We start from the raw sequence: 112,665 nt of genomic DNA, 5'->3' as shown, positions 1-112,665 counted from the left end.
CCTGCAGGTCGAGCGGGGCGAGGCCGTTGTTCGCCATGATCTCTTTCCACTCGTCGCTGGCATAGAGTGTCGCGATCTTTTCGACCCAGCCGTTATAGGCCTCGTCCGACATGCCAGCGGGGCCATAGAAGCCGCGCCAGTTCGCGCCGACCGCGTCGACACCCTGTTCGCGGGCGGTCGGAAGATCCGCGAAGTCGCCCGGCAGACGTTCGGGCGCCAGCACTGCGATCACCCGGATATCGCCCGAATCGACAAAGCCCTTGGCTTCGGAAATGTCGCCGGTGAAGGCCTGCACGGACCCGGCCAGAAGCTGCGTCACCGCCTCGCCGCCGCCGTCGAAGGCGATATATTTGACCGACCGCACATCGTCGATGCCATAGGCGTCGGCCGCGATCAGCACCTTGAGATGGTCCCAGCCGCCCACGGCCGAACCGCCGGCTACCGACACGCTGGTCGGGTCGGCCTTGATCTGGTCGAGCAGTTCCGGCAGCGTCTGGACCTCGCTGTCAGCGGCCACCGCGATCACGCCGTAGTCGGCCCCGATCGAGGCCAGCCAGCGCACCTGGTCCATGCTGTTGCCCGGAAACGCGCCCTGCGCCAGCCGGGTTGCCGTCGCCGACGAGGCCGCGACGATCAGATCGTTCTCGTCGCCGCGCTTGTTGACCACCTCGGCAAAGGCCACACCGCCGCCGCCGCCGGCGAGGTTCACCACCTGCATGGTGCTGTCGATCAGGCCCTGGTCCTGCAATGACTTGCCGACCTGGCGGCAGGTGAAGTCCCAGCCGCCGCCCGGGTTGGCCGGTGCGATGCACTCGGGGTTTTGCGGCATGAAGCCGCCGTGGCTCTCGGCCAGCGCCGGGGTCGCGGCCAGGCCAAGGCCCGCCAGCGCCACCGCCGTGCGGATGAAGTTGAATGCCATGTCGTATCCTCCTCTTGGTTTCCGGCCGCAATGGCCCGGCCGGTGTGCGCGGGGTTATACGGCTTGAACCTGTCACCAACCTGTCACAGACTGCCCCGCGCCGCATTGCAGGGGAGAAGGATGCGGGTTCTCTTGGTCGAAGACGCTCTGGATCTGGCCGATGCAACGCGGTCGCGGCTGCGCAAATCGGGTGTGGCCTGCGATCATGCGATGACCCTGGCCGAGGCGCGCGACTTTCTGGCGGTGCAGGGCTATGACGTGGTGATCCTCGATATCAGCCTGCCCGACGGCTCCGGCACCGACCTTCTGCGCGAGATGCGTCAGGCCGGGCACACCATGCCGGTCCTGATGCTGACGGCGCAGTTTTCCGTCGAGAACAAGCTCTCGGCCTTCAGCTTCGGCGCTGACGACTATTTGGTAAAACCTTTTGACCAACGCGAGTTGGAGGCGCGTCTTCATGTGCTGCACCGGCGCAAGGACAGTGACCGCGCGGGCGAGATTCGCATCGGCGCGCTGAGCTTCGACCCCTTGGCCGGGGTGGCCAGCGTGGACGGCGCGCGGCTTGACCTGACCCGGCGCGAGTTCGCGCTTCTGGGCATCCTGATGCGCCACAAGGGGCAGGTTCACAGCAAGGATCACCTGCTCGAGGGGCTTTATTCCTTCGACGACGCGGTGGTCGGGGCCAATGCGATCGAGCTTTACGTCGCCCGCCTTCGCAAGAAGATCGCAGGCTCCGGCGTGTCGATCCGCACCCTGCGCGGTCGCGGCTATGTGCTGGACGCCGATGGCTGACGCCGCCGCGCCCCGCCCCACGATGTCGCTGTCGGCCCGGATGCTGGTCGGGCTGGGCGGGCTGTTGGCCATCGGCGGCGTGCTCCTGGCGCTGGCGGCCTATGGCTACGGCCGGGCGGCGGCGCGCGACGCTTTCGACCGGCTGCTGGTCGGTGCGGCGTCCAGCATCGCCACTTCGGTGTCGGTGGTCGACGGCGCGCCGGTGGTCGACATTCCGGTGTCGGCCTTCGACCTTCTGGCGCTCGCCCCCGAGGATCGTGTTGGCTACCTCGTCACCGGGCCGGGAGGCATGGTGCTGACCGGATACCCGGAACTGGCCGAGGCCATAACGCGGCCTGGACCCGAGCCTGCCCTGTTCGATGGCCGCTTCACCGGCGAGCCTGCGCGCATCATCCGCTATACCCGCCGCTTTGCCGAGCGCAGCTTTTCCGGCCAGGTCGATGTCGTCATCGCCCAGACCATGCGCGCGCGCGATCAGCTGGCGTGGAACATCACCCGTAACGCGCTGATGGTGCTGGCGATTGCGGGCGTGGCGGTGCTGGTGCTGTCGGTCCTGGTGATCCGCTCGGCGCTGGGGCCGCTGGACCGGATTGCCGCCCGGCTCGAGGCGCGCGACCCGCAGGATCTGACCCCCATCGACATGGCGTTGCCGCGTGAAATCGGCGTGATGGTCGGCGCGCTCAATGGCTTCATGGGGCGGCTCGACCGGCAGTTGGGCACGATGCAGCGGCTGATCTCCGACACCGCGCACCAGTTGCGCACCCCGGTCGCGGCGCTGCGCGCGCAGGCCGATCTGGCGGGCGGCGAGGACGACCCGGACCGCCTGCGCCAGATCGTCGGGCGCATCCACCGGCGCAGCGTCAGCCTCGGCCGGCTGCTCGACCAGATGCTGTCGCGCGCCATGGTGATTCACCGCATCGACGCGGCCCGGCGCGAGGTGGTGGACCTGCGCGACATCGCGCTGGAGCTGGTCGAGAGCGCCGACCACAAGCTTGTGGCGCCCGACGCGGTGGTCCGCCTCGAGATCGGCGACGCGCCAGTCCTGGCGCGTGCCGACGCGCTGTCCTTGGGCGAAGCCGCCAAGAACCTCATGTTCAACGCGCTGACCCACGGCGAGGCGCCGATCACGGTTGGGGCATCGGCGCGCGACGATGCGGTGACGCTCTGGGTCGAGGATGCCGGGGCAGGGCCGTCCGAGGCGGTCCGCGACCAGCTTGGCGACCGGTTCCTGCGCAATGCCGTCTCGCGCGGGACCAGTGCGGGGTTGGGGCTGTCGATCGCCAAATCCGTGGCCGAAGCCTTCGGTGGCAGCCTTGAGATGACGCCGCGCCCCGACGGCTTTCGCATCGCCATGGTGTTCCCCGCGGAGCCGCCGCAATGATCCGCCCGCTGATCCTCGCCGCACTTTGCCTGGCGCAACCTGCAATGGCCCAGGAGGCCACCCGCAGTTTCGGGCCAGAGGCCGCCACCGCCCGGCTCGTGCTGCGCACCACCACCGACATCGCGATCCTCGCCCCCACGGTCGAGGCCTTCGTCGCCGCGCATCCCGGGCAGGCGGTCGATTTCGAGCAATGGGGGTCCAACGACCTGTATGACCTGACCCGGCGCGATTGCCTGGCCGGGCGCAGGGGGGCGGATATCGTGATCAGTTCCGGCGTGCACCAGATGGTCAAGCTGGTGAACGACGGCTGCGCCACCGCATGGCGCTCTGCCGCGACCCTGGCGCTGCCGCCGGAATTGCGATGGCGCGACGAGATCTGGGGGGTCACGCGCGAACCGGCGGTGATGGTCTACAACCGCGACCTGGTGCCGCCCGGCGAGGTGCCGCTGTCGCGATTCGACCTGCTCGACCTCTTGCGCCCCGCCGACACGCCCTATGCCGGCAAGGTCGCCACCTATGACATCGAGGCTTCGGGGCTGGGCTATCTCTTTGCCTTCATGGACAGCCAGGAGGCGACCACATTCGGCGCGCTGATGGAGGCTTTCGCGCGCACCGGCGCGGTGGCGACCTGCTGTTCGGCCGAGATCATCGCGGGCGTGGCCTCGGGCGACTACCTGATCGCCTACAACGTGCTCGGCTCCTACGCCGCGACCGCTGCCGCCGCCAACCCGGCGCTTGGGGTGGTGATCGCCAACGACTATGCGCTGATCCTGTCACGCGCCGCGATCCTGCCGCCGGGGGCCGCGGTCGATTCGGCCGGGGCATTCCTCGAATTCCTTCTGTCGGACCCGGGGCGGCGGACGCTGGAGCGCACCAACCTGATTTCGACCGCCGCGAGCCCGGATGCGGAGGATGACGTCGCGTCCGGCGGTCGCCGCGTTCTGATCGGGCTGGGGCTGCCGCTGCTGATTGCGCTGGATCAGGCGAAAACCCGCCAGTTTATCGCGCGCTGGCGAGAAGCATTTGAAAACTAATATAAAAACGCGAAATTGCGAAGGTGCCGTGACGGGCTGTCGCGGGTCGGGTGCGACAAATGCTGCCGGTGCGAACAATCCTCGGTGAACCTTGACCTAGATCAAGATGGCGCCTGCCCGAGTTTGCCATACCGCCGGGCATGAGACGCGCAATCCTACCTGTCCTGACCTGCATCATGGTCCTCAGCCTGGCGACAAGTGCCTGGGCGGGCTCTGTATTGCGCATGAGTCATGCCCTCGCGTCCATCGGCATGATCGAACTGGTGATCTGCGGCACCGATGGCGCCGAGACCATCGCGCTCGATCGCGACGGCAACCGGATCGACCCGTCCGACGCCGAGGATTGTGGTCATTGTTCCGATTGCCTGTTAACCCCGATGGACAGCCTGCCCGAAATGGCCGGCCATGACATCCCCAGCAACCTGTTGCCGGTCAGAAACAGCGTGAGCGTGGCGCAAGGTGCCGCGCAGACCGTGGCGCGCGCCCGTGCGCGCGGCCCCCCGGCAGAAACCGAGAGTTGATATGCGTTCCCCGAATCTCCTCCATTCGTCGCGCAGCCCGGTCCTGACCTTCCTGGTCGCCGCATTCGCCCTGATCCTCGGGCTATGCGCTCCGGCAAGCGCCCAGACCAGCACATCGGTGCTGGCCGGCTTCCTGCCTCAGATCTCGCCGGACACCATCGCCGAAGGCGCAGATGGCTTCGGTCCGGTCCGCACCGATGTGCCGGTGGCGCCGCTTCTGAAGGATGGCGAGGAGATCGGCTATGTCTTCATCACCTCGGACTTCGTTGGCACGACCGGCTATTCCGGCAAGCCGATTCACACCATGGTGGCGGTCGACCACGAGGCCCGCATCCTTGGCGTCGAACTGGTCAAGCATTCCGAACCGATCGTCCTGATCGGCATTCCCGATTCGAAGATCCAGGCGATGGCCAACGACTATGTCGGGCTGGATCTGGTCGCCGAGGCCGCCGCCGGCGGCTCGGGCCATGACCTCAACATCATCGCGGGCGCCACCGTCACGGTGATGGTGATCGACGACAGCATCGTGCGCTCGGGCCTCAAGGTGGCGCGGGCGCTCGGTCTCGGCGGGCTGGTCGCCCAGGCCGCGCCGACCGGCCCGGTGCGCGAGGTCAACCCGGAGGCCGAGGCGCCCGGCGACTGGATGACGATGGAGGGCGACGGCACCCTGCGGCGCCTGTCGCTGGATGTCGGCCAGATCAACGCGGCCTTCGAGGCGCTGGGCGATCCGCGCGCCACCGCGCGGGCCCTGACCGAACCGCCCGAGACCGTGTTCATCGACATGCAGACCGCGCTGGTCAGCGTGCCGGGCATCGGACGCAACCTGCTGGGCGAGGCGGAATACGCCAACCTCGAAAGCTGGCTGGAGCCGGGCGAACACGCGATCATGGTGGTCGGGCGCGGGCTCTATTCCTTCAAGGGTTCGGGCTATGTGCGCGGCGGTATCTTCGACCGGATCGTGCTGATCCAGGACGACCTGTCGGTGCGCTTCCGCGACCGGGGCCACCGCCGCATGGGGCCGATCGCCGCCGAGGGTGCGCCTGACTACGTCGAGCGTGACCTGTTCAAGATCCCGGCCGATGTCGGCTTCGACCCGACCAAACCGTTCCGCATCCAGCTTCTGGTGCACCGTGATGTGGCGGCGATCGAAAAGGTCTTCACCACCTTCGATCTCGGCTACCAGCTGCCGCAGAAATACACCCGCACCGTGACGCCCGCGCCGGCCGACCCGGCGGCGGTGGCTGCTGCGGCAGGGTCAGAGGCCGAAATCGAGCAGGCCGCGCAGAGCGCGTTGTGGAAGCGGATCTGGGAGGACAAGACGCCCGAGATCATCGGCCTGGCGCTGATGCTGCTGGTCCTGACGGCGGCGTTCTTCTTCCAGATGTTCCTGACCAAATCGGAGCGCGTCACCTACTGGTTCCGCATGTCGTTCCTGACCGTGACGCTGGTGTTCCTTGGCTGGTATGCCAACGCCCAGCTTTCGGTCGTGAACCTGATGGCGCTGTTCGGCTCGCTGACCTCGGGCTTTTCCTGGCAGGCCTTCCTGCTCGACCCCTTGACCTTCATCTTGTGGTTCTCGGTGGCGGCGGCGTTGATCTTCTGGGGGCGGGGAGCCTATTGCGGCTGGCTGTGTCCGTTCGGTGCCCTTCAGGAACTGACCAACCAGATCGGGCGCAAGCTGCGCATCCCGCAATGGACCCTTCCCTGGGGCCTGCATGAGCGCCTGTGGCCGATCAAATACATGATCTTCCTGGGGCTGTTCGGCGTCTCGCTCTACTCGATCGAACAAGCCGAGCACCTGGCCGAGGTCGAGCCGTTCAAGACCGCGATCGTTCTGAAGTTCATGCGCGCCTGGCCGTTCGTGGCCTATGCCGTGGCGCTGCTGGTCGCGGGGCTCTTCGTCGAGCGGTTCTACTGCCGCTACCTCTGCCCGCTGGGCGCCGCGCTGGCGATCCCGGCCCGGCTGAGGATGTTCAACTGGCTCAAGCGTTACAAGGAATGCGGCAACCCGTGCCACCGCTGCGCCAACGAATGCTTCGTGCAGGCCATTCACCCGACCGGTGAGATCAACCCCAATGAATGCCTCAACTGCATGCATTGCCAGGTGCTCTACCAGTCGGAAACCAAATGCCCCGTCGTGATCCGCCAGGTCAAGCGGCGCGCGTCCGTGGGTTCCCCCGATCTGCCCCCCCGTCTCAAGGGGCAGCTCGAAAACCATCCCAACAAGTCAGACCACACGAAAGGAAAGTGACATGACTGATGTTTCGAAAACCGGCCTGAGCCGTCGCGGCTTCATGGGCGCGACAGCGACAGGTGCGGCCGTTCTGGGCGGTGCCAGCGGGCGCCTTGGCCTGATGGGCGGCGCGGCTGCGATCACCGCGGCCAGCACCACCGCCGCACGCGCGCAGGATACCCACGCGGCGCTGCCCGGGCCCGGCGAGCTCGATGAGTATTACGGCTTCTGGTCCTCGGGCCAGACCGGCGAGATGCGCATTCTCGGCATCCCGTCGATGCGCGAATTCATGCGCGTGCCGGTGTTCAACCGCTGCTCGGCGACCGGCTGGGGCCAGACCAACGAAAGCCTCAAGGTTCTGACCGAGAACATGCTGCCCGCGACCAAGGCCTATCTCGAGGCCAACGGCAAGAAGGTCCACGACAACGGCGACCTGCACCACGTCCACATGTCCTTCACCGAAGGGCGTTATGACGGCCGGTTCCTGTTCATGAACGACAAGGCCAACACGCGCGTCGCGCGGGTGCGCTGCGACGTGATGAAGTGCGACAAGATCCTCGAGATCCCGAACGCCAAGGCGATCCACGGTCTGCGCCCGCAAAAATGGCCGCGCACCAACTACGTCTTTGCCAACGGCGAAGACGAGACGCCGATGGTCAACGATGGCTCGGTGCTGGATGAGCCGGAGAAGTACGTCAACTTCTACTCGGCCATCAACGCCGACGACATGACGATGGCCTGGCAGGTGATGGTCTCGGGTAACCTCGACAACACCGACTGCGACTATGACGGCAAATACGCCTTCTCGACCTCCTACAACTCGGAAATGGGCATGAACCTGGCCGAGATGATGGAAGCCGAGATGGACCACGTCGTCGTGTTCAACATCGCGGAAATCGAGAAAGGCATCGAAGCCGGCGACTACATCGAGCTGAACGGTGTCAAGGTGATCGACGGGCGCAAGGGTCAGAACAAGAACTACACCCGCTACATCCCGATCCCCAACAGCCCGCACGGCTGCAACATGGCGCCGGACCGCAAGCACCTGTGCATCAACGGCAAGCTGTCGCCGACGGTGTCGGTGATCGACGTCACCAAGCTCGACGCCCTGTTCTACGAAGACGCCGAGCCGCGGTCCGCGGTCGTCGCCGAGCCGGAACTGGGCCTTGGCCCGCTTCACACCTGCTTTGACGGCAAGGGCAACGCGTTCACGACCCTGTTCCTGGACAGCCAGGTCGTGCTGTGGAACATCGAGGACGCGATCCGCGCCCAGAACGGCGAGGATGTCGACCCGATCAAGGCCAAGCATGACGTGCACTACCAGCCCGGCCACAACTCGACCCCGATGGGCGAGACGCTGGACGCGAATGGTGACTGGTATCTGTCGATGAACAAGTTCTCGAAAGACCGCTTCCTGAACGTCGGGCCGCTCAAGCCCGAGAACGAGCAGTTGTTCAAGGTCAACGGCACCGAGATGGAGCTTGTGCACGACGGCCCGACCTTTGCCGAACCGCACGATTCGATCATCGTGCACCGTTCGCTGGTCAACCCCAAGTCGGTCTGGGACCGCAACGACCCCAGCTGGGCCGATACCCGTGCGCAGGCCGAAGCCGATGGCGTCGACCTTGACGACTGGCAGGACACGGTGATCCGCGACGGCAACAAGGTCCGGGTCTACATGACCAGCCAGGCGCCGCAGTTCTCGCTCGAGAGCTTCACCGTCAAGCAGGGCGATGAGGTCACGGTGATCGTCACCAACCTCGACGACATCGACGACCTGAGCCACGGTTTCACCATGGGCGACCATGGCGTCGCGATGGAGATCTCGCCGCAACAGACCGCGTCGGTGACCTTCGTGGCCGCCAAGGCCGGCGTCTACTGGTACTACTGCCAGTGGTTCTGCCACGCGCTGCACATGGAAATGCGCGGCCGTATGCTGGTGGAGCCGGCGTAATGACCTTGCCGCGCCCCCTTCTGGTTCTCGTCCTTATGCTCGCCGCGCTGCCTTTGCGCGCCGAACGGATCGACGTGGCCGCGGGGGGCGCGGCGCTTGTCCAGGCCATCGCCTCGGCGGTGGACGGGGATGAGCTGATCCTTGCACCGGGCCTGCATCAGGGCCCGGTGACCCTCGACAAGGCGCTGTCGCTGATCGGGGCCGAAGGCGCCCGGATCGACGGCGGTGGCGTGGGCAGCGTGATCACCGTCGATGTTCCCGACGTGGTGGTGCGCGGGCTGATCGTGACCGGCTCGGGCCGCTCGCACGAAACCATCGATTCCGGCATCAAGCTGACCAAGCGCGCCACTGGCGCACGGGTCGAAGACAACGACCTCTCGGACAACCTTTACGGCATCGACATCCACGGCGCGCGCGATGCGCTGGTGTCGGGCAACCGCATCGAAGGGCTTCGCCTTCGGCACATGAATTCACGCGGCAACGGCATCTATGTCTGGAACTCGCCCGGCGCGGTGGTCGAGAACAACGAGATCCGTTTTGGCCGCGACGGCATCTTCTCGAACACCTCCAAGCGCAACACCTATCGTGGCAACGTGATGCGCGACCTGCGGTTCGCGATTCACTACATGTATACCCACGACAGCGAGATCACCGACAACATCTCGATCGGCAATCACCTCGGGTTCGCCCTGATGTATTCCGACCGGATCGTCGCGCGCGACAACATCTCGATCAACGATCGCGATTACGGCGTGATGCTGAACTATACCAACCAGTCGGACATTTTCGGCAACCTCGTCACCGGCGACGCCGAAAAATGCACCTTCATCTACAACTCCCACCGCAACCTGCTGGCACAGAACCGGTTCGAGAACTGCGGCATCGGCATCCATTTCACCGCCGGGTCCGAGCGCAACACCATCACCGGCAACGCCTTCATCGGCAACCGCACCCAGGTGAAATACGTCGGCACCACCGATGTCGAGTGGAGCTATGAGGGTGCCGGCAACTTCTGGTCCGACCACCCCGCCTTCGACCTCGACGGCGACCAGCGCGCCGACAGCGCCTATCGCCCCAACGACCTGATGGACCACATCTTGTGGTCGCAACCCGCCGCCAAGCTGCTTCTGGGCGCGCCCGCCGTGCAGCTTGTGCGCTGGAGCCAGGCCAATTTCCCGGCCACCCTGCCGGGCGGCGTGGTCGACAGCCATCCGCTGATGGCCCCGGTCGCAATCGAGGTGCCGCAGTCCTACATGTCCCTCGCCAAGGTCACCCCGATCTGGCGGAACGAGCGAACAGATGACGATACTGACCCTCTCAAATCTCACTAAGCGATACGGTGCGCAGACGGCGCTGGATGCCGTCAGCCTGTCGATCGAACCTGGTGAGCGCATCGCCCTTCTGGGCCACAACGGCGCCGGCAAGTCGACGCTGATGAAGCTGGTGCTTGGCCTGATCGCCGCAGACGGCGGCCGGATCAAGGTCGGCGGCCATGCGCCCGGCAGCACCGGTGCGCGCGGGCTGACCGCCTACCTGCCGGAAAACGTGGCCTTTCACCCGGCCCTGACCGGGCGCGAGCAGATCCGCCACTACCTTCGCCTGCGCGGCGAGGATGCGGGGCGTGCCGACGAATTGCTGGCGCGGGTCGGGCTGGCGGATGCCGCCCGGCGCCGGATCGGCACCTATTCCAAGGGCATGCGCCAGCGCGTCGGGCTGGCCCAGGCGATCATCGGCGCGCCGCGCCTGATGGTGCTGGATGAGCCGACCAGCGGGCTGGACCCGATATCGCGGCGCGACTTCTACACCCTGCTCGACGAACTGGCAGCGGGCGGCACCGCGGTCTTGCTGTCGTCGCACGCCCTGACCGAGGTCGAGGCGCGCACCGACCGCATCGTGATCCTGTCGCAGGGCAAGATGGTCGCGACCGGCACGCTGCCCGATCTGCGCGCCAAGGCGGCGCTGCCGCTGGTGGTGCACCTGATGCCCGAGGCGGGGCAGGGCGAGGCGGTTAGTGCGGCCTTCCCCGAGGCCGAGATGAACGGCGTGGGCCTCAGCCTGACCACCCCGCAAGCCGAAAAGCTGGCGCTGGTCGCGCGCATCGCGGCGCTGGGGGGGAAAGTGTCGGATTTCGAGATCCTGCCGCCCAGCCTCGACGACATCTACACTCATTTCAGCCGGGAGGGCGCGCGATGATCCGCCGGATCCTGTCCACCGCGGGCATCGAGTTCCGCATCGCCCTGCGCAACCGCTGGGTCACCATCGCGGTGGTGATGATGGCGCTGTTCGCGCTGGTCCTGTCGGCTGCAGGCTCGGCCCCGACCGGGGCGCTGGGCGCCGACCGGCTGTCGGTCACGGTGGCCTCGCTGACCAGCCTGTCGGTCTATCTGGTGCCGCTGATCGCGCTGCTTATCAGCTTTGACGCCATCGCGGGCGAGGTCGAGCGCGGCACGCTGCCGTTGCTCATGACCTATCCGGTGACGCGCGGCGAGGTGCTCTTGGGCAAGCTCGCCGCGCAATTGGGCGTCGTCGCGCTGGCGGTGGTGCTGGGCTATGCGGTGGCCGCGGTCGCCGCCCTTGTCACCGACCCCGCGGCGGCCGAGGGGCTGCCCGCGCTGTGGCGGCTGATCTGGACCTCGACGTTGCTCGGCGCGTCCTTCCTGGCGCTGGGCCACGCCGCCTCCTGCCTTGCGCGCCGTCCGTCGGGTGCTGCGGGCATGGCGATCGGGCTGTGGCTGATCTTTGTCGTGCTTTATGACCTTGGCCTTCTGGTCGCGGTGGTCGGCGACGATGGTGGCGTCTTTACCAAGCAGGTCTTTCCCTGGCTCCTGGTCCTCAATCCGGCGGATGCGTTCCGCATCTACAATCTCGCCTCCTCCGACGCGGTCGGTGCGGCCACCGGGCTTGGCGGTGCGGCGGGCAGTATCGCGGCGTGGAAGCCCCTGTTGTCCTTGATCCTTTGGCCCGTCGGCGCGGCGCTTCTCGCCCGAGCCGCTTTCGGGAGGGTGCAGCCATGATGCGAAGAACGACACTCGCCATGGCGCTGGCCCTGATGGCGCTCGCCGCCTGCAAGGAAGAGGTCGCGGTTCTGCCCGACCCGGTGGAACTGACCCCCGAAGCAGCCGGGTATTACTGCCAGATGACGCTGTTGGAACATGAAGGGCCGAAAGGGCAGATCCACCTCGACGGGCTGCCCGCACCCTTGTTCTTCAGCCAGGTGCGTGACGCTGTGGCCTACCTGATGATGCCCGAACAAAGCCACGATGTCGTGGCCGTCTACGTGCAGGACATGGCGCGCGCCAAAAGCTGGGCCGCGCCCGGGCTCGACACCTGGGTGCCGGCGGCCGACGCGGTTTATGTCGTCGACAGCCGCAAACTGGGCGGCATGGGCGCGCCCGAGTTCGTGCCCTTTTCCGATGAGGGCGCCGCCCGCGCCTTCATCGCCGAACATGGCGGCGAGTTGCGCCAGTTCGCCGATTTCACCGCGGCCGACGTGCTTGCGCCGACCGGCCCCGCAGATGCCGAAGACGGCGCCGACGACGATGTCGCGGACCGCCTGAACGCCCTGACAGACCCCAAGGGAGACTGACATGCAAACCTTGACCCGCCGCCGTTTTCTGGCCGTGACCTCCGCCGCCTGCCTGATGAGCCAGGTCAGTGCGGCCCAAGCCTATCGCTGGCGCGGTGTCGCGCTGGGGGCGCAGGCCACGATCCTGCTCGACCACCCCGATGCCGAGGCCCTGACCGCCCGCGCGGTGGCCGAGATCGACCGGCTGGAAAACGTCTTCAGCCTCTACCGGACCCAGTCCGCGCTGATGCGTCTCAATGCGGAAGGCCGGCTGGATGCGCCCGATTTCGAACTGCTGGAATGCCTCAGCCTTGCCGGGCGGGTGCATGCCGCCACCGGCGGCGCGTTCGATCCGACGGTGCAACCGCTCTGGGCCGCGCATGCCGAGGCGCGTGCCGAGGGCCGCGCGCCCGATCCGGCGGCGCTGGCGCTGGCGGCGGCCAAGGTCGGATGGGACAAGCTCAGCTTTGATACCGACCAGATTCGGCTGGCCCCGGGGCAGGCGCTGACCCTGAACGGCATCGCCCAGGGCTACATCGCCGACAAGGTCGCCGACCTGTTCCGCGCCGAGGGTGTCAAGGACGTGCTGGTCGATACCGGAGAGATCGTGGCGATGGGGGATGCCAATGGCCAGACCGGCTGGCCGGTGTCGATCCGGGGCACCGATACCGCCCTGGCGCTGTCGGGCCGGGCGCTGGCGACTTCGGCGGTGATGGGCACGGTACTGGATGCCGAGGGCACGGTCGGCCACATCCTCGACCCGCGCAGCGGCGAGACCGCGCAAGGCGTCTGGGCGCAGGTCAGCGTCTCGGCGGATCGCGCGGCGGTGGCCGATGCGCTGTCGACCGGGCTGGTGGTGATGTCCAGTGCCGAGGCCGCCCGCGCCGCTGCCGCAGCCCTGCCCGGCGCGCGGATCGAAAGCCTGCTGACACGGGCGTAACCGGCGCTCTCCCAAGCCGTCGGGGCGGAAAATCGGGTTGCGCTGACAGGCGCAAAACCCGAACATGCGCCGACCCCGCCGATCCGGGCGGACAGGTATTGAGGAAGGACAGATCGCCATGAAACTCGCCCGCTACGGAGACCGCGCCGGTCCCAAGACGCCCTGCATCATCGACGCCGAGGGCATCGCCCGCGATGCCTCGTCCGTGGTGGCCGATTTCGGACCGGCGACGCTGTCGCCCGCGATGCTGGACAAGCTGCGCGCCACTGACCCCGCCAGCCTGCCCAAGGCCGATATCGAGGGCAAGCGCCGGGCCGCGCCGGTGGCGCAGCCGCGCAACATCTGGTGTATCGGGCTGAACTACTCGGACCATGCCGCCGAGACCGGGATGCCGATCCCCGAAGAGCCGATCCTGTTCACCAAGGCCTCGGGCACCTACTGCGGCCCGGATGACGACCTTCTCTATTCGCCCAGGATGACCAAGCTCGACTGGGAGGTCGAACTGGGCATCGTGATCGGCAAGCCCGCGCTCAACATCGGCAAGGACGAGGCGATGGACCACATCGCGGGCTTCGTGCTGGTCAACGATGTCTCCGAACGCGCCTGGCAGCAGGAACGCTCGGGCCAGTGGGTCAAGGGCAAGAGCTTTCCTAACTTCTGCCCGACCGGCCCGGTGCTGGTGACGCCGGACGAGATCGACGATGTCCAGGCGCTCGACATGTGGCTCGACGTGAACGGCGAGCGGATGCAGACCGGCTCGACCGCAACCATGGTCTTCGATGTGGTGACGCTGGTCAGCTACATGTCGGAATTCACCCGGCTGGAGCCGGGCGACCTGATCTGCACCGGCACGCCGCCGGGCGTGGGGCTGGGCATGAACCCGCAGAAATGGCTCGGCATCGGCGATACTGTGACGCTGGGCATCGACGGGCTGGGCGAACAGCGCCAGAAGGTTGTGGCGCTGTAGCACGGCGACGGGCGGTCTCAGGTGTCGCCGGCGCATGTGAGCCGCGATATCAGGCCGCTCGGTCGATGTGCCCGCCCCGCGGTCACGCGCTGAATCGCGAGGCGACGATCTGGTGGGGACGCATGCGTCAGCGCCTGTGATGGGAGAAGCCGGGTAGGGCCGGTTTCGCGTGCATCGGTTCTGCCTGGCGGGTGGCTCGGTCGCATCCCACGTCAGGTTCACCTGGTCCTTCGATCCGTTTGGTGATTTCGGAGAAAGACAGCGTCAACGAACGGGTTCCACGCGGCACGAGAAAGGAAAGCCACGCGATGCTGACTGCAGCCTACATCTACTGCGGCCTCATCTTCGGCGTCATCGGCTTTCAATTTGCCCTGATTTTCGGTGCGCCGTGGGGGCGCTTCACGCAAGGCGGGACGCACAATGGTGCCTTGCCGCGCCGGGGCCGTGTGATGGCAGCCGTTTCCGTGATCATCCTGGCCGCGATGGCGTTGGCAATCCTGTCGGCCGCCGGTCTTTGGCCCGAGTGGCCACGCTGGACCGGTTGGGTGGCGGTTGCCTTGAACGGTGTCGTCATGGGCCTCAACTGGGCGACGCCGTCGGCGGTGGAACGAAACCTCTGGGGTCCGATCACCAGCTTGATGTTTTTGCTGGCGCTCACGGTGATGCTCTACCGCTGATGGATGCGCCGGATTTGCGGGCGCATGTGACATTGCGGGACATTCACCCCCGGAGCGTGTTGGTTGCAACGCATCGCCGCATTACTCGACGAGATGTCGGGAAAACCGCGGCGACCTCATTTCGACAGATAGGCGCGCAGGGCCGCCTCTGCGCCGTCTCGCCAGATCATCGCGAGCCAGTCGTCGAACGCATCGGCAAAGCGCGCCGCCTGGCCAAGGTCGCCGTAGAAGCGCCGCTGCTCGAGCCAGGCGCGCGGGCGTTCGCGGGCGGTCCGTGCCGCCGCCTGCAGATCGCCCCAGGCCGGATCGTTGGGCGCGATGGCGGTGCCGTCCTCGCGCGTGCCCTCGCACATGCGCGCCCAGAACGCCTCGACCAGCGCGAGGCCCGCGACCGGTGTATCGGATTTCAGAGCGTCCCTGACGGTCGGCAGCACAAAGCCGGGGTGACGCGACGACCCGTCGAAGGCGACGCGGCGGGTCGTGTCGCGGATCTGCGGGTTGGCAAAGCGGCGGTCGATCAGGTCGACGTAATCCTGCGGCGTCATGTCGGGAACGGCGGTGACGTGGGGGGCGATTTCCTCCAGCTCCACCTTGCGGAAGTAGCCATGAATCAGCGGATGCGCCATGCAGTCGGCAATGGTCTCGACCGACAGGATCTCGCCCACGTTGGCTATGACCTGATGGCCGCCGTTGAGAAGGCGGATCTTCATGGTCTCGAAGCCGTGCACGTTGTCGGTGAAGGTGGCGCCTGCCTTGTCCCAATCCGGGCGACCGGCACAGAAGCGGTCCTCGATCACCCATTGCCGAAAGGGCTCATGCGTCACGGGCGCCGCGTCGGCCACGCCGAAATCGCGCGCCAGCGCCAGTTCCGAGGGGCCAGTGGCGGGCACGATGCAGTCGACCATCGAATTGGGAAAGGTGCAGTGCGTGTCGATCCAGTCGGCAAGCGCCGGGTCCGTGAGGCGCGCGAGGCCGACGACGGTCTGACGCAGGATATCGCCGTTGTTCTGAAGGTTGTCGCAGCTTTGGCAGGTGAACGGCCCATGCCCCTCGTCACGCCTGCGCCGCAGTGCCGCGACCATCGCCCCGAAGGCGCTCTGCGGTGTGTCGGGGTGGGCGGCGTCATGCACCATGTCGGCGTGTCCGGCATCGAAGCCACCGTCGCCGGTCTGGTAATAGCCGCCCTCGGTCACCGTCAGGGCGACGATGCGGATCGCGGGCATTGCCAGATGGGCGATCAGGGGGGCGTTGCCCTTCTCGACCGGCACGAAGCCGATCATCGAGCCGGTGACCTCGGCCGACCTGCCGCCGGACGGGTCGAGCGCGATGAGCGTGGTCAGGCAGTCCTGCGCCAGCAGCCTGTCGCGCTGGGCGGCGTCGGCGGGCCGCACGCCCGCGCCGAGGATCGCCCAGTCATGGGCCAGACCCGCATCCATCAGCCGGTGAAGATACCACGCCTGATGCGCGCGGTGAAAGTTGCCAAGGCCGATATGGACGATCCCGGGCGACAGCGCGCCCCGGTCATAGGACGGGACGCGCACATCGGCGGGAAGGTCTGACAGCGTGGCAAGCGAGAGGGGGGTGGCCATTGGGCCTCCTTCCGGGCAGGCGGAGCGACGCGGCAGCGGTCAGCTCATCCACTGGCCGCCGTCGACGTTGTAGGTTTGCGACAGGATGTAATCGGCCTCGGAGGAGGCCAGAAACACCGCCATGCCGGTCAGGTCGGCGGGAACGGCAAAGCGGCCCGCGGGCACGCCCGCCGCGACCTCGGCCTTCTTCTGGCCGGGCTTCTTGCCCTCGAGCCTGGCGAACATCGAGTCCACATGTTCCCAGTGCTCGCCGTCCACCACTCCGGGGGCGATGGCGTTGACGTTGATGCCGTGCTTGATCAGGTTCAGCCCGGCCGATTGCGTCATCGAGATGACCGCGGCCTTGGTCGAGCAATAGACCAGCACCAGCGGTTCGCCGCGCCGCCCGGCCTGCGAGGCCATGTTGATGATCTTGCCGCCGTGGCCCTGCGCGATCATCTGCTTCGCCGCCGCCTGCATGGTGAACAGCGTGCCCGCGACGTTGACGGCATAGAGCTTGTCATAGCTGGTGCGGGTGATGTCGACGGTCTCGGCGGCGTCAAAGAGGGCCGCGTTGTTGATCAGGATGTCGAGCTTGCCGGCACGATCCACGACGGATACGATCGCGGCGTCGATGCTGGTCTGGTCGGTGACGTCCAGATGCACGGCATAGGCATGCGGGCCCAATTCCTTCGCGGTGGCCTCTGCCGCCTCGAGGTTGATATCGGCGATGGCAACGCTCGCCCCTTCGGCGATGAAGCGTTCGGCAAAGCCCCGGCCGATGCCGCGGGCCGACCCGGTGATGAGGGCGGATTTGTCCTTGAGCCGTGTCATTCGATGCGCAACCCCTTTTCGTCAAAGCGATGTATCTTGTCAGCCTGCGGCGTCAGGTGGATCGTGTCGCCATGTCTGAGGCCGACCTCGCCACCGGCGCGCACGGTCATCGGTTCGCCCATCTCGGGGATGTGGACGTGAAAGAAGGTGTCGGAGCCAAGGTGCTCGGACACACCGACCTTGCCGATGAAGGTGCCACCCCCATCCACCACGTCGAGATGTTCGGGCCGGATGCCGATGGTCGCGGCGTCGTGCCGTTTTGCCGCTTCCCCACCCATCAGGTTCATCTTCGGGCTGCCGATGAACCCCGCGACGAAGGTGTTGCGCGGCGCGTGATAGAGCTCGAGCGGCGATCCGACCTGCTCGATATGACCCGCGCGCAGCACCACGATCTTGTCGGCCATGGTCATCGCCTCGACCTGATCATGGGTGACATAGATCATCGTCGTGTCCAGACGCTTGTGCAGTTCGCTGATCTCGAGCCGCATGCCGACACGCAGGGCGGCGTCGAGGTTCGAGAGCGGTTCGTCGAACAGGAACGCTGCCGGCTCGCGCACGATGGCGCGGCCGATGGCGACGCGCTGGCGCTGGCCGCCGGACAACTGGCCCGGGCGGCGGTCGAGATAGTCGGTGAGGTTCAGGGCCTCGGCGGCCTTTGCGATGCGGCGGTCCTGCTCGGCCTTGTCCATGCCTGCCATCTTCATCGGAAAGGCAATGTTCTTGCGCACCGACATGTGCGGATAAAGCGCGTAGCTTTGAAACACCATCGCCAGACCGCGCTTGGCCGGGGGCAGGTCGGTGGCGGGCTTGCCGTCAATGCGGATTTCCCCGCCCGTCACATCCTCGAGCCCCGCGATCAGGCGCAGCAGCGTGGACTTGCCGCAACCCGAGGGGCCGACGAAGACCACGAATTCGCCATCCTCAACGGTCAGGTCCAAGGGCGGGATGACTTCGACGTCACCGAACTTCTTTTGTACTTTGTCGAGTGTGATACGTCCCATGGTGGTCTCCTTTTGCTGCCCTACCGCTTGCGCCGCTTGAGGTCGTTATTTGACCGCGCCGAAGGTCAGGCCCCGGACGAGTTGTTTCTGGCTGAACCAGCCCATGATCAGGATCGGCGCGATCGCCATGATCGAGGCGGCGCTGAGTTTCGCGTAGAACAGGCCCTCGGGCGCCGAGAAGCTGGCGATGAACTTGGTCAGCGGGGCGGCGTTCACGGTGGTCAGAAGGATGGTCCAGAACGCCTCGTTCCAGGCCAGGATGATGTTGAGCAGGATGGTCGAGGCGATGCCCGGCACCGCCATCGGGGTCAGCACATAGATGATCTCGTTCTTCAGGCTGGCCCCGTCCATCCGCGCGGCCTCGAGGATCTCGCCGGGGATCTCGCGAAAGTAGGTGTAGAGCATCCAGACGATGATCGGCAGGTTGATCAGCATCAGGATCACCACCAGCAGGATGCGGCTGTCCATGACGCCGAAGTATTTGGCGATCAGCACCAGCGGATAGAGCACGCCGACCGCAGGCAGCATCTTGGTCGACAGCATCCACAAGAGCACGTCTTTGGTCCGCTTGCCGGGCACAAAGGCCATCGCCCAGGCCGCGGGCACCGCGATCAGGATGCCGAGCAGGGTCGACCCCACGGCGATGACGATCGAGTTGGTCAGCGCCAGCGGGTAGTTCGAGCGCGCCAGGACGGCGGAATAGTTCTCGGTCGTCCAGTCGAAGATGAACCAGACGGGCGGGTCCGAGATCGCCGTGGCCTCGGACTTGAAGCTGGTCAGGAAGGTCCACATGATCGGAAAAAAGATCAGAAGCCCGATACCCCAGGCCAGGGCGGTCCACATGATCTTCTTGCGGGGAGTGATTGCGCGTGCCATGTCCGGGCCCCTTCAGTTGTCGAGGTTCTTGCCGACGATGCGCATCAGGAAGATGGCAACGATATTGGCAAGGATGACGGCGATGATCCCCCCGGCAGAGCCGAGGCCGATGTTCTGGCTTTCCAGCACGCGCTGGTAGACGAGGTAGGTCAGCGTGCGGGTGCCGAAGGCGCCGTTGGTGGTGACGAAGATCTCGGCGAAGATCGACAGCAGGAAGATCGTCTGGATCAGGATCACCACGGTGATCGCGCGGCTCAGATGCGGCAGGATGATGTGCCAGAAGCGCGACAGCGGCGATGCGCCGTCCATTTCCGCGGCCTCGATCTGTTCGCTCGACAGCGACTGCACCGCGGTCAGCAGGATCAGCGTCGCGAAGGGCAGCCATTGCCAGGCGACGATGACGATGATCGACAAAAGCGGCGCTTGCGACAGGAAATCATAGGGCTGCGCGCCAAAGAACTTGAACAGGTAGGAAAACAGCCCGTTATCGACGTTGAAGAACATGTTCTTCCACACCAGCGCCGACACGGTCGGCATGACGAAGAACGGCCCGATCACCAGGATGCGCACGATCCCCTGTCCGAACATCGGCTGGTCCAGCAGCAGCGCCAGCATCACGCCGCCGCCAATGGTGATGACGAGGATGCCCGCCACCATCTGCAAGGTGGTGACGACCGAACTCAGGAACGACGAGGATGTCAGGAAAGACACGTAATTGTCGAACCCGATCCAGGCGTCGAAGGTCGCGCGCAACGGCCGGTAGTCTGCGAACGAAAAGTAGAGCGTCATGCACAGCGGCACCAGCATCCAGACCAGCAGCACGAAGACGGCTGGGGCGATCATGATGCGTGCCGATGACTTGGAATGTTCTGTCGCCATGACTGGCTCCTTCCGACAGAATGGTCAGGGTCTTGCGAAGACCGCGCGCGGCCTGCGGAAAGCCCCGAGGGGAGTGCCGGGGGCAGGCGGACCCGCCCCCGGCGCAAGACGCGCGGCTCAGTAGCCCGCGGCTTCCATTTCTTCGGTGGTCAACTCCTGTGCCGCGTTCAGGGCCTCGTCGGCGCTGCGGTTTCCGGCGAGCGCGTCGGAAAACAGTTGACCGACCTGGGTGGCGATGCCGGCGAACTCGGGGATCGCGACGAACTGGATGCCGGTATAGGGAACCTCCTGCACCGACGGGTTCTGCGGATCGGCCGAATTGATCGACTTCAGCGTCATCTCGGCAAAGGGCGCCGCATCCAGATAGGCCTGGTTCTCATAGAGCGAGGTGCGGGTGCCCGGCGGCACGTTGGCCCAGCCTTCGTTTTCGGCGACCAGCTCGGTATAGCCTTTGCCAGTGGCCCAGCTGATGAAGTCCTTCGCCACGTCGACCTTTTCGGAAGACGCCGGAATGGCCAGCGACCAGGCCCAGAGCCAGTTGCCGCGCTTGCCCAGACCGGTGTCGGGGGCCAGCGCAAAGCCGACCTTGTCGGCGACGGTGGAATCGGCGGGGTTGGTCACGAAGGAGGCCGCAACCGTGGCGTCGATCCACATGCCGCACTTGCCCTGCTGGAACAGCGTCAGGTTTTCGTTGAAGCCGTTGTTCGCGGCACCGGCGGGGCCGGATTCGTTCATCATGTCGAGATAGAAGGTCAGCGTTTCTTTCCACTCGGGGCTGTCGAACTGGGCGTTCCAGTCCATGTCGAACCAGCGCGCGCCGAACGAGTTGGCCATGGCGCTGAGGAAGGCCATGTTCTCGCCCCAACCGGCCTTGCCGCGGGCGCAAATCCCGTTGATGTCGTTATCGCGGTCGGTCATCGCGGCGGCGGCTTCGCGGATGAACTGCCAGGTCGGGGCCTCGGGCATCTCCAGTCCGGCCTTTTCCATCAGGTCGGTGCGATACATCACCATCGAGCTTTCGCCATAGAACGGCGCCGCATAGAGCGTGCCGTCGACCGTCAGGCCACCCCGGATCGCCGGCAGCAGGTCGTCGGCGTCCCAGTCCTCGGCCATGCCGTCGTTCAGCGACACCAGCCAGTCGTTGGCACCCCAGATCGGGGCTTCGTAGGTGCCGATCGTCATCACGTCGTATTGCCCGCCGCCGGTCGAGATGTCGGTGGTGACGTTCTGCCGCAGGACATTCTCTTCCAGAACGACCCAGTTGATCTTGTTGCCGGTTGCCTGTTCCCACTGCGGCGCGAGGCTCTGCATCCGCACCATGTCGCCGTTGTTGACCGTCGCAATGGTGATTTCCTCGGCCATCGCCGCCGATGCAAGGCCGACCATCAGGCCAAGCCCGACCGTCGTGCCGCGCAATATCTGCTTCGTGTTCATGATCGTCCTCCCGGAATTTTTTACACGTGTCAATTGTAGGGTCGGATTTTTGCGTGCGTCAACTTTTTATTTCAAAACGCGGCGCCGCTGCGCAGCAATCCGACGACTCTCAGGCGGATTCTCGAACTTTCAGCTCGCCGTCGATTAGCTTAATGAACTGATCTTCGGCATTATTTTCCGCGCGCAACTTTTCCAGAAGGCGGTCGACGGCAACCTGGCCGATCATCGCCACGTTCTGACCGACGGTCGTCAGGGGCGGCGTCGTGTAGGGGCAGAGCGGGTAGTCGTCATGCCCGGCGATTCGCAGTCCGCCCTTGCGCCGTGCCCCCGGTTCGAGCCCGTGCTTGGCCGCGGCCCGTAGCGCCCCGATGGCGACACGGTCGTTGGCGCACAGGATCGAGGATTCAAGCAATCGGCCCCTCGAGAACTGATCGTCCAGAACGGCCAGCCCATGCGCTTCGAAATGCCAGTCCGGGTGGATGGCCTCGGTCCCGATCACGACCGGCTCGAAGCCGAATTCCTCCATCCTGGCAATATAGGCGTTTTCGCGTTCCAACGCGTTGAAGTTGACGCGCGGCATGGCGAGAAACACCGGTGGGCTGCCTACACGGCACAGGTATTCTGTAATAATGCCAGTGCTTTGCACGTGATCCGTGCCAACGAAGTCGACATCGTTCAGGGGTTCCGGGCGCGAATCCAGCAGCACGAACGGCAACCTTGCGTTCAATCGCTCATAGATGTGCAGGTCGCTGTGATTGCCCAGCGGCGCAACGATCGCGCCGTCGACATTCATCGACAGGAAGGTCTCGGCGGCGCGTGACTCGATTTCCGGGTCGGAATGCGAGCATTGGGTGATGACGGTATAGCCCGCCTCCATTGCCGCCAGTTCGATCGCTTCCAGAAGGCGGGTGAAGAACAGGTCGTTGAGGTAGGGAATGATCACCCCGATCATGCCTGTCGACTTGCGGTTCATCCGCGTCGCAAAGAAATTCGGGGTATAGTCGACCTTCTCCAGCCCCCTCCTGATCCGCTCGATCGAGGATCGACTGACCTTGGCCGGGTCCTGAAAGTAACGCGACAGGGTAGGGCGGGACACGCCGATGGCGGCGGAAAGCTCTTCCATCGTGTGAATTTTCGGTTTCGTCATATCCTCCGGGCCCCAGATCTTTCACCAATCCGGAGGACGATATGGCAATTTCCCGGAAAAGTCTGCATCGAAAAATTTACGGGCGGAAAAAACGCTCCGAAACCTGACAAAAGAAACGGAAAAACCGCCGCTTGCGGCACGGTGCGCGGGGACGGCGCGCGCGTTTCCGGGCGGTCTGGCGAGCCTGGATCAGGAGACCACCCTGTAGCCCTGCGCCTGCCATGCGGCGAAGCTGCCGGGCACGTTGAACACGTTTTCGAACCCGGCGCGGTGCAGCAGGCTTGCGGCTATGCTGGCCCGAAAGCCGGTGTGACAGTAGGTGGCATAGGTCGCATCGCGCGCCAGACCGTCGATCTCGTCCTCGAACTGGCCGAGGAAGGCGTGACGCGCGTTCGGAATGTGGCCATCGTTCCATTCCTCGTCCTTGCGCACATCGAGCGGGCAGACCGCAGCCTTTTCCAGTTCCTGCACGGTCATCTGGCGGATATGGGCCATCGGGCGGCCGCTTTCCCGCCATGCCCCGATCCCGCCGGCAAGATAGCCCGCGAACCGCGTGAACCCGACGCGCCACAACAACTGCACCGCTTCGGCGACCTGGCCGTCATTCTCGGTCACAAGCGCGATGGGCTTTTCGGGGTCGAGCAGCCAGCCCGCCCAGACCGACAGTTCCGGCTGGAGGCCGATATTGATCGCACCGTCGATGAAACCGCCACCGAAGGCGAGCATGTCCCGCACATCCAGCACTTGTATCGCGCGATCCTGAACCAGGGCCTCGAACCTGCCCGGGGTCATGCCAGCGCACGCGGGCAGGCGCCGCAGGATGTCGGGGCCGGCCGCGTTGACCTTCTTGAGACGCGGGTAGTGCGTGGGCACCGGCGGCGCATCCCCGGTCATTTCCGCCTTGAAGGCGTCGGGCTCGGTGATCTGCACGTATTTGTTGTGCCGTCGTTCATAGCCGATGGTTGTGGACATGCGATCGCCGATATCCGGCCCGCAATCCGACCCGGCGCCGTGGCAGGGGTAGACGATGACCCCGTCAGGCATCTGCATGAAGGTGTCCTGCGTGGTGCGAAAGAGCGCCTCGGTCAGCTCGTCGGTCTTCTCGTCCCCGAGCAAGTCGGGTCGTCCGACCGAGTCGACGAAGAACGCGTCGCCACTCAGCACGCCCCACGGCGCATCGTTGCCCTTTTCATGGAGCAGGAAGGAAACGTGTTCGGGGGTGTGTCCAGGTGTGTGCCGCACGGTGAGGGTGAGGTCGCCGAAGCGGAAGGTGTCTCCGTCGCGAATGCTGCGGTGCTCGAAGCCGTATTCGGCTCCGCCCTCTGCGCTGACGCAAAGTTCCGCCGCCCCGTCGAGGCGGTCGACCAGTTCTCGCGCGCCGGACAGGAAATCTGCATGAATGTGCGTTTCGAACACATGCGTGATCACAAGGCCGAGCGCTCTGGCCCGCGCGATATAGACATCGCAGTCGGGCCGTGGGTCGACGACGGCAGCCGTGCCGCTGCCGGTGTCGCCCAGAAGATAGGAGCACTGGGCGACCCCTTCGGCAAGGATCTGTTCGAACCGCATGGTCATGGCGTCTTCCTCCGGTTTGATGTCGCACCGGTGCGGCGCGTCGCACCCGGTTTCAGGAGAAATGCGCAAGGGCCGTTTCGTGTTCCGAATTCGCAGTCGTGTCGAAGCCGTGGCAGCACGATGCGCCGCTGCATCGGAAACCGCTGACCAGGATAAAACCAGCAGGCGCTGTCGTTCGGAGTCTGTCCGGCGGGTCCGGTGATGGTCCAAACCCGTCCCGGGAAATACCCGGCCTCGAAACGGGCGGCAGAATGACTAGATGTAGCAATGCAATTGGCCCGTTTTCGCGTATTGATGCGGCAACAAGAATTCTGGAGCGTGACCATGGCCGACAAACGACGCGAAATCGAAGCCACGCTCGGCCTGAGTGCGTCCCGCTACAAGGTTTCGAAATGGATCTACCTGCTGGTGGCACTCGTCGTGGCGGGCGGTGGCCTTTACTGGTGGACGTCCGAGGCCGAAACGCGCCGGGCCGTGACCTTCGAGACCGAGAGCGTCAGCCGGGCCGACCTGGCGGTCACCGTTACCGCGACCGGCACGATCGAGCCGACCAACCTGGTCGAGATATCCTCGGAACTGTCGGGCACGATGAAGGACGTTCTGGTCGATTTCAACGACACCGTGACCGCGGGGCAGGTGCTGGCGCAACTCGACATGACCCAGCTCGAGGCGCAACTGGCGGTGCAGACCGCCTCGCATGCGATGGCGCAGGCCCAGGTCGCCAGCGCCGAGGCGAGCCTTCTTGAGGCCACGCTGAACTACGACACCGTCAAGCAACTGGGCGACCGCGGCATCACCACGCTGGCCAACCAGACCGCCGCTGAGGCCGGGTTGGCGCGTGCCAGGGCCGCGCTGGCCAGCGCCAACGCCAATCTGGATCTGGCGCAGGCGCAACTGGAGGCACAGCAGGCCGAACTGGCGAAAGCCTGCATCTGTTCGCCGATCAACGGCATGGTCCTGCGCCGCAATGTCGACGAAGGGCAGATCGTGGCGGCGGCGCTGTCCGCGCCGGTGCTGTTCACCATCGCCGAGGATCTGACGAAAATGGAACTTCACGTCGACGTGTCCGAGGCGGATATCGGCCGCATCGAGCCCGGCGATGACGCGACCTTTCGCGTCGATGCCTACGACGAACAGAGCTTTCCGGCGGTAATCTCGATGGTCCGCTTTGCCGCCGAAACGATAGACGGTCTGGTCACCTACAAGGCGATCCTGTCGATCGAAAACGAGGACTTGTTGTTGCGCCCCGGCATGACCGCGACGGCCGATATCATCGTGGCGAAATATTCGGATGTGCTTGTCGTTCCCAATGCGGCGCTGCGCTTTGCCCCGCCGCAGGTGGTCGAGGCGGCAGAGGAGGACGAGGCCGGCGGGGGTGGGCTTTTCGGCCTGCTCATGCCCTCCAGATCGGACGGGGACGACCGGGTGCGCTCGGAGCGGACGGTCTGGGTGCTGCGCGACGGCGAAGCCGTGGAGGTGCCCGTCGAGCGGGGCGACACCGATGGCCGGATGACGCATATCCTGTCGGGCGATATCGCCGAGGGCGATCTGGTGATCGTCGACCTGGTCGAGGGCGGCTGACGTGGCCGCCGCCATCCCCTTGATCGAATTTCGCGATGTCTCGAAAATCTACGGCCACGGCGAGGCCGAAGTGCGGGCATTGGACGGTGCGAGCTTCAAGATCGCGGAAGGCGATTTCGTTGCGATCATGGGGCCGTCAGGATCGGGCAAGTCGACCGCCATGAACCTGATCGGGTGCCTCGACAGCCCGACGTCGGGGGAATACCTGTTCAGCGGCGTGCCGGTTGCCAGCCTCGACCGCGACCAGCTCGCGCTGTTGCGCCGCAACTATTTCGGTTTCGTGTTTCAGGGCTACAACCTGCTGCCCCGCACGTCGGCGCTCGACAACGTCGAGTTGCCCCTGGTCTACAAGGGTGTGGGCAGGGCCGAGCGCAGGCAACTGGCGCTCGAGGCGCTTGCGAAGGTCGGGCTGAAAGGGCGCGAACACCACGACCCCTCCGAATTGTCCGGCGGCCAGCAACAGCGCGTCGCCATTGCGCGGGCCCTGGTGGGCAGCCCCGAACTGATCCTGGCCGACGAGCCGACCGGCAACCTCGACACCAGGATGTCGCGCGAGATCATGGAGGTCCTGCGCGACCTGAACGAAAAGGACGGGATGACCATTGTGATGGTCACCCACGAAGAGGATATGGCCGAATATGCCCATCGCCTGATCTGGATGGTCGATGGCAAGGTCGAGCGTGACGGAAAACCGCGGCACGGAGGGTCCGGACGATGATTCTGGAAACCATCCGGCTGGCGGTTCAGGCGATCTTTCGCAACACCATGCGTTCGACCCTCACGGTTCTGGGCATCGTGATCGGCGTAGCTGCGGTCATCGCGATGGTCACGGTGGGCGAAGGATCGTCGCGTCAGGTCACCTCTGATGTTGAGAAGCTGGGCACCAACATCCTGATGGTGATGCCGGGCGGCGGCGGACAGCAGGGGCCGGGTTCGAGAACGGTTGCCAAGGCATTCACCCTCAAGGACGTGGATGCGATCATCGAACAGATCGGCATCGTCGAGACCGCGGCGCCTTATGGACAATCCTCGACGATGGCGATCTACGGCGCTCAAAGCGCGAGAACCACCGTTGTAGGCACTGACAACCGCTATCTTGCGGCGATCGACTGGCCGATCGTGATGGGGCGCGCGTTTCTGGCCAGCGAGGAACAATCCGGCAGATCGGTCTGCATCCTGGGCGAAACCCTGCGCCAGAACCTGTTCGGCAACACCAACCCGATTGGCGAAACCATCCGCCTCAATGCTCTCACCTGCGAGGTCGTCGGGCTGCTCGAAGCCAAGGGCGCATCGTCCTTCGGGATGGACCAGGACGATGTGCTGGCCCTTCCGATCAAGACCTTCATGCGCCGGGTGACGGGCAGCGACGACATCTCGATGATCTACGTCTCGGTGCGCGACGGCCAATCCACCACCCGCGCCAAGGTCGAAATCGAGGCCCTGATGCGCGAACGAAGGCGCATCGGCGAGGGCGAGGACGACGATTTCAGCATCATGGACATGAAACAGATCGCGTCGATGCTGAGCGGCATCACCAACGTTCTGACCGGTCTTCTGTCGGCGGTGGCGGCGGTCAGCCTGCTGGTCGGCGGCATCGGGATCATGAACATCATGCTGGTCTCGGTCACCGAACGCACCCGTGAAATCGGCATTCGACTGGCCGTAGGGGCGCAGGCCAGCCAGGTGTTGATGCAATTCCTGGTCGAGGCGATCGTGCTGTCGATGATCGGCGGGCTGATCGGCATCGTTCTTGGGTTGGGCCTGGCGGCCCTTGCCTCGAACCTGCTGGCGATTCCGTTCCAGCCAAACCCGCTGGTGGTCGCGGGTGCGTTTCTGTTCTCGTTCGTCGTCGGCATCATTTTCGGGTATTTCCCGGCGCGTCGGGCGGCAAAACTCGACCCGATCGAAGCCCTGCGCCACCAGTAGCCGACAACCGGATGCCGGTTGGAAAACACCCGGGCCAAGTCATGCGGAAAGGTTTGGCGCGATCTAGATCCGCGCCGCCAGCGTGTCGAGCAGGGCCAGCGTGGCCGCGTTCATGCTGTCGGCCTTCGCGACATCCTGGCTCGAAAGCTTGACGATCGTGGTCCGACGCGCCGGGTTCACGTGGACCCACTGTCCGTGAATGCCCTTGGCGAAGAGGCAACCATCGGCATCGCCGCGGGCATACCACTGGTTGCGGTAGCGATGCCCCGGCATGGTCTTGCCCCAGTCGCCCGCGCGCCAGGCATCGGCGTCGCCGCCGTGCAGCGTGTCATGGACGAAGGCCGCGGGCAGCACTTGGTTGCCATCGGCGACGCCCTCGGTGCGCAGGAGGTCGCCCAGCCGGGCCAGGTCGAAAGCGGTGCAGGAAATACCCCCGGCCGACTGCGCCATGCCGCGCCGGTCGACCGTGATGCTGGCCTCGCCCTGTCCCTGCACCGGCGTCCACAGCAGGTTCGCCGCGACCCCGTTGAACGGCTGGCCGGCGGCGCGTTCGATCACCACACCCAGCAGATCGGAATTGGCCGAGCGGTAGCGGAACGGCCCGCCATGCGCCTCGTGCCCCTTGCCGATGGCAAGCAGCAGCGACAGGTGGTCGATGTCCTCGCCGGGAACCGGCGGATCCCACAGAACCGCCCGGCAATAGCGCCCGCCCCACCCGGCATCGTCGCCATAGACCTCGTCGATCTCGAGCGAGACGCGCATGTCGAGCAGGTTGCGGACGCTGGCATCGGCGAAGGCAGATCCGGCGGCTTCGGGAACGAGGTCGATCACCGGCGCACCGAGGTCGAGCGCGCCCGCCGCCGCCAACGCCCCGGCGATCAGGCCGGTCACGGACTTGGAGACGGAAAAGATCAGGTGCGGGTCGTTGGCGTCGGCATGCGGCGCTTGCCAGAGCGCGACCGGGCGCCCGTCCTTGCAGGCCAGCAACACGTCGGTGTCGAGCGCCTTGATCTGTTCCGCTATGGTCGCGCCAGTGGCGTCGTCATCCGCCCGCTCGCCCAGCAGCGTGCCGAAGTCGGGTGCGGATTGATTTGTTCGACGCGTATTGATCGGCGCGGTCGGGACGATTTCGCGGACATGCGAGAACGCCCATCGGCTGAACGGCGCCTTGCGCCAGTTGTCGAGCCCGACCTCGCGCCGCGTGAAACCGAACGTTTCCTCGAAACCGGTCAGGTTGTCGTCCATCGACTACGCCTCATCGTCATCCGTGTTGTCTGTAGCCGGATCTGTATCCAGATCGCCACCCGGTCGGGGAGCGCCTCGGTTACTCCCGGCGAAATCCATCGCCGCGCCCGATGCGACCGAATCGGGATGCGCCGACTCCCAAACGCAGCCTGTGTTCGGATGCAATCGAATGCAAGGTTTTCTCGCATGTTGCCACCGGGGCGGGCTTGGCCGATTTCTGGCAGGTCACGCCGAGTGGCGCATCGGCACGCAGGCGCCTTTACCCATAATCGCCTGAATTCTCTCATTACGCAGACAGGATGACCTGTCACGCGCCGATGGCGCACCCGGGCGCAAAGTGCCAAGCGCACGGTTTGCTGCTTCAACGCTTGGATTTCACCGCAAGTATCGTGATTGATAACGTTTGCAAAAAGCCGGTTTTGGACTAGTAGTTGAGTCGAGCCGCACCAGCACCCCAAACATGAAAGGATACGACATGCCAACCAGCCCATTGCCCATCGCGGGCGTCCGCCAGATCCGGGCGCCGCAGGACACATCGGTTTCGGGAATGTCGGACATCCAGACGACCGTGAGCGACGTGCTCGCCGCGGTGCGCAGCCGTGGCGATGCCGCGGTGGCCGAGTTTGCCGCCAGGTTCGACGGCAGCGACCTGACGGCCTTCGAGGTCGGGCCGGATGAGCGGCGTGCCGCCGTCGACGAACTCGATCCCCAGACCCGCGCCGACACCGAATTTGCCATCGACAACGTCCGCCGCTTTGCCGAGGCGCAACTCGCCACGATGCTGCCGCTCGAGATCGAGATCCGCGACGGCGTGCACCTTGGCCACCGTATCCTGCCGATCGAACGGGTTGGCTGCTACGTGCCGGGGGGACGCTATCCGCTGTTGTCCGCGCCGGTGATGACCATCGTTCCGGCCAAGGTCGCGGGTGTCGACGAGGTCATCGCCTGCCTGCCGCCGAACGCGCACCGGGCGATGATCGCGGGTTGCCACCTGTCCGGCGCCGACCGGATCTTCCGCATCGGTGGGGCGCAGGCGATTGCGGCGATGGCCTTCGGGACCGAAACCGTGCCGGCGGTGAACAAGATCGTCGGTCCAGGCAACGCCTTCGTGAACGAGGCCAAGCGTCAGGTGTTCGGCCCGGTAGGCATCGACCAGCTGGCCGGCCCGTCCGAGATCTACATCCTCGCCGACCGGACCGGCGACGCCGAGATGATCGCCACCGATCTTCTGGCCCAGGCCGAGCATGACGTGCGCACCCGTGTCGGGCTGATCACCACCGACGCGGCGCTGGCGCAGGCGGTCGAGGACGAGGTGGCGCGCCAGTTGCATGACCTCGCGACCGCCGAAACCGCCGCCCAGGCCTGGCGCGACTACGGCGAAATCGCGGTCTGCGACGACGAGGCGGCGATGATCGCCTATTCCGACCACATCGCCGCCGAGCATCTTCAGATCCACACCGCCGATGCGCATGCGCTGGCGCAGAAACTGCGTAACTACGGATCGCTGTTCATCGGCGAGATGGCCAGCGTGGTCTATTCCGACAAGTGCTGCGGCACCAACCACACGCTGCCGACGATGGCGGCGGGGCGCTATACCGGCGGCTTGTGGGTCGGGGCCTACATGAAGGTTGCGACGCATCAATGGCTTGAACCCGAAGGCGTGCGCCAGGTCGCACCGCCGGCGGTGCGCCAAAGCGCCAGCGAAGGGCTCGACGGGCATCGCCGCGCCGCGCAGATCCGGCTGGACCGCCTTCAGGCGACGGCAGAGTGAACATGGTCCGATCCCGCGGCTTTTGCGCGGGATCGGAAACCTGCGCGATGCGCAGGGCTGGCAACGTCACCGCCAAGCTACGCGCGTGCGACACCCCGCCCCGATCCGCAACCGCGCCACGCGGTGTTGTCAGGCTTCGTCGTCGACAAGAACCGCCGAGTCGCGGTCGGCCATCTGCGCCAGCTTCACCTGCATCAGAAGCGACATCTCGTCGTAGTTGGTCCAGTCGTCGACGACCTTGCCGTCCTTGATGTGGAAATGCGTCATGCCCATGACCTGCAGGCGCTTGCCGGTGGGCGCGCCAAGCTCTTCCAGAACACCCCAGCCGAGGTGGTGCCCCTCGATCAACCAGCGCACCGCAACCTTGGTGCCGCCCTCGTCGCAGGGGGTTGAGCAGATGTGCTGCGGCATGAAGAACCCGTCCGGGATCGAGGCATAGAGACCGACAGTCTGGTGCGTCACCGCGCCGTGGCCATAGAGTTCCTTCATCAGCGGGCCATGATACTGGACCGTGGGGGCATAGACCTCGCGGATCTTGCCGAACATGCGCCGGTTGTGAATCTCGTGCAGCCACTCCAGAACCTCGCGTTCCAGATCGGTGTTGGCGATCGAGGTGTCGGGTTTGGTCTCGGGCGGGTATTGCCCGATCAGCCGGCGGTTTTCGCCCATGTCGATGGCCAGCAGACCTTTCTCGAAATAGGGCCGGGCGAGATCCTCGGCATAGGCCTGCGGGTCGAGCCCGATCTGTTTGACCTGCGCCATCGTGTCGACCACCAGCCATTCGCGGTAGATCTTGTTGGCGTGGACCATGCAGTCGGCAATGGTGCGCGCGACGAAGGTGCGCCCGGTCGGCTTGCCGTAGATGCCCGGCTGGGTGTGGCGCCCGGAGCCGGTCACGAGGTGCGAGGTATAGAATCCGTCCTTGTCGTTCCCGTTCCAGATCACCTGGGTGGCCATGCCGCGCCGCTCGGGCAGCATGAACATCCGCTTGATCGTGTCATGCACCACGTCCTCGCGGTTATAGATCGTGCCCGTGGCGTGATAGACGACGCAGTTGTGCGTATAGTGAGTGTAGATCAGGCCGACATCGCGCTCGTCCCAGATCCGGTGCGTGCAGCGCACGATATAGTCCACGATGTCGGTATAGATCGGGTCGAACCCCTGCATCGGCTGCGCGCGTTCGCGGTTCTCGGGAACAAGGTCGACAAAGTCGCGTCGCTCGACCTGGAGAACTGCGTGTTTCGGTGTTCTGGCGGGGCTCTCGGGCCCCTCGTCCTTGGTTGCCATATCGCTTTCCTGTCAGGTCTGGTGGGAATCCGGTCGGGGGTTGTTTCGACGATACTGGAGCATGAAAGGAATACGAATGCAACAATCACATTCGGAATTCGGGCCGCAACCGGCCGGGCAGGCGAATGGGGTGCGGATGCCGAACGGCGCGGTCACGTTGGGGTTGCACAGTCGTGTTTTAACGGCGCGATTCGGTCCCTGGCAGGGCTGACGGCGGTCCGTCGTGGGAACGCGTGGCAGTAGTTTCGTCGCCAAATAGCTGAAAAAACACCTGTAAATGAAAGAAAGCACGGCGAAAGGGCGGCTTTTCGGCGAAGTCTTCCACTTTCGGTGCCGGGGGATCGAAGTGGAGTCCGTGCGTTTTGCCGTGTCTGAAATCGACCCCGCAGCCAATTGGCATGATCGCCGTATCCAATCTGATGCGGGCGAAATCTGTTGGCGTGGCAGTCACATCCACCGCCCGGTCCACCAGCTTTCGCATGTTTCGTGCATGAGAAAAGTAGGAATTGCAATCGTAGTCAAATATCGCTACCCTGATCTTCTGCCGGGCAAGGTATCTGGCCGGGGAGACTGAATAGAAATGCGCACGGGACCGCCGCTGGCGGCAAACGCGGCGCTACGAACTGACGGGAGAAACCGGAATGAACTTCAAGTTGAAATCGACTGTCGCGGCCGGCGTGCTGCTGGCGACGGCGGGCGGCGCGTGGGCCGATTGCGGCATCGAAAGCGGCTCGGTCCGCATTCTGTCGAACGACTTCGCGGCGCTGCACGCGGTTGCCGAATGGGCCGAGAAATGCGCCAGCGCCACCGTCGAGGTGACCAAGAACCAGACCGAGGAACACAAGAACGTTCAGGTTCCGGCGCTGACCACGAATCCCGCCAGCTACACCGTCGCCGTGGTGGCGACGAACTCGATCGTGCCTCTGCTGAACGACGACCTGATCCGCCCGCTCGACGAATATGTCGCGAAGTGGGGCGATCAGCTTCTCGACAGCCAGAAGATCGTGGTCGACGGCAAGATCATGGCGATCGCGTTCATGGCCAACGCCCAGCACCTCCAGTATCGCGAAGACATCCTGTCAGCGAACGGCATTGCAGTGCCCACGAGCTACGAGGATATGTTCGCGGCCGCCGAAATGCTGCGCGAGGCGGGGGTGATGGAAACGCCGATCTCGTCGAACTTCATGCCGGGATGGAACCTCGCGGCGGAATTCGTCAACATGTATCTCGGCACCGGCAACGACTTCTTCGAGCCGGGCTCGGCCAAGCTGGCAATCGACAACGCCGACGGGCTTCTGGTTCTCGAGAACATGAAGCGCATGGTCGACTACATGAGCGCCGACTGGGTCACCTACGACAGCAACTCGACCAAGCCGGTCTGGGAGGCGGGCGAGGTTGCCCTGACCATCGCCTGGGGTTCACGCGCCGGTGCGATGATCGACGAGTCCGGCCCGGCCCCGGACATCGCAAAAGCCACCTCGTTCGCCGCCGCACCGACGATCGGTGACAACACGATCCCGTCTGCCGCACTTTGGTGGGACGGCTTCACCATCGCCAAGAACATCTCGGATGAAGACGCCGAAGCCTCGTTCCGCGCGATGATGAACGGGCTGTCGCCCGAGATGATGGCCGAGAACCTCGACGCCGCCGTGTGGCTGATCGACGGCTATGAGCCGACAAAGGCCGCCTCTGGCGTGATCGCCGATCTGCAGGCGGGTGCACGTCCCTATCCGATGTTGCCCTACATGGGGCTGCTGCACACCGCGCTGGGCGACAACCTGGCGGAATTCCTGCAAGGCAAGGAAAGCGCCGAACAGGCGCTGGCCGACGTGACCGCGGCCTACACGACCGCCGCGACCGAAGCGGGCTTTCTGAACTAGATTGCCCGAGCAGGGGGCGCGCGGCGCCCCCTGCCTCTGCCCCTCGATGACCCCATGCTCTGCGCCCGCCGTCCGCGCGGCAGGAGGACTTCATGCCACACAAGACCTTCATGGCCTTCATCTGGCCGTCGCTCCTGGCGATGATCCTCTTCATCGCGTTGCCGATCCTGTCGGTCGGGTATCAGTCGCTGTTCATCGAGCACGAGCAGATCCTGATCGAGACCGAAACCTGCGGCCCGTTCGGCTGCACCGCCGAAGTCAGTGTCGACTCCGCCGCGATGGCCGACCTGCGCGCCGAGAAGCCCGCCGGGCGTTACAACGGACTGGGCACCTATACCAACGCCAGCCACCTCGCTTTCGACGAGATCACCGAGATCTTCGCCACCAGCGACAACTTCACGGAAATCCGCACCCGGATCATGAACCTGCCGTTCTACAAGGCGCTGATCTTCACGCTGGCCTATACCTTCATCGTCACCCCCCTTGTCATCATCCTGGGCTTCATCATCGCGCTGGTCGTGAACTCGATCCCGAGGTTTCTGAAGGGTCCGGTGATCTTCTTCTCGCTGTTGCCGATGATCGTCACGCCCCTGGTCGGGTCGCTGGTCCTGTTCTGGATGATCGACTCGCGCGGGATCATCGGGGCGGCGCTTCAGGCGCTGTTTTCCGATCCGAGCCTGTCGCTCAAGGCCTCGCCGGCGCTGACGTGGGTGACGCTGTTCGTCTATGGCGTCTGGCATTCGGCGCCGTTCGCCTTCGTGGTGTTCTACGCCGGTCTTCAGACCGTGCCGCAGGACACGCTGGAATCCGCCATGGTCGATGGCGCCAGCCGCTGGGAGCGGGTGAGGTTCGTGACCATTCCCTATCTCATGCCGCTCGCGACCTTCATCGCGCTGATGCAACTGATGGACAACTTCCGGGTGTTCGAGCCGATCATCGGCTTCTCGGCCGCGGCCAGCGCGACCTCGCTGAGCTATCTGATCTACAACGATCTGCGCGCCGCGGAATCGCCGCTGTTCGGATCGGCCGCCGCAACGTCGATGCTGACCATCATCGGCGTGATCATCCTGCTTCTGCCGGTGCTGCGCCGCAACTGGCGCGAATTCAACCGCAAGACCTGAGGGAAGCCGCCAATGTCAAGTCTCGCCAAAAGAAAGCCTCCGTCGCTGGTCATGCTGTCCACCGTGTTCGTGCTGTTCTGGCTGGTCGTTGCGGCCTTTCCGTTCCTGTGGACCATGTGGGGTTCGTTCAAGGTCGAGGGCGATTTCTTTTCGCGCGCCGACTGGATGAACGCGATCACCGGACCGGTCACCCAACGCCAGCACGGCAGCGCCTTCACACTGGCCGGCTATGAAGGCGCCTGGATCCAGCAGGAATTCTGGCGCTCCGTGGTCAATACCGCGATCGTTACCCTGTTCGTCGTGATCATCTCGCTGACGCTGGGCACGCTTGGCGGCTATGCGCTGGCGCGGTCGGGGTTCAAATACACCTTCTGGCTTCTGATGGCGGCGCTGGTGTTTCGCGCCATGCCGCATGTGACGCTGGTGTCGGGCTACCTGCTGCCGTTCTTCCAACTCAACATCTGGGGGTTCCTGCCGACCACGATCATCGTGCTGGTCGCGATCAACCAGCCGTTCACGCTGTGGATGCTGCACTCGTTCTTCCTGTCGATCCCGAAGGATCTGGACGAGGCCGCGATGGTCGATGGCTGCACCCGGTTCCAGGCGTTCCGGCTGGCGATCATCCCGGTCATGTGGCCGGGCGTGATCACCACTGGGCTGTTCAGCTTCCTGCTTGCCTACAACGACTTCACCGTCACCTCGATGCTCCTGACACAGGAGAACGCGACGATGATCCCGAAGATCAACAGCTTCCTCGGCTCGACCCAGGAAGAGGGCAAGGTGATGTATGCGGTGGCCGCCGTGGTTTCCGCGATCGTGCCGCTGTTCGCACTCATTCTGTTCTTCCAACGCCAGATCGTCAGCGGCCTGACCGCCGGCGCCGTCAAGGGATAAGGAGGCCTGACCGATGGCCAGACTGCAACTCAAGAACGTCAACAAGCGTTGGGGCTCTTTCGTCGGCGTCGACAATTTCGACCTCGACATTGCCGACCAGGAATTCCTTGTCCTGCTGGGGCCGTCGGGCTGCGGCAAGTCGACCACGATGCGCATGATCGCCGGGCTGGAGGATGTCACCGAGGGTGAGATCTGGCTGGGCGACCGCATGGTCAACAATCTCGAACCCAAGGACCGCGACATCTCGATGGTGTTCCAGTCCTACGGGCTCTATCCGAACCTCTCGGTCTACGAGAACATCCGCTTTCCGCTGCGGGTTCGGAAGGTGCCGAAGGAAAAGCACCGCGACATGGTGATGAAGGCCATCGAGATGGTGGAACTTCAGGACTTCATGGACCGTCGCCCGGCGGAGCTGTCGGGCGGCCAGCGCCAGCGCGTTGCGCTCGGCCGCGCCATCGTGCGCAAGCCGACGGTGTTCCTGATGGACGAGCCCCTGTCCAACCTCGATGCCAAGCTGCGCGTGAGCACGCGGGCGCAGATCAAGAACCTGCAATCCAAGCTCAAGACCACCACGGTCTACGTGACCCATGACCAGATCGAGGCGATGACGCTTGCCGACCGGGTCGTGGTGATGAACGCCGGCAAGATCCAGCAGGTCGGCACCCCCACCGAAATCTATGACACGCCCGCCAATACCTTCGTGGCCAGTTTCATCGGCTCTCCGGCGATGAACCTGGTCGAAGGCAAGCTCGAAAAAGGCGTGTTTCAGGGCGACGGCATCCATGTCGAGGGCCTGCCCGCCGGACCTTCGGGCAACGTCACGCTGGGCTTTCGTGCCGAGGACGCCGAAATCGTCGAGGACCAGGGCCAGATCGCGGCGCCGATGTATTCAATCGAGTTGCTGGGCGAGGCGTCGATGATCACCTGGCGTCTGGGCGGCGCGTTGGTGTCGATCAAGACCAACAAGGAATACCGGGCCGAAATCGGCGACATCGTGCATGCCCGCATCCCCGCCAGCATCTGCCACCTGTTCGATACAGCATCCGGGGAAAGGATCGACGACCGATGAACGCCGATGAAAAAGCCGACGCCACGCGCCAGGTCATTCTTCGGATGGAGGCGGCGCTGGGCGCCAATTCCAACGACATGGCGGCTCATTTCCACGACGATTTCCGATGGATGGGCAACCGGGGCTGCGGCACCAAGACGGGACTCGCGGCGTTTCGCACCAACTGGCAGCTGCCCTTGCGCGCCGCCTTCACAAAGCGGGAATACAAGACCGAACGGTTCATCTGCGAGGACGGCTGGGCATCGTGTTTCGGCCACATCGAGGCGACGCATTCCGGCAGCTTCATGGGGATCGCCCCGACCGGCAAGCGCGTGACGATCCCCTACATGGATTTCTGGAAGGTCGAGGACGGCAAGATCGCGGACAACTGGGTGTCGGTCGATTTCCCGCATGTATTGGCCCAGCTTGGCGTCGACGTGTTCGACGGCCACGGCTGGGAGAGTTTTGACCGGGGCGAGAAAACGCCGCCGCGACCCGTATAACGAGGACAGCACAGATGACGATTACCTATCTCAAACGCAGTAAACCCGAGGCCGAAAAGGTCGAGGACGACGCCAAGGTGCGTGACGTGGTGGCCGCGACGCTGGCCGATATCGAGGCCCGCGGCGATGCGGCGGTGCGCGAGCTTGCGGTCAAGTTCGACGACTACGACCGCGACAGCTATCGCCTGAGCGAAGCCGAGATCGAGGCGATCGTGGCCAAGGTCAGCCCGCGTGACATGGCAGACATCCGCTTCGCGCAGGAGCAGGTGGTGAACTTCGCCCGCGCCCAGCGCGACTCGATGAAGGACATCGAGGTCGAAACCCTGCCGGGCGTGATCCTGGGCCACAAGAATATCCCGGTGCAATCGGTGGGCTGCTACGTGCCCGGCGGCAAGTTCCCGATGGTCGCCTCGGCGCATATGTCGGTGGCCACCGCCAAGGTCGCGGGCGTGCCCCGGATCGTCGCCGCCACGCCGCCGTTCAACGGTGAACCCAACCCGGCGGTGATCGCGGCGATGCACATCGGCGGCGCGCATGAAATCTATGTCCTGGGCGGTATCCAGGCGATCGGCGCGATGGCCCTGGGGACCGAAAGCATCGACCCGGTGCACCTGCTGGTCGGGCCGGGCAATGCCTTTGTTGCCGAGGCCAAGCGGCAGCTTTTCGGCCGTGTCGGCATCGACCTCTTCGCCGGTCCGACCGAGACCATGGTGATCGCCGACGAAACGGTCGACGCGGAAATGTGCGCCACCGACCTTCTGGGCCAGGCCGAACACGGCTACAACAGCCCCGCCTGCCTGATCACCAATTCGCGCAGGCTGGCCGAGGAAACCCTGGTCGAGATCGACCGCATCCTCGAGATCCTGCCGACCGCGAACACCGCCTCGGTGAGCTGGCGCGATTTCGGTGACGTGATCCTGTGCGACGACCATGACGAGATGCTCGCGGTCGCCAATGACATGGCCTATGAGCATGTGCAGGTGATGACCGACCGCGACGACTGGTATCTCGAGAACATGACGAGCTACGGCGCGCTGTTTCTCGGCCCGCGCACCAACGTCGCCAACGGCGACAAGGTGATCGGCACCAACCATACACTCCCGACCAAGAAGGCCGGGCGCTATACCGGCGGGCTTTGGGTTGGCAAATACCTGAAGACCCACAGCTATCAGCGCATCACCACCGACGAGGCGGCGGCGATGATCGGGGCCTATGGCTCGCGCCTGTGCCTGCTCGAAGGGTTCGTCGGCCACGCCGAACAGTGCAACCTGCGGGTCCGCCGCTATGGCGGCGTCAACGTGCCCTACGGAGAAGCGGCGGAATTGACCGAGGCCGCGCAGTGACCCTGCCGCGCACCCCTTCGATGCGGCTCGATGGCCGGCTTGCGCTGGTCACCGGTGCCTCGTCGGGCATTGGTCACGCCTGTGCCGTGGCGCTGGCCGAGGCGGGTGCGCATGTGGTCTGCGCCGCGCGGGGGGTGGCCCGACTGGAAGAGACCGTTGCCGAAATCGCCGCCGAGGGTTGGTCGGCCGAGGCCCTCGAGCTTGATATCGCCGATCTCGATGCGATGTCGCGCGCGCTCAAGGGCCGCAGTTTCGACATCGTCGTGAACTCCGCGGGTCTTGCCCGCCACAGCGCCGCGCTCGAGACCACAGCCGCCGATTATGACGCGGTGATGGGCGTGAACCTGCGGGCGGCGTATTTCCTGTCGACCGAGACCGCGCGGCACATGCCCGACAGGGGCGGCTCGATCATCCACATAAGCAGCCAGATGGGCCATGTCGGTGGGATCGACCGCGCCGTCTACAGCGCCTCGAAACACGGGCTTGAAGGCATGGTGAAATCCATGGCGATCGAATGGGGTCCGCGCCGGATCCGCGTCAACACGATCTGCCCGACCTTCATCCGCACGCCGCTGACCGCCCAGACCTTCGACAACCCCGAACGCGCGGCCTGGGTCGAAAGCAAGATCAAGCTGGGCCGCATCGGCGAGGTCGAGGACATCATGGGTGCGGTTCTTTATCTGGCTTCGGACGCCTCGGCGATGGTAACAGGCACGTCATTGCTGGTTGACGGAGGTTGGACGGCGGATTGATGGCAAAGGATCGTGTCACCTCGCTTCAGGTCGCGCAACGCGCCGGTGTGAGCCAGTCGGCGGTCAGCCGGGTTTTCACCCCCGGTGCGAGCGTGTCGAAGGCGACCCGGGAAAAGGTGCGCCGCGCCGCCGAGGAGCTTGGCTACCGGCCCAACGTTCTGGCGCGCGCCATGATAACCGGACGCAGCCGGATCATCGGCCTCGTGGTCGCCTATCTCGAAAACCAGTTCTATCCGCAGGCGATCGAGCGCCTGTCGGTGAAACTGCAGGAACGCGGCTACCACGTGCTGGTCTTCATGTCGTCGCCGACCGTCGGCGACGTTCAGGGCGTGATGAAGGAAATCCTCGACTACCAGGTCGACGGCATCGTGCTTGCCTCGGTGTCGATGTCCTCGGTGCTGGCCAAACGGTGCCACGAACACGGTATCCCGGTGGTGCTGTTCAACCGCGAACAGGACGATGACCGGATGTCGTCGGTCACGACCGACAATGTCCTCGGCGGGCAGGCAATCGCGGCGCATTTCGCGGCCGCCGGCCACACACGGATCGGCTATATCGCCGGGCTGGAGGAAGCCTCGACCCAGCGCGACCGCGAACTCGGGTTCCGCGAGGGGCTGGAGGCAGCGGGGCTGACGCTGGCCGCCCGGGAGGTGGGGAACTTCGAGTATGCCCAGGCCCGCGCCGCCGCGCTGGAGATGTTCGCGGGCAAGGACCGCCCCGACGCGGTGTTCGTCTGCAACGACCACATGGCCTTCGCGGTGATGGACGTGATCCGCCACAAGCTCGGCCTGCGCATCCCCGAAGATGTCAGCGTCGCAGGGTTCGACGATGTGCCGATCGCCGCCTGGCCGGCCTACGACCTGACCAGCTACCGGCAGCCGATCAACCGCATGGTCGCCTGCACCGTCGAGGCGCTCTTGCGGCGCATCGAGGCGGGGGACACGCCGACCGAACGGGTGAAGCTGGCGGGCGAACTCATCCTGCGCGGCTCAACAAGAAACCCGGAGGCGACCTGAATGCGCGGCTTCGATCCGAAATGGCGGGACGTGCCACATTTCATCATCGGCATCACCAAGGAGATCTGGGAGGATCGCCGGATCGGCTCGCTCCGCCACCGCTACGCGCCCGGTCTGATCGTGCGTTCGCCCGCCTCGGTTCTGGTCGACAACAGCAACGTGGCCGCCGCGACGATGGCGACGCTGGCCGAGTTTCCCGACCGCGCGCTGTTGGGCGAGGACGTGATCTGGTGCGATGACCCCGAGGGCGCGACCGAAACCTCGGATGCGTTCCTGTCCTCGCATCGGCTGATCTGCACCGCGACACACATCCGCCCCGGCATGTATGGCCAGCCCACCGGGCGGCGGGTGAGCTATCGCATCCTGGCCGACTGCGCGATCCGCGACGACGCGGTCTATGACGAATGGCTGGTGCGCGACCAGTCGGCCATCCTGCGCCAGATGGGTTTCGACGTGGTCGAGTGGACCCGCGATCTGATCGCACGCGAGGGCGGGCCGGATCGCTGCGTGCAGCCGATGACGCCCGCCACAGACGTGGCAGGCCCCTATGACCGCCGCGGAAACGACGACGTTTGGGGACAGCGGTATGCCGATACCCTGAAGGCGATCATGGCGGCCGACATGAACGTGATCCCGCAACGCTATGACCGCGCGGTCGCGCTGCACTATCCCGGTGGCCTTGACGGTGTCGGGTGGGCCGAGGCGGACCAGTTCTGGATGGGTCTGCGCGCTGCTTTCCCGAACGCGGCGTTCAAGGTCGAACATGTGATCGGGCGCGACGATACGCTGCTGGCGCCGCGGGCGGCGGTCCGCTGGAGCCTGCACGGCAAGCACGACGGCTGGGGCCGCTTCGGCACCCCGACCGGTGCCGAGGTCTACGTGATGGGCATGAGCCATGCCGAGTTCGGCCCCTTCGCCGGCGCCGGCGACTGGGGCGAACCGACCATCCGCCGCGAATACACGCTGATCGACGAAACCGCGATCTGGAAACAGATCCTGCTGCAGACGGGGCTTCACGAATGAAGGGTTTTTCAAGCCGGTTCAGTGACCTGCCGGATTATATCCTGAAAATCACGCACGAGATCTGGGAAGAGCGCGGGCTTGCAACCTTGCATCACTATTATGGCAAGGATATCCCGATGCGCTTTCCGTCAGGGCTGGTGCGCGGCAATGCGGGTGTGATCGACGGCACGCTGGCGACGCTGGCCGAGTTTCCCGACCGCCAGCTTCTTGGCGAGGACGTGATCTGGTCCGAGGACGCGGACGAGCCGGGGCGCTATCTGTCCTCGCATCGCCTGGTGACCTCGGGCACCCATACGGGGCACGGTGCGTTCGGCGCGCCGACCGGCAAGAGCTTTACCATCCGCGCCATCGCCGATTGCGCCGCCAAGGCCGAGGTCATCGACGACGAATGGCTGATCCGGGATGTTGGCGGCATCGCGCGCCAGCTGGGCTGGGACCCCGCCGACTACGCCCGTTTCCAGATCGCCGCCGAGGGTGGCCCCGAGACCTGCCAGCGCCCGTTCCACCCGGTCGACGATGTCGAGGGGCCCTATACCGGGCGCGGCAACGACAACGAATGGGGCGCGCGGCTGGCCGACATCCTGACCCGGATGATGAACAAGGATTTTACCGTCATTCGCCAGGAATACGACCGCGCCGTGCGCACCGAACATTGGGGCGCGCGCGGCGGCTGGTCCCATCACTTCGCCGAGACCGACTGGATGCGCCTGCGCTCGTCCTTCCCGACCGCGACGTTTGCGATCCACCACCAGATCGGCCGCGCCGATCCCGGCACACCCTACCGCGCCGCCGTGCGCTGGTCGCTGACCGGAACCCACTCCGGCCCGGGGTTCTTCGGCACGCCGACCGGCGCCGAGGTTCACGTCATGGGCGCGACCCATGCCGAATGGGGCGAATGGGGCCTGCGCCGGGAATTCACGGTGATCGACGAGGTCGCGGTTTGGAAACAGATCCACCTGTATACGGGGGCCGTCGAATGACGTCACGTTTCGCCAATCTGCCGGACTACATCCAGGGCGTGACCTACGAGATATGGGAAGGCCGCCAGATCGCCTCGCTGCGCGAAAGCTACGGCAAGGACATGGTGATGCGCTCGACCGCCGCGCTGATCCTCGGCAACGACGGCGTCATCAAGGACACGCTGGCCGCGCAGGCGGCGTTTCCCGATCGCCAGATCCTGGGCGACGACGTGATCTGGTCCGGTAACGAGAAGGATGGCTATCTGTCGTCACACCGCTCGGTCATCACCGGCACCCATTCCGGCCACGGCGTGTTCGGCGCACCAACCGGCAAGGTGGTCACCACCCGCTGCATCGCGGACTGTTTCGTTCAGGACGATGTCATCACAGACGAATGGCTCTGCTATGATTTTTCGTCGATGGTGAAACAGCTCGGCCACAGCCCGCGCGACTGGGCGGCCGCGACGATCGAGCGCGAAGGCGGCCCCGACACGGCGATCCGCCCCTTCACCCCCGATCAGGACCGTCCCGGGCCATATTCCGACACCGGCAACGATCATCCGTTGGGCGAACGACTGGCAGACATCCTGACCCGGATCATGGGTGCCGATATCGCGGTGATCGGCGAGACCTACGACCGGGCCGTCAATGTCTATCATGCCGGTGGCGCCACCGGCTGGGGCCGCCCCTTCGCCGAAGCGCAGTGGATGCAGCTTCGCACCGCCTTTCCCGATGCCGAATTCCGGGTTCATCACCGGATCGGCCGATCGGATTCCGGCGAGCCCGACCGCGCCGCCATCCGCTGGAGCCTGGACGGCGCGCATACCGGCCACGGTGTGTTCGGTCCGCCGACCGGCGCGCCGGTGCATGTCATGGGCTTTACCCATGCCGAGTTCGGCCCGTGGGGGCTGCGCCGGGAATGGAGCCTTTGGGACGAAGTCGCCATCTGGAAACAGATTCTGCTGCACGAGGGGCGCAAGGAATGATCGCACGCGCGGTGCACCTCGGACCTCTGCACGGCTATCTTGCCAGCCGTCGCGCGCGGCGGCTGAACCTGCGCCCGCCGGGGCGGTGTGCCGGACTTCGCTTCAACGACACCACATTTCACGGATAGACCCATGACCAAATCAGATCTCGAAGACCGCATCGTCCGCTACGGCGACCTGATCCCCTGCAAGACCGCCTTCATCGACGCCCATACGCCGGGCTCGGACCAGAAGGAGAACTTCACCATCATCGGCGGCGGTGTCTCCGAAAGCCCCGATCAGCATGTCCACATCGACATCCCGCACGGCTTCAACATTGGCGCGGCCGGGCAGCCGCCGAAGTGCCGCAATTCGCTGCACAACCACCGCACGGCTGAAGTGTTCTTCGTGCTCAAGGGCCGCTGGCGCTTCTTCTGGGGCCGTTGGGGCGATGCGGGCGAGGTCATCCTCGAAGAAGGCGACATCTTCAACATCCCGACCAACATCTTCCGGGGGTTCGAGAATATCGGCACCGACTACGGGATGATCATGGCCATTCTCGGCGGCGACGATGCCGGCGGCGGCGTGATCTGGGCGCCGCAGGTGATCGAGGATGCCGCCGATCACGGTCTGGTGCTGGGCGAGAACGGCAAGCTCTACGACAGCAAGAAGGGCGAAAAGCTGCCCGAAGGTGTCGGCCCCATGCCGCTGTTGAGCGAAGAGGAACTGGCCAAGGTGGACGAGCCCACCGCAATGCAGGTGATCGGCGGCTATGTACGGCGTTACAACGACCTCGTGGCGATTGCCGACAAGGCCCCCGCCAAGGTGATCGGCGAAAACGGCGTGATCCGCGACAAGCCCGGCTTCGAGGTCGACCTGATCACACGCAAGTCCGCCACCGAGACGCGGCACAGCCATGACAAGCCCTCGGTCCTGATGCCGGTCAAGGGGCACTGGCGTGTCGAGTGGGACGGCGGATCGGCCACGCTTGCCCCCGGCGACACCATGAGCGTGCCGGAAAACCTGGCCCATTCGGCGGTGCCGTCGATGACGGGCGAGGCTGCACTCTATCACGTTGTCGCCACCGACGATCCCGCCGGCGCCACCTGGCGCGGCAACTGAACCAGGGGGAGCCCGCATGACCGCCATCCAGACGACCCATGTGGGCTCTCTGCCCCGCAGCCAGGAGGTTGTGGATTTCATCTTCGCGCGCGAACACGGCACGCCCTACGACGCGGATGCCTTCGATCACGTGATGCGCACGGCGGTGTCCGAAACGGTGCGCAAGCAGGTGGGGGCGGGGATCGGCATCGTCTCGGATGGCGAGACCTCGAAGATCAGCTATGCCACCTATGTCAAGGACCGCTACACCGGCTTCGATGGCGACAGCCCGCGCAACGCGCCCGCCGACCTCAAGCTGTTTCCCGGCTTTCTCAAGCGCATCGCGGACGAGGGCGGCACGCCGCAATATGCGCGGCCCATGTGCGTCGGCCCGGTGGTCTCGAAGGGGCAGGGGGAGCTGGAAAAGGACATCGCCAACCTCAAGGCCGCGATGGCCGAACACGGGGTCGAACGCGGCTTCATGAACGCGGCGTCGCCGGGGGTGATCTCGCTGTTCCTGCAAAACGATTACTATCCGACGCGCGACGCCTACCTCGCCGCGCTGGCCGGCGCGATGAAGGCGGAATACGAGACCATCGTCGCCTCGGGCCTCGATCTGCAACTGGATTGCCCCGACCTCGCCCTGTCGCGGCACATGCTGTTCACCGACCTCAGCGACGACGAATTCGTCAAGGTGGCCGCAAGCCATGTCGAGGCGCTGAACCATGCGCTGGCGGATGTGCCCGAGGACAAGGTGCGCATCCATATTTGCTGGGGCAACTACGAAGGCCCGCATGTCTGCGACATACCCATGGCCCGGATGTTCGACACGCTGATGAGCGCGAAAGCGCGATATGTGCTGTTCGAGACGTCGAATCCTAGGCATGGGCACGAGTGGACGGTGTTTCGGGATCGCAAAAGTGATATTCCCGACCACAAGGTTCTGGTGCCCGGCGTGGTCGACACCACCACCAATTTCGTCGAGCACCCGGACCTCGTGGCGCAACGGATCGGGCGCTTTGTCGATATCGTCGGGGCCGAGCGCGTGATCGCGGGATCGGATTGCGGCTTCGGCACCTTCGCGGGCTTCGGCGCGGTCGATCCCGACATTGCCTTTGCCAAGCTTGCCGCCCTGTCTCAAGGCGCGGCGCAGGTGCGATGACGCCGCTGATCCTGCTTCCGGGGATGATGTGCGACGCCCGGCTGTTCGGCCCGCAGATCGCGGCCCTCTCGGCGCTTGGCCCGGTCTCGGTGGCCGATCTGGGCGGCGCGGACAGCATCGAGGCGCTGGCCAGGGGGCTGTGGGCCGACGCCCCGCCGCGGGTGGCGCTGGCCGGGCTGTCGATGGGCGGCATCGTCGCGATGGAGATGCTCCGGCAGGCGCCGGAGCGCGTCGCGGGGCTGGCGCTGATGGACACCAATCCGCTGGCGGAAACCGACGACGTCAAGGCCCGGCGTGGTCCGCAGATCGACAAGGCGCGGGCGGGTCGGCTGGCCGAGGTGATGCGCGACGAGATGAAGCCGAACTACCTGACCGAGGGGCCGCGGCGCGACGAGATCCTGGCGCTGTGCATGGAAATGGCGCTGGACCTGGGGCCGGATGTGTTCTACCGCCAGTCGGTCGCCCTGCGCGACCGCCCCGATCAGACCGAAACGCTGGCGGCCTGGCGCGGGCCGACGCTGATCCTGTGCGGTCGCGACGATGCGCTTTGCCCGGTGGCGCGGCACGAATTGATGCACGCGCTGATACCGGGGTCCCGCCTGACCATCATCGAGGGCGCCGGCCACCTGCCGACGCTGGAACAACCCGACCAGACAACAGCCGCGCTGATGCGCTGGCGACAGGAGACAGAGCATGGATGAGGCACTGATTGCGCAACTGCGCGAGGTCGACACCCCGACCGTCTGCAACGCCATCGAGGTGGTCGAGGGCAAGCGGGGCTTCGATCGCTTCACCCGGGGCACGATGCTGTGTTCCGACCCCGGGGCAGGGGCCGTCGTGGGCGTGGCAAGGACCGCGAAGATCTCGGCCATCGCGCCGCCAGACGAGGCCCCCGAGGTGATCCGGGCGCGGCGGATGGACTATTACCGGCACATGGCCAGCGGCCCGCGACCGGCGCTGGCGGTGATCGAGGATATCGACGGCGCGGCGGCGATCGGGGCCTATTGGGGCGAGATCAACACCACGATCCACAAGGGCTTCGGCTTGTCCGGCGCGCTCACCAACGGGGTCATGCGCGACCTTGGCGACCTGCCCGATGGGTTCCCGGTGATCGCCGGTTCGGTCGGGCCGAGCCACGGCTTCGTGCATGTGCGCGAGATCGCGACGCCGGTCACGGTGTTCGGGCTGACCGTCGCGGATGGCGAGGTGGTCCATGCCGACCGCCACGGCGCGGTGGTGATCCCGGCAGATTATCTGGCCGAGATCGGCGCGGCCATAGACAAGCTGATCGACACCGAACAGATCGTGCTGGCGGCGGCCCGGCGGCCCGGTTTCGACTTCGACAGCTTTGCCGAAGCCTGGGCGAGGTTCGAGGCCGCGCGGACCTGAGCGCCGAGCAGCCCCGCGCGCCAATTCGTGATGCGCGGTCGTCTGTGCCGTATCGTCCGAGGCCGCGGCGGCGGCGCAGAGGCGGGCAGGTTCAGTTGTCCGCCAGAACCGCCTGAAGAAAGTCGCGGGTGCGCTCCTCTTTCGGGTCGGTGAACAGCTCTTCCGGCGGGCCCTGTTCGCGGATGCGGCCACCGTCGATGAAACAGACCCGGTCCGAGATTTCGCGGGCAAAGCGCATCTCGTGGGTGACCAGCAGCATGGTCAGGTCGTGTTCCTCGGCCAGGCGCCGGATCACCGCCTGGACCTCGCCAACCAGTTCCGGGTCAAGCGCCGATGTCGGCTCGTCGAACAGCATGATCCGGGGGCGCATCGCCAGCGCCCGGGCGATCGCAACCCGTTGTTGCTGGCCGCCGGACAGCTGGTGCGGGAACTTTTCCGCCTGATCGGCGAGCCCGACCATGTCGAGAAGCTCCCGCGCCCGGTCGCGGGCTTCGGACTTGGACAGGCCCAGCACGCGCACCGGTGCCTCGGTCAGGTTGCGCAGCACCGACATGTGCGGAAACAGGTTGAACGACTGGAACACCATGCCGAGATGGCGGCGCATCTCGCGCAGGTGGGCCTCGCTGGCCGGGACCAGTGCATCGCCGCGCCGCTCGTGCCACAACGGTTCACCGGCGACGTAGACGACGCCGTCGCTGATCGTCTCGAGCGTCATCAGGATGCGCAGGATCGTCGACTTGCCGGACCCCGAGGGGCCGATGATGGTCACCTTCTCGCCGTTTGCCACCTCGAAGTCGAGATCGTCCAGCACCGTGATCGCGCCGAAGCGTTTGCCGACGGAGTCGAATTTGATGATCGGATCGGTCATTTCATTGGTATCCCCGTCTTGGGCAACGCCCGGTCCAGCCGGCGCACGCCGTAAGCGGCCAGGAGCGTCAGGATCAGGTAGATGGCGCCGACCATGGTCAGCGGCACGAGATAGTTGAAGGTGCGGTCGCCGATGATGCGCGCGACGCTCAGCATTTCGAGCACCGTCACCACCGACAGCACCGGCACGTCCTTCATGATCGAAACCAGGTAGTTGCCCATCGCCGGAATGATCCGGGGAATGGCCTGCGGCACCACGATGCGGGCAAAGGTGTCGCGCCCGGTCAGATCGAGCGCGCGCGCCGCCTCGTGCTGGCCGCGGGGCACCGCCTCGATGCCGGCGCGGTAGACCTCGGACAGATAGGCGCTGTATTGCAGCCCGAGCGCCAGCGCGCCGGTCATGAAGGCCGGCAGGACCAGCCCGAACTCCGGCAGGACGTAGTAGAGAAAGAAAAGCTGGATCAGGAGCGGCGTGTCGCGCAGGAACTCCGAGATGATCCGCGCGGGCCAGGACACCACGCGCGACGGCACCGCCTTGAGCGCCGCCAGGATCAGCCCCAGCACCATTGCCACGAAGAACCCGAGAATCGTCGCCTGGATCGTCACCACCAACCCGCGCAGCAGGATCGGCAGGATCGAGATCGCGAAGGTCAGGTTGTCGGAGGTGTCCCATTCTATGCCGAACAGCATCGCGTCACCTCCCCGACGGGCGCCAGCGGCCGGTCATGCGGGCCAGCCCGCGCATGAAGGCCGTCAGCACCAGCGCCATGCCGAAATACATGAACAGGACCAGCGTGTAGATCACGGTGCTGTCCTGGGTGAAATTGCGCAACTGCTCGGCCCGGAAGGCGAGGTCACCCAGCGTGATCAGCGAGACCAGCGCGGTGTCCTTGAGGTTCTGGATCGCCAGGTTGTCGAACGGCGGCATCATCTCGGGGATCGCCTGCGGCAGGGCGATACGGAACAAGACCTGGCGCGGTGTGAAGTTGAGCGCGCGCGCGGCTTCGTATTGCGTCCGCGCGACCGCCTGGATCGCGCCGCGCACCACCTCGGCCCCGTAGGCACCGATGTTCAGCCCCAGCGCCAGGATGCCGACCAGCACCGGCGAGAAGCGCAGGTCGAGCCCGACGGTCTCGCCCAGGATCGGCATCGCGAAATACAGCCAGAACAGCTGCACAAGCAGCGAGGTGCCGCGAAACACCTCGATATAGGCCACCGACAGCCAGCGGAAGACGAAGAAGGCCGACAGCTTGCCGATCCCGGCGGCGAAGGCAAGAATGCCGCCGAGGATGGTCGACCAGAAGGTGAGCTGCACCGTCACCCAGGCCCCCTGTCCCAGAGGGACTAGGTATTCGGTCCAATGCATGAACTGGGCATCCCTTTGTTGGTTGTTCTTGGCGGGACGGTCGCATTCCGCCCGCATTGACAGACGCCGGGGCAGGCGCGTTGCCTGCCCCGGGCAATCGTCACAGCAAACAGCTTATTCGGCCGTCGATTCGGCGCAAAGCTCTTCCATGGTGCGCTGCGGCGAGCCCTTCACATCGGCCTCCGAGAAACCATAGCCCATCAGGGTCTCGGCCCATTCGTCGGTTTCCTTGTAGGCCAGCAGAACCTCGTTCACCGCGTCGCGCAGATCCTCGGCGCCCTGCGGGAACACGAAAGCACCCCAGCTGCGGACCGGCTCATCATTGATCACCGGGTCGACGAAGTCGCTGGCGACCTCGACCTTGTCCGACTTGGCGGCCAGGTTGCCCGCGGTCAGGCTGGTGGCGGCATAGGCGTCCGAACGCCCGGTGGAGACGCTGGAGATCGCGTCCGAGTTCGATGACAGCGTGACCATCTGGTCTTCGCTCACCCCCAGGGCCTGCAGCATCTCGAGCTGGTCGGCGCCGGCCATGATCGCGACCTTCAGGTCGGGATTGTCCGCGAAATCGGAAAAGGAATGGATGTCTTTCGGGTTTCCGGCCGCGACCAGCAGCCCCTCGCCGTAGGATGTGTTGGGTTCGGAGAAGATCACCTTTTCGCAGCGCTGCGGCAGCACCGCCATTTCAGCCGCGACCATGTCGAAGCGGTCGGCCTGAAGCCCCGGGATCAGCCCCGAGAACTCGGTCGTGACCCACTCGATGTTGTCGATACCCAGTTCGCCCATGATGTATTTCGCCACATCCGGTCCGGCGCCCTTGGCTTCGCCCGACGGGTCCATGTAGCCATAGGGAATTTCATTGGCGACAGCGATGCGGATGGTGCCGCTGTCGCGGATTTCTTCAAGCGTGGCAGCCTCGGCGCTGGCAGTAAAACCAAGGGTGGTCAGGCCGGCTGCGATTACGGTCGCCAACCGGGAACAAAGGCCATGATTGCTCATTTGCTTTCTCCTTCGTGTGTCCGTTTCGGTTCGGTTCGCGCAACGACAGGCCAGACAGGGCCGGTCTGCGAACCCGTTCAGACCTATCAAAGACCGCTGGGGGATTCAAATTTGTCTCGGAAATCGGACCAGCCGGCGACCGCGCGCGCAGGCAAATCGCCTGCAAAAACGCTGTCATCTGGCCAGATCGTGGTCCCAGTCGGCGGGCTTCGGCAAGGTCTCGAACGTGTGCTCGGGCAGGGGCGTCGGCAGGGTCCATTCCAGCGTGTCGGCGCTGTCGTTCCAGTAATTCGCCCGCGTCTCGCGCTTGCCGGCCAGCAAGCTGTAGACGACGATCCCGATGAACAAGAGCAACGACGCGAAGGACAGGAACGCCCCCCAGCTCGAAAGATGGTTCCAGAACGCGAAGGCTTCGGGGTAGTCGATGTAGCGGCGCGGCATGCCCTGACGCCCGAGGAAGTGCTGCGGGAAGAAGGTCAGGTTGGCGCCGATGAAGAACATCCAGAAGTGCAGCTTGCCGGCCCATTCCGGATACTGCCGCCCGGTCATCTTTGCGAACCAGTAATAGATCCCCGCGATCAGGGCAAAGACCGCGCCGACACTCATCACGTAGTGGAAATGCGCCACGACATAATAGGTGTCGTGATAGAGCCGGTCGACGCTTGCCTGCGCCACCACCACGCCGGTGACGCCGCCGATGGTGAACAGGAAGATGAACCCGATGGCGAACAGCATCGGCGTCTTGAACTCGACCGAGCCGCCCCACATCGTTGCCAGCCACGAAAAGATCTTGATCCCGGTCGGCACCGCGATGGTGACCGAGGCAAGCTGGAAGAAGGCGGACTGCGTGACCGACATTCCTGCGGTGAACATGTGGTGCGCCCAGACCGCAAAGCCCAGTGAGCCGATCGCGATCAGTGCCCAGACCATCGGCAGATAGCCGAAGATCGGTTTTTTCGAGAAGGTTGCGACGACGTGGCTGATGATCCCGAAACCGGGCAGCACGACGATATAGACCTCGGGATGGCCGAAGAACCAGAACAGGTGCTGGTAGAGAAGCGGATCGCCACCCCCGGAGGGATCAAAAAAGGTGGTGCCGAAATTGCGGTCGGTCAGCAGCATGGTCAGGCCGCCCGCCAGCACCGGCATGGCCATGAGCAGCATCCAGGCGGTGATGAAGATCGACCAGGCAAAGAGTGGCGCCTTGAACAGCGTCATCCCCGGCGCGCGCATGTTGAGGAACGTGGTGATCATGTTGATCGCACCGAGGATCGACGAGGCGCCAGAGACGTGCACCGCGAAGATGATCAGGTCCATCGACATGCCCGCATCCCTGACCGAGAGCGGCGCATAAAGCGTCCATCCGACCCCGGCGCCGTGGCTTCCGTCACCGCCCGGCGCGAAGAACGAGGTGATGGCAAGGGCCGCGCCGGTGACGAACAGCCAGTAGCTGAGGTTGTTCAGACGCGGAAACGCCATGTCCGGCGCGCCGATCATCACCGGCATGAAGTAGTTGCCGAACCCCCCGAACAGGGCCGGGATCACGACGAAGAACATCATCAGGTTGCCGTGATAGGTGACGAGGATGTTCCACAAATGCCCGTCCGGCGTGCATTCGGCTGAGGACGGCCACAGCCGCATCCCCTCGGCACAAAGGTATTGCACCCCCGGCTCCATCAGTTCGAGCCGCATGAACACCGACAGCGTCGCCGCGATCAGCCCGATGGCGGCAGCGGTGAGCAGATAGAGCGTTCCGATGTCCTTGTGGTTGGTGGACATGAACCAGCGGTTGAAGAATCCGCGGTGCGGCTCGGTCTCGATGGGGGTTGCCTGGCTCATGTCGCGGCCTCCTGCTGTCCGGCTCGGGCAGGTGCGGCAGTTCTTGGGCGCACAAGCGCAGGGTCGGAGGTTTGGCGGGCGCGCAGCCTGTCCGCGTCAAGCCGCGCTCGTGCCGTGGCAGTCGGGGCGCAGCACAACTGGTCGGGGGCAGGGGACATGGCGCACTCCGCTGGGGCGCCGAACAGTGATCCCGGGTATTCGGTCATGCCCGGCGCATGACGATAAATCGAGTCTGTGATGTATATTATGGCGCGCAATGAATGGGTATTGTCAATACCTGTTCAAGCGCTGGCATTCCGGCCCATCGCTGTTGCGGTCCCGCGCGGCCGCGGCGGGCGACGCGAACCCCGGCCTTTCGTGTCCCGAGATCACGGGCCGGCGCGTTCATATCCCATGCTGTTCAACCGTTCGAGCTCGCGGCTATGAAAGGCGCGTTCGGTGTCGTCTTTGCCGGGCCCGCGCGCAAGCTCGCGGGCGAGGTCGAAGAAGCCCTTGGCCGGAAGACCATCTTTCGCGCGGCTGACGGCGCGGGCCGCGATGAACGGGCGGTCCGCATGCGCATCCTCGCGCATGGTATCCTCCAGCGCACGGGTGATCCGGCGAACCGAGCCGGGGCGCCAGAGGCCAAGTGCCCGGGCCAGCGCACCGTAGGTGATGATGGGCGAGGACGGTGGCAGGGTTTCGAGGTGTTCGCGTATCCGGGTGGCGAGCGGCGGGGCAGGGTCAGGCGATGCCTTGGCCGGGGCGGCGACGGGCGAGGCCAGCGGCGCACCGGTCGCGGGCGCGCCCGCGTAAAACGGTTTGGCACCGGCCTGGTGGTCGGTCACGTCAACGATGCCTTTCAGATCGGGCAGGGCGGCGCGCAGGGTCCGTTCCACGCCGCCGCGCAGGGTCAGTTGCGACGCCGCACATCCCTGGCAACCGCCGGACATGCGCAGGTAGACCACGCCGTCGACCACGTCTTCGGCGTCGATATGTCCCCCATGGCTGGCGATGGACGGGTTGATGCGCTGCTCGAGCAGGTCGCGCACCGCCACCAGAATCCCGGCATCCCCATCCCCGACGGTCGCGTCCTTTACCGTGCCCAGCGGCGATCCGGTGCTGGCAAGCGTGGCTCGGATGGCGGCGGCGATGGGCGATTTCATGTCCTGCCACTGCGCATCGGGTGACTTGCGCACATGGATGCTCTCGCCCGTCGCCTCGACGCGCCGCACGCCGTCGACGGCGAACAGGGCGCGTGCCAGCGGCGCATCCGCGCCGGGGCCGTCGAAGGAGGCCGGGCCCGCGCCCTGCTGGACCGGGGCATCGAGCAGGAAACGCATGGCGTCTGGGTCGCGCGGCGACGGCTGGGCGCGGATGCGAAGGTTGGTGGCCGGATCAGACATCTTCGGTTTCGGCCCCCTGCATCCGGCGCAGCGACTTGAAGGTATAGATGCCGCTGGCGTGTCCGTCGCTGAAATTGATGCCGATGGCGTAGTTGCCGACGCTCCAGATCCGCGTGGGCGTCACGGACAGCGCGACCGCCAAGGGGTCGAGCAACCGCTCGCCGGTCATCTCGTCGCGGCAGGCCGCACAGGGGCAGGCGATACGCAGATCGCGCGCCGGAATGGTGCGCCCCTCACCATCGGGCCATTCCAGACGCAGCCCGGCGGCGTCGAAATCGAGCGCGCGGGGCAGGTCCTGCGCGCTGCCATCGGCGGGGACCGGCGCGGGCTTGCCGACGCCGGTCGCGACATTCCAGTCGAAGGGCAGCGCCACGCCGCCGGTCTCGGCCTCGCTACCAGCCAGCGCCGCGGCGATCTGCACATAGGCCTGTGCCGCCGGGGTTTCGGGGTGGGCGATGACCAGCGGCACGCCGTCGTCGCCGCTGTCGACGATGGCGGGGTCGAGCGGCACGCGGCCCAGGAACGGCACGCCCAGTTCCGCCGCGATCGCCTCGCCGCCGCCCTGATGAAAGATGTGGCTGACCTCGCCGCAGGAGGGGCAGGTGAAGCCGCTCATGTTCTCGATCACGCCGATGATCGGAACCTTGACCTGCTCCATCATCCTGAGACCGCGCCGCGCGATCTTGAGGCTGACATCCTGCGGCGTGCTGACCACCACCGCGCCGGACAGCGGGAACGACTGCGCCAGCGTCAACTGGATGTCCCCCGTGCCCGGCGGCAGGTCGAGCAACAGCACATCGAGTTCGCCCCAGGCGACCTGTGCGACGAACATGCGCAGGTATTTCGTGACCATCGGGCCGCGCATGACCGAGGGCTGGTCATCGGCGGTCAGCATCCCCATCGAGATCACCTTGATCCCGTGCGCCTCGGGCGGAACGACCCGGTTGTCGGGCCCCATCGCCGGAGGCGAATTGCCGGGAATGCCCAGCATTCCGGGGATCGAGGGGCCGTAGATATCGGCATCGACGATGCCGACCCGCAGCCCGGCGCGGGCCAGGGCGACGGCGAGGTTGACGGTGACGGTGGACTTGCCGACGCCGCCCTTGCCGCTGCTGATCGCGATCATGCGGGGTGCGTTGCCGGTGGTGGCATCTGTGGTCATTGCAGGGGCCTTTCCTGACTTGCCGTGGTGAGTGTACCGAAATCCTGCGGGTGCAGAAGAAGATCGGCGAGGGTGTGGCGGTCCATCACCGCCATGAAGGCGTCCAGCGCCTCGGACACGATGGCGGGCAGGGCGCAGCGCGCCGTGATGGCGCAGGCATTGCTAGGGGTGAGGCACTCGACCATATCGAAATCCGGCTCGGTCAGGCGCAGGACGTCGCCCAGGCGGATGTCCTCGGGCGCCCGGCCCAGCGTGAAGCCCCCGGCGCGCCCGCGCTGCGAGCGCAGGATGCCGGCGCTGGCCAGCACGCCGACGATCTTCATCAGGTGGCCGCGCGAGATCGCGTAGGTTTCCTGCGTCTCGTCGATGGTCACCAGCCGTTCCGGGTGCGCGCCGGCAAACAGCAGCACGCGCAGCGCGTAGTCGGACATCATCGTCAGCCGCATGGCTGGTCTCCGGGGCGAAGCGGCGTCGAAAGGGAATGCGGATTGTCGGTCATCAAGGCCTCGCGGGTTCCCGCCTACATAGGTGCTAAAAAACACATTGACAATATGTCTTTCAGGCAAGACCTTCCCCGCATCGTCATCCAGAGGAACGCATCATGCCCGCCACCAAGCCCGACACCGCCGACCCCGTCATCGTCGATCTGCGCCCGATGATCCCGCCCGAACGCCACGCCACCGTCTTTGCGGCGCTGGATGCGCTCGCGCCGGGTGCCACCTTCGTGCTGATCAACGACCACGCGCCGCTGCCGCTTCTGCGGCGGATCGAAGAGACATGGCCCGACGTCTTCACCGTCGAATTCCTGCAAGACGGACCGGTCGTCTGGCAGGTGGCCATCACCAGATCGCGCGGCTGAGCCGATCATGCTCGCCCAACCGGGCCAACGTGCGGCCCGGTTGGGCGCTGCTGCGCGGTTAAATCCGAACCTCTGGTGCGCGTTTTTCCTGCCCAGTCCGGCCCGCCAAACTGATCTGGATCATATGCAAGCCGCGTTCGGAGTGTTTTTCTTGTCGGACAGATGCAGGAGAAAGGCCGAAACGTGCGCCTCACAACCCGGACCAACATCGCGATTCGCGCCCTGATGTATTGCGCGGTCCATGACGGCCAGACCATCCGCTCGGCCCAGATCGCCGAAGCCTGCAATGCCTCTGCCAACCACCTGGCGCAGGTGGTGAACGCGCTGCATGTCAACGGTTTCGTGCACGCGATCCGGGGGCGCATGGGCGGCGTGCGCCTTGCCCGCCCGGCCCGCGCGGTCAATATCGGCGAGGTGTTTCGCCTGTTCGAGGCCGACGTGCCCTTTACCGAGTGCCACGTCGAGGAAACCAACACCTGCCCGCTGCTTGCGGCTTGCCGCCTGCGCGACGCCATCAGCCGTGCCTTGTCCGCCTTCTACCGCGAAATGGACCTTGTGACGCTCGAGGATCTGGTCAAGGGCAACATCAAGCTGGAATCCGTGTTCGCCCTGGCGGCAGACGACGACGAGGCCTTCCCCTGCGCCGCCCGCGCCGCGGCCGGGTAGGGCGCCCGTCCGGAGCTTGGACCACGCGCAACGTGATCGATGCGAGATGACCTGAAACCCGGACAGCCGCCATCCGGATGCGCGCGCGTTTGCGCCGCCGGGCGATCGGGAAATGATCAAGGGAAAAGGCTTGGAGGCGAGTACCGGAATCGAACCGGTGTGCACGGATTTGCAATCCGCTGCGTAACCACTCCGCCAACTCGCCGAAGCCAGTGCGGATGTAGCCGACCGGCGGCGCCGGCGCAAGAGGGTCGGGCGGGCAACCTGTCGCGTCTGTGCCGCAGAGGCGCGATCATCTGCCTGGCGCGTGTTGCGGGTTCACCGGTTCTGTGGCAAGACAATTCGACTCCGCTTGGAGCCTGCAACAGATGGGACCGGACATGAGCGATTTTCAGGCGCGACGGACGACGATGGTGGACACGCAGGTGCGCCCGTCGGATGTCACCAAATTCCCCATCATCGAGGCCATGCTGGCCATCCCGCGCGAGGATTTCGTGCCCGACGCCCGACGCGAGGCGGCCTATTCCGACGCGCCGGTCGATCTGGGCGGGGGGAGGGTGGTGTTGCCGCCGCGCACCCTGGCCAAGATGCTCGACGCGCTCGACATCCAGCCCGACGAGGTGGTGCTCGATCTGGCCTGCGGGCTGGGCTATTCTTCAGCGGTGATCGCGCGGCTTGCGGATTTCGTCGTGGCGCTCGAGGAAGACGAGGCGCTGGCCGCGGCGGCCGAAGCGCGACTCGCCGAGGCCGGGGCGGACAACGTGGCGGTGCTGACCGGGCCACTGACGGCTGGTAATGCCAAGCATGGGCCCTATGATGTGATCGTGATCGAAGGCGCGGTGGAAACGGTGCCGGCGGCGCTGACCGATCAGCTTAGGGATGGCGGGCGCATCGCCGCGATCTTCGCCGAGGGCAATATCGGCCGGGCGCGGATCGGCTACAAGTTCGACGGCAGTGTCGACTGGCGCTTTGCCTTCGACGCGTCGGCGCCGGTGCTGCCGGGCTTCGCGGTGGAGCGGGGCTTCACGCTCTGACATCGCGGTTTCGGGTGAAATCCGTCCGGTGCCGCGCGAGTTTATTCTGAACCGGATCGGCGGTTCGCGACACTTTACTTCGAGGCCGGGCTTTCCGGTGCGCAACAGGAACGGGTGACATGCAGGTGAAAAAGCTTCGGTTCGCGGCAATCGCATTGGCGTCGGCTCTGATCGTGACGCCGGTGACGTCCCTGGCCGAAAGCCTGTCGGATGCGCTGGTGTCGGCCTATCGCACGTCGGGGCTGCTCGATCAGCAACGCGCGCTTCTCAGGGTCAAGGACGAGGATGTGGCGGTTGCCGTCGCCGGCCTGCGCCCGGTGATCAACTATGCGCTCAACGCCGGCTGGACCGCGACCGAGATCGGCGGTACCGTGACCACCGTGACAAACGCCAGCGCGACGCTGTCGGCCAGCTTCACGATCTACGATTTCGGTCGCACCGACAAGCGGATCGAACTGGCACGGGAAAACGTGATGATGACCCGCGACATGCTGATGGGGGTCGAGCAGCAGGTGCTGATGCGCGCCGTGTCCGCGTTTCTCAGCGTCCGCTCGGCGCATGAGACCGCGCTTCTGCAGGAAAACAACGTGCGCCTCATCACCGAGGAACTGCGTGCGGCGCGCGACCGGTTCGATGTCGGCGAGATCACCATGACCGACGTGTCGCTGGCCGAGGCCCGCCTGGCCGCGGCGAAAAGCGCCGAGGCGGCGGCGCGCGGACAGTTGATGGTGGCGCGCGAGGAATACAAGGCCGCGATCGGTCATTACCCCAACGGGCTGCAGGTGCCGCCGCGGGTGCCGATGACCGCGAAAACGCTGGACGAGGCCAAGGCGCTGGCCCGCGCCCGCCACCCCGATGTGCTGTCGGCAAAACGCGCGGTCACCGTGGCCGAACTTGCCGTCGCGATTTCCAAGACCTCGATGCTGCCGACCGTGTCGGCGGATGCCGGATTGACGAGGTCGCTGAGCTCGGCCGGACCGCCTACGCCGTCCGACTCGTCCCGCGCAACTGTCGGTGTCTCCATCACCGGGCCGATCTATCAGGGCGGCAAGCTCTCGGCGCTGTATCGACAGTCGATGGCCCAGGCCGAGGCTGCCAAGGCCGGTCTGCACATCGCGGTGCAGGGCGTCGAACAGGCGGTGGCCAACGCCTGGGCGCAGCTTGCCATCGCGCAGGCCTCGATCGAGGCGACCGACCGCCAGATCCGTGCCAGCCGCGTCGCCCTGCGCGGCGCGCGTGAGGAACTGGCGCTGGGCGCGCGCACCACGCTCGAGGTGCTGAATTTCGAACAGGATCTGCTCGACGCCCAGGCGGCGCGGATTTCCGCCGAATCCGACCAATATCGCGCGGTCTACACCCTGCTGTCGTCGATGGGCCTTCTGACCGCCGAACATCTCGGGCTTGGCATCGCGACCTATGACCCGGAAGCCTATTACAACGCTGTGCAGGGTGCGCCGGTGCATCTCGTCAGCCCGCAGGGTGAGCGTCTGGATGCGGTCCTCGAGGCGCTGGGCCGCAAATAACGCGCGCCGGGTCGTCCTCGTTCACGATCCGTTAGCCAAATTGTTGTGTGATGGCGCTGCGCCCGGTATGTTTGGCCGGGTCCAGTGCGGGAATCTGTCGAATGTCAAAACCGGTATCGAATGCTGAGATCGAGGATGTGCTGTCCTCCATCCGCCGGCTGGTGTCGGAGAATGCCGGATCGCATCGGCGCGACCGGTCCGACGCGGACAAGGGCGACCGGCTGGTGCTGACCCCCGCCTTCCGGGTCGACGACAACAGCCCGGATGCAGAGGAATTGTCGGCGGCGGATGACGCGGCGCCTGACCCCGCCCGGCCAACGGCCGCCGACGCATCGCCAGCCGATGCAAGCGCCGAGGATCTGGATGCGGATATGGATGCGGCGGTGGCCATCCTGGCCGAGCGTCTGACCGCCGCCAACATCATCCACGACCACCCCGCCGAAGCGCCGGTCTCAGAGCCGGACGAGACCGCCGAGACACCCGAAGACGCGGTGGCCGATGCCATCGCGGACGAAGCAGGTGCGCAGTCGCTCGAGCGTCGAATCGCCGAGCTTGAGGCGGCTGTCGACAACACCGCAGATGAGTGGGAGCCGGACGGCAGCGAAGCCGAGGACATGCCCGACAAGGCGATTTTCCATCACCACGCGGCGCGGGCCTTCGCGGCGCCCGCCGAGGAGCCGGTGCAAAAGGCGGCGCCGGACGATGCGGCGGACCGCCCCGCACCCGAGGCGGCAGAGGCGGCGGACCAAATCGCCACCGGCGCGAAGCCGGTGGATGATCGGGCGGCGCCCCGCGATGAGACGCCGGATGCCCCCGATTTCGAGGGCGATCCGTGGGAAGACGTGGTGTTCGCCCGCCAGGACGATGCCCACGCCTTCGGCGGCGATGACGTCGACGATGCCGAGGTTCTGGAAGAGGAATCGGTGATCGACGAGGCGATCCTGCGCGATTATGTCGCCCAGATGGTGCGCGAGGAGCTGCAGGGTCCGATCGGCGAACGCATCACCCACAACGTGCGCCGCATGGTGCGCCGCGAGATTGCCCGCGCGCTGGTCCTGCGCGACATGGACTGAACGCGCGGCTACCCGGCCAGCGCCAAGAGCCCGTCCAGATCGAGATGCGCCTCGACATGCGCGGCCAGCGCGTCAAGCGTGCGTTCGACCCCGTCGTGGTAGTCGAGCCCCGATGCTGCCCCGCCCAACTCGGCGAGGCAGGCCCGCCGGAACCCGTCCGCGGCGAACAGCCCGTGCAGATAGGTGCCGCGCACTCGCCCGTCCGCACTGGCCGCACCCTCCGGGCGGCCCTCCACCTCAAGCCAGGCGCGTGCCGTATCCGGCCCCTCGGTGCGGCCCAGATGGATCTCGTAGCCTGACACCGGCGCGCCGCTGGCCGGATGCCGCGCATCGGTGAGCGCCAGCGTCTTGGCGGGCAAAAGCCGCGTCGCCACATCCAGCAGCCCCAGCCCCGGCACCGTCCCCGCCGGGCCTTCCAGCCCGTCCGGGTCGGCAATCTCGCGCCCCAACATCTGGTAGCCGCCGCACAGCCCCAGCACATGCCCGCCGCGCCGCACATGCGCGATAAGGTCGATATCCCAGCCGTTGGCGCGAAACGCCGCGAGGTCCGCGATGGTCGACTTGGTGCCCGGGATCAGCACCAGCGCCGCATCGCCGGGCAGGGCGCGGCCCGGCTCGACGATCTCGACGGTGACGCCCGGCTCGGCGGCCAGCGGATCGAGGTCGTCGAAATTCGCGATGCGTCCCAGCCGCGGCACCGCCACCTTGAGCGTGCCGCCGGGGCGCGGCGCGGCCAGGTCCATCACGTCTTCGGCGGGCAGGCGCCAGGCGTCGCCGAACCACGGCAGCACCCCCAGCCCGGCCCAGCCGGTGCGACGCGCGATCTCGTCCATGCCCTCGTCGAACAGCCGCACATCGCCTCGGAACTTGTTGACCAGAAAGCCCTTGATGCGTGCCCGGTCCGCCTCCGGCAGCACCGCGTGGGTGCCGACCAGCTGCGCAATCACGCCGCCCCGGTCGATGTCGCCGGCCAGCACAACCGGCACGCCCGCCGCCTCGGCAAAGCCCATGTTGGCGATGTCGCCGACGCGCAGGTTGATCTCGGCGGGGCTGCCGGCGCCCTCGACGATGACCAGGTCGACCTCCGCCGCCAGCCGCCTGAAACTCTCCAGCACCTTCGGCATCAGGCTGGCTTTCTGCAGGCCGTAGTCGCGTGCCTTGAGCGTGGCAAAGCGTTTGCCCTGCACGATCACCTGCGCCCCGGTGTCGGTCTCGGGTTTCAGCAGCACCGGGTTCATGTCCACCACCGGATCACGCCCGGCGGCGCGCGCCTGCAATGCCTGGGCACGCCCGATCTCTCCCCCGTCGACGGTGACGGCGGCGTTGTTGGACATGTTCTGCGGTTTGAACGGCGCGACCGACAGGCCACGGCGCAAGCAGGCACGCGCGATCCCCGCCACGATGAGCGACTTGCCCACGTTCGAGCCCGCACCCTGGATCATGATCGCCTTGGCCATATGCCCCCTTAGCCCGCGACCGGCCCGAGGGGAAGCACGGATCGGACGACTTGGGCGGCGACACGCGGCCAGACACGCGAAAGGCGCGCCCGTTTCAGGGCGCGCCTTTCACTGGATACCTGAACGGCTCAGGCGGCTTCAGCCGCCTCTGCTGCGTGGCGACGTTCGCTTTCTTCGCGCGACAGCGCGACCGAGGTGCGAACACCCTTCTCGACAAAGGTCATCAGCCCGGCGACGACGCGCTCGTTCGGGTCGATCCCGGCACAGCTCAGAACCTCGCGGCCATCGCGCGACCGCGCCCAACGGGCGATCTGGTCGGGGCCGTTGCCGTATTTCTTGTCATCCGCAATCGCGTCATCCAACGCGGCGAGCACCACTGCGGCAAAGAGTTTGCGCGAGCGATTGCCCTGTTCGTGGTTGAACGCGGTACCGTCAACATTATCAAACATTCTGCGTCCTTCGTTTTTCTTGCTCTTGCGCTTTCGAGCGTAGGGGCCAATATGCCCTTTCGCGGCCGATTCGATATGCCCCCAGGCGCATAACAGCCATGCCCGTGCTGCATATCTCGTCTCGCGTCGGCACTAGGTATGGTTTGCTTGCCAGGGTCGAACCGGCAAGATATAGGTGCCGCCAGATTTTCTTCAACCTCTCGCCACAGAATTGCCACATGCCAAAAATCAACGGAAACGAGATCCGGCCCGGGAACGTGCTGGAACACAACGGCGGCCTCTGGGCGGCCGTCAAGGTCGATCACGTCAAGCCCGGCAAGGGCGGTGCGTTCGCCCAGGTCGAGCTTCGCAACCTGCGCAACGGCACGAAACTGAACGAGCGTTTCCGCTCTGCCGACAAGGTCGAGAAGGTGCGCCTGGAACAGAAGGACCAGCAATTTCTCTATGAAAACGATGGGATGCTGGTTTTCATGGACACCGAGACCTATGAGCAGATCGAACTGCCCGCCGATATCCTCGGCGAGCGTCGGCCGTTCCTGCAGGACGGCATGACCATCCAGGTCGAGTTCTACGAGGCCGAGGCGCTGAACGCGACCCTGCCGCAAAAGGTGACCTGCACCGTCGAGGAGACCGAGCCGGTGGTGAAGGGCCAGACCGCCGCCAACAGCTTCAAGCCGGCGCTTCTGGACAACGGCGTGCGCATCACCGTGCCGCCCTTCGTCGGCCCCGGCGAGGCCATCGTGGTCAACACCGAAACGATGGAATACGCCGAACGCGCCTGACGGTGACGTGGCGTAAAGCTATGCAGTTCACGCAAGGGTGATCGGCCCGGGCAGGTTATCCGGCCCGGACGCACCCCTTAGCCGTCCCAGGTCACCCGGGCCTCGCCGGCCGTCATCGGCCCCTTGGCCCGGTCAAAGCGCAGATAGGCGATAGCCTTGTCCCCGGAAACGGTGCCGAGGTGACCGGCCTCCTTGCCATCCTCGGCGGTAAGGGGCGTTCCGGCCTCGGCGGTCCCGTCGACCGCCACGGTGACGAAGCCCTTGCGCAACTCGGTCTTGTGCCGCATCCGCGCGGTCACTTCCTGGCCGACATAGCAGCCCTTGCGGAAGTCGACGCCGTTCATCCGGTCAAATCCCGCCTCCAGGATGAAGGTATCCGGCCCAAGCTCGCTTCCAGTCGCGGGGATGCAGTGCTCGACCCGGATCGCGTCCCAGTCGATTTGCGGCGCGCTGCCGGGCTCGGCACGGTAAAGCCGCCAGCCAAGCGCCGGATGCCTCGGGTCGGGCGCGGCTCCTTCGGGCGCATCGCCAATACCACGAATCGCGTATAGATCGGTTTCTTCGACCTCGACTTTCGCCCGCAACTTGTACATTTTCAACTTTTTGAGAAGATCATCCGCAAGACTGGTGTCGACATCGAGCAGGATCGCCCCGTCTTCGGGCATCAAGAAAAAGTCGGCGATATACTTGCCCTGCGGCGTCAAAAGCGCGCCATAGGACAGCCCCGACAGCCCCTTCACGTTGCAGGTCACCAGCCCTTGCAGGAAATCCTCGCGCTCGGGTCCGGTGATGCGAAGGATGGTTCGGTTCGGATGCGTTTCGGCCATGGTTCCCTCGTGGCTTTCCCCTGTCGCGTTCGGGGCTAATATAGGCGCTCTGACCGGCGAGAGAAGGCGACATGCGCGCACCCCTGTCCATCGTGATCCCGACGCTCGACGCCGAGGTTGGCCTGCCGGCCTGTCTTGCCGCCCTTGTCGAAGGTGCCGCCGCCGGGCTGGTGCGCGAACTGGTGATCAGCGACGGCGGCTCGTCGGATGCGACCCGCGCCATCGCCGAGGCCGCCGGGGCGACGTGGATCGACGGACCGCCCGGGCGCGGTGGCCAACTTGGCCGGGGGGTGGCGGCATCTGCAGGCGACTGGCTCCTGATCCTGCATTCCGACACCGTCCTGGCGCCCGGCTGGGTCGCGGCGGTCGAGGATGGCATGGCGCGCGGCGGGCCGGGCTATTTCCGGCTCCGGTTTCGCGCCAGCGGCCTTGCCCCCCGGCTGGTGGCCGGCTGGGCCAACCTGCGCGCGGGCCTGTTCTCGCTGCCGTTCGGCGATCAGGGGCTGTTGGTGTCGCGCGCCGACTACGACGCGGCCGGCGGCTATCCCGATATCGCGTTGATGGAGGACGTCGCCCTTGCCCGCGCCCTGCCACGCGCCCGCCCGCTGGCTGCCACCGCGACGACCGACGCCGCCCGCTACCGCGCCCGGGGCTGGTTGCGCCAAGGCGCGGCCAATATCTGGCGCCAGATCCGGTTCCTGTCGGGGGCCGACCCGGCCCGCCTGGCGCGCCGCTACCACACCCGTGACACGCCCGGCAATTGACCTTGCCCGGCGCCCGTCCTAACCCTTCGCACACAAGGTTTCGAGGTTTCCCATGACGCTTGCCCACGGCCGCACCTACCTCGCCATCCCGGGGCCGTCGGTGGTGCCCGACCGGGTGCTGAACGCGATGCACCAAGCCGCGCCCAACATCTACGAGGGCGCGCTGCCCGAGATGGTGGATGGCCTTTTGCCGGACCTCAAGGCGGTGGCGCGCACCGATGGCCATGTGGCGATCTACATCGCCAACGGCCACGGCGCATGGGAGGCGGCGGCCTCCAACATCGTGCGGCGCGGCGACCGGGTGCTGGTGCTGGTGACCGGCGCCTTCGCGGCCGGGTGGGGGGCGGTGTTCGACCGTCTTGGCGCCCGGACCGAGGTGATCGACTTCGGCAAACGCGCCGCCGTCGACCTGGCCCGCGTCGAGGTGACCTTGGCCGCCGACCGCGACCATGACATCCGCGCCGTGATCGTCGTGCAGGTCGACACCGCAACCGGGGTCAGAAACGACGTGCCGGGCATCCGCGAGGTTCTCGACCGCCTCGGCCACCCGGCGCTCTACATGGTCGACTGCATCGCCTCGCTCGCCGTGGACCGCTTCGAGATGGACGCCTGGGGCGTCGATGTCATGGTGGCCGCCAGCCAGAAGGGGCTGATGACCCCGCCGGGGCTGGGTTTCGTCTTTTTCAACGACCGCGCGGCGGCAGCCCGATCCGACACCGCCAGCCTCTACTGGGACTGGGCGCCGCGCGCTGACCCGCAGCGGTTCTACCAGCTTTTCGGCGGCACCGCGCCGACCCATCACCTGCTGGGCCTGCGCGAAGCCCTCGACCTGATCGCCGAAGAGGGCGGCATCGAAGCGGTCTGGAGACGCCACCAGATCCTCGCCCGCGCCGTCTGGGCCGCCTTCGAGGCCTGGGGCGAGGGCGGGCCGATGGAGCTCAACATCGCCGACCCGGCCCTGCGCAGCCACGCCGTCACCGCGCTCCGGATCGGCGGCGAGGACGGCACGCGGCTCAGGCGCTGGGTCGAGGGGAACGCCGGGGTGACGCTGGGCATCGGGCTGGGCATGGCCGACCAGGACGATCCGGCGTGGCACGGGTATTTCCGGCTGGGCCACATGGGCCACGTCAACGCCCACATGATCATGGGCGCACTCGGCGCCATCGAGGCCGGCCTCGTGGCGCTTTCGATCCCGCACGGCCCCGGAGCCCTGACCGCCGCGGCCCGGGTCATCGCCGAAGCCTGACCCCTTCATCTTGGAAAAAGTACTCAACTGCCGCGCCCGTGACCGGCGCGGCGCATGAGTATTTGGACCAAGGTGAAACAGCATTGGCCGCGCCGGGCGCAAGCACGGCGCGGGTCGCCGGCCTCAGCCGGGGAAAGCCCTTGCCGCCGCCAACGCCTCGGGCAGGGCGCGTTTGAGCCGGTCGAGATCGGTGGGCGTGCCCGCTGAAATGCGGATCGCGCGGTCCTGCGGCGCGACGAAGGGCATCCGCACGAATATGTCGCGTGCCGCCAGTTCCGTCAGCACCCGGCGCGCAAAAGCCCCATCCGCGCCGCAATCGACGGCTACGAAATTGGCCGCCGAGGGCAGGGCGCTCAGCCCGTTTGCCGCGGCGATGTCCACGATGCGTCCGCGCGCGACCGAGACCTTGGCGCGCACTTCATCGAGGTAGTCCTGGTCCGCCAGCGCCGCCAAAGCGCCCGCCTGGCTGATCCGGGCCATGCCGAAATGGTTGCGCACCTTGTTGAACGCCTCGATCATCGGTGCTGCTCCGATCGCATAGCCCACCCGCGCGCCGGCCATGCCGTAGGCCTTGGAAAAGGTGCGCATCCGGATAACCCGCGGGTCTTCGGGGGCCAGCGGCGGCGCGGTGCCCGCCGGAGCGAACTCGATATAGGCCTCGTCGAGCACCAGCAGGGTTCCGTCCGGCACCGCCGCGATCATCGCCGCGACCTTGCCTGCCTCGTGCCAGGTGCCCATCGGGTTGTCCGGGTTGGCGAGGTAGACGAGTTTCGCCCCGACCTCCGCCGCCTTCGCGATCAGCGCCTCGGGGTCTTCGTGGTCACCGGCGTAGGGCACCGTCACCAAGGTGCCGCCATAGCCCGCGACGTGATAGTTGAAGGTCGGATAGGCGCCCGCCGAGGTCACCACCGTGTCGCCCGGCCCGACAGTGAGGCGCACGAGATAGCCCAGCAGCCCGTCGATGCCCTCGCCGATCATGATGTGTTCCGGGCCGATGCCGTGATGCGCGGCCAGCGCCGCGCGCAGGTCGTGGCTTTCCGGGTCGGCATACATCCAGGTTTCGCGCGCCGCGCGCTCCATCGCGGCGATGGCACGGGGCGAGGGGCCGAAGACGCTTTCGTTCGCCCCCAGACGCGCCGTGAATGGCCGACCGCGCGCGCGTTCTTGCGCTTCGGGGCCGACGAACGGCACCGAGGCGGGCAGACGATCGGCAAGCGGGGTCAAACGCGGTCCCTGGGTCATGGTCTTTCTTGGCCTGAAAAGGTGGTTGCGGGCAAGAGCGGATGCGAACCGGCGTCAGGGTTGGTCTGGACTGCGCAGAAACCTGCGCGCATCGGAAAAGTGAAAGCCGGGGCGCGATTTGCCGCCCCGGCTCTGCCGTTCGTGTTGAAAAAGTGTAAGTGCGGGCTAGCCAATCTCGGCCAGCCGCGCCAGCGCCTCGCGCAGTTTGCCGGCCTCGTCCTCGCGCGCGGCAAGGTTGTCTTCGGCCTCCGCCACCACGTCCTCGGGGGCGTTCTCGGCGAATTTCGGGTTGGAGAGCCGCCCCTTGAGGCCGCCGATCTCTTTCTCGAGCTTGCCCAGCGATTTTTCCAGCCGCGCCTTTTCCGCGGCCACGTCGATGATCTCGGCCAAGGGCAGCGCGAAGGTGCCGCCGTCGACCGGGATGGTGACGCAGCCTTTGGGCAGATCCGTTGCTTCCGACAGGTCGTCGATCCGCGCCATCCGCTTGATCAGCGCCTCGTTCGCCGCCCAGGCCGCGCGCCCGGCCTCGTCGAGCGATTGCAGCAGCATCGGGATCTGCATCCCTGCCGGCACCCCCATCTGGGCGCGGGCCGAGCGGACCTCTTCGATCAGCCGGATCACCCAGTTCATTTCGCGGTCCGCCGCGGTGTCGATCAGGCCGTCGCCGTAGCCCGGCCAGTCGGCATGGACCAGCATCTTGGGCCGGGCCGCGATCTGGCCCCACAGCTCTTCGGTGATGAAAGGCATGAAGGGATGCAGCAGGATCAGCCCCTGGTCGATCACCCAGGCCATGGTGGCGCGGGTTTCCTCGACCACCTTCGCATCGTCGGAGGCCAGAAGCGGCTTGGCGAACTCGACATACCAGTCGCAGACCTTGCCCCAGACGAAGGCATAAAGCCCGTTGGCCGCGTCGTTGAACCGATACGCCCCCAGTGCCTCGTCCACCGCCTCGCGCACCCGCGCGGTTTCGCCCACGATCCAGCGGTTCACGGTCTGGCTGACGCCTGCCGGGTCGAACCCCGCCACCGGCTTGCACTCGTTGATCTCGGCAAAGCGCGCCGCGTTCCACAGTTTCGTGCCGAAGTTGCGATAGCCCTTGATGCGCTCTTCCGACAGCTTCAGCACGCCGCCCAGCGCCGCCATCGAGGCGTTGGTGAAGCGCAGCGCGTCGGCGCCGTAGAGGTCGATGATCTCCAGCGGGTCGATCACGTTCCCGGTGGTCTTCGACATCTTCTTGCCCTTCTCGTCGCGGACGAGCTGGTGCAGGTAGACGGTGTGAAACGGCACCTCGCCGGTGACGGCGAGCTGCATCATCATCATCCGCGCGACCCAGAAGAACAGGATGTCAAAGCCGGTGACGAGCACGTCGGTCGGGAAATACTTGCGCAACTCCTCGGTGTCTTCCGGCCAGCCCAGCGTGCCGATCGGCCACAGGCCCGACGAGAACCAGGTGTCCAGCACATCGGGGTCGCGCCAGACCGGATAGACCAGTTCGGTCGGGTTCTGGCTGACGGTGAAGCGCGCCAGGCTTTCGGCCAGCCGCTCGATCGCCTCGGCCTTGTCGGCCACCTCGATCACCCGGGCATGGGCGATGACCGGCGGGGTGTCGGCGTTGTCGTCGAGGAAGCCCTCGCGCACCTCGTCGAAACTGGCCGCGCAATGATACACGTCGCCCCGGTGCACGATCCCGTCGAGCAGCATTTTCAGCATTTCGACCTGGTCGATATCGCCATCGCCATCGGTGTCGGCGACTTTCTCGTAGGACAGGTCAAGCCCGTACCACACCGGGATCTGGTGCCCCCACCAGAGCTGGCGCGAGATGCACCAGGGCTCGATATTCTCGAGCCAGTGGTAATAGGTCTTTTCGCCCGATTCAGGGATGATCCGGGTCTTGCCCCTGCGCACGGCGTCGAGCGCCGGGCCGACCACCTTTTCCGCATCGACGAACCACTGGTCGGTCAGCATCGGCTCGATCACCACCTTCGAGCGGTCGCCGAACGGCTGCATGATCATCTTGGACTCGACCAGCGGCACCATGTTGCCCTCGCTGTCGCGCACCATCACCGCCAGGCCTTCGCGCGTGATCTGCTCGACCACCCGCTTGCGCGCCTCGAAGCGGTCCAGTCCGCGCAGGTCTTCGGGCACCAGGTTAAAGGTGTCGATTTCCATCTCGTCGAATTCGGATGGACCACCAGTATCAATCACAAATTCACCGCGAGCCCGACGGTTGAAAAAATCGACTCGTTCTTCAGCGAGTTCTTGGGCTCGCTTGGCGGACTCGGCATAGGACAGTCCGTCGACGCGCATGTGCCCGCTGGTGTCCATCAGCCGATACATCGGGATGCCGCTGCGGCTGGCCACCGCGTAGTCGTTGAAATCGTGCGCGCCGGTGATCTTGACCGCGCCCGAGCCGAAGCCGGGGTCGGGGTATTCGTCGGTGATGATCGGGATCAGGCGGCGGTGTTCGCGCGGCCCGAGCGGGATCTCGCAAAGCTTGCCGACGATCGGCGCATAGCGTTCGTCGTCCGGGTGCACCGCCACCGCGCCGTCGCCCAGCATGGTTTCGGGCCGCGTGGTGGCGATGGAGATATAGTCACGCTCTTCCTTGAGGGTGATCTCGCCGTCCTCGTCGCGCTCGACATAGGTATAGGTCTCGCCCCCCGCCAGCGGGTATTTGAAGTGCCACATATGGCCCGCGACCTCGATGTTCTCGACCTCGAGGTCGGATATCGCGGTCTCGAAATGCGGGTCCCAGTTGACCAGCCGCTTGCCGCGATAGATCAGGCCCTTGCGATACATCTCGACAAAGACCTTGATCACCGCGTCATGGAAGTTCGGGCTGTTCTCGTGGCCCGAGCGCGGATCGCCCGGCGCGCCGGCCATGGTAAAGGCGTTGCGGTCCCAATCGCAGGAGGCACCAAGGCGCTTGAGTTGCTCGACGATGGTGCCGCCGGATTCGCCCTTCCACTCCCAGACCTTCTCGAGGAATGCCGCGCGCCCCAGTTCGCGGCGGCCCGGTTGCTGGGTGGCGGCGAGTTTTTTCTCGACCTGAAGCTGCGTGGCGATGCCGGCATGGTCCTGTCCCGGCTGCCACAGCGTGTCGAAACCTCGCATCCGGTGCCAGCGCACCAGGATATCCTGAAGCGTGTTGTTGAAGGCATGTCCCACATGCAGCGCGCCCGTGACGTTGGGTGGCGGGATCATCACGCAGAAGGTCTCGTCGCGCGAGGCGTTGGCGCCGGCACGAAACGCGCCCGCGTCCTGCCATTTCGCATAGATCCGCGGCTCGGCGGCGGCGGCGTCGAAGGTCTTGTCCATGGCCATGTCGGGCCCCCGTTTGCTGCATCCGGATCGTCCTTGGGTCTTTACCCGAGGGCCGGGGAAAGGAAAAGGAGGCACGGGGATTTTGTGACGGCGGACGGGACGCGGTCGCGCCCGCAAGGAACATCCCGCGCCGGTTCAAGGTTGATCCGCAAACAAAGCGGGGCCGTATGCCCCCAAAAGGAGGCAAACATGCGACTTCCGACATTCATCTTCGCCATAGGCGCGGCCCTTGGCCTGTCCCAGCCCTCCCACGGCGCGGGATATCGCGATACATCGGTGCCGATCGGCTATGTCGGCAACCTCGATCTGAACCGCTATCTCGGCAAATGGTACGAGATCGCGCGCTTTCCCAACCGCTTCGAAAAGAACTGTGCCGGCGTGACCGCCGAATACGGCCTGCGTGACGACGGCAAGGTCAGCGTGACCAACACCTGCCACAAGGGCAGCCCGACCGGCCCGGTCGAGGTGGCCGAGGGCGAGGCCGAGGTGATCGCGCCGGGCAAGCTCAAGGTCACCTTCGTGCCCTGGCTGCCGTTCGCCAAGGGCGACTACTGGGTGTTGCACGTCGATGCCGCCTATTCCTACGCGGTGGTGGGCGAACCGTCGGGCAAGACCGGCTGGATATTGTCGCGCAGCCCCGAGTTGCCGGCGGCCAAGACCGAAAAGGCCGTTTCGGTGCTCGAGGGGATGGGCTACGATACCGGCAAGCTGGAGTGGGTCGCGCAATAGCCGCGCCGTAGACGGACAAGGGGGCCGCCGGTGAGAACTTGGTTTCTGGCGGCCCTGATTCTGGGCCTTGCCGCCTGCGCCGGTCCCGGCCACCGCGACAGCGCCGCGCCGATTGCCGCCATCGTCAGTTTCGACCCCGCGCGGTTCGCGGGCGACTGGCATGAGGTCGCCGCCATCGGGCGTGCGCCCGGTGCGCGCTGGCAGGTGCGGTCCGCTCCGTTCAGCATCGCCACCACCCGCGACGGTTCCGGCCCCGCCCGGCTGGTCGGGCCGGGGCGGATCGAGGCGCGCGCCTTCGATGCGCCGCTGTGGGTGCTCTGGGTCGATGACGGCTACCGCAGCGCCGTGATCGGCACCCCGGACGGGCGCTTCGCCATGCTGCTCGACCGCGCCGCCGCGATGCCCGCCGACCGGATGACCGCCGCCCGCGAGGTGCTGGACTGGAACGGCTATGACCTGGCGGGGCTGAGGTGATCGCGCCGTGGATTGCGGCAACGCTGGCCGCCGCCCTTGTCCAGACCATCCGCTTTTCGCTTCAGAAATCCCTGCGCGGCAGCGGGCTGAGTTCGGGCGGCGCCACGTTCTCGCGCTTTCTGTTCGCGGCCCCGCTGGCCGCCCTGCTGGCCACTGGCCTGGTCACCGCGACCGGCAGCGGCTGGCCCGACATGCCGCCCCGGTTCTGGGTGATGGTGGTCACTGGCGGGCTGGCGCAGATCATCGCCACGCTGGCCACGGTGGCACTGTTCGCCGCGCGCAACTTCGCCGTCGGCATCGCCTTCACCAAGACCGAGACGGTGCTGGTCGCGGCCTTCTCGGCGGTGGTGCTGGGCGAAGCGGTCACCGCTCCGGGGCTGGCGGCGATCCTGATCGGAGTCGTCGGCGTGCTGCTTTTGTCGGTGCCGGCAGGCGGGCAATTGCGCAGCGTGTTCAACCGCGCCTCGGCGCTGGGGCTGGTGGCGGGGGCGTTCTTCGGGATCTCGGCGATCGGCTACCGGGGCGCGACACTGGCGCTGGGCGATGGCAACGCGGCCCTGCGCGCGGCCGTCACGCTGGCCGCTGTCACCGCCTTTCAGACCATCGCGATGCTGATCTGGCTGCGCCTTCGCGAACCGGGCGAGATCAGCCGCGTGGTGTCGCGCTGGCGTATGACGGCGCTGGTCGGCATCACCGGGATGCTGGGGTCGTTCGGCTGGTTCGTGGCCTTTGCGCTGCAAAACGCGGCCTACGTGCGCGCGCTGGGGCAGGTGGAGCTCTTGTTCTCGATCCTCGGCGGCTGGCTGATCTTTCGCGAAACCACCCGCCCGCGCGAATGGCTGGGCATGGCGGTGCTGGCGGTGTCGATCCTGATGCTGGTGCTGGTCGTCTAGAGTTGTCCGGCGTCCATCGGGTGCGCGCCGCCCAGCCTGCGAAACAGCGTCTCTTCGGCGCCATTGTCGAAGAACGGCACGCTGTCGGGCGCGGCAAGGTCGGGCAGGCGGCCGGCAATCTCGGCCAGCGCCACCTGGGTGACGAACGGCAGATCGAACTCTCGCACCTCGTCCAGCCCGATCCATTGCAGGTTGGCCAACTCGTCCTCGGCATGGCTGAAATCGTCCGGGTCTGTCTTGAGCCGCGCGGCATCGGCCACGAAGAACCGCGCGTCGAAGCGGCGGGTGCGCCCCGGCGGCGTGATGGCGCGAAACACGAAGGCCAGCCCGTCGGCGGACGGCACATGGCCGGTGTCGGCAAAGCTCTGCCAGGATGGCGGCACCGCGCCGGGCCAGGTGCCGGGCTCGCCGAGGATCTGGCCCGCTTCCTCCCACAACTCGCGGATCGCGGCGGCCAGCAGGCCGGGTCCGATCCCGGGCCGGGCGTTCAGGTCGAGCCGGCTGCGGCAGGGCTCGGCCCCGGCTTCGGCCAGCGGCACATGCAGATCCTCGGGATCGAGCGCGCCACCTGGAAAAACATACATGTTCGGCATGAAGGCCGCGCGCGCGCCGCGCTGGCCCAGCAGGACGCGCGGTTTGTCGGTGTCCACGTCGCGGATCAGCACCACGGTCGCCGCGTCGCGGATGGTCTTGGTCTTGTCGATCTTGGTCACGCCGAAACCTCGCCGCCGCCCTTACGCGGCATCCCGTCCTCTCCGGTTGCCCGGCCCGGCATCCGGTCCGCCGTCGGGAGCGAATCCATGCATCCGCTTGGCCCATTGAAAGCCGACCATCAGCCCCTTGAACCTTGGCAGAAGATAGAGTGACAGGGCAACCGTCCCGATCGCGAAGATCGAGGCCAGCACCATCGGGTTCGGGCGAAAGGCGACAAAGGCCCAGCCCAGAAGCGGCGCCATAAGGTGTCCGACCACGAGGATCGTCAGATAGGCCGGCCCGTCGTCGGCGCGCTGGTGATACAGTTCGGCCTCGCACACCGTGCAGGTGTCGCGCACCTTGAGGTAGCTTTTCATCATCGGCCCGGTGCCGCAGCACGGGCAGCGCCGACGCCAGCCGCGCCAGCACGCCTGGCCCAGCGGGCGCTCGCCCGCTCCGGTCGCGCAGGCGCCCTCAGGTCCGGGCGTGTCGGGGTCGCGGGGCACGGCGGCAATATCGCTCAGAATGTCCGCTCGCGAGGCGTTCATTACGGTCTCGTCTTTCATATCAAGTCCTGTTCGCTGTGCGCGCTACCATACAGCATGGATCGTTCCCGCCCATGCTCCGTAATGTCCGTGCGTCGGGATGTCGCGTTTTTTTTTCGCCCATCCGGCGACGGAAGCGCAACCCCGGCCCGTATCACTTGCACGACACCGGGGCAGACCCCGGAACGACAGGCTCTGAACCTCAAGGAGATATCACCATGAAACGAGCACTCAGAATCGCGGGCTTCGGGCTGTTGGCCGGGGCAGGCTTGACGATGGCCCTGGCCGGTGTGGCCAACGCCCATGGGCGCGGCGGCCCCGGCATGCAGGGCGCATTCGGCGCGGGCGGCGGGATGCAGATGACCTTCGCGGCGCTCGATGCCGATGGCGACGGTCAGATCACCGAAGAGGATCTGCGTGCCCTGGCCGAGGCCCGGTTCAACGAGATCGACCTCGACGGCAGCGGAACGCTTGGTGCCGACGAATTGGCGGCGTCGATGCATTCGCAGATGACCGAGCGCATGGGCGATCGCGCGCCGCGGCGCGGTGACCCGGTCACGATGATGACCACAATGGCCGAGCGCATGGTCGCGGCCCGTGACACCGACGGCGACGGCATGTTGTCGATGGCCGAGCTTGAGCCCGCGAATGGTTTCGGCCGGATGATCGACCGCTTCGACACCGATGACGACAACGCCATCAGCCAGGCCGAATATGACGTGGCCAAGGCCGAGATGGGCGATCGCAAGTCGCGTGGTGGCTGGGGCGACCGGGGCGACCGTGGCGGCTGGGGCGACCGTGGCGGACACGGCGGCAAGGGCGGCGACGGCTGGCGCGGTGGTCCGCATGGCGGAAAATTCGGTGGCCGCAACAACTGATCGCGCAAAGCGCTTTGCCGGGCGGGCCTCCGTCCGGCAAGACCCGTCGTTGCGGGAACCTGCGCGAAGGGATAGGCCCGAGACAGGATGGATATGGCATTCGACGCACTAAGCGATGTCTCGGACGAGGCCCTGCTGGTCGCCTTCGGCAACGGCGACCGCCAGGCTGCGTCGATGCTGACGCTCAGGTTGACGCCCCGGGTGATGGGCTTTGCCGCGCGCATGCTGCACGGCGACCGGGCCGAGGCCGAGGACGTGACCCAGGAGGCGATGCTGCGCCTGTGGAAGATCGCGCCGGACTGGCGCCAGGGCGAAGCTCAGGTGACGACATGGCTTTACCGCGTCACCGCCAACCTGTGCACCGACCGGCTGCGCAAGCGGCGCGGTGTCGACCTCGACAGCGTGCCCGAGCCTGCCGACGATGCGCCGGGGGCCGAGGCGCGGATGATCCGGGCCGACCGGGCACAGGCTTTGCAGACCGCCCTTGACGCGCTGCCCGAGCGGCAGAGGATGGCGGTGACGCTGCGCCACCTCGAGGGGCTGACGAACCCCGAGATCGCGGTGGCGATGGAGATCAGCGTCGAGGCGGTCGAAAGCCTGACCGCACGGGGAAAACGGGCGCTGGCGGCGGGACTGGCCAGCCAGCGCGAGGAGTTGGGATATGGAGATGACTGATCACGACAGGCTGACCGATAGCGAACTTGACGCGCTGTTCGACGCCGGGCGCGACGCCGCCCCGGTGCCGTCCGAGGCGCTTATGGTGCGCATCATGGCCGATGCCGAGGCCGAAATCACGCGCCGGGAAGGGCCGCGCGCACCGGCCCGGCGGCGCGGCCCGTTCGCGGGCTTCCTCGCCGGGCTGGGCGGCTGGCCGGCGCTGGCGGGGCTCGCGACCGCGACGGTGGCCGGGGTCTGGCTGGGCTTTTCCGCGCCCGACAGCCTCAACTCGCTGGCCGGTGGCCTTCTGCTGCCTGACAGCGCCACCACGGCGACACGCTATGATCTGGAAGACATCGTGCCCGGCTACGGCGGCCTTGCGGCGCTCTACGAGGAAGGTTGACGATGACCAGCGACGACAAGACCACGGCCGCGCGCCGGCCCCGGACCTGGCCCAAGGTGCTGCTGGCGCTGTCGCTGGCGATGAACCTTGCGGTGATCGGTGCCATCCTTGGCGCGCATTTCCGCGACGGGCGCGACGCCCGCCGGTTCCCGCCGCCGGACCGGATGCAGACCCGCGACAGCGGGTTCGGGCCCTACCTCGACGCGCTGCCGCGCGATGCGCGGATGCGGATCGGCACGGCGTTGCGCGACCGCGACGCCCCGATTGAGGCGGACCGCGCGGTGCTGGGGCGCGAGTTCGACCAGATGCTCACCGCGCTTCGGGCCCAGCCTTATGACCCGGGCGTGCTGGCGGCGGTGCTCGAGGGGCAGCGGGCGCGCGTGGCCGCGCGTGTCGACGCGGCCCGCGAGATCATGCTGGCGGAAATCGCGGCAATGACACCCGATGAACGCGCCACCTTCGCCGACCGGCTCGAGGCGCGCATCGACCGCAAACGGGGGCCGCATTAGGCGCGGTCGGGTTCTGTTGGACACCTGCGCCCGGGCGGGTGCGGTGTTTCCGGCAAGGCGAACAGATGATGCCTCACGCCGCCTTGCCTTGGGCAAAGGTCACCAGGTTGCGCCCGGCGGCCTTCGAGGAATAGAGCGCCGCGTCGGCCTCGCGCATCATCGCGCCAAGCGCCTCGCCGGTGCCATCCGGGCCGGCGCAGACCTGCACCCCGATCGACATCGTCACCGGGATCGGGCCATGCCCCTGGCCGGTGCGGAACGGCCGTTCGGCGATCACCCGCCGCAGCCGGTCGGCGGCGATCCGGGCCGAGGCCAGATCGGTGGCCGGCATCGCGATCACGAATTCCTCGCCGCCATAGCGCGCCAGGAGATCGACCTCGCGCACATTGGCGCGCAACCGGCGCGCGGTCTCGGCCAGCACCGCGTCGCCGGTCATGTGGCCATAGCAATCGTTGACCCGCTTGAAGCGGTCGAGGTCGAGCAGCATCAGCGCGAAGGGCTGGCCGCTGGCGCGCGCCTCTTCGGCGATCCGGTTCATCTGGGTCTCGGCATAGCGGCGGTTGTAAAGCCCGGTCAGCGGGTCGATCAGCGCCAGGTTCAGCCGCGCCTCGAGCCCGTCACGAAGCGCATCGGCGCGGCGCTTCTCGTCGATCAGCACCTCCAGCCGCAACGCCAGTTCCTCGGCATCGAAGTTGCCGCCGATCACCGCGTCGGCCCCGATATCGAGCGCCATCGGCAGGGTCGCCGGGTCGTCCGCCGTGTCGATCACCACGATCGCCGCACGCCGCGTCGCCCCGCGCGAGCGCAGGTCGCTGATCAGGCGAAGCCCCGCGCCTGGCGCATCGAGGTCAGCCGCGATCACCACCGCGTCCGGTGCTACCTCGCTGGTCGCGCCCAGCACTTCGCCACGGGTCCGGCAGGTTACATCATGGTCCAGCACCGCGCGCAGGCCACGCATCCAGGCCAGCCCGGTCGCGGGCGTCGGCGCCACCAGCGTCACCCGCCCGGGGCGCAGGAAGCCGGGGCGCGGCTCTGCAAACCCCAGCCCGGCGGCGCTGTCATGGCGGCGGGCCAGGTCCTCATGGGTCGCGCGGCGGCGCAAAAGCGCGCGCACGACCGCCAGAAGCCCCGGGGCGGCATAGGGTTTGGTCAGCACCTCGTCAGCCCCGGCCCTGAGCGCCGCGCGCCGGGTGGCCGCGCAGGGCGCCCCCTCCAGCACGATCACCGGAATCGCGCGCGTCGCCGGATCGGACTTGAGCGCCGCGCAGTGCGTCAGGCTGCCCGCCCCGAGCAACACCAGGTCCGGCCGCGCCTCGCGCGCCATCGCCACCACCGCGCCGGGTGCGGGCGCGATCAGCGTGTCATACCGCGCCTCGCCCAGATCGACCTTGAGACGGATCCGGCCGGTGGCGGTGTCGTCTGCGATGAGGATACGGCCTGCCATGATGCCCTGTGCGGTAGCCAGCGGGTTTTCGCCCGGGATGTTTCGATTTGCATTCGCTTTGGTAAGACTTGCCTGATAATCGTTAACAAAGGGTTTCCGACAGGCAGGGGCAGGGCAGGATGAAGCAGGAATCCGCCGAGACGATTGCGCTCAACGCGCTGGGCTGGCTGGCTGGCAACGACGAGCTTTTGCCTGTGTTCCTCGGCGCGACCGGCGCCACCGAAGACGATTTGCGCAGCCGTGCCGCCGACCCGGCGTTCTTGGGCGCGGTGCTTGATTTCCTGACCATGAACGATGCCTGGGTGGTGGCGTTCTGCGACCAGGCGGGGCTGGACTACGACACGCCGATGGGCGCCCGCCAGGTGCTGCCCGGCGGTGACCAGGTGCATTGGACCTGAGATGCGGGTTGACGGGATCCTGTTCGACAAGGACGGCACGCTGTTCGACTTCGACGCGACCTGGACCGCCTGGGCCGGGGCGCTGATCGACCGTCTGTCGGGCGGCGACATGACCCGCGCGGACCGTATCGCCTCCGTGATGGGCTTTGACCTCGTGTCCCGCCGCTTCCACCCGACATCACCCGCCATCGCCGGCACGCCCGACGAGCTGGCCGCCCGGCTTGCCCCGATCCTCGATGCCTCCGAGCAGCAGGTGGTCGCGATGCTGAACGCCGAGGCGATGTCCGTGCCGCTGGCCGAGGCGGTGCCGCTGGCGCCGCTTCTCGACGGGCTGATCGGGCGCGGGCTGGTCCTGGGCGTCGCCACCAACGATGCCGAGGCCCCGGCGCGCGCGCATCTGGACACGGTCGGGGTGACGGACAGGTTCGCCTTCATCTCCGGCTGCGACAGCGGCCACGGCGCCAAGCCGGCGCCGGGCCAGTGCCTGGCCTTCGCCCGCGCCACCGGCCTTCAGCCTGCGCGTGTGGCGATGGTCGGCGACAGCCGGCATGACCTGATCGCCGGGCGCGCCGCCGGGATGCGCACCGTCGCGGTTCTGACCGGCCCGGCCTCTGCCGACACGCTCGGCCCGCTGGCCGATGTCGTCCTGCCCGATATCGGACACCTGCCGGACTGGCTGGTTCTTTAGTCATTTGGTAACACTTCGGGCCTAGGATCGGTCAGGCACGCCGGGGATTTCGCATGCACGGTTTGATTTACAGGTCGTTCGAGAATTTCATTCGCAACAGCTACGACCCGGCCATCTGGTCCGGGCTGATGACCGTGCTCGACACCGGCTTCGACGGGTTCGAGCCGATGTTTCACTACGACGATGGCCTGATCGGGCGCATCGTCGACCTCGCGGCCGACCGGCTGGGCCAGCGGCCCGAGGATCTGCTCGAGGATTTCGGCACCTACCTGGTGGCCGACCCCAGTGCCGAACGGGTGCGGCGACTGTTGCGCTTTGGCGGGGTCGATTACGAGGATTTCATCCTCTCGCTCGAGGAATTGCACGGGCGCACCCGGCTTGCCGTGCCCGATCTCGACCTGCCCGAGATCGAGGTCGAGGATACCGGCGACGGCGGCTACCGCGTGATCTGCCGGCACAGCCACGAGGGCGCGGTGCATATCCTGCGCGGCCTGCTGCGCGCGCTGGCCGACGACTACGGCGCGCTGGTGCTGATCGAGCCGGGCCAGCCGGGCGACCCGCCGGCCACGCTGCGCCTGCAACTCCTGGAACGCGCCTTCGGCCAGGACCGGGGCTTTGCCCTGGCCCAGCGGGTGTCGGGGTGACCATGGCGGTGCCCAACATCACCCTCGGGCCAGCGGCCCTGAACCGGATGATGCCGATGCACGCGCTGGTCGCGCCCGACGGCACCATCCTGAACGCCGGCCCGACCCTGGCCAAGGTCCATGCCGGCCAATCCCTGCCCGGCCGCGCCTTTTCCGAGGTGTTCGAGCAACGGCGCAGCGCCGCCGGATGCACCGTGCGCCAGCTTTGCACCGCGCCTTCGGGCAAGGTTCACCTGCGCCTGCGCGACCCGGCGCGCACCCCCCTGATCGGGGCGGCCTATTGCCTGGGCGCCGATACCGGCGTCTTGGTCAACCTGTCGTTCGGCATCGCCGTGGTCGATGCGGTGGCCCGGTTCGGCCTGGCCGGATCGGACTTCGCCGCCACCGACCTGACCGTCGAAATGCTCTTTCTGGTAGAGGCGAAATCGGCGGCGATGGCGGAATCGCGCCGCCTGAACGAACGCCTCGACGGCGCCCGCGCCCAGGCTGAGGCTGCGGCGCTGGCCGATACGCTCACCGGCCTTGCCAACCGGCGCGCGCTCGACCGGGCGCTGGCCCGCCTGATCGCGCGCGGGGCGGAATTCACCCTGATGCGGATCGACCTCGACCGCTTCAAGGCGGTCAACGACAGCTTTGGCCACGAGGCGGGCGATGTCGTGCTGGAGGCGGTCGCGCGCCTGCTGGCCGCCGAAACCCGCGATGGCGACATCGCGGCGCGGGTCGGCGGCGATGAATTCGTGCTGGTCTTCGCCGGCTTCACCGACCCCGGGCGCCTCGAAGCGATCGCCGAACGCCTGATCCGCCGGATCGAAGCGCCGGTGCCCTACCGCGACCAGAGCGTTGCGATCTCGGCCTCGGTCGGCCTTGTCGCCTCGTCCCTTTATGATGTGCCCGAAGCCGAACGGATGCTGCGCGACGCCGACGTGGCACTCTACGCCTCCAAGACCGCCGGGCGCGGGCGGGCGACGACCTTCCGCCCGGGTTTTGATGTCACAACCGCGGGGCAGGGGGTGTGAGCGCGCGATAGGGCCGGGGCGCGGGACTGCTGCGCAATGGCTGGGTCACGGGGGTGTTGCGCGACTGCGCACGGACCGCTGTGCTGGTGCCGGACAGCCCCCGGACTCAGGGCAGGACGCGTGGCTGGCTCCGTCCGTAGCGCGGCGATCACCGCGACCGGTTCAACCGGCGCGGGCGAACCGTGCGTCGCGCGTTCCGCTGATGCATAGTCTCCGAAAAGCCCGGCAGCCGCGCCCTGACCCAAAAACCGTGTGACCCGAGAATTCACCCGTTGGCCCGGTGCGCCAGCCCCATCATTCGGCGCAATCCGCGAGCGCCGCCATCGCCCGGCTGCTGCCCAGAAGCGGCAGGCGCAGAGTCGCAAAACCGCTGTCGTCGCTGGCCGAAAGGAACAGGAACATGCCGAACGACAGGTGTCGGGACACGTCCTCGAATGCCCCGAGCGGCGCGCTGAAGCCGCCGCCTTCCACCGCCCCGGCCCCCGGCGTTAGGGCCACGTCGTCGACTCTGGCCGCCAACCCGTTCGCGCCGGGCAAGGCCGTGTCGGCCGCCTCCGGGCGCACAGTCACCCACAACGCGCCGTCGTCGGGCCGGAACTCCAGCTCCACCCCGCGCATCGGCGCGCGTGCGGTGCAGGCGGTCTTGTCGATCTGCCAGAGATCGGCAAAGCGCACCCCGAGCTGGCCCAGCGTCACGCATTGGCGCATCGCCACCTTTTCCTCGGTGCCCCGGGTCACATCCAGCCAGGGCGTCGGCCCGCCCGAGGGATAGGCGTGCAGCCGCATCGTGCCGACCCCGCCGTCGCTATCGGTGCAGGACAACAGCGCGTCGCTTTCGTCGCCGGACTCCGAGAAGCTTTCGACCACGCAGACCTGCCCGCGCGAGTCGAACGGTTGCGCCCTGCGGCTGGTGACCAGCATGGCATCCAGCGGCGGGTCGGCCGCCGGATCAGGCATCGCCTGGTCGAGCGTTTCCGGCGTCTTGATCGCGTCGAGATAGGCCAGGCATTGCGTCAGCGACGGCGCCCAGATGCCCTTGAGAATACGGGCAAGGCGGATGTCCTCGGTGGCGTCCTCCGGGGCGGCCTCGCCGGGGGCCGGGCCGTCCGGTTCGTTGCTGTCCGGCTGCACCTCGTCGGGCTCCGCGTCGTCAGTCTCGCCTTCGTCCGCGCCAGCGTCCGGTGCCTGCGGGTCGGCCTCTGGCACCGGTTCAGGTTCCACCGAAGTCTCGCCTGCCGAATCCTCGGGCATGTCCGTTTCGGCAAGCTCAGTCATGGCCGGTGCCTCCACAGGCGCAGGGTCTGGCTCCTGCGCCGCGGCGGGGTCTGGCGCGGAATCCGCCACCGCGCCCGGCGCCTCGCCCTCCGACGAGTCGCCTGCGCCGGTCGCGACGGGGCTTTCCACGGGTATTTCCGCCGGCGGCGGCAGGGTGATGCGCGCCAATGCCGCCTCGGCCACCGCGACGGGGACAGGCGGTTCGGCGGTGCTGTCCGCGGCCAGCGGATCGGTCTCCGGCGCGGCGTCCGCCTCGACCTCGGCAGGTGCCTCCCCCTCGTCCTCCCCCATCTCGTCCGCCGCCGCTGCGCCGTCATCGCCGGTTGCCGGCGCCGGCTCCGCAGCCGGTTCAGGCGCGTCTGGCAAACCCGTCGCCGGATCTTCGCTCGATGTTTCCTCTTCGAAAACAGGCTCTTGCGTCCCGTCTTCCGCCAGAGGCACCTGTGCGGCCAGCCAGGCGTCGAGCCAGCCCGCCGCCACGGGCTCGCCGTTCAGAACATAGGTCGGGGGACGGTCGAGATAGGTCTCGCCCCGCCAGCCGATCCGCTCCTGCGCCGCCGTCCAGTCGGCGAGGTAGGCAAGCGCATGGTCCCGGTCGAATGCGCAGCCCTCGACCCGTTCCCCGTCCTGCCCGCCCAGCCCGTAGGCCGCCGCGATCAGCGCCTCCAGCGCCTCGGTGCCATTGCCCTGCTCGATGTCCGCAAGCGCGCGCCGGCCCTCGGTCGACATCAGCGCCGCCTCGGTTGCCCCCAGTGCCGGCCCCGCGCAGATCAGCGACAGGTTGGCCCAGATCGTGCTGGTGCGGCCCGAGTAGGTGAAGACATGCGTGATCCGCAGCGCCCCCGCCGCCACCGCCCGCGCCAGCCGGTCCGGGGCCACCGTGCCTTCGGTGGCCAGTTCGGCCCCGTCGCGCACCAGGATCAGATGGTTCGGGGCGGTTTCGGCACCCTCGCCGATGGTGAAGGCGTCACCGACCAGCGCATCGGCTTCAAAGACGAAACCGGGCCGCGTGGTTTCGGCCAGGTCCGCCAGCAACGCGTCGCGCGCCGCACGCAGCGCGTCATCGCCCGGTGCGAGGTCAGCGGCGCGCACATAGGCCGCCAACGCCGCGTTCTTGCGCCCGGCTTGCGCCAGCGCGGCGGCCTCGGCGGCGGCCAGCCCCGGATCATCGGGCCTGAGCGCCCGGGCGCGGGCGAAATCCGCCACGGCCCGGTCGATTTCCCCGGCCCGGCGCAGGGTTTCGGCCCGCTGACCCAAGGCCTCGGCATCCTCCGGGGCCAGCGCCAGCGCCGCATCCAGATCCGCCAGCGCCAGTGACAACCGCCCCATCGAGCGGTGGATCTCGGCCCGCGCAACCAGTGGAGCGACGGCATCGGGAGCGGCCTCGATTGCCGTGTCGAGCGTGCTCAACGCCGCCGGCAGGTCGAGCCGCGCGCGTTCCGCCTCGGCCTCGGCCAGCGACACGGCAAGATCGTGCGGCTGCGATTCCTGCGCCATCAGCGGTCCCGCCAGCGCCACCGCGCCCGCCAGCATGATCGCCCGCATCTTGCCCCTTCGCATGCCGCGTTCCCCGTTGTCTGCCAGGGCACCAGCTTGGCGCAAGCGGCCCGCATGTCAACCGTAGCGCCCGGGGGGTTAACCGGACGTTCAAGGATTCCTGCCAAAGTGGCGGAAAATGGCGCGACTCGGCGCCCGGTGCGGGAGTTTGGGCAATGACGACCTACAGTTATGGCGCGCTCGGTCTGATGCAGGACCCGGTCACCGGCCACTACATCTGGGCCGCGCCCGTCATCGTGGGGCTCAGCGTGCCGGACGCGGTCACCGGCACGAGTTACCAGATCGACACGCTCGATCCGGGCTGGCTGCCGCTGGTCAGTGTCGATTTCGCGGCCATTGGCGTGTCTATCGCGGGCCAGGCCTTCGCGCCCGACACAGCCGGTGTCGAGATCCGGATCGGCAGCATCGCCTGGGGAGCCGGCTCCGTCACCCACCTGATGACGATCTACGATCCGGCCAGCGCGATGACCCTGGTGACGGTGCTGGGCGGCACGCCGCTGCCCGCCTTCTCCAGCCCGTTCGAGGTCGGCCTGTTCTTTCAGACCCAGGTCATCGCAGCCGGTCCCGCCGCCCCCGGCTCCGGTTTCGGCCCCGGTGACGTCGTGCCCTACGGCGCGCTGCCCGGTGTCACCATCAGCCAGGTGGACCACGTGATCGACGGCCCCGGCAACGGTGTGATCGACACCGGCGCTGGCGACGACATAGTGACGGGCAACGGCGGCGATGACCGGATCGACGGCGGCACCGGCAACGACACCCTCGCGGGCGGCCCCGGCGCGGACATCGTGAACGGCCAGGGCGGCGACGACATCCTGGATGGCGGCCCCGGCAATGACAGCCTGTTCGGCTCCTCCGGCAACGACACGCTGACGGGCGGGGCGGGTGATGATGTTCTGAACGGCGGATCGGGTGCCGACAGCCTCGATGGCGGCACCGGGCAGGACCAGGCGTCCTACAAATTCTCACCTTTCGCGGTGCAGATCGACCTCACTGGGGGCACCGCCACGGGCGGCACCGCCACGGGCGATACACTCACCAGCATCGAGGACCTGAAAGGCTCGGCGCACGCAGACACGCTGGCGGGCGACGGCGGCGCCAACCGGCTCTACGGCCTTGACGGCGACGACACGCTCATCGGTCGCGGCGGCGACGATTGGCTGGTGGGCGAGGGGGGCGATGACACCCTGTCGGGCGGTGACGGCGATGACCGCCTCGATGGCGGTGCCGGGGCCGACATCATCGACGGCGGCGCGGGCTCCGACCAGGCAACCTGGCGCGCATCGCCCACCGGAGTCACGGTGAACCTCGCCACCGGCGCGGGCGCAGGGGGCCATGCCGCTGGCGACAGCATCACCGGGATCGAAAACGTCGTGGGCTCGGCCCACGCCGACACGATCACCGGCGACGGGGCCAACAACCGCATCTACGGCCTCGGGGGCGATGACGTGATCCGCGGCGGCGGCGGCACCGACCGTATCGTCTCCGGCGCGGGCAATGACAGCCTGTTCGGCGACGATGGCGACGACTGGCTCGCAGGTGGCCCTGGGGCGGATGCCTTCGACGGTGGTGCGGGCTCCGACATGGTCTCCTACGAAGGCGGCGAGGCCGGCGTTTCCGTCGACCTTGCAGTTGGCACGGCGACGGGCGGCGCGGCGACAGGCGACAGTTTCGTCTCGATCGAGAACCTCGGCGGCACAGACCATGCCGACGCGCTCACCGGAGATGCCGGCGACAACCGGCTCTACGGCTTCGGCGGCGCCGACACGCTCGCGGGCGGCGGCGGCACCGACCGGATGCGGGGCGGGGCCGGTGACGACATCCTCGACGGCGGCACCGGCAACGACTGGCTGTCAGGCGGCAGCGGCGCCGACACGCTCAACGGCGGCGCGGGCACCGACATGGCGGTCTATGAGCGGTCCGCGGCCGGGGTCACCGTCGACCTCGGCACCGGCACGGCATCGGGTGGCGACGCCCAGGGCGACAGCTTCGACTCGATCGAGAACCTGGCCGGCTCGGCCCACGCCGACAGCCTCACCGGCGACGCCGGCGACAATCGGCTGATCGGCGGCGGCGGCGATGATTTCCTCGCGGGTGCGGGCGGCAACGACAAGCTGCTGGGCGGCTCTGGCAACGACTTCCTCTCGGGCGGCGACGGCGACGACTACATGGTCGGCGGCGACGGGGCAGACAGCTTTGACGGCGGCGCCGGCAAAGACCAGGTCAGCTATGCCGGCGAAACCGCAGGTGTCATCATCGACCTCGGCGCCGGCACCGGCGCAGGCGCGGCGGCCGGCGACAGCTTCACCGCGGTCGAAAACCTGCACGGCAGCGACCACGCCGACACCCTGACCGGCGACGCCGGCGACAACCGGCTCTACGGTGCCGGCGGCGACGACATCTTGTCGGGCGGCGGCGGTGTCGACCGCATCTATGGCGGATCGGGCGCCGATATCATTGACGGTGGGGGTGGCAACGACTGGTTCGTCGGCGGCGCCGATGCCGACACCTTCGTCTTCACTCCCGGCTGGGGGGCAGACCGGATCGCCGATTTCGAAAACGGCATCGACAGCATCGACCTCACCGCCACAGGTCTTGCCTATGGCGACCTCTCCATCACCCAATCCGGCGCACATACCCTGATCGACGATACCGCCGGCAACACGATCCTGCTCGAAAACACGCTCGCCACCAATATCGACCCGACCGATTTTCTCTGACCGCCGCCACCCCTGAACACCGCTCAGGCCAGTTCGCCCGGCAATGCCGCAATCAACCCCGCCACCGCCCGCGCCACCGCCGGATCAATGCCCGCACCCTGCGCGAAACTCCTGCCCTCGATCGCGATGATCTCGCAAACCCCCGGCAACAAATCCAACGCCCGCGCCAGCGCGACACCTTCGGCCACCCCGATCCCGTGGCTCGAAACCGACGTCAGAAACCCCGGCAACTGATCGCGATGCACGTCGAACCGATGCAACGTGCCCGGCCTCGCACCGGACAGGCAGGCGTCGACCACGACAACCCGGCCACGCCCCTCGAACGCCGTCACCAGGTCCGCCGCCGCACCATGGCTCTCGATCACGTCGAAACCGCCCGCGCCCGCCAACCCCCGCGCGACCAGCCGCCCCGCCGCATCGTCGCCGGCGAAATCGTTGCCGATCCCGATCAGCAAGGCCCGACCGCCACGGCCTTGCTTCTTTCTGGACCAAATACCTCGGGAGGGGTCCGGGGAGGGCAGCGCCCTCCCCGGCCGGTCGGACGGCGCAAGCCGTTCGAAATCCGTCACATTCTCATCCACGGTCGATCGTCAAATCCAGAAAATGCGTCGCGCACGAGATGCAGGGATCGTAGTTGCGGATCGTCTGTTCGCACAAAAGCTGGATTTCCTCCTCCGGCCGGTCGAGCACATCGGCGATGAAACTCTCGAGATCGGCCTCGATCGATGGCTGGTTCTGGGCGGTCGGCGGCACGATCTGCGCGGTTTCGATCGACCCGTCCCCGGCCAGCGCATACTGATGATAGAGCAGCCCGCGCGGCGCTTCGGTCGCGCCCATGCCGACGCCCGCGCGCGGCACGATGTCGACGCAGGCCGGATCGAATTCCTCGTAGGCCTCGATCAGCCGGATCGCCTCCTCGACCGCGAACAGTGCTTCGACGGCGCGGATGGTGATCGAGCGGTAGGGGTTCAGGCAGCGCGCGTCCAACCCCGCCCGCCGCGCCGCCGCGCGCGCGCGTTCGGACAGCTGATCGTGGCACAGGTTGTAGCGTGCCACCGGCCCGGTCAGATAGGCCTCGCCCGCCGCGGTCCGGCCCTGGAGCGCGTTGGAATGGGCGACGTGGTTCTCGACAAAATGCGCGTTGAACGCCTCCACCCCGATGTCGAGCCCGCGGTTCGACACGATCCGACCCTCATACATCGGATAGTCGGTCTCGTGCTTCAGACTGACCAGGGTGTAGTCGCGTTCCTTGTCGGGAAACGACAGCCCGGCGGTGAAATCCACGAAGGCCTCGGCAAGATCAAGCGCGCGCAGAAGGTCGTCGCGCACCGCCATCAGGTCGGATTTTCGCGGCGCCTTCCACCAGCCGCCGACCTTCACGTTGATCGGATGGATCTCGCGCCCGCCCACCGCCGAGACGATGGAATTGCCGATCTTTTTCAACTCGAGCGCCAGGCGCACTGTGTCGCCGTGGCCGTCGTTCGCCATGTCGATGGCCGAGGCATAGCCAAGGAAATCAGGGGCATGCAGCATCGCCGCGTGCAGCACGTGGCTTTCGATCCACTCGCCGCAATACAGCAGCCGACGCAGGTCGCGGGCCGGTTGGCTGACCTCGACCCCCAGCGCCATTTCCATCGCCTGCACGGCGGACATCTGGTAGGCGACCGGGCAGATGCCGCAGATCCGCGCGGTGATATCCGGCGCCTCGGAATGGTCGCGGCCGCGCAGGAACGCCTCGAAAAAACGCGGCGGCTCGAAGATGCGGAACTCGGTCGCGACGATCCGCCCGTCGCGCACCACCACCTTGAACGCGCCTTCGCCCTCGACCCGCGCCAGCATGTCGACCTTGATCGTGGTCTCAGTCATGCGCCTTTGCCTCCGCGCGGAATGCCGGGGCATTGGTGTTGAAGGTCGAGAAAAGCCGCCCGATGTCGCGCCGCGCCGTGCCGTTCGCGGCCAGCCGGGCCGAGAGCGCTGCGGTGTTGGGCGTTTCCTTGGGGCCGAAACAGCCGTAGCAGCCGCGCGCGAACCCGGGGCAGAGCGCGCCGCAGCCCGCATGGGTCACCGGGCCAAGGCAGGGCTGCCCCCCGGCGACCATAACGCAGACATGACCGGCGAGCTTGCACTCGATGCAGGTCGCATGGGCCGGGGTTTGCGGTGCGCGCCCGGCCAGCGTGGCCGCGACCAGTTCGAGCAACTGGTGTTTCGAGATCGGGCAGCCGCGCAACTCGAAATCGACCGTGACGTGGTCGGAGATCGGCGTCGCGGTGTCCAGCGTCGAGATGTAGTCGGGATGGGCATAGACCGTGGCGATGAATTCGGCGGTGTCGGCCCCGTTCTTGAGCGCCTGGATGCCGCCCGATGTGGCGCAGGCGCCGAGCGTGATCAGGGCGCTGGAGCGGGCGCGGATATCCTGGATCAACTCGGCCTCGTGCGCCGTGGTGACCGAGCCTTCGACGAAGGCGATGTCGTAATGCCCCACGTCGTCCTTGCGGGTGGCCTCGGGGAAATAGGCGATGTCGATGGCGTCCGCGATGGCCAGCAACTCGTCCTCGCAGTCCAGCAGGGACAATTGGCAGCCGTCGCAGGACGAGAATTTGAACACGCCAAGGCGGGGTTTCATGTCACAACTCCTTCACGGCCATGAGCGGTTTCAGCCGCGCCCAGTCGAACACCGGCCCGTCCTTGCACACGAACACCGGGCCAAGCTGGCAATGGCCGCACAGCCCGATGGCGCATTGCATGTTGCGCTCCATCGACAGGAATATGTCCCCGGGCGCGACGCCCGCGTCGGTCAGCCCATTGGCGCCGAACCGCATCATGATTTCCGGGCCGCAGACAAAGGCGGTGGTCGCAGCCGGGTCGAAATCGGCGCCGGCCAGCAGCGAGGTGACGACACCGACATGGCCGTGCCAGGCCTCGGTGGCGCGGTCGACGGTGACCTCGACCCCGATGTCGAGCCGCGAGCGCCACTCGGCCAGTTCGGTGGCGAACAGCATGTCGCGCGGGCTGCGCGCACCGTAAAGCAGCGTGACCTTGCCGTAATCCAGCCGGTTCTCGATCAATTCGTAAAGGATCGGCCGCACCGGGGCGAGGCCGAGGCCGCCTGCGACCACAACCACGTCGCGGCCCAGGGCGCGCTCGACCGGCCAGGGCACGCCGTAGGGGCCGCGCAACCCGATCACCGCGCCCTCGGGCAGGTTTGCCAGCGCCTTCGACACCGGCCCCACGTCGCGTATGGTGTGGACGATCCGGCCCGGGTCGGACACCGGCCCGGAGATCGAGATCGGGATCTCGCCGACGCCGAACACGCTCAGCATGTTGAATTGGCCGGGCGCGAATCCGGACCAGCCCGGCGCCTCGATCTCGAAGGTGACGACATCGGGCAGGTCTTGCCAGCGTCTGGTCACCGTGGCCAGCACCGGCACCATCGGATCGACATGGGGGCCCGGGTCAAGCATCGTAGACATCCAGCATCTGAAGCCGCGTGGCGTGCAGCCGTTCGATCAGGGGCGGCATGAAGCGTTTCATCACCTCGTATCCCAGCGCCGGGTCGCTGTCGCATTTGCCGCGCAGGCAGCCCGCGTCGAAGGCCAGCGCGCGGGTGTCCTCGGCGGCGCGCGCATCGAAGGTCCAGCGGTAGGGCGGCACCAGCCATGACATGCCGACGATGCCGCGCCGCCCGACGGTCTGAAAGGTCATCCGGCCCTGGCCGGGGGCGGCGATCTCGAGCGCCACCAGCCCTTCGCGGATCAGGTAGACCTGGTCGGCCGTCTCGCCCTCGTGAAACAGGTACGTGCCGGGCGCGAAACGCACGTTGCTGGCGCATCTGGTGACGGTGGTCAGGAAATCGGACCCCAGCCCGTGAAACAGCGGGTGGTCCGAGATGATCCGTTCCAGTGTCTCGACGCTCATCGCTCGCCTCCTTCGCCGCGGATCATCGCGGCCTCTTGGGTGATGTCGATCCCGACCGGGCACCAACTGATGCAGCGCCCGCAGCCGGTGCAGCCCAGGGTGTCGAACTGGTCGACCCAGGTGGCCAGCTTGTGCGTCATCCATTGGCGATAGCGCGCCCTGGCCCCGGGCCGAACCGCACCGCCGTGGACATGGCTGAACTCGGTGGTGAAGCAACTGGCCCAGCGTTGTTCGCGCGCCGCGCCGGTGCCGTCCAGGGTGCTGACCTCGTCGAGTGTGGTGCAAAAACAGGTCGGGCAGACCATGGTGCAATTGGCGCAGTTCAGGCACCGGCTGGCGACCTCGTCCCAGCGCGGGTGGTCGGGGTTGGATTTCAACAGGTCCGGCAGCCCGTCGATGTCGAGGTGCCGCTGCTGATCCGCCGCCCGTTCGATCCCCGCCTCGGCCGACGCGAGGTGCATGTCGTCGGCCGGGCGGGTTGGCAGCGCGGCCAGGATGTCCTGCCCGGCCACGCTGCCGGATGACGCAAGGAAGGTCTCGCCCTCAAGCTCGGTCAGAACGATGTCGTAGCCCGCCCCGGCTTCCGGTCTGGTGCCCATCGAGGTGCAGAAACAGGTCGCCGCCGAGCGCGTGCAGTTGACCGCCACCAGGAACAGGTTTTCGCGCCGCGAGCCGTAGCGCGGGTCACGAAACGGGCCGTCGAGGAACACCTTGTCCTGTATGGCGATCGCCGCCAGATCGCAGGGCCGAACCCCCAGAAACGCCCGCCGCGTATCGTCGGGCGGGGGTGCGGTGATCTTCGGTGCCGCACCGGTCTCGACCGACCACAGGGTTTCCTTCGGCGGGTGCAGGATGCGCTTCCACCCCTGCGGCCCGTGGGTGATGCCGAACAGCGCCTCGCCCTCCCGCCGCAGCCGGTATTGCCCGCCCGATTGCTCATCGACCCAGCCACGCGGCAGATCGTCGACGCCGCTGATCGGCTCATGGACGATCGCGCCGTCGCGGCGCACCGGCCCGATCACCTCGCGGCCCTCGGCCGCCAGCGCCGCGATCAGACCCTCCAGCCCGGCCCTGTCCAGCACCACGGGCCGCGTTGACTTGGCCCGGTCCTGTCCGCTCGCGCTCATGAAACCCTCCATCCACGGCAAGGACTGCCGCGTGTCGTCGGGCACAAAAAAACACAGATCAGGCGGCCTGTCTCTGATCGGTGTCAAGGTTTGGGCTTGTCGATTGGCTTAGGGGCGTGCTCACCCCGCCGCGGGCATCCTACACGTCCAACTCGGCCACGAAGCGCGCATTCTCCTGGATATACTGAAAGCGCAATTCCGGCTTCTTGCCCATCAGCCGTTCCACGAGGTCGCCGGTCTCGCCCGGCTCGTCCTCGTCGATCGTGACCCGGATCAGCTTGCGCGTCTCGGGGTTCATCGTGGTGTCCTTGAGGTCTTTCGCGTCCATCTCGCCCAGACCCTTGAAGCGCTGCATCTCGATCTTGCCCTTGCCGCCCAGCCCCTTGGCCATCAGCGTCTCTTTCTCGGCGTCGTCGGCGACATAGACCCGCCGCGCGCCCTGGGTCAGCCGGTAGAGCGGCGGGCAGGCCAGGTAGAGGTGCCCGCGGTCGATCAGGGGCCGCATCTGGGTGAAGAAGAACGTCATCAGTAGCGAGGCGATATGCGCCCCGTCCACATCCGCGTCGGTCATGATGATGACCTTGTCATAGCGCAGGTCGTCGATGTTGAACTTCGTCCCCATTCCGACGCCAAGCGCCTGGCACAGATCGGAAATCTCGGCGTTCGACCCCAGCTTGGACGAGGCCGCACCCAGCACGTTCAGGATCTTGCCACGCAACGGCAGCAGCGCCTGGGTCTTGCGGTCGCGCGCCATCTTGGCCGAACCGCCCGCCGAATCCCCCTCGACGATGAACAACTCGGTGCCGTCGCGGGTCGCCGTCGTGCAGTCGACCAGCTTGCCTGGCAGGCGCAGCTTTTTGGTCGCGGTCTTGCGCGCGGTCTCTTTTTCCTGACGCCGACGCAGCCGTTCCTCCGCGCGCAGGATCAGGAAATCGAGGATCGCGCCCGCCGATTTGCCATCCGCCGCCAGCCAGTGATCGAAATGGTCGCGCACTGCGCCCTCGACCATCTTGGCCGCACTTTCGCTCGACAGCCGGTCCTTGGTCTGGCCCACGAACGAGGGGTCCGCGATAAAGGTCGAGACCAGCGCGCAGCCCCCCGCCATCAGGTCCTCGCGGGTGATTTGGGCGGCCTTCTTGTTGCCGATCAACTCGCCATGCGCCTTGATCCCCTTGAGGATCGCGGCCCAGAACCCGGCAACGTGCGTGCCGCCCTCGGGCGTCGGCACGGTGTTGCAATAGGACTGGATGAAGCCGTCGCGCGACGGTGTCCAGTTGATCGCCCATTCCACATAACCCGGCTCGCCGAATTTCTCGCGGAACTCGACCTTGCCGTGAAAGCCGGTGTCGGAATAGGTCGAGGCGTCGCCGAGGCTTTCCTTGAGGTAGTCCGACAGCCCGCCGGGAAAATGAAACACCGCCTCGGTGGGTGTCTCGCCATCGTCAATCGCCGATTTCCAGCGGATTTCGACGCCCGAGAACAGGTAGGCCTTGGAGCGCGCCAGCGTGAACAGCCGCTTGGGCTTGAAGCGCTGGTGGCCGAAGATCTCGGCATCGGCATGAAACCTCACGACCGAGCCGCGCCGGTTCGGCGCCGCCCCGATCTTTTCGACCGGTCCCAGCGGCTTGCCGCGTGAAAACCGCTGCTCAAAGAGTTCCTTGTTCTTGGCGACCTGCACCACCATCGAATCCGACAGCGCGTTGACCACCGACGAACCGACGCCGTGCAAACCCCCCGAGGTCTGGTAGGCCTTGCCCGAGAACTTGCCGCCCGCATGCAGCGTGCACAGGATCACCTCGAGCGCCGATTTGCCCGGGAACTTCGGATGCGGATCGACCGGGATGCCGCGCCCGTTGTCGCGCACGCTGACCGAATAGTCCTCGTGCAACTCGACCTCGATCCGGTTGGCGTGCCCGGCCACCGCCTCGTCCATCGAGTTGTCGAGGATCTCGGCCACCAGGTGATGCAGCGCGCGTTCATCCGTGCCGCCGATATACATGCCGGGGCGCTGGCGCACCGGCTCAAGCCCTTCGAGCACCTCGATGGACGAAGCGTCATAGATGTCAGGGCTTCCGGAGAGAAGGTCGTTTGCCATGTGCTCGATTCTTGTCGGGTTTTATTTTCCCCGCATTAGACCACCCGAAGGGGCAGGGAGCAACATCTTGTGTCCGGCAGGCGCTCAGTCGAACAAAGCCTCCGGGTAGCCGACCCCGGCCAGATAGAGCCCATCGGGCGGTGAAACCGGCCCGCAGGCCGCCCGGTCGCGCGCCGCCAGCGCCGCCGCCACGTCGCCGGGCGCCCAGGCCCCGGCGCCGACCCGCTCCAGCGTGCCGACGATGCTCCGCACCTGGTTGTGCAAAAAACTGCGCGCCCGAAGGTGAAAGCGAAACTCGGTGCCGCCGGGGTAGTCCAGCACCTCCAGCCGCAACTCGTCCAGCGTCTTGACCGGGCTTGCCGCCTGGCACTGAACCGCGCGAAAGGTGGTGAAATCGTGCCGCCCGACCAGGTGCGCCGCCCCCGCGCGCATTGCCTCGGGGTCGAGATCGCGCGCCACCCGCCAGGCCCGCCCCCGGTCATGCACCAGGGGCGCGCGCCGTGCGATCAGCCGAAACAGATAGCGCCGCTCGATGGCCGAGAACCGCGCGTGAAACGCCTCATCCACCCGCGCGCAGTCCACCACTGCCACCGGCGCGGGCTTGAGGTGATGATTGACCGCCTCGCGCAGCCGGAACGGTTCCCAGTCGCGGGAAAGGTCGCAATGCGCCACCTGTCCCAGCGCGTGAACCCCGGCATCGGTGCGCCCGGCCGCCGCAATCGACGGCACATCCGGTTCCAGACGCGCCAGCGCCGCCTCGATGGCGCCCTGAACCGACGGCTGATCCTTCTGCCGCTGCCACCCGGCAAACGGCCCGCCGTCATATTCGATTTTCAGCGCATAGCGGGGCATGAACGCGCCATAGCGTGACACCGGCACCCCGTCCAGCATCCTTGATCTTGGCACGACCGCCCCCGAACCCCTATGTAGGGCCAAACGAACGGAGAAAATCATTGGGGCTGGGTGACATCGCCGACGGGATCGTGCGCCAGGTCGAGGCGGCGGGCGACAGCCTGCACGAGGCCCTGTTCGAACCGGTCCTGCGGCTCGGCGTCACTGGGCTTTCGCACGCGGGCAAGACCGTGTTCATCACCTCGCTGGTGGCCAACCTGATGGACCGGGGGCGGATGCCGCAGCTTATCGCTGCCGCCGAGGGCCGGATCGAGACCGCGTTCCTGCAACCCCAGCCCGATGTCACCATCCCGCGCTTCGACTTCGAGGCGCATCTGGCCGCGATGACCGGGCCCAAGCCGCGCTGGCCCGACTCGACGCGCGCCATCAGCGAGCTTCGGTTGTCGTTCAAGCTGCGCCGGGGCGGGCTTTTGTCCGGTTACCGCGGCCCGCGCATCGTGCATCTCGACATCGTCGACTACCCCGGTGAATGGCTGCTGGACCTGGCGCTGCTCGACAAGAGCTATGACGACTGGTCGCGCGAGACCCTGGCCCGGATCACGCCGCGCCCGATGGCTGCCGAGTTCCTGTCGCAGGCCGATCATGCCGAGGGTGATGCGCCGTTCGACGAGGCCGATGCCCGAACGCTGGCCGCCGGTTTCACCGCCTACCTGGGGGCGGCGCGCGCGGCGGGCTTTTCCGACTGCACCCCGGGGCGGTTCCTGTTGCCCGGCGAGATGGAGGGCAGCCCGGCCCTGACCTTCGCGCCGATCCCGAAACCCGACCGCATCCCGCGCAAAAGCCTCTGGCGCGAGATGGAACGCCGCTTCGAGGCCTACAAGGCACAAGTCGTCAAACCCTTCTTTCGCGAGCATTTCGCCCGCATCGACCGGCAGGTGGTGCTGGTCGATGTGCTGGGCGCGATCGACGCGGGGCCGGCGGCCTTCGAGGATCTGCGCCGCGCCATGGCCGAGATCCTGTCGGCCTTCCGCCCCGGTCGCAACGCCTTCCTGTCCGAGCTTTTCCTGGGGCGCCGGGTCGAGAAGATCCTGTTCGCCGCGACCAAGGCCGACCATCTGCACCACACCCAGCACCCGCAACTGACCGCGATCATCGAGGCGATGACGCGCGACGCCCGCGACCGGGCGCAATTCGCCGGGGCGGTGACCGGGGCGATGTCGATTGCCGCGCTGCGCACCACCACCGAGGAAACCGTGGACCATGACGGGCGCAAGCTCGACTGCGTGCGCGGCACGCTGATCGACACCGGCAAGTCGGCAGCACTCTACCCCGGGCGGCTGCCCGACGATCCGATGCGCCTGATCGCCCCGGCGCGTGAGGGGGCGGGGCGATGGCTTGACGCCGACTACCGGGTGATGCGCTTTGCCCCCGCGCCCGGCGGGCGGCGGGTGGGCGAGGGGCCGCCTCACATAAGGCTCGACAAGGCCGCCGAATTTCTGATCGGGGACAAGCTGTGATCGCCACGCTTCTGCGCCGCCCGGCCCGGCTGGGCCGTGCCCGCGCCACGGATGCGCCGGCCATCGCCGCGATCCTGTCGGACTGGACCGACGAGACGCAATGGATCGCCCGCATCCACAGCCGCGAGGCCGAACTGGCCTTCGTGCGCGACCTGGTGGCGCGCGGCTGGGTCACGGTGGCCCGGCGCGAGGGGCGGGTGGTCGGCTTTCTGGCGCAAAACGCCGACGAGGTGGTGGCGCTTCACGTGGCCGCAGGCGCGCGTGGGCAGGGTGTCGGGGCGGCGCTTCTGTGCCGGGCCAGGCGGGGCAGGGCGCGGCTTGCGCTCTGGACCTACCAGTTCAACACCCCGGCGCGCGCCTTTTACGAACGGCACGGCTTTGTCGAGGTCGCGCGCACCGGCGGGGCCGGAAACGACGCGAAACTGCCCGATATCCGCTATGAATGGAGGCGGCGGCGATGACCGACCACAAGGACGGCCCGGTCCTGATCGAAACCGACGCCCCCGCGCGCCAGTCGCCCGCCGACGCGCCGCCGGTGCCCGAGCCCGATGCGGGCCTGCCCGAGCCTGCGGCGATGCAGATCGCGGCCCGGCTGGCAGCGCGCAAGCCGTCGCGGCTGGGGCGCTGGTTCTGGGGGCTTCTGCTCACGCTCATGGGCTTTGCCGTGTCGGTCGCAGCCTGGCAATTCGTCACCGATCTTCTGGACCGCAACCCGGTGCTGGGGCTGGTCGCGACCGTTCTGGTGCTGGCCTTCGTTTTTGTGCTTGCGGCGGTCGCATTGCGTGAACTGGCCGCATTTGCGCGTCTCAGGCGCGTCGACCGGCTGCAGGAGGCCGCCGAGGCGGCACTGTCGGCGGACGATCTGAGCGCCGCGCGGGGCGTCCTCACCTCGCTCGACCGGCTCTACCGCAACCGTGACGATCTGCGCTGGGCACGCGAGCGCATTTCCGAGCGTGCGCCCGAGGTGTTCGACGGCGACGGGCTGATCGGGCTGGCCGAGACCGAGTTGATGGTGCCGCTCGACGCCGCCGCCCGGCGCGAGGTCGAGGCCGCCGCGCGCCAGGTTGCCACCGTCACCGCCATCGTGCCGCTGGCGCTGGCCGATGTCGCGGTCGCCCTGACCGCCAACATCCGCATGATCCGCCGCATTGCCGAGATCTACGGCGGTCGCGCCGGAACGCTGGGAAGCTGGCGGCTGACGCGCGCGGTGATGACCCATCTGGTGGCAACCGGCGCAGTGGCGGTGGGCGACGACATGATCGGCTCGCTCGCCGGCGGCTCGGTCCTGTCGAAACTGTCGCGCCGCTTTGGCGAGGGCGTGGTGAACGGCGCGCTGACCGCCCGCGTTGGCGTCGCGGCGATGGAGGTTTGCCGCCCGCTTCCCTTCACGCGCGAAAAGCGCCCCTCGGTCACGCGGCTGGTGCAGCGCGCGCTGGCGGGGCTGTTCGACCGGAGCTGAGGCGCGGCTTTACGCCCGCGCGCCCCGCCGCTATACCCGCGCCCATGGCTTACCGGCTCGCGATCATCATCCGAATTACCGGCCCGGCACTCTGACGAGCTGCCGGGACAAGGCGTATGGACCCCGCGCCGCCCATCCCCTAGAAACCACGCGACCCCTGCCATAGGACACACGAAATGTGCGCCGACACGCCCGACTACAAAGACACGCTGAACCTTCCGAAAACCGATTTCCCGATGCGCGCGGGCCTGCCCAAGCGCGAACCCGACTGGCTGGCCCGGTGGGAGGAGATCGGCGTCTATGACCGGCTGCGCGAAAAGCCGGGCCGCGCGCCCTTCATCCTGCATGACGGCCCGCCTTATGCCAACGGCCACCTGCATATCGGCCACGCGCTGAACAAGATCCTCAAGGACATGATCGTGCGCTCGCAGCAGATGCTGGGGCGCGATGCGCGCTATGTGCCCGGCTGGGATTGCCACGGGTTGCCGATCGAATGGAAGATCGAGGAGCAATACCGCGCCAAGGGGCTGGACAAGGACAAGGTGGATATCGTCGATTTCCGCCAGGAATGCCGCCGTTTCGCCGAGGGCTGGATCGACATCCAGCGCGAGGAATTCAAGCGCCTTGGCGTCACCGGCAACTGGGCCGACCCCTATATCACCATGGATTTCCACGCCGAGGCGGTGATCGCCGAGGAGTTCATGAAATTCCTGATGAACGGCGCGCTCTACCAGGGCTCGAAACCCGTGATGTGGTCGCCGGTTGAAAAGACCGCGCTGGCCGAAGCCGAGGTGGAATACCACGACCACAAGTCGCACACGATCTGGGTGAAGTTCCCGGTGGTGGCCGGCCCCGACGACCTGCGCGGGCTGCCGGTGGTGATCTGGACCACGACCCCCTGGACGATCCCGCAAAACCGCGCGATCTGCTTCAACCCCGACATCGCCTATGGCCTGTGGGAAGTGACCGAAGCCGCCGCCGACAACTGGGCCCGTCCCGGCGACAAGCTGATCATCGCTGACAAGCTGGCCGACGACATCTTTGCCGCCGCGCGGGTCGAGGGCTATGCCCGCCTGCGCGCGGTCACGGCGGATGAGCTGTCGGCGATGACCTGCGCCCATCCGTTGCGCGGGGCCGCCGACAACGGCGAATGGGACTACGACGTGCCGCTTCTGCCCGGCGATCACGTCACCGACGACGCCGGCACCGGCTTTGTCCACACCGCACCCAGCCACGGCGACGACGACTACCAGATCGGCCTGAAGTTCGGCCTGCCGATGACGCATAACGTGCTCGAAGACGGCTCGTTCCGCGCCGATCTGCCGCTCTTTGGCGGCGAGGTGATCGTCAAGCCCAACGGCAAGGAAGGCGGGGCGAATGCCGCCGTGATCGACGCGCTGGCGGGTGTTGGCGCGCTGGTTGCGCGCGGGCGGCTGACGCACAGCTACCCGCATTCCTGGCGGTCCAAGGCGCCGCTCATCTTCCGCAACACGCCGCAATGGTTCGTGGGTATCGACCGCGAGCTTGGCGACGGCATGGACGAGCATGGCAAGACCATCCGCAGCCGCGCGCTGACCTCGATTGACAAGCTGGTGCAATGGACGCCGCAAAGCGGGCGCAACCGGCTTTATTCGATGATCGAGGCGCGGCCCGACTGGGTGCTCTCGCGCCAGCGCGCCTGGGGCGTGCCGCTGACCTGTTTCGTGAAGAAGGACGTGCTGCCCACCGACCCGGAATTCCTGCTGAAAGACCCGGCGGTCAACGCCCGCATCGTCGAGACCTTCGAGGCCGAGGGCGCGGATGCCTGGTATGCGCCGGGCGCCAAGGCGCGTTTTCTCGGCCCCGACCACGACCCCGAGGCGTATGTGCAGGTGTTCGACGTGCTCGACGTGTGGTTCGATTCAGGCTCCACCCACGCCTTCGTGCTGCGCGACCGCCCGGACGGGGCGCCGGACGGGATCGCCGACCTCTATCTCGAAGGCACCGACCAGCATCGCGGGTGGTTTCATTCCTCGATGCTGCAAGCCTGCGGCACCAAGGGCCGCGCGCCCTATCGCGGGGTGGTGACGCACGGCTTCACGCTCGACGAGAAGGGCATGAAAATGTCCAAGTCGCTCGGCAATACCATCGTGCCCGAAACCGTGGTCAAGCAATACGGCGCCGATATCCTGCGCCTGTGGGTGGCGCAGTCCGACTATACCAACGACCAGCGGATCGGGCCGGAAATCCTGAAAGGCACTGCCGACAGCTATCGCCGGCTGCGCAACACCATGCGGTTCCTGCTCGGCAACCTGGTCGATTTCTCGGACGCCGAAAAGGTCGACCCCGCCGAGATGCCGGAACTGGAACGCTGGGTGCTGCACCGGCTGGCCGAGCTTGACCAGGTGGTGCGCAAGGGGTTCGAGGCCTACGATTTCCAGGGCGTGTTCCAGGCGGTGTTCAACTTCGCCACGGTCGACCTGTCGAGCCTCTATTTCGACATCCGCAAGGACGCGCTCTATTGCGACGGGCCGGACGCGCCGACTCGCCGCGCCGCGCGCACCGTGCTCGACATCCTGTTCCACCGGCTGACCACATGGCTGGCCCCGGTCCTCGTGTTCACCATGGAAGAGGTCTGGCTGGAACGCTTCCCGGGGGCGCAAAGCTCGGTCCACCTGGTCGACATTCCCGACACGCCCGCCGACTGGCTGGACGTGCCGCTGGCGGCGAAATGGGCCGGCATCAGGCGCGCGCGCCGGGTGGTGACGGCGGCGCTCGAAGTGGCCCGGCGCGACAAGGTGATCGGCGCCTCGCTCGAGGCCGCGCCGGTCGTGCATGTCGCCGACCCGGACCTGGCGCGGGCGCTGAACTCGGTCGATTTCGAGGATATCTGCATCACCTCGGCGGTGGTCGTGACCACCGACCCGATGCCCAACGAGGCCTTTCGCCTGCCCGAGATCGAGGGCATCGGCGTCGTGTTCGAAACCGCCGAGGGCGAGAAATGCCAGCGTTGCTGGAAAATCCTGCCCGACGTGGGCGCGCATCCGCATCCGGGCACCTGCGCGCGCTGCGACGACGCGTTGGGGTGAACGCGCGGTTGAACGCGCCTGGCCCGGCCCCTGACAGGGCCGTGCCACCCCGCCCGCCGGCGCCGCGATGAGCCTCGGCATCCTTCTCGCCGTGCTCGGCGCGGCATTTCTGCACGCGGGCTGGAACGCGCTGATCAAGACCGGCGGCGACAAGCAGACCGGGATGCTGATGCTGACGCTCGGCCACGCCGCGATCGGCGCGGTCGGGGTGGCGCTGCGCCCCTTGCCCGCCCCCGAGGTCTGGCCCTGGCTGATCGGATCGGGCCTGATCCACATGGCCTACCAGCTTTTCCTCGCCTACGCCTACGAGCATGGCGATCTCAGCCGGGTCTATCCCATCGCGCGCGGCACCGCGCCCCTGATCGTGACCCTGGTCGGAGCCGTGGTTCTGGCCGATACGGTCAGCGTCACCGAATACATCGGCATCTTCGTCCTCGGCCTTGGCATCATGGCGATGGCGCGCGGGGTGTTCTCGTCAGGCGAATCCCGGCGCATGTTGCCGTTCGCGCTGGGCGCGGCGGTGGCAACGGCGGGCTATTCGCTGGTCGACGGCAGCGGCGCGCGGCTGTCGGGCGATGCGGTGGCCTATGTCGGCTGGCTGCTGATCCTGTCGGCGGTGTTTTACGTGCCGGTGATCCTGGCCCTGCGCGGGCGGCGGGTCTTGCGCGCCACGCCGCGCGGTTGGGGGCTGGGGCTGGCGGCCTCGGCGGCGTCCTACACTGCCTACGCGGTGGTGGTCTGGGCGATGACGCAGGCGCCGATCGCGCTGGTCACGGCGCTGCGCGAGACCTCGATCCTGTTCGCGGTCCTGATCGGCTGGGTGTTGTTCGGCGAACCGATGGGCCGGGGCAAACTGGTCGCGGCAGGGCTGGTCGTGTCGGGGGTGATCCTGACCCGGCTGTAACCCGGTCAGGCGCGCGCCGGGATCAGCTGTTGCGCGATGCCCGCGCCCAACAGGTAGAGCGAGGTCGCCACCAGCCCCCAATGCGCCCAGCTTTCGGGATGGAAATCGACCCAGGCGGCCCAGCCGGCGAAGAACGTCCAGGCGATGGCCACCGGTAGGGACAGCGCCCGCCAGCGTTCGGTGCGGGCCGGGTGGACGAACTTGAGGTTGGTGAACATCGCCACCGCCAATGCGACCACCAGCGCCAGAGTGAACCAGAAATTCGGCTCGGTCGCGAACAGAACGATCACCACCATGTTCCAGCAGGCGGGAAAGCCGGCAAAGGAATTGTCCTTGGTTTTCATGCGGGTATCGGCAAAGTAGAGCGCCGAGGCATAGGTGATCAGGATGATCGCGATCCAGCCGGTCCAGCCCGGCAAAAGCCCGGATTTGAAAAGCGCGTAGGCCGGAATGAAGACATAGGTCAGATAGTCGATGATCATGTCCAACAATACGCCGTTGATCTGTTTGGCGTGGACCGTGACCTCGTAGCGGCGCGCCATCGGCCCGTCGATGCCGTCGACCGCGAAGGCCACCACCAGCCAGAGATACATCAGCCCCCATTTCTCGTCCGCCGCGGCCAGCATGGCCAGCATGGCACAGACCGCGCCGATGGCGGTGAAGAGGTGGACGGCAAGGGCTTTGAGTTCGCGAGTCATTCCCGCCCTTTTGACGGAAACGGGGCCATCCCGCAACGGATTTGGGCGACATTTGCCGGGCTTGAGTCGGTCCGGTCGCGGTGCGTGACGGCAAGGCCGCGCGTGGGCGGCAAGGAAAGCTCCCCGGCGCGGAAATGCTGCGCCAAACCGGTGTTGCCCAGCCGGACATGCGCCTTCGCTCTCGCGTCAGAACCGGGCCGCGCGCAATGCCTGGTAGGTTGCGCGGATCGCCTCCAGCGCCGTGAGGTCGGCGGCGGGCGGTGCGCTGCCGGTGGTTTGGCCCGGTGCGCTGAGCGGTGCGCCATAGGGTGCGCCGGCTGGCGCGCTGCCCGGACCTTCGGGTGCGCGCTGACCCTCGGCCAGCATCATCTGCGCCGGCGTGGTCAGGCCGGGGGCCAGCGGGTCAGGCCCCGGGGCGGCGGCACGTGAATTGCCGCCGCGATCCATCTCAAGCCCCATCGCCCGCCCGACCGTGTCGAACGTCCAAGCCCCCGCCATCACCGCGTGGCCCAGCGCATCGTCCCCGGTGACGCGACCGTCCTTGTTGGCATCCAGCCGGTCCCAGACCTCGGAAAATGCCGTGCCGAGCGGGCCGCCGGGGCGGGTGGCGTCGCGCGCGGTGTCGCGTGCGGCGTCGGCAATGAAACTGGCAGCCGCACCGACGGCCTTGCCGGCCCCCAGCTTGTCGATCAGCGAAAACGGCGAGATCGCATTCATGGCCTGTCCTTTCTGGTCAAGCGATTCTGCGATCAGATTGCCAGCGAGGCGTAAAGGAAACGTGACCCGATAGGGCGCATTCGAATCAAATTGTCAGGACCGCGCGCGCGGGTGCGACGCCCGGTAGACCTCCATCAACCGCGCGGTATCGACCGCGGTATAGGCCTGCGTGGTCGACAGCGACGCGTGGCCGAGCAACTCCTGGATCGCCCGGAGATCGCCGCCGGCATCGAGCAGATGGGTCGCAAAACTGTGGCGCATCGCGTGCGGCGTGGCGCTGGCGGGCAGGCCAAGCTGGGCGCGCGCGCGTTCGACCGCCTTTTGCACCTGGCGCGGGTTCAGCGCCCCGCCGCGCGCGCCGCGAAACAGCGGCGCATCGGGCGCCATCGGGTGCGGGCAGAGCCGCAGGTAGGCCGCGACCGCCGCGCGCGCTGCCGGCAGCACCGGCACCAGCCGCTCCTTGCCGCCCTTGCCGGTGATGCGCAGAACCTCGGGCAGGGGGGCGGCGCGTCCGGTCAGGGCCAGCGCCTCGGATATCCGCAACCCGCAGCAATAGAGAAGCGTCACCACCGCCGCGTCGCGCGCCCCGATCCAGACCTCGCCGGTCTGCGTTTCGGCGGTGGCGATCAGGGCTTCGGCGGCGTCTTCGGCCAATGGCCGTGGCAGTTTGCGGGTGAATTTCGGGCTGCGCGTGGCCAGCACCGCGGTGGCGTCGAAGCCGTCGCGCTCCGACAGCCAGCGATAGAAGCTCTTGACCGCCGACAGGGCGCGGGCCAGGGCGCGCGGCCCGATGCCCCGGGCGCGCTCATGGGCCATCCAGGCGCGCATGTCGCCCAGTGTCACCGCCGCCAGCGCTGCCCGCCCGGCGGCTTCGCCGTGGTGCCCGGCCATGAAGGCGAGAAAACCCGCGACATCGCCGCGATAGGCCGCGATGGTGTTGTCTGCCGCCCCGTCGAGGGCGCGCAGGTGATCGAGCCATCCGGCCAGGGCATCACGCTGGCCGGGAGATATGGCGAGCGAGTCAGACATGCACTTTTCGAACATCTCGGGCGGCAAACGCCCGCAAAAATCCAGTAGTTCTTGTCGAAATCCGATCTCGGCTCACGACAACCAGCGGCGCATTGCGCGCTCGAACACGCCGCCGAAGAACGACAGCAGGTCGGTGCCTTGACCCGGTTTGAACTGGTGCGGGTCTTCTGCGCCCAGAACCATCACGCCGGGCAGACGCCCCTCGCCGAGGTCGAGCCGGATGCAGGCCTCGGACCTGATCCAGTAGCCCGATTCGCCGTAGATGCCGCCGTCCTGTTCCTGCACCTGTCGCAGGCTCACGTTGCGCCCGCCATGTTCGCGTGACGCACCGAGGTAGCGGTCGCAGAACCCCGGCTCGCCCACCACGAGCACCTTGCCCAAGCGGCGCGCGGCGTCGCTGTCGTCGGATTGCAGGCTTTCCAGCACCAGGCGCACGCAATCGACCCGCAGGATGTCGGCGACCTCGCCGTCGAGATCGGTCATGAAGGTCTCGAAATCCGCCGGGTCGAGCATTCTGAGCACCGCGCGGTGGATGATGTTCATCCCGGCGAGGTTTTCATAGGCCGCCGCGATCACGCTACGGTGGGTATCCTCGAGCCGGTCGAGCCGCGATTCCAAGCGCTCCATGGCGATGCCGCGCAGGTCGACGATATTGCCGCCCATGGCGCGTTCATTGGCGGCGATCAGCGCGCGCATCAGGTCTTGGTCGTCGAGGATAACTTCGGGTTGCGAAATGATCCGGTCTCTCAGGTCTTCGCTGATCGGCGCGGTGCTCGTCATGTCGGTCTTTCGTTCTGCTCGTTCGGATTCTGCGGACCTTAGCAGAGCCATGGTCGGAATTCTGCATCTTTTTTCGCCCGGGCGGCGCCGATTTCCGCCCGGTTGTTGGATTACTGCACCGCGCGCGGGGCGTCAGACGATCTTGATTCCGGCGGCTTCGGCATCGGCGAGGAAGGCGGCGAGGCCTTTGTCGGTCAGCGGGTGCGCGGCCAGCGCCTTGATCACGGCGGGCGGCGCGGTCATCACGTCGGCCCCGATCAGGGCGGCGTCCCGGACATGGTTGACGCTGCGGATCGAGGCGGCGAGGATTTGCGTCTCGAACCCGTAGTTGTCATAGATCTGGCGAATCTCGGAAATGAGGTCCATGCCGTCCAGGCTGATGTCGTCCAGCCGCCCGATGAAGGGCGAGATGAATGTCGCCCCGGCCTTGGCGGCCAGCAAGGCTTGGTTTGCGGAGAAACACAGCGTGACATTGACCATGTGGCCCTCGCCCGAGAGCACCTTGCAGGCCCGCAACCCGTCCAGCGTGAGCGGCACCTTGACGGCGATGTTGGAGGCGATCGCGGCCAGTTTGCGACCCTCGGCGATCATCGCCTCGGCCTCGGTGGCGATCACTTCGGCGGACACCGGACCTTCGATGAACGAGCAGATTTCCTTGGTCACTTCGAGGATGTCGCGGCCGGATTTCTTGATCAGCGAGGGGTTGGTGGTGACCCCGTCGACCAGCCCGAGCGCATCAAGCTCGCGGATGGCGTCGACATCGGCGGTATCGGCAAAGAATTTCATGGCGCGGCTCCGTTCGCTGCATCTGTGGGATTTCGCGGCTTTCATACAGGAGCGTGCGGCCCGTCGAAAGCCCAAAGCGGCGGGCCGGCATGGCTGAGCCGGTGTTCTTCGATCAGGGCGCGCGGGTGGCTGTGCTTACGACCCAGCCGCTGGACCGGATGCTGACCTACCGTGCGCCCGAAGGCGGCTGCTGGCAGGGGGCGTTTGTCGAGGTGCCGCTTGGGCCGCGCAAGGTGATGGGCGTGATCTGGGGGCCGGGCGAGACCGGGTTCGACGCGGCCAAGCTGCGCGCCGTCATCCGCGTGCTCGACCTGGCCCCGATGCGCCCGGAGATGGCCGCGTTCCTGACCCGGGTGGGCGACTATACCCTGACGCCGATGCCGCAGATGCTGCGGCTGGCCACCCGCGCGCCCGGGCTGACCGATCCGCCGTCGATGCAGAAGGTCTACCGGCGCGGCGGCGAGGTTCCCGCGCGAATGACCGATGCCCGCCGCCGGGTGATCGAGACGCTGGACGATTATGGCGGGCTGGCGTTCACCTTGAGCGAACTGGCCGGGATGGCGGGGGTGTCGACCTCGGTCATCAAGGGGCTGGTCGGGCAGGGGGCGGTGCGCGAGGAGGAAAGCCCGCGCGATCTGCCCTATCCCCGGCTCGACCCGGACGCGCCGGGCAAGACGCTGACCGGCGATCAGGCCGTGGCCGCCAAGGTGCTGCGCGACGGGATCGCGGCCGGGGTCTACGGCACCACGCTGCTGCGCGGTGTCACCGGCTCGGGCAAGACCGAGGTCTATCTGGAAGCGGTCGCGGCATGCCTGGCGCGGGGCCGGCAGGCGCTGGTCCTGCTGCCCGAAATCGCGCTCACCTCCGAGTTCCTGACCCGGGTCGAGGCGCGGTTCGGCGCGCGGCCCGCCGAGTGGCATTCCGGCGTGACCATGACCGAGCGGCGCCGGCTGTGGCGCATGGCGGGCGAGGGGGCGGCACCCTTGGTGGTCGGCGCACGCTCGGCGCTGTTTTTACCGTTTCGCGACCTTGGCCTGGTGGTGGTCGATGAGGAGCATGACCAGTCCTACAAGCAGGAGGACGGGGTGCTCTACTCGGCGCGCGACATGGCGGTGCTGCGCGCCTCGCTGACGGATGCGCAGGTGGTGCTGGCCTCGGCGACGCCCTCGCTGGAAAGCTGGGCCAATGCCGAGGCGGGGAAATACCGGCGCCTCGATCTGACCGCGCGCTTCGGGGCGGCGGTGATGCCCGAGATGCGCGCGATCGACATGCGCGTCGAGGATCTGCCCGGGGACCGCTGGATCTCGCCGACCCTGCAGGCCGCGGTGGGTGCGCGGATCGCGAAGGGCGAACAGGCGCTGCTGTTTCTGAACCGCCGGGGCTATGCGCCGGTGACGATCTGCAGGGCCTGCGGCCACCAGATCGGCTGCGACCATTGCGATGCGCGCATGGTCGAGCACCGGTTCCTGAAACGCCTGGTGTGCCACCAATGCGGCGAGACCAGGCCGATGCCCGACGCCTGCCCGAGCTGCGAGGCCGAGGGGCGGCTGGCCCCAGTCGGGCCGGGGGTCGAGCGGCTGGCCGAGGAGGTGGCGGGGCTGTTTCCCGAGGCGCGGCTGGCGGTGCTGTCGTCGGACCTGTTCGGCTCGGCCCGGGCGCTGAAGGAGATGATCGACCGCATCGCGGCGGGTGGGGCGGATATCGTGATCGGCACGCAGATGGTGGCCAAGGGGCACAATTTTCCGCATCTCACGCTGGTCGGCGTGATCGACGCCGACCTGGGGCTTCAGGGCTCGGACCTGCGCGCCGCCGAAAAGACCTTTCAACTGCTCCGGCAGGTGGCGGGCCGGGCCGGACGCGTCGAGACGCCGGGGCTGGCGCTGATGCAGACCTTCCAACTGGAGCACCCGGTGATCCGCGCCATCCTGTCGGGCGACGAAGAGGGGTTCTGGCGCGCCGAAGCCGCCGAGCGCAAGGCCGCGGGCGTGCCGCCCTATGGCCGGTTGGCGGGTGTGGTGATCTCGGCCTCGACGGCGGAGGCGGCGTTCGATCTGGGCAATGCGCTGGCGCGCGCCGATGGCCCGTTGCGCCAGGTGGGGGCGCAGGTCTATGGCCCGGCCCCGGCCCCGATCGCGCGGGTGCGCGGGCGCCACCGGGTGCGGCTGTTGGTCAAGGCCGCCAAGGACGTGGCGATCCAGCCGGCGCTGCGTGCCTGGGTCGGGCAGTTCACGCCCAAAGGCGACACGCGGCTGTCGGTCGATATCGACCCGCAGAGTTTCTATTGAGAAAATGAGCGCCTGCGGCGCGCTGCATGTCTCGGCGCGCAGGGCGCGCCTCGGGCGCCTCCGGCGGGAGTATTTCGGCCAAGATGAAGCCGGATTTTCAGCTTTGGGTGAAGGTCAGCGGCTTGGTCTGGTGGCGTTTCAGGCGGCCCTTGGCCTCGAGGTCGAGTTGCACGCATTTCACCCACCAGCCGGAAGTGGCGCCGCCGGGAAACAGCGCCTCGGGCAGGAGCGGTTTTGCACGCTCCTTGATTTCGGTCGCTGTCAGCCCGGGTTCGGCCTGCGGGATCACCGCCAGCATGGCATCGCGCATCGCGATATACTTGCCGGCGTCGACATTGCTGGTCCTGCCGGGCGTGTTGACGTTTTCGACGGCGATCTTGTCGGCCATGGCGCGCTCCCTGTTTCGAGCCAGACTAGGATGCCGGCGCGGAATGTCAGGCGCGCGGTGTCATTTTTGCTCTCGCGCCGGTCGTTTCGGCGGCGTAAAGCGGTTTCATGGCGAAACGGTCGATGACACTGGAGGAGGCGCGGAGCCTGCCGCGCTGGCGGCGGCCGGAGGCGCTGTTGATGCTGCTGGCCGTGGCGATGCCGGTGTCATTCTCGACCTGGTCGGCGCTGTTGAACAACTTCGTGATCGAGGCTGCGAATTTCGCCGGGGTCGAGATCGGCTGGCTGCACACGGTGCGCGAGATTCCCGGCTTTTTCGCCATCGGTGTGATCGTGTTGATCATGTTCATCCGCGAACAGGCGCTGGCGCTGGTGGCGCTGGCGCTGCTGGGGGCGGCGACGGCGGTGACGGCGTGGTTCCCCACACTCGGCGGCATCCTGACGGTGACGATGCTGAGTTCGATCGGCTTTCACTACTACGAGACCGTGAACCAGTCGCTCCAGCTGCAATGGATCGACCGCAAGCGCGCGCCTCAGATGCTGGGCTGGCTGCTGGCGGTGGGGTCTGCGGCCTCGCTGGTGGCCTACGGCGCGCTGGTGGTGACCTGGAAGAGCTTCGATCTGAGCTACAATTTCGTCTACATGGTCGCGGGCGGCTTCACGCTGGCGGTGGTGGCGTTCGCCCGGCTTGCCTATCCGCGCTTTGAGAGCCCCGAGCCGCAGCTCAAGACCTTCGTGCTGCGCCGGCGCTACTGGCTCTATTATGCGCTGCAGTTCATGTCGGGGGCGCGGCGGCAGATCTTCACCGTGTTCGCGGCCTTCATGATGGTCGAGCGCTTCGGCTTTGAGGTGCACCAGGTCACGGCGCTGTTCATGCTGAATTTCCTGGCCAACATGCTGTTCGCGCCCCTGATGGGGCGGGCGGTGGCGCGCTGGGGCGAACGGCGGGCCTTGATGTTCGAATATGCCGGGCTGACGCTGGTGTTCCTGGCCTATGGCGGCATCTATCTCTTTGGCTGGGGGGTTGTTCTGGCCGCCGCGCTTTATGTGCTCGACCACCTGTTCTTCGCGCTGGCCTTCGCGCTCAAGACCTATTTCCAGAAGATCGCGGATGTTCCCGACATCGCGCCCACGGCGGCGGTGGCCTTTACCATCAACCATATCGCGGCGGTGTTCCTGCCGGCGCTCTTGGGCTATCTCTGGGTGACCTCGCCGGGCGCGGTGTTCGGGCTGGCGGCGGGCATGGCGCTGGTCTCGCTGGCGCTGGCGATGATGATCCCGCGCCACCCGGAAAAGGGTCACGAAACGGTGTTCTCAGGCCTCGTGCCCTCGCCGGCGGAGTGAGGCGCGCTTATGTTGCCCCTGCGTTGACAGGAGGATTTTCGATGTTCGGACTGACCAAGGCGATGGACATGGTGAGCCGCGAGGCGGCGTTGCCCGGGCGATCCCAGCCGATCCCGACCGCCGAAGCGCATCATGTCTCGGGCCGGCCCCTGACGATGGATGTGCCCGAGGGGATGCAGGTGGCCGTGTTCGGCATGGGCTGTTTCTGGGGCGTCGAACGGATGTTCTGGGGCCTGCCGGGGGTGTGGCTGACCATGGCGGGCTATGCCGGGGGCTTCACGCCGAACCCGACCTATGACGAGGTGTGTTCCGGTCGCACCGGACATACCGAGGTGGTGCGGGTGGTGTTCGACCCGGCGGTGATCGCCTATGAGGATCTGCTGCGGGTGTTCTGGGAAGGTCATGACCCGACCCAGGGCATGCGCCAGGGCAACGACCGGGGCACGCAGTATCGCTCGGCGGTCTATGCCATGACGCCCGAGCAACTTGCGGCCGCCGAGGCGTCGCGCGCGGCGTTCGCGCCACGGCTGGCGGCGGCGGGCCATGGGCCGATCACCACCGAGATCGCCGAGGCCGGGCCGTTCTACTGGGCCGAGGACTATCACCAGCAATACCTGTCGAAAAACCCCGCCGGTTACTGCGGGGTCGGGGGCACCGGGGTGTCCTGCCCGATCGGCACCGGGGCTTGAGGCGCGCGGATGGCCCCGGCCTGGGCCGGGGCCGCCGGGGTCATTGCGGCAGAACGCCTGATTTGCAGACCACGGTGTTGGCGTGTTCCGGCGGCAGCATCCCGAAGAAGTCGAGGTTGGTGACGCAAAGGCTGTCGCCGAGGAACGCGAGGCTGGCCGGGCCGCCCAGGGGCGCGCCCGCCGGGGCGCCGATCTGCTCGCGCGAGGCCGCGTCGGGGGCCACCCGCCAGACCTCGCTGCGGAACGCCTCGGTCAGGTAGAAGGCGCCGTCCGGGCCGACCTCGAGCCCGTCGAGATTGTCGTAACCATAGGTCACCATGCTGCCCGCCCCGGCGCTGCCGTCCTCGTTCAGGGGAATGCGCACCAGCATCGGGTTGCCGCCGGTCACCGCGTAGACCGAGGCGCCGTCCGCCCCCAGCGCGATGCCGTTCGGACCGACACCAAAGCCCGACAGGGGCCGCGCGCCCGGGTCGAACAGCGGATCGTCCGACCACAGCGTCGCCGCGCCGGTGTCAGGCTCGATGCGCCAGATCGCGGCGCGGCTGAGGTCCGAGACCAGCACCGCGCCATCGGGCATCACCACCGGGTCGTCGGTGTAGCAAAAGCCGTAGCCATCGGCGCGGGTGGCGACGGGTGCGACCGCGCCGGTCGACACCGTGACCGCATAAAGCCCGGTCGAAAGCACCGTGCTGTCGGAGCACGCGAGGTCGGCGACATTGGGGTCGTTGGGCCAGGGGTAGAGGTCGGAATGACCGGCGAAGGCAACATAGATGGTGTCGTCGCCGTCGAAGTCGATGCCGATGGTGCTGCCCGCCGCGCCGCCGGTGGCCGACGCGATCGAGCCGATATCGGTGACGGTGCCGTCGGCGCCGATGCGCACGATCCGGCCCGAGGCGAACAGGCTGGCGAACAGGCCGCCGTCGCCATCGGCCACCAGCCCCTCGGGCCGGTCGTCGAACTGCGCCAGAACGCGCCAGTCGTCGGCCAGCGCGGGGCCGGCGAGGGTGGCAAGGGACGCCGCGAGGGCGAGTTTCAGGGGGGAATATCGCATCCGATCCTCCGTCGTTGGGTGCCGCGCGAGAGTAAGTGCGACCTCGTGACCCGCCTCCATCCTGCCGGACTAGTCCGGTTGGACGTAGCGCGCGCGGGCGCCTACGGGGGGAGTGTTTCGGGCCAGGGTGAAGGTGCCGGGCGCGGGGTGTCCTTGACCCGGTGCGGTGGCGGGGCTAGGCCGGGCGCAAGCCAAGGAGCGCAACATGCCGACATTCACCGCCCTGACAACACTGGCCGGCCAGCGCGCCGCCGAAGACCTGGGCGCGGCGCTCGAGAGGCTCGATCCGGTGCCGGTGGGCGTGGGGGTGTCGGAGGTCGAGGACGGCTCGGGCCTGTGGGAGGTCGGCGGCTATTTCACGGAAGAACCGGACGGGATCGCGCTGGCGCTGATCGCCAAGGCGCATGGCGCGCGCGATTTCACCGTGTCGGAACTGCCCGAGGTCGACTGGGTGGCGCATGTCAAACGCGAGCTTGCGCCGGTCGAGGCGGGGCGGTTCTTTGTCTATGGCTCGCATGATGCCGACAAGCTGCCGGGCGACCGCATCGGCCTGAAGATCGAGGCGGCGATGGCGTTCGGCACCGGCCATCACGGCACCACGCTGGGCTGCCTCACGGCGCTCGACAAGATGCTGACGCGCGGGCTGGTCAAACGCAACGTGGCCGATATCGGCTGCGGCACCGCGGTGCTGGCGATGGCGGCGGCCAAGGTCTGGCCCAACCCGGTCATCGCCTCCGACATCGACGAAGTCGCCGTCGAGGTGGCGCGCGCCAACCTCGAGGCCAATTCGATGAGCGACCGCGTGCACGTGATCGAGGCGGCGGGATTCGATCACCCCGATTTCGGCCAGGCCGCGCCGTTCGATCTGGTGTTCGCCAATATCCTCAAGGGACCGCTGGTGGCGCTGGCACCCGACATGGCGCGCCACATCGGGCCGGGAGGGCACGCCATTCTGTCGGGCATCCTGAACCACCAGGCCGACGAGGTGGTCGCCGTCTACGGGCGCGAGGGCTTTGAGGTTTCCGAGCGCGACGTGTTCGGCGACTGGACCACGCTGGTGCTGAAACGCGCCGCCTGAGACAAGATCTGCCACATTTTTGCCGCTTTTTTGCCGCGATTGGCGGCTAAACTCCCAAGGTCGTTTTCCATGCGACGGGATTGGCAAGATGGATGCGAACCAGGCGAATTTTCAGAAGCGTCTGATCGAGATTGATCGAAAACACAGCCGGAGCCGCGGCCGTTTCGTGCGACTGGAAGAGCGCGACGGGATGCTCGTGCCGGTCGACAAGGTGCGGGTCACGCGCCGGGTGCCGCTGCGCGGGCTGATGCTGGCGCTGGTCGCCTTTCTCGGGTTCAAGGCGTTCCTGTTCGCCTATCTCGGCCCCATCACCTATGCCGACCGGCTGTCGTCGCTGGAACAGGGCAACGTGGTCGAACAGATGGGCGCCTGGGCGATGCGGCCCGACGCGGTGTCGCGCTGGGTTGCCGGCGGGCTGCCGGATTTCTGAGCTTCACCCGTCCAGTTCGATCTCGACCAGCCCCAGGCGGCGGGCGTTCTCGGTCGAGAGTATCCCCGAATTCAGCCCGTTCGCGACCTGGAAGGCGCGGATTGCCCGGCGGGTCGCGATGTTGAGCTCGCCGCTGGCCGGGCCGTCATAAAGCCCGCGAATGCTCAGCGCGCGTTGCACCGAGGCGATGAACTCCGGCGTCCAGCGCGGCGGGCAGGGGGTCTCGAAGAACACCTCGTCGCGGCCCTCGACGATGCGGTGGCTCATGCGTTCTTCGTAGCGCGCCGGGGTGATGATGTTGCCGCCGGGGCCGATCTCGGGTTCGGCCACCAGCACGCGCTCGGTGACCTGCTCGATCACCGCGGGCGTCACGTCCTTGCCATAGCAGGCGCCGGGCCGCGCGCCGGGTGGGCCGAGGGTGAAATCGGTGATGATCACCTCGTCGCCAAGGTCGGCGCGGGTGGCGGTGTCGGGCGCGGCGCAGCCGGCCACCACAAGGGCGGCAAACAGCGCGAGATGCGCACGGGGCAAGAAGGCGTTTCGGGTCATCTGCTCGTCCGGTTCTGTTGACCGTTTCGCCAGACCATACCCGGTTTCGCGCCCCGGGCCTAGCCCCGCGATTGGCACCGGATGGCGCCGGGTTGCCTCTGGCATTGCCGGCAAAGAGCGGTTATCTGACCGGGTGCGAACGCGAAGGGGGCATCATGGCCGAGATCAGGACTTTCGAAAAACCCGGACCGGTCGAGACCGACTGGGCCGATGCCATTTCACCGATCGAGGAGATCATCGAAGAGGCCCGCAACGGCCGGA

At 66.9% G+C, this 112,665-nt stretch carries 108 protein-coding genes and 1 tRNA gene (2 of these 109 running past the window's edge); 63 read left to right on the top strand and 46 right to left on the bottom strand.

Features of this window, described 5'->3' with window-relative positions; all coding sequences use genetic code 11:
* On the bottom strand, window positions 1–919 hold the 5' portion of the coding sequence (locus FVF75_RS11685; protein ID WP_148378155.1) for a Bug family tripartite tricarboxylate transporter substrate binding protein. 80 nt of this gene lie to the left of the window's left edge; 919 of the gene's 999 nt are visible here — the first part of the coding sequence; it begins with the start codon at window positions 917–919; its stop codon lies beyond the left edge, outside the window.
* Between the two features lie 120 nt (window positions 920–1,039).
* Between FVF75_RS11685 and FVF75_RS11680 the strand changes: the two genes are divergently transcribed.
* From FVF75_RS11680 to FVF75_RS11620, 13 genes are all read left to right on the top strand, one after another.
* A complete protein-coding gene (locus tag FVF75_RS11680; protein WP_148378154.1) occupies window positions 1,040–1,711 on the top strand; it encodes a response regulator transcription factor in 672 nt (223 codons plus the stop codon).
* Window positions 1,704–3,092 (top strand): sensor histidine kinase, encoded by a 1,389-nt coding sequence (locus FVF75_RS11675; RefSeq protein ID WP_148378153.1) that lies wholly within the window; start codon window positions 1,704–1,706, stop codon window positions 3,090–3,092. Before FVF75_RS11680 ends, FVF75_RS11675 begins: the two co-directional genes overlap by 8 nt.
* Complete coding sequence (locus tag FVF75_RS11670) at window positions 3,089–4,126, top strand: ABC transporter substrate-binding protein (RefSeq protein WP_148378152.1); 1,038 nt, start codon at window positions 3,089–3,091, stop codon at window positions 4,124–4,126. Before FVF75_RS11675 ends, FVF75_RS11670 begins: the two co-directional genes overlap by 4 nt.
* A gap of 224 nt (window positions 4,127–4,350) precedes the next feature.
* Window positions 4,351–4,647, top strand: coding sequence for a hypothetical protein (locus FVF75_RS11665; protein WP_166131208.1), 297 nt, complete (start codon window positions 4,351–4,353; stop codon window positions 4,645–4,647).
* 1 nt (window position 4,648) lies between these two features.
* Window positions 4,649–6,898, top strand: a complete 2,250-nt coding sequence (locus FVF75_RS11660) for a NosR/NirI family protein (protein WP_148378150.1) — start codon at window positions 4,649–4,651, stop codon at window positions 6,896–6,898.
* Between the two features lies 1 nt (window position 6,899).
* Window positions 6,900–8,834: a TAT-dependent nitrous-oxide reductase gene (nosZ, locus tag FVF75_RS11655; protein ID WP_148378149.1), complete on the top strand. Its 1,935-nt coding sequence runs from the start codon at window positions 6,900–6,902 to the stop codon at window positions 8,832–8,834.
* A gap of 35 nt (window positions 8,835–8,869) precedes the next feature.
* A complete protein-coding gene (locus tag FVF75_RS11650; RefSeq protein ID WP_246138068.1) occupies window positions 8,870–10,165 on the top strand; it encodes a nitrous oxide reductase family maturation protein NosD in 1,296 nt (431 codons plus the stop codon).
* On the top strand, window positions 10,134–11,027 hold the full coding sequence (locus FVF75_RS11645; RefSeq protein WP_187393051.1) for an ABC transporter ATP-binding protein: 894 nt from the start codon (window positions 10,134–10,136) through the stop codon (window positions 11,025–11,027). Before FVF75_RS11650 ends, FVF75_RS11645 begins: the two co-directional genes overlap by 32 nt.
* A complete protein-coding gene (locus FVF75_RS11640) occupies window positions 11,024–11,848 on the top strand; it encodes an ABC transporter permease (RefSeq protein ID WP_148378147.1) in 825 nt (274 codons plus the stop codon). Before FVF75_RS11645 ends, FVF75_RS11640 begins: the two co-directional genes overlap by 4 nt.
* Window positions 11,848–12,420, top strand: coding sequence for a nitrous oxide reductase accessory protein NosL (locus tag FVF75_RS11635; RefSeq protein ID WP_148378146.1), 573 nt, complete (start codon window positions 11,848–11,850; stop codon window positions 12,418–12,420). Before FVF75_RS11640 ends, FVF75_RS11635 begins: the two co-directional genes overlap by 1 nt.
* A 1-nt stretch (window position 12,421) precedes the next feature.
* On the top strand, window positions 12,422–13,339 hold the full coding sequence (locus tag FVF75_RS11630; RefSeq protein WP_246138067.1) for an FAD:protein FMN transferase: 918 nt from the start codon (window positions 12,422–12,424) through the stop codon (window positions 13,337–13,339).
* A gap of 118 nt (window positions 13,340–13,457) precedes the next feature.
* Window positions 13,458–14,306: a fumarylacetoacetate hydrolase family protein gene (locus FVF75_RS11625; RefSeq protein WP_148378145.1), complete on the top strand. Its 849-nt coding sequence runs from the start codon at window positions 13,458–13,460 to the stop codon at window positions 14,304–14,306.
* A 308-nt stretch (window positions 14,307–14,614) separates the two neighbouring features.
* Window positions 14,615–14,983 carry a hypothetical protein gene (locus tag FVF75_RS11620; protein ID WP_148378144.1) on the top strand — a complete coding sequence of 123 codons (369 nt, stop codon included), beginning with the start codon at window positions 14,615–14,617 and terminating at the stop codon, window positions 14,981–14,983.
* 116 nt (window positions 14,984–15,099) lie between these two features.
* On the opposite strand, the gene FVF75_RS11615 is transcribed toward FVF75_RS11620, so the two are convergent.
* The 8 genes from FVF75_RS11615 to FVF75_RS11580 form a co-directional block, all read right to left on the bottom strand.
* Complete coding sequence (locus tag FVF75_RS11615; protein WP_148378143.1) at window positions 15,100–16,572, bottom strand: mannitol dehydrogenase family protein; 1,473 nt, start codon at window positions 16,570–16,572, stop codon at window positions 15,100–15,102.
* A 39-nt stretch (window positions 16,573–16,611) separates the two neighbouring features.
* Window positions 16,612–17,385, bottom strand: a complete 774-nt coding sequence (locus tag FVF75_RS11610; RefSeq protein ID WP_148378142.1) for an L-iditol 2-dehydrogenase — start codon at window positions 17,383–17,385, stop codon at window positions 16,612–16,614.
* Window positions 17,382–18,386, bottom strand: a complete 1,005-nt coding sequence (locus FVF75_RS11605; RefSeq protein ID WP_148378141.1) for an ABC transporter ATP-binding protein — start codon at window positions 18,384–18,386, stop codon at window positions 17,382–17,384. The genes FVF75_RS11610 and FVF75_RS11605 overlap by 4 nt, the downstream gene beginning before the upstream one ends.
* Window positions 18,387–18,431: 45 nt before the next feature.
* Window positions 18,432–19,262, bottom strand: a complete 831-nt coding sequence (locus FVF75_RS11600) for a carbohydrate ABC transporter permease (protein WP_148378140.1) — start codon at window positions 19,260–19,262, stop codon at window positions 18,432–18,434.
* A 12-nt stretch (window positions 19,263–19,274) separates the two neighbouring features.
* Complete coding sequence (locus tag FVF75_RS11595; protein ID WP_148378139.1) at window positions 19,275–20,141, bottom strand: carbohydrate ABC transporter permease; 867 nt, start codon at window positions 20,139–20,141, stop codon at window positions 19,275–19,277.
* Window positions 20,142–20,258: 117 nt separating this feature from the next.
* Entirely contained in the window at window positions 20,259–21,575 is a 1,317-nt protein-coding gene (locus FVF75_RS11590) for an ABC transporter substrate-binding protein (RefSeq protein ID WP_222861222.1), read from the bottom strand.
* Window positions 21,576–21,684: 109 nt separating this feature from the next.
* Window positions 21,685–22,722 carry a LacI family DNA-binding transcriptional regulator gene (locus tag FVF75_RS11585; protein ID WP_246138066.1) on the bottom strand — a complete coding sequence of 346 codons (1,038 nt, stop codon included), beginning with the start codon at window positions 22,720–22,722 and terminating at the stop codon, window positions 21,685–21,687.
* 189 nt (window positions 22,723–22,911) lie between these two features.
* Window positions 22,912–24,297, bottom strand: coding sequence for an MBL fold metallo-hydrolase (locus FVF75_RS11580; protein ID WP_148378138.1), 1,386 nt, complete (start codon window positions 24,295–24,297; stop codon window positions 22,912–22,914).
* 324 nt (window positions 24,298–24,621) lie between these two features.
* Between FVF75_RS11580 and FVF75_RS11575 the strand changes: the two genes are divergently transcribed.
* From FVF75_RS11575 to FVF75_RS11565, 3 genes are read left to right on the top strand one after another with little or no spacing between them, the layout of a single operon-like run.
* The gene (locus FVF75_RS11575; protein ID WP_148378137.1) at window positions 24,622–25,878 is read left to right on the top strand and encodes an efflux RND transporter periplasmic adaptor subunit; all 1,257 of its coding nucleotides are present in this window, start codon (window positions 24,622–24,624) and stop codon (window positions 25,876–25,878) included.
* Window position 25,879: 1 nt separating this feature from the next.
* Complete coding sequence (locus tag FVF75_RS11570) at window positions 25,880–26,596, top strand: ABC transporter ATP-binding protein (protein WP_281289611.1); 717 nt, start codon at window positions 25,880–25,882, stop codon at window positions 26,594–26,596.
* Window positions 26,593–27,804 (top strand): ABC transporter permease, encoded by a 1,212-nt coding sequence (locus FVF75_RS11565; protein ID WP_148378136.1) that lies wholly within the window; start codon window positions 26,593–26,595, stop codon window positions 27,802–27,804. Before FVF75_RS11570 ends, FVF75_RS11565 begins: the two co-directional genes overlap by 4 nt.
* A gap of 63 nt (window positions 27,805–27,867) precedes the next feature.
* Here FVF75_RS11565 and FVF75_RS11560 read toward each other — a convergent pair whose 3' ends face one another.
* Complete coding sequence (locus FVF75_RS11560) at window positions 27,868–29,049, bottom strand: serine hydrolase domain-containing protein (protein ID WP_148378135.1); 1,182 nt, start codon at window positions 29,047–29,049, stop codon at window positions 27,868–27,870.
* Window positions 29,050–29,524: 475 nt separating this feature from the next.
* On the opposite strand from FVF75_RS11560, the gene hisD (FVF75_RS11555) reads away from it, so the two are divergent.
* A complete protein-coding gene (gene hisD, locus FVF75_RS11555) occupies window positions 29,525–30,820 on the top strand; it encodes a histidinol dehydrogenase (protein ID WP_148378134.1) in 1,296 nt (431 codons plus the stop codon).
* A gap of 129 nt (window positions 30,821–30,949) precedes the next feature.
* Here the strand turns inward: hisD (FVF75_RS11555) and FVF75_RS11550 are convergent, their stop codons facing one another.
* Window positions 30,950–32,107 (bottom strand): nuclear transport factor 2 family protein, encoded by a 1,158-nt coding sequence (locus tag FVF75_RS11550; protein WP_148378133.1) that lies wholly within the window; start codon window positions 32,105–32,107, stop codon window positions 30,950–30,952.
* A gap of 178 nt (window positions 32,108–32,285) precedes the next feature.
* Window positions 32,286–32,588, bottom strand: a complete 303-nt coding sequence (locus FVF75_RS11545) for a hypothetical protein (protein ID WP_148378132.1) — start codon at window positions 32,586–32,588, stop codon at window positions 32,286–32,288.
* 160 nt (window positions 32,589–32,748) lie between these two features.
* Here FVF75_RS11545 and FVF75_RS11540 point away from each other — a divergent pair, with 160 nt between their 5' ends.
* The 15 genes from FVF75_RS11540 to FVF75_RS11470 all read left to right on the top strand — a co-directional run bounded on the left by FVF75_RS11540 (window position 32,749) and on the right by FVF75_RS11470 (window position 47,263).
* Window positions 32,749–33,987 carry an ABC transporter substrate-binding protein gene (locus FVF75_RS11540; protein WP_148378131.1) on the top strand — a complete coding sequence of 413 codons (1,239 nt, stop codon included), beginning with the start codon at window positions 32,749–32,751 and terminating at the stop codon, window positions 33,985–33,987.
* 92 nt (window positions 33,988–34,079) lie between these two features.
* Window positions 34,080–35,108: a carbohydrate ABC transporter permease gene (locus FVF75_RS11535; protein WP_148378130.1), complete on the top strand. Its 1,029-nt coding sequence runs from the start codon at window positions 34,080–34,082 to the stop codon at window positions 35,106–35,108.
* A 51-nt stretch (window positions 35,109–35,159) separates the two neighbouring features.
* On the top strand, window positions 35,160–36,002 hold the full coding sequence (locus FVF75_RS11530; protein ID WP_425463231.1) for a carbohydrate ABC transporter permease: 843 nt from the start codon (window positions 35,160–35,162) through the stop codon (window positions 36,000–36,002).
* Between the two features lie 13 nt (window positions 36,003–36,015).
* Window positions 36,016–37,071, top strand: a complete 1,056-nt coding sequence (locus FVF75_RS11525; RefSeq protein WP_148378128.1) for an ABC transporter ATP-binding protein — start codon at window positions 36,016–36,018, stop codon at window positions 37,069–37,071.
* Entirely contained in the window at window positions 37,068–37,553 is a 486-nt protein-coding gene (locus FVF75_RS11520) for an ester cyclase (protein ID WP_148378127.1), read from the top strand. Before FVF75_RS11525 ends, FVF75_RS11520 begins: the two co-directional genes overlap by 4 nt.
* Window positions 37,554–37,567: 14 nt before the next feature.
* Window positions 37,568–38,896 carry a histidinol dehydrogenase gene (hisD, locus tag FVF75_RS11515; RefSeq protein WP_148378126.1) on the top strand — a complete coding sequence of 443 codons (1,329 nt, stop codon included), beginning with the start codon at window positions 37,568–37,570 and terminating at the stop codon, window positions 38,894–38,896.
* A complete protein-coding gene (locus FVF75_RS11510) occupies window positions 38,893–39,648 on the top strand; it encodes an SDR family NAD(P)-dependent oxidoreductase (protein WP_148378125.1) in 756 nt (251 codons plus the stop codon). Before hisD (FVF75_RS11515) ends, FVF75_RS11510 begins: the two co-directional genes overlap by 4 nt.
* Complete coding sequence (locus tag FVF75_RS11505; protein ID WP_148378124.1) at window positions 39,648–40,664, top strand: LacI family DNA-binding transcriptional regulator; 1,017 nt, start codon at window positions 39,648–39,650, stop codon at window positions 40,662–40,664. The genes FVF75_RS11510 and FVF75_RS11505 overlap by 1 nt, the downstream gene beginning before the upstream one ends.
* Entirely contained in the window at window positions 40,665–41,687 is a 1,023-nt protein-coding gene (locus tag FVF75_RS11500; RefSeq protein WP_148378123.1) for a nuclear transport factor 2 family protein, read from the top strand.
* Entirely contained in the window at window positions 41,684–42,667 is a 984-nt protein-coding gene (locus FVF75_RS11495) for a nuclear transport factor 2 family protein (protein ID WP_148378122.1), read from the top strand. Before FVF75_RS11500 ends, FVF75_RS11495 begins: the two co-directional genes overlap by 4 nt.
* Window positions 42,664–43,632 carry an ester cyclase gene (locus FVF75_RS11490; protein ID WP_148378121.1) on the top strand — a complete coding sequence of 323 codons (969 nt, stop codon included), beginning with the start codon at window positions 42,664–42,666 and terminating at the stop codon, window positions 43,630–43,632. The genes FVF75_RS11495 and FVF75_RS11490 overlap by 4 nt, the downstream gene beginning before the upstream one ends.
* A gap of 132 nt (window positions 43,633–43,764) precedes the next feature.
* The gene (locus tag FVF75_RS11485) at window positions 43,765–44,733 is read left to right on the top strand and encodes a cupin domain-containing protein (RefSeq protein ID WP_148378120.1); all 969 of its coding nucleotides are present in this window, start codon (window positions 43,765–43,767) and stop codon (window positions 44,731–44,733) included.
* A gap of 16 nt (window positions 44,734–44,749) precedes the next feature.
* Window positions 44,750–45,874, top strand: coding sequence for a cobalamin-independent methionine synthase II family protein (locus FVF75_RS11480; RefSeq protein ID WP_148378119.1), 1,125 nt, complete (start codon window positions 44,750–44,752; stop codon window positions 45,872–45,874).
* Window positions 45,871–46,575, top strand: coding sequence for an alpha/beta fold hydrolase (locus FVF75_RS11475; RefSeq protein ID WP_148378118.1), 705 nt, complete (start codon window positions 45,871–45,873; stop codon window positions 46,573–46,575). The genes FVF75_RS11480 and FVF75_RS11475 overlap by 4 nt, the downstream gene beginning before the upstream one ends.
* The gene (locus FVF75_RS11470) at window positions 46,568–47,263 is read left to right on the top strand and encodes an RraA family protein (RefSeq protein WP_148378117.1); all 696 of its coding nucleotides are present in this window, start codon (window positions 46,568–46,570) and stop codon (window positions 47,261–47,263) included. Before FVF75_RS11475 ends, FVF75_RS11470 begins: the two co-directional genes overlap by 8 nt.
* Before the next feature lie 91 nt (window positions 47,264–47,354).
* Here the strand turns inward: FVF75_RS11470 and ehuA are convergent, their stop codons facing one another.
* The 8 genes from ehuA to FVF75_RS11430 form a co-directional block, all read right to left on the bottom strand.
* Window positions 47,355–48,131 (bottom strand): ectoine/hydroxyectoine ABC transporter ATP-binding protein EhuA, encoded by a 777-nt coding sequence (gene ehuA / locus FVF75_RS11465; RefSeq protein WP_148378116.1) that lies wholly within the window; start codon window positions 48,129–48,131, stop codon window positions 47,355–47,357.
* The gene (ehuD, locus tag FVF75_RS11460; protein WP_148378115.1) at window positions 48,128–48,820 is read right to left on the bottom strand and encodes an ectoine/hydroxyectoine ABC transporter permease subunit EhuD; all 693 of its coding nucleotides are present in this window, start codon (window positions 48,818–48,820) and stop codon (window positions 48,128–48,130) included. Before ehuD ends, ehuA begins: the two co-directional genes overlap by 4 nt.
* Before the next feature lie 4 nt (window positions 48,821–48,824).
* A complete protein-coding gene (gene ehuC / locus FVF75_RS11455; RefSeq protein WP_148378114.1) occupies window positions 48,825–49,496 on the bottom strand; it encodes an ectoine/hydroxyectoine ABC transporter permease subunit EhuC in 672 nt (223 codons plus the stop codon).
* A 114-nt stretch (window positions 49,497–49,610) separates the two neighbouring features.
* On the bottom strand, window positions 49,611–50,492 hold the full coding sequence (ehuB, locus tag FVF75_RS11450) for an ectoine/hydroxyectoine ABC transporter substrate-binding protein EhuB (protein ID WP_148378113.1): 882 nt from the start codon (window positions 50,490–50,492) through the stop codon (window positions 49,611–49,613).
* 174 nt (window positions 50,493–50,666) lie between these two features.
* Window positions 50,667–52,331 carry a cytochrome c oxidase subunit I gene (gene ctaD / locus FVF75_RS11445; protein ID WP_148378112.1) on the bottom strand — a complete coding sequence of 555 codons (1,665 nt, stop codon included), beginning with the start codon at window positions 52,329–52,331 and terminating at the stop codon, window positions 50,667–50,669.
* Window positions 52,332–52,699: 368 nt separating this feature from the next.
* A complete protein-coding gene (locus FVF75_RS11440) occupies window positions 52,700–53,716 on the bottom strand; it encodes a NifU family protein (RefSeq protein ID WP_148378111.1) in 1,017 nt (338 codons plus the stop codon).
* On the bottom strand, window positions 53,709–54,878 hold the full coding sequence (locus FVF75_RS17865; protein ID WP_148378110.1) for a P-loop NTPase: 1,170 nt from the start codon (window positions 54,876–54,878) through the stop codon (window positions 53,709–53,711). Before FVF75_RS17865 ends, FVF75_RS11440 begins: the two co-directional genes overlap by 8 nt.
* Window positions 54,875–55,324, bottom strand: coding sequence for an RrF2 family transcriptional regulator (locus FVF75_RS11430; RefSeq protein ID WP_148378109.1), 450 nt, complete (start codon window positions 55,322–55,324; stop codon window positions 54,875–54,877). The genes FVF75_RS17865 and FVF75_RS11430 overlap by 4 nt, the downstream gene beginning before the upstream one ends.
* A gap of 155 nt (window positions 55,325–55,479) precedes the next feature.
* Between FVF75_RS11430 and FVF75_RS11425 the strand changes: the two genes are divergently transcribed.
* Together FVF75_RS11425 and FVF75_RS11420 are read left to right on the top strand one after the other, a co-directional pair.
* Complete coding sequence (locus tag FVF75_RS11425) at window positions 55,480–55,737, top strand: DUF2249 domain-containing protein (protein ID WP_148378108.1); 258 nt, start codon at window positions 55,480–55,482, stop codon at window positions 55,735–55,737.
* A 183-nt stretch (window positions 55,738–55,920) separates the two neighbouring features.
* Complete coding sequence (locus tag FVF75_RS11420; RefSeq protein ID WP_148378107.1) at window positions 55,921–56,403, top strand: RrF2 family transcriptional regulator; 483 nt, start codon at window positions 55,921–55,923, stop codon at window positions 56,401–56,403.
* A 131-nt stretch (window positions 56,404–56,534) separates the two neighbouring features.
* On the opposite strand, the gene FVF75_RS11415 is transcribed toward FVF75_RS11420, so the two are convergent.
* Window positions 56,535–56,608: transfer RNA gene (locus FVF75_RS11415), tRNA-Cys, on the bottom strand.
* 175 nt (window positions 56,609–56,783) lie between these two features.
* Between FVF75_RS11415 and FVF75_RS11410 the strand changes: the two genes are divergently transcribed.
* From FVF75_RS11410 to FVF75_RS11400, 3 genes are all read left to right on the top strand, one after another.
* Window positions 56,784–57,437 carry a protein-L-isoaspartate O-methyltransferase family protein gene (locus FVF75_RS11410; protein ID WP_148378106.1) on the top strand — a complete coding sequence of 218 codons (654 nt, stop codon included), beginning with the start codon at window positions 56,784–56,786 and terminating at the stop codon, window positions 57,435–57,437.
* Window positions 57,438–57,556: 119 nt separating this feature from the next.
* Complete coding sequence (locus FVF75_RS11405; RefSeq protein ID WP_148378105.1) at window positions 57,557–58,960, top strand: TolC family outer membrane protein; 1,404 nt, start codon at window positions 57,557–57,559, stop codon at window positions 58,958–58,960.
* 101 nt (window positions 58,961–59,061) lie between these two features.
* Window positions 59,062–60,033: a hypothetical protein gene (locus FVF75_RS11400; protein WP_148378104.1), complete on the top strand. Its 972-nt coding sequence runs from the start codon at window positions 59,062–59,064 to the stop codon at window positions 60,031–60,033.
* An 8-nt stretch (window positions 60,034–60,041) separates the two neighbouring features.
* Here the strand turns inward: FVF75_RS11400 and FVF75_RS11395 are convergent, their stop codons facing one another.
* Together FVF75_RS11395 and FVF75_RS11390 are read right to left on the bottom strand one after the other, a co-directional pair.
* The gene (locus FVF75_RS11395) at window positions 60,042–61,490 is read right to left on the bottom strand and encodes a cobyric acid synthase (RefSeq protein WP_148378103.1); all 1,449 of its coding nucleotides are present in this window, start codon (window positions 61,488–61,490) and stop codon (window positions 60,042–60,044) included.
* 128 nt (window positions 61,491–61,618) lie between these two features.
* Window positions 61,619–61,939, bottom strand: coding sequence for a DUF6280 family protein (locus tag FVF75_RS11390; RefSeq protein ID WP_148378102.1), 321 nt, complete (start codon window positions 61,937–61,939; stop codon window positions 61,619–61,621).
* 218 nt (window positions 61,940–62,157) lie between these two features.
* Between FVF75_RS11390 and efp the strand changes: the two genes are divergently transcribed.
* Window positions 62,158–62,721, top strand: a complete 564-nt coding sequence (gene efp / locus FVF75_RS11385; RefSeq protein ID WP_148378101.1) for an elongation factor P — start codon at window positions 62,158–62,160, stop codon at window positions 62,719–62,721.
* Between the two features lie 77 nt (window positions 62,722–62,798).
* Here the strand turns inward: efp and ygfZ are convergent, their stop codons facing one another.
* Entirely contained in the window at window positions 62,799–63,548 is a 750-nt protein-coding gene (gene ygfZ / locus FVF75_RS11380; protein ID WP_148378100.1) for a CAF17-like 4Fe-4S cluster assembly/insertion protein YgfZ, read from the bottom strand.
* 71 nt (window positions 63,549–63,619) lie between these two features.
* Between ygfZ and FVF75_RS11375 the strand changes: the two genes are divergently transcribed.
* Complete coding sequence (locus FVF75_RS11375) at window positions 63,620–64,312, top strand: glycosyltransferase (protein WP_148378099.1); 693 nt, start codon at window positions 63,620–63,622, stop codon at window positions 64,310–64,312.
* 52 nt (window positions 64,313–64,364) lie between these two features.
* A complete protein-coding gene (locus FVF75_RS11370) occupies window positions 64,365–65,558 on the top strand; it encodes a pyridoxal-phosphate-dependent aminotransferase family protein (protein WP_148378098.1) in 1,194 nt (397 codons plus the stop codon).
* 123 nt (window positions 65,559–65,681) lie between these two features.
* Here FVF75_RS11370 and FVF75_RS11365 read toward each other — a convergent pair whose 3' ends face one another.
* Together FVF75_RS11365 and FVF75_RS11360 are read right to left on the bottom strand one after the other, a co-directional pair.
* Window positions 65,682–66,800: a pyridoxal phosphate-dependent aminotransferase gene (locus tag FVF75_RS11365; RefSeq protein WP_148378097.1), complete on the bottom strand. Its 1,119-nt coding sequence runs from the start codon at window positions 66,798–66,800 to the stop codon at window positions 65,682–65,684.
* Window positions 66,801–66,965: 165 nt separating this feature from the next.
* Window positions 66,966–70,124: a valine--tRNA ligase gene (locus FVF75_RS11360; protein ID WP_148378096.1), complete on the bottom strand. Its 3,159-nt coding sequence runs from the start codon at window positions 70,122–70,124 to the stop codon at window positions 66,966–66,968.
* Window positions 70,125–70,313: 189 nt separating this feature from the next.
* Between FVF75_RS11360 and FVF75_RS11355 the strand changes: the two genes are divergently transcribed.
* Genes FVF75_RS11355 through FVF75_RS11345 form a run of 3 tightly spaced genes read left to right on the top strand, consistent with a single transcriptional unit; the run spans window position 70,314 to window position 72,220 of the window.
* On the top strand, window positions 70,314–70,853 hold the full coding sequence (locus tag FVF75_RS11355) for a lipocalin family protein (RefSeq protein ID WP_148378095.1): 540 nt from the start codon (window positions 70,314–70,316) through the stop codon (window positions 70,851–70,853).
* Between the two features lie 30 nt (window positions 70,854–70,883).
* Complete coding sequence (locus FVF75_RS11350; protein ID WP_148378094.1) at window positions 70,884–71,327, top strand: lipocalin family protein; 444 nt, start codon at window positions 70,884–70,886, stop codon at window positions 71,325–71,327.
* Window positions 71,324–72,220, top strand: a complete 897-nt coding sequence (locus tag FVF75_RS11345; protein WP_342779812.1) for a DMT family transporter — start codon at window positions 71,324–71,326, stop codon at window positions 72,218–72,220. The genes FVF75_RS11350 and FVF75_RS11345 overlap by 4 nt, the downstream gene beginning before the upstream one ends.
* Here the strand turns inward: FVF75_RS11345 and FVF75_RS11340 are convergent.
* A complete protein-coding gene (locus FVF75_RS11340) occupies window positions 72,217–72,933 on the bottom strand; it encodes an NUDIX hydrolase (protein ID WP_148378093.1) in 717 nt (238 codons plus the stop codon). The two genes, FVF75_RS11345 and FVF75_RS11340, sit on opposite strands and share 4 nt — an antisense overlap.
* 21 nt (window positions 72,934–72,954) lie before the next feature.
* On the bottom strand, window positions 72,955–73,461 hold the full coding sequence (locus FVF75_RS11335) for a DUF983 domain-containing protein (protein WP_148378092.1): 507 nt from the start codon (window positions 73,459–73,461) through the stop codon (window positions 72,955–72,957).
* 215 nt (window positions 73,462–73,676) lie between these two features.
* On the opposite strand from FVF75_RS11335, the gene FVF75_RS11330 reads away from it, so the two are divergent.
* The 4 genes from FVF75_RS11330 to FVF75_RS11315 all read left to right on the top strand — a co-directional run bounded on the left by FVF75_RS11330 (window position 73,677) and on the right by FVF75_RS11315 (window position 75,905).
* A complete protein-coding gene (locus tag FVF75_RS11330; RefSeq protein WP_148378091.1) occupies window positions 73,677–74,336 on the top strand; it encodes an EF-hand domain-containing protein in 660 nt (219 codons plus the stop codon).
* Between the two features lie 87 nt (window positions 74,337–74,423).
* Complete coding sequence (locus FVF75_RS11325; RefSeq protein ID WP_148378090.1) at window positions 74,424–75,011, top strand: RNA polymerase sigma factor; 588 nt, start codon at window positions 74,424–74,426, stop codon at window positions 75,009–75,011.
* The gene (locus tag FVF75_RS11320; RefSeq protein WP_148378089.1) at window positions 74,998–75,396 is read left to right on the top strand and encodes a hypothetical protein; all 399 of its coding nucleotides are present in this window, start codon (window positions 74,998–75,000) and stop codon (window positions 75,394–75,396) included. The genes FVF75_RS11325 and FVF75_RS11320 overlap by 14 nt, the downstream gene beginning before the upstream one ends.
* 2 nt (window positions 75,397–75,398) lie before the next feature.
* Window positions 75,399–75,905, top strand: coding sequence for a periplasmic heavy metal sensor (locus tag FVF75_RS11315; RefSeq protein WP_148378088.1), 507 nt, complete (start codon window positions 75,399–75,401; stop codon window positions 75,903–75,905).
* A 73-nt stretch (window positions 75,906–75,978) separates the two neighbouring features.
* On the opposite strand, the gene FVF75_RS11310 is transcribed toward FVF75_RS11315, so the two are convergent.
* Window positions 75,979–77,349 carry a diguanylate cyclase gene (locus FVF75_RS11310; protein ID WP_148378087.1) on the bottom strand — a complete coding sequence of 457 codons (1,371 nt, stop codon included), beginning with the start codon at window positions 77,347–77,349 and terminating at the stop codon, window positions 75,979–75,981.
* Between the two features lie 119 nt (window positions 77,350–77,468).
* On the opposite strand from FVF75_RS11310, the gene FVF75_RS11305 reads away from it, so the two are divergent.
* From FVF75_RS11305 to FVF75_RS11290, 4 genes are read left to right on the top strand one after another with little or no spacing between them, the layout of a single operon-like run.
* Window positions 77,469–77,747, top strand: coding sequence for a DUF3572 domain-containing protein (locus tag FVF75_RS11305; protein ID WP_148378086.1), 279 nt, complete (start codon window positions 77,469–77,471; stop codon window positions 77,745–77,747).
* Between the two features lies 1 nt (window position 77,748).
* On the top strand, window positions 77,749–78,435 hold the full coding sequence (locus FVF75_RS11300; protein ID WP_148378085.1) for an HAD family hydrolase: 687 nt from the start codon (window positions 77,749–77,751) through the stop codon (window positions 78,433–78,435).
* Between the two features lie 53 nt (window positions 78,436–78,488).
* A complete protein-coding gene (locus FVF75_RS11295) occupies window positions 78,489–79,079 on the top strand; it encodes a heme NO-binding domain-containing protein (protein ID WP_148378084.1) in 591 nt (196 codons plus the stop codon).
* A 2-nt stretch (window positions 79,080–79,081) separates the two neighbouring features.
* Entirely contained in the window at window positions 79,082–80,095 is a 1,014-nt protein-coding gene (locus FVF75_RS11290) for a GGDEF domain-containing protein (protein WP_148378083.1), read from the top strand.
* Between the two features lie 294 nt (window positions 80,096–80,389).
* Here FVF75_RS11290 and FVF75_RS11285 read toward each other — a convergent pair whose 3' ends face one another.
* Window positions 80,390–82,930, bottom strand: a complete 2,541-nt coding sequence (locus tag FVF75_RS11285; protein WP_148378082.1) for a tetratricopeptide repeat protein — start codon at window positions 82,928–82,930, stop codon at window positions 80,390–80,392.
* A 152-nt stretch (window positions 82,931–83,082) separates the two neighbouring features.
* Between FVF75_RS11285 and FVF75_RS11280 the strand changes: the two genes are divergently transcribed.
* Complete coding sequence (locus FVF75_RS11280) at window positions 83,083–85,644, top strand: calcium-binding protein (RefSeq protein ID WP_148378081.1); 2,562 nt, start codon at window positions 83,083–83,085, stop codon at window positions 85,642–85,644.
* Window positions 85,645–85,667: 23 nt separating this feature from the next.
* Here FVF75_RS11280 and FVF75_RS11275 read toward each other — a convergent pair whose 3' ends face one another.
* The 8 genes from FVF75_RS11275 to truA all read right to left on the bottom strand — a co-directional run bounded on the left by FVF75_RS11275 (window position 85,668) and on the right by truA (window position 93,633).
* Window positions 85,668–86,099, bottom strand: coding sequence for a hydrogenase maturation protease (locus FVF75_RS11275; RefSeq protein WP_187393050.1), 432 nt, complete (start codon window positions 86,097–86,099; stop codon window positions 85,668–85,670).
* Between the two features lie 118 nt (window positions 86,100–86,217).
* Window positions 86,218–87,510: a Ni/Fe hydrogenase subunit alpha gene (locus FVF75_RS11270; RefSeq protein ID WP_148378079.1), complete on the bottom strand. Its 1,293-nt coding sequence runs from the start codon at window positions 87,508–87,510 to the stop codon at window positions 86,218–86,220.
* Entirely contained in the window at window positions 87,503–88,267 is a 765-nt protein-coding gene (locus tag FVF75_RS11265) for an NADH-quinone oxidoreductase subunit B family protein (RefSeq protein WP_148378078.1), read from the bottom strand. Before FVF75_RS11265 ends, FVF75_RS11270 begins: the two co-directional genes overlap by 8 nt.
* A gap of 1 nt (window position 88,268) precedes the next feature.
* Window positions 88,269–89,105: an FAD/NAD(P)-binding protein gene (locus FVF75_RS11260; protein WP_222861221.1), complete on the bottom strand. Its 837-nt coding sequence runs from the start codon at window positions 89,103–89,105 to the stop codon at window positions 88,269–88,271.
* Complete coding sequence (locus FVF75_RS11255) at window positions 89,098–89,559, bottom strand: cyclic nucleotide-binding domain-containing protein (RefSeq protein WP_148378076.1); 462 nt, start codon at window positions 89,557–89,559, stop codon at window positions 89,098–89,100. Before FVF75_RS11255 ends, FVF75_RS11260 begins: the two co-directional genes overlap by 8 nt.
* Window positions 89,556–90,686 carry a 4Fe-4S dicluster domain-containing protein gene (locus tag FVF75_RS11250; RefSeq protein WP_148378075.1) on the bottom strand — a complete coding sequence of 377 codons (1,131 nt, stop codon included), beginning with the start codon at window positions 90,684–90,686 and terminating at the stop codon, window positions 89,556–89,558. Before FVF75_RS11250 ends, FVF75_RS11255 begins: the two co-directional genes overlap by 4 nt.
* A 139-nt stretch (window positions 90,687–90,825) precedes the next feature.
* Window positions 90,826–92,781, bottom strand: coding sequence for a DNA topoisomerase IV subunit B (gene parE, locus FVF75_RS11245; protein WP_148378074.1), 1,956 nt, complete (start codon window positions 92,779–92,781; stop codon window positions 90,826–90,828).
* A gap of 84 nt (window positions 92,782–92,865) precedes the next feature.
* On the bottom strand, window positions 92,866–93,633 hold the full coding sequence (truA, locus tag FVF75_RS11240) for a tRNA pseudouridine(38-40) synthase TruA (RefSeq protein ID WP_148378228.1): 768 nt from the start codon (window positions 93,631–93,633) through the stop codon (window positions 92,866–92,868).
* 101 nt (window positions 93,634–93,734) lie between these two features.
* Here truA and FVF75_RS11235 point away from each other — a divergent pair, with 101 nt between their 5' ends.
* The 5 genes from FVF75_RS11235 to FVF75_RS11215 all read left to right on the top strand — a co-directional run bounded on the left by FVF75_RS11235 (window position 93,735) and on the right by FVF75_RS11215 (window position 100,581).
* On the top strand, window positions 93,735–95,150 hold the full coding sequence (locus tag FVF75_RS11235) for a YcjX family GTP-binding protein (RefSeq protein WP_148378073.1): 1,416 nt from the start codon (window positions 93,735–93,737) through the stop codon (window positions 95,148–95,150).
* Window positions 95,147–95,611, top strand: coding sequence for a GNAT family N-acetyltransferase (locus FVF75_RS11230; RefSeq protein ID WP_246138065.1), 465 nt, complete (start codon window positions 95,147–95,149; stop codon window positions 95,609–95,611). Before FVF75_RS11235 ends, FVF75_RS11230 begins: the two co-directional genes overlap by 4 nt.
* On the top strand, window positions 95,608–96,609 hold the full coding sequence (locus FVF75_RS11225) for a YcjF family protein (protein ID WP_148378072.1): 1,002 nt from the start codon (window positions 95,608–95,610) through the stop codon (window positions 96,607–96,609). Before FVF75_RS11230 ends, FVF75_RS11225 begins: the two co-directional genes overlap by 4 nt.
* 176 nt (window positions 96,610–96,785) lie before the next feature.
* Entirely contained in the window at window positions 96,786–99,677 is a 2,892-nt protein-coding gene (ileS, locus tag FVF75_RS11220) for an isoleucine--tRNA ligase (RefSeq protein WP_148378071.1), read from the top strand.
* Window positions 99,678–99,744: 67 nt separating this feature from the next.
* Window positions 99,745–100,581, top strand: coding sequence for an EamA family transporter (locus FVF75_RS11215; protein WP_148378070.1), 837 nt, complete (start codon window positions 99,745–99,747; stop codon window positions 100,579–100,581).
* Window positions 100,582–100,586: 5 nt separating this feature from the next.
* Here FVF75_RS11215 and FVF75_RS11210 read toward each other — a convergent pair whose 3' ends face one another.
* The 5 genes from FVF75_RS11210 to fsa all read right to left on the bottom strand — a co-directional run bounded on the left by FVF75_RS11210 (window position 100,587) and on the right by fsa (window position 104,591).
* A complete protein-coding gene (locus FVF75_RS11210) occupies window positions 100,587–101,279 on the bottom strand; it encodes a CDP-alcohol phosphatidyltransferase family protein (RefSeq protein ID WP_148378069.1) in 693 nt (230 codons plus the stop codon).
* 186 nt (window positions 101,280–101,465) lie between these two features.
* Window positions 101,466–101,996 carry a hypothetical protein gene (locus FVF75_RS11205; RefSeq protein ID WP_148378068.1) on the bottom strand — a complete coding sequence of 177 codons (531 nt, stop codon included), beginning with the start codon at window positions 101,994–101,996 and terminating at the stop codon, window positions 101,466–101,468.
* Window positions 101,997–102,089: 93 nt separating this feature from the next.
* On the bottom strand, window positions 102,090–103,025 hold the full coding sequence (locus tag FVF75_RS11200; protein ID WP_148378067.1) for a tyrosine recombinase XerC: 936 nt from the start codon (window positions 103,023–103,025) through the stop codon (window positions 102,090–102,092).
* A gap of 72 nt (window positions 103,026–103,097) precedes the next feature.
* Window positions 103,098–103,805 carry a DUF484 family protein gene (locus FVF75_RS11195; protein WP_148378066.1) on the bottom strand — a complete coding sequence of 236 codons (708 nt, stop codon included), beginning with the start codon at window positions 103,803–103,805 and terminating at the stop codon, window positions 103,098–103,100.
* A 132-nt stretch (window positions 103,806–103,937) separates the two neighbouring features.
* Complete coding sequence (gene fsa / locus FVF75_RS11190) at window positions 103,938–104,591, bottom strand: fructose-6-phosphate aldolase (RefSeq protein ID WP_148378065.1); 654 nt, start codon at window positions 104,589–104,591, stop codon at window positions 103,938–103,940.
* Between the two features lie 89 nt (window positions 104,592–104,680).
* On the opposite strand from fsa, the gene FVF75_RS11185 reads away from it, so the two are divergent.
* Window positions 104,681–106,876 carry a primosomal protein N' gene (locus FVF75_RS11185; protein WP_148378064.1) on the top strand — a complete coding sequence of 732 codons (2,196 nt, stop codon included), beginning with the start codon at window positions 104,681–104,683 and terminating at the stop codon, window positions 106,874–106,876.
* Between the two features lie 97 nt (window positions 106,877–106,973).
* Here FVF75_RS11185 and FVF75_RS11180 read toward each other — a convergent pair whose 3' ends face one another.
* Entirely contained in the window at window positions 106,974–107,264 is a 291-nt protein-coding gene (locus tag FVF75_RS11180; protein WP_148378063.1) for a DUF6958 family protein, read from the bottom strand.
* A gap of 107 nt (window positions 107,265–107,371) precedes the next feature.
* On the opposite strand from FVF75_RS11180, the gene FVF75_RS11175 reads away from it, so the two are divergent.
* The gene (locus FVF75_RS11175; RefSeq protein WP_148378062.1) at window positions 107,372–108,607 is read left to right on the top strand and encodes an MFS transporter; all 1,236 of its coding nucleotides are present in this window, start codon (window positions 107,372–107,374) and stop codon (window positions 108,605–108,607) included.
* 41 nt (window positions 108,608–108,648) lie between these two features.
* Entirely contained in the window at window positions 108,649–109,296 is a 648-nt protein-coding gene (gene msrA, locus FVF75_RS11170) for a peptide-methionine (S)-S-oxide reductase MsrA (RefSeq protein ID WP_148378061.1), read from the top strand.
* A gap of 40 nt (window positions 109,297–109,336) precedes the next feature.
* Here msrA and FVF75_RS11165 read toward each other — a convergent pair whose 3' ends face one another.
* The gene (locus FVF75_RS11165; RefSeq protein ID WP_148378060.1) at window positions 109,337–110,347 is read right to left on the bottom strand and encodes an SMP-30/gluconolactonase/LRE family protein; all 1,011 of its coding nucleotides are present in this window, start codon (window positions 110,345–110,347) and stop codon (window positions 109,337–109,339) included.
* Between the two features lie 205 nt (window positions 110,348–110,552).
* On the opposite strand from FVF75_RS11165, the gene FVF75_RS11160 reads away from it, so the two are divergent.
* Window positions 110,553–111,425: a 50S ribosomal protein L11 methyltransferase gene (locus FVF75_RS11160; RefSeq protein WP_148378059.1), complete on the top strand. Its 873-nt coding sequence runs from the start codon at window positions 110,553–110,555 to the stop codon at window positions 111,423–111,425.
* 166 nt (window positions 111,426–111,591) lie between these two features.
* Window positions 111,592–111,855: a hypothetical protein gene (locus tag FVF75_RS11155; RefSeq protein WP_246138064.1), complete on the top strand. Its 264-nt coding sequence runs from the start codon at window positions 111,592–111,594 to the stop codon at window positions 111,853–111,855.
* 3 nt (window positions 111,856–111,858) lie between these two features.
* Here FVF75_RS11155 and FVF75_RS11150 read toward each other — a convergent pair whose 3' ends face one another.
* A complete protein-coding gene (locus FVF75_RS11150; protein ID WP_166130996.1) occupies window positions 111,859–112,404 on the bottom strand; it encodes a peptidoglycan-binding domain-containing protein in 546 nt (181 codons plus the stop codon).
* A 155-nt stretch (window positions 112,405–112,559) separates the two neighbouring features.
* Here FVF75_RS11150 and ribB point away from each other — a divergent pair, with 155 nt between their 5' ends.
* Window positions 112,560–112,665, top strand: the start of a protein-coding gene (gene ribB / locus FVF75_RS11145) for a 3,4-dihydroxy-2-butanone-4-phosphate synthase (protein WP_148378057.1). It continues 1,028 nt past the right edge of the window; 106 of the gene's 1,134 nt are visible here — the first part of the coding sequence; its start codon is at window positions 112,560–112,562; its stop codon lies off the right edge, out of view.

Origin of the sequence: Maritimibacter fusiformis, from assembly GCF_008086115.1 — a bacterium.
GTDB classification, from domain to species: domain Bacteria; phylum Pseudomonadota; class Alphaproteobacteria; order Rhodobacterales; family Rhodobacteraceae; genus Muriiphilus; species Muriiphilus fusiformis.
Note: the sequence above shows the minus strand (reverse complement) of the source record. Positions and strands in the feature narration are given on the sequence as shown.

Excerpts from the sequence above, each read along its gene's own strand:
- FVF75_RS11680 (WP_148378154.1), top strand. The coding sequence starts at position 1,040 with ATGCGGGTTCTCTTGGTCGAAGACGCTCTGGATCTGGCCGATGCAACG.
- FVF75_RS11675 (WP_148378153.1), top strand. The coding sequence starts at position 1,704 with ATGGCTGACGCCGCCGCGCCCCGCCCCACGATGTCGCTGTCGGCCCGG.
- FVF75_RS11670 (WP_148378152.1), top strand. The coding sequence starts at position 3,089 with ATGATCCGCCCGCTGATCCTCGCCGCACTTTGCCTGGCGCAACCTGCA.
- FVF75_RS11665 (WP_166131208.1), top strand. The coding sequence starts at position 4,351 with ATGAGTCATGCCCTCGCGTCCATCGGCATGATCGAACTGGTGATCTGC.
- FVF75_RS11660 (WP_148378150.1), top strand. The coding sequence starts at position 4,649 with ATGCGTTCCCCGAATCTCCTCCATTCGTCGCGCAGCCCGGTCCTGACC.
- nosZ (WP_148378149.1), top strand. The coding sequence starts at position 6,900 with ATGACTGATGTTTCGAAAACCGGCCTGAGCCGTCGCGGCTTCATGGGC.
- FVF75_RS11650 (WP_246138068.1), top strand. The coding sequence starts at position 8,870 with ATGCTCGCCGCGCTGCCTTTGCGCGCCGAACGGATCGACGTGGCCGCG.
- FVF75_RS11645 (WP_187393051.1), top strand. The coding sequence starts at position 10,134 with ATGACGATACTGACCCTCTCAAATCTCACTAAGCGATACGGTGCGCAG.
- FVF75_RS11640 (WP_148378147.1), top strand. The coding sequence starts at position 11,024 with ATGATCCGCCGGATCCTGTCCACCGCGGGCATCGAGTTCCGCATCGCC.
- FVF75_RS11635 (WP_148378146.1), top strand. The coding sequence starts at position 11,848 with ATGCGAAGAACGACACTCGCCATGGCGCTGGCCCTGATGGCGCTCGCC.
- FVF75_RS11630 (WP_246138067.1), top strand. The coding sequence starts at position 12,422 with ATGCAAACCTTGACCCGCCGCCGTTTTCTGGCCGTGACCTCCGCCGCC.
- FVF75_RS11625 (WP_148378145.1), top strand. The coding sequence starts at position 13,458 with ATGAAACTCGCCCGCTACGGAGACCGCGCCGGTCCCAAGACGCCCTGC.
- FVF75_RS11620 (WP_148378144.1), top strand. The coding sequence starts at position 14,615 with ATGCTGACTGCAGCCTACATCTACTGCGGCCTCATCTTCGGCGTCATC.
- FVF75_RS11615 (WP_148378143.1), bottom strand. The coding sequence starts at position 16,572 with ATGGCCACCCCCCTCTCGCTTGCCACGCTGTCAGACCTTCCCGCCGAT.
- FVF75_RS11610 (WP_148378142.1), bottom strand. The coding sequence starts at position 17,385 with ATGACACGGCTCAAGGACAAATCCGCCCTCATCACCGGGTCGGCCCGC.
- FVF75_RS11605 (WP_148378141.1), bottom strand. The coding sequence starts at position 18,386 with ATGGGACGTATCACACTCGACAAAGTACAAAAGAAGTTCGGTGACGTC.
- FVF75_RS11600 (WP_148378140.1), bottom strand. The coding sequence starts at position 19,262 with ATGGCACGCGCAATCACTCCCCGCAAGAAGATCATGTGGACCGCCCTG.
- FVF75_RS11595 (WP_148378139.1), bottom strand. The coding sequence starts at position 20,141 with ATGGCGACAGAACATTCCAAGTCATCGGCACGCATCATGATCGCCCCA.
- FVF75_RS11590 (WP_222861222.1), bottom strand. The coding sequence starts at position 21,575 with ATGAACACGAAGCAGATATTGCGCGGCACGACGGTCGGGCTTGGCCTG.
- FVF75_RS11585 (WP_246138066.1), bottom strand. The coding sequence starts at position 22,722 with ATGACGAAACCGAAAATTCACACGATGGAAGAGCTTTCCGCCGCCATC.
- FVF75_RS11580 (WP_148378138.1), bottom strand. The coding sequence starts at position 24,297 with ATGACCATGCGGTTCGAACAGATCCTTGCCGAAGGGGTCGCCCAGTGC.
- FVF75_RS11575 (WP_148378137.1), top strand. The coding sequence starts at position 24,622 with ATGGCCGACAAACGACGCGAAATCGAAGCCACGCTCGGCCTGAGTGCG.
- FVF75_RS11565 (WP_148378136.1), top strand. The coding sequence starts at position 26,593 with ATGATTCTGGAAACCATCCGGCTGGCGGTTCAGGCGATCTTTCGCAAC.
- FVF75_RS11560 (WP_148378135.1), bottom strand. The coding sequence starts at position 29,049 with ATGGACGACAACCTGACCGGTTTCGAGGAAACGTTCGGTTTCACGCGG.
- hisD (WP_148378134.1), top strand. The coding sequence starts at position 29,525 with ATGCCAACCAGCCCATTGCCCATCGCGGGCGTCCGCCAGATCCGGGCG.
- FVF75_RS11550 (WP_148378133.1), bottom strand. The coding sequence starts at position 32,107 with ATGGCAACCAAGGACGAGGGGCCCGAGAGCCCCGCCAGAACACCGAAA.
- FVF75_RS11545 (WP_148378132.1), bottom strand. The coding sequence starts at position 32,588 with ATGCGAAAGCTGGTGGACCGGGCGGTGGATGTGACTGCCACGCCAACA.
- FVF75_RS11540 (WP_148378131.1), top strand. The coding sequence starts at position 32,749 with ATGAACTTCAAGTTGAAATCGACTGTCGCGGCCGGCGTGCTGCTGGCG.
- FVF75_RS11535 (WP_148378130.1), top strand. The coding sequence starts at position 34,080 with ATGCCACACAAGACCTTCATGGCCTTCATCTGGCCGTCGCTCCTGGCG.
- FVF75_RS11530 (WP_425463231.1), top strand. The coding sequence starts at position 35,160 with ATGCTGTCCACCGTGTTCGTGCTGTTCTGGCTGGTCGTTGCGGCCTTT.
- FVF75_RS11525 (WP_148378128.1), top strand. The coding sequence starts at position 36,016 with ATGGCCAGACTGCAACTCAAGAACGTCAACAAGCGTTGGGGCTCTTTC.
- FVF75_RS11520 (WP_148378127.1), top strand. The coding sequence starts at position 37,068 with ATGAACGCCGATGAAAAAGCCGACGCCACGCGCCAGGTCATTCTTCGG.
- hisD (WP_148378126.1), top strand. The coding sequence starts at position 37,568 with ATGACGATTACCTATCTCAAACGCAGTAAACCCGAGGCCGAAAAGGTC.
- FVF75_RS11505 (WP_148378124.1), top strand. The coding sequence starts at position 39,648 with ATGGCAAAGGATCGTGTCACCTCGCTTCAGGTCGCGCAACGCGCCGGT.
- FVF75_RS11500 (WP_148378123.1), top strand. The coding sequence starts at position 40,665 with ATGCGCGGCTTCGATCCGAAATGGCGGGACGTGCCACATTTCATCATC.
- FVF75_RS11495 (WP_148378122.1), top strand. The coding sequence starts at position 41,684 with ATGAAGGGTTTTTCAAGCCGGTTCAGTGACCTGCCGGATTATATCCTG.
- FVF75_RS11490 (WP_148378121.1), top strand. The coding sequence starts at position 42,664 with ATGACGTCACGTTTCGCCAATCTGCCGGACTACATCCAGGGCGTGACC.
- FVF75_RS11485 (WP_148378120.1), top strand. The coding sequence starts at position 43,765 with ATGACCAAATCAGATCTCGAAGACCGCATCGTCCGCTACGGCGACCTG.
- FVF75_RS11480 (WP_148378119.1), top strand. The coding sequence starts at position 44,750 with ATGACCGCCATCCAGACGACCCATGTGGGCTCTCTGCCCCGCAGCCAG.
- FVF75_RS11475 (WP_148378118.1), top strand. The coding sequence starts at position 45,871 with ATGACGCCGCTGATCCTGCTTCCGGGGATGATGTGCGACGCCCGGCTG.
- FVF75_RS11470 (WP_148378117.1), top strand. The coding sequence starts at position 46,568 with ATGGATGAGGCACTGATTGCGCAACTGCGCGAGGTCGACACCCCGACC.
- ehuA (WP_148378116.1), bottom strand. The coding sequence starts at position 48,131 with ATGACCGATCCGATCATCAAATTCGACTCCGTCGGCAAACGCTTCGGC.
- ehuD (WP_148378115.1), bottom strand. The coding sequence starts at position 48,820 with ATGCTGTTCGGCATAGAATGGGACACCTCCGACAACCTGACCTTCGCG.
- ehuC (WP_148378114.1), bottom strand. The coding sequence starts at position 49,496 with ATGCATTGGACCGAATACCTAGTCCCTCTGGGACAGGGGGCCTGGGTG.
- ehuB (WP_148378113.1), bottom strand. The coding sequence starts at position 50,492 with ATGAGCAATCATGGCCTTTGTTCCCGGTTGGCGACCGTAATCGCAGCC.
- ctaD (WP_148378112.1), bottom strand. The coding sequence starts at position 52,331 with ATGAGCCAGGCAACCCCCATCGAGACCGAGCCGCACCGCGGATTCTTC.
- FVF75_RS11440 (WP_148378111.1), bottom strand. The coding sequence starts at position 53,716 with ATGTCTGATCCGGCCACCAACCTTCGCATCCGCGCCCAGCCGTCGCCG.
- FVF75_RS17865 (WP_148378110.1), bottom strand. The coding sequence starts at position 54,878 with ATGACCACAGATGCCACCACCGGCAACGCACCCCGCATGATCGCGATC.
- FVF75_RS11430 (WP_148378109.1), bottom strand. The coding sequence starts at position 55,324 with ATGCGGCTGACGATGATGTCCGACTACGCGCTGCGCGTGCTGCTGTTT.
- FVF75_RS11425 (WP_148378108.1), top strand. The coding sequence starts at position 55,480 with ATGCCCGCCACCAAGCCCGACACCGCCGACCCCGTCATCGTCGATCTG.
- FVF75_RS11410 (WP_148378106.1), top strand. The coding sequence starts at position 56,784 with ATGAGCGATTTTCAGGCGCGACGGACGACGATGGTGGACACGCAGGTG.
- FVF75_RS11405 (WP_148378105.1), top strand. The coding sequence starts at position 57,557 with ATGCAGGTGAAAAAGCTTCGGTTCGCGGCAATCGCATTGGCGTCGGCT.
- FVF75_RS11400 (WP_148378104.1), top strand. The coding sequence starts at position 59,062 with ATGTCAAAACCGGTATCGAATGCTGAGATCGAGGATGTGCTGTCCTCC.
- FVF75_RS11395 (WP_148378103.1), bottom strand. The coding sequence starts at position 61,490 with ATGGCCAAGGCGATCATGATCCAGGGTGCGGGCTCGAACGTGGGCAAG.
- FVF75_RS11390 (WP_148378102.1), bottom strand. The coding sequence starts at position 61,939 with ATGTTTGATAATGTTGACGGTACCGCGTTCAACCACGAACAGGGCAAT.
- efp (WP_148378101.1), top strand. The coding sequence starts at position 62,158 with ATGCCAAAAATCAACGGAAACGAGATCCGGCCCGGGAACGTGCTGGAA.
- ygfZ (WP_148378100.1), bottom strand. The coding sequence starts at position 63,548 with ATGGCCGAAACGCATCCGAACCGAACCATCCTTCGCATCACCGGACCC.
- FVF75_RS11375 (WP_148378099.1), top strand. The coding sequence starts at position 63,620 with ATGCGCGCACCCCTGTCCATCGTGATCCCGACGCTCGACGCCGAGGTT.
- FVF75_RS11370 (WP_148378098.1), top strand. The coding sequence starts at position 64,365 with ATGACGCTTGCCCACGGCCGCACCTACCTCGCCATCCCGGGGCCGTCG.
- FVF75_RS11365 (WP_148378097.1), bottom strand. The coding sequence starts at position 66,800 with ATGACCCAGGGACCGCGTTTGACCCCGCTTGCCGATCGTCTGCCCGCC.
- FVF75_RS11360 (WP_148378096.1), bottom strand. The coding sequence starts at position 70,124 with ATGGCCATGGACAAGACCTTCGACGCCGCCGCCGCCGAGCCGCGGATC.
- FVF75_RS11355 (WP_148378095.1), top strand. The coding sequence starts at position 70,314 with ATGCGACTTCCGACATTCATCTTCGCCATAGGCGCGGCCCTTGGCCTG.
- FVF75_RS11335 (WP_148378092.1), bottom strand. The coding sequence starts at position 73,461 with ATGAACGCCTCGCGAGCGGACATTCTGAGCGATATTGCCGCCGTGCCC.
- FVF75_RS11330 (WP_148378091.1), top strand. The coding sequence starts at position 73,677 with ATGAAACGAGCACTCAGAATCGCGGGCTTCGGGCTGTTGGCCGGGGCA.
- FVF75_RS11325 (WP_148378090.1), top strand. The coding sequence starts at position 74,424 with ATGGATATGGCATTCGACGCACTAAGCGATGTCTCGGACGAGGCCCTG.
- FVF75_RS11320 (WP_148378089.1), top strand. The coding sequence starts at position 74,998 with ATGGAGATGACTGATCACGACAGGCTGACCGATAGCGAACTTGACGCG.
- FVF75_RS11315 (WP_148378088.1), top strand. The coding sequence starts at position 75,399 with ATGACCAGCGACGACAAGACCACGGCCGCGCGCCGGCCCCGGACCTGG.
- FVF75_RS11310 (WP_148378087.1), bottom strand. The coding sequence starts at position 77,349 with ATGGCAGGCCGTATCCTCATCGCAGACGACACCGCCACCGGCCGGATC.
- FVF75_RS11305 (WP_148378086.1), top strand. The coding sequence starts at position 77,469 with ATGAAGCAGGAATCCGCCGAGACGATTGCGCTCAACGCGCTGGGCTGG.
- FVF75_RS11300 (WP_148378085.1), top strand. The coding sequence starts at position 77,749 with ATGCGGGTTGACGGGATCCTGTTCGACAAGGACGGCACGCTGTTCGAC.
- FVF75_RS11295 (WP_148378084.1), top strand. The coding sequence starts at position 78,489 with ATGCACGGTTTGATTTACAGGTCGTTCGAGAATTTCATTCGCAACAGC.
- FVF75_RS11290 (WP_148378083.1), top strand. The coding sequence starts at position 79,082 with ATGGCGGTGCCCAACATCACCCTCGGGCCAGCGGCCCTGAACCGGATG.
- FVF75_RS11285 (WP_148378082.1), bottom strand. The coding sequence starts at position 82,930 with ATGCGAAGGGGCAAGATGCGGGCGATCATGCTGGCGGGCGCGGTGGCG.
- FVF75_RS11280 (WP_148378081.1), top strand. The coding sequence starts at position 83,083 with ATGACGACCTACAGTTATGGCGCGCTCGGTCTGATGCAGGACCCGGTC.
- FVF75_RS11270 (WP_148378079.1), bottom strand. The coding sequence starts at position 87,510 with ATGACTGAGACCACGATCAAGGTCGACATGCTGGCGCGGGTCGAGGGC.
- FVF75_RS11265 (WP_148378078.1), bottom strand. The coding sequence starts at position 88,267 with ATGAAACCCCGCCTTGGCGTGTTCAAATTCTCGTCCTGCGACGGCTGC.
- FVF75_RS11260 (WP_222861221.1), bottom strand. The coding sequence starts at position 89,105 with ATGCTTGACCCGGGCCCCCATGTCGATCCGATGGTGCCGGTGCTGGCC.
- FVF75_RS11255 (WP_148378076.1), bottom strand. The coding sequence starts at position 89,559 with ATGAGCGTCGAGACACTGGAACGGATCATCTCGGACCACCCGCTGTTT.
- FVF75_RS11250 (WP_148378075.1), bottom strand. The coding sequence starts at position 90,686 with ATGAGCGCGAGCGGACAGGACCGGGCCAAGTCAACGCGGCCCGTGGTG.
- parE (WP_148378074.1), bottom strand. The coding sequence starts at position 92,781 with ATGGCAAACGACCTTCTCTCCGGAAGCCCTGACATCTATGACGCTTCG.
- truA (WP_148378228.1), bottom strand. The coding sequence starts at position 93,633 with ATGCCCCGCTATGCGCTGAAAATCGAATATGACGGCGGGCCGTTTGCC.
- FVF75_RS11225 (WP_148378072.1), top strand. The coding sequence starts at position 95,608 with ATGACCGACCACAAGGACGGCCCGGTCCTGATCGAAACCGACGCCCCC.
- ileS (WP_148378071.1), top strand. The coding sequence starts at position 96,786 with ATGTGCGCCGACACGCCCGACTACAAAGACACGCTGAACCTTCCGAAA.
- FVF75_RS11215 (WP_148378070.1), top strand. The coding sequence starts at position 99,745 with ATGAGCCTCGGCATCCTTCTCGCCGTGCTCGGCGCGGCATTTCTGCAC.
- FVF75_RS11210 (WP_148378069.1), bottom strand. The coding sequence starts at position 101,279 with ATGACTCGCGAACTCAAAGCCCTTGCCGTCCACCTCTTCACCGCCATC.
- FVF75_RS11205 (WP_148378068.1), bottom strand. The coding sequence starts at position 101,996 with ATGAATGCGATCTCGCCGTTTTCGCTGATCGACAAGCTGGGGGCCGGC.
- FVF75_RS11200 (WP_148378067.1), bottom strand. The coding sequence starts at position 103,025 with ATGTCTGACTCGCTCGCCATATCTCCCGGCCAGCGTGATGCCCTGGCC.
- FVF75_RS11195 (WP_148378066.1), bottom strand. The coding sequence starts at position 103,805 with ATGACGAGCACCGCGCCGATCAGCGAAGACCTGAGAGACCGGATCATT.
- fsa (WP_148378065.1), bottom strand. The coding sequence starts at position 104,591 with ATGAAATTCTTTGCCGATACCGCCGATGTCGACGCCATCCGCGAGCTT.
- FVF75_RS11185 (WP_148378064.1), top strand. The coding sequence starts at position 104,681 with ATGGCTGAGCCGGTGTTCTTCGATCAGGGCGCGCGGGTGGCTGTGCTT.
- FVF75_RS11180 (WP_148378063.1), bottom strand. The coding sequence starts at position 107,264 with ATGGCCGACAAGATCGCCGTCGAAAACGTCAACACGCCCGGCAGGACC.
- FVF75_RS11175 (WP_148378062.1), top strand. The coding sequence starts at position 107,372 with ATGGCGAAACGGTCGATGACACTGGAGGAGGCGCGGAGCCTGCCGCGC.
- msrA (WP_148378061.1), top strand. The coding sequence starts at position 108,649 with ATGTTCGGACTGACCAAGGCGATGGACATGGTGAGCCGCGAGGCGGCG.
- FVF75_RS11165 (WP_148378060.1), bottom strand. The coding sequence starts at position 110,347 with ATGCGATATTCCCCCCTGAAACTCGCCCTCGCGGCGTCCCTTGCCACC.
- FVF75_RS11160 (WP_148378059.1), top strand. The coding sequence starts at position 110,553 with ATGCCGACATTCACCGCCCTGACAACACTGGCCGGCCAGCGCGCCGCC.
- FVF75_RS11150 (WP_166130996.1), bottom strand. The coding sequence starts at position 112,404 with ATGACCCGAAACGCCTTCTTGCCCCGTGCGCATCTCGCGCTGTTTGCC.